Genomic DNA, 115,343 nt, shown 5'->3' with positions numbered 1-115,343 from the left:
GTGTCTATGGCCCCGCACCGGGCCGCTATGGTGTCGGCATGGGCGACACCGCCGACATCTACACACCCGAAGCGCGCCACAGCGCGGGCGAAGCGTGGCTCGCCGCTTCATCGCATGCGCTCGACAGCGCGACCGATCACGCGGATCCGGCCGGTCTGCGCGAGCGTATCGCCGCGGCCGACACGTTCCTCCATGTGCAGGATCTGCCCGAAACCGACCTGCTTCTCGCCGCCGACTATGCCGCGCACGAAGCGGGGTTCGCGGCCGCTCAGGCCGTAACCGGCGGCAGCGCCACCCTGTACCATCTCGACGCCACCAATCCCGATCGTCTGCGCGCCCGCCCGCTGACCGAAGAAATCGCGCGCGTGGTCCGGGCCCGCGCCGCGCATCCCGGTTGGGTCGCGGGCATGATGCGCCACGGCTTTCGCGGCGCGGCGGAGCTTGCCGCCACGCTCGATCACCTCGGCGCGTTCGCGCACCTCGCCGGTGCGGTGACGCCCGAATCGATCGATCTCTATTACGATGCGACGCTGGCGCGCGAGGATGTCCGCGCGTTCATGGCCGCCGCCAACCCGGCGGCGTTGGCGGCGATGCGAGCGCGGTTCGCGGCACTCCATGCGGCGGGCCTGTGGCCGACACGGCGCAACTCGATCCTCGCCGCGCTGGGCGGCACGGCATGATTCGCGGCTGGTGCCCGACCGCATGGCGACCGATGGCGGCGGGCGACGGCCTGCTGGTGCGCGTGCGCCCGCAGCTTGCACGGATGACGCGCGATCAAATGACGGGGTTGTGCGATGCCGCGCTCGCGTGGGGCAATGACCAGATCGACCTGACCAACCGCGCCAACCTGCAAATTCGCGGCGTTGGCGAACATGGCTGGGAGCCGCTGGTCGCGGCGCTGGTGGCGCTCGGCCTGGTCGATCCAGATCCGCAGCGCGAAGCCCGCCGCGCCATTCTCGTCGCGCCAGAATGGAGCGAAGGCGACGATACCCACCGGATCGCCACCGAGTTGGAGCGCCGCATCGCCGAGCTTCCCGATCTGCCCGGAAAGGTCGGTTTCGCGATCGATGCCGGCCCGGCGCGCGTGCTGCACGCCGATCCCGCCGATTTTCGGATCGAGCGCGGTGCCTGGGGCGATCTGATCCTGCGTGCGGACGGGCGCGAAATGGGGGCCGCGCTCGTACCCGGCGGAGAGGTCGATGCGCTGATCGCATTGGCCGAATGGTTCGTCGCCACCGGCGGCCACGACACGGGGCGGATGGCGCGACACCGCACGCCGCTGCCGCGCTGGGCTGACGGCGTTGATCGGCCCGCCCCGCCAAGGGCAACGCCAGCGCCGGGACGACACCCTTTCGGCGTGGCGCAGGGTCTGCCGTTCGGACGGATCGACGCCGGAACCTTCCGCACCTCGGGCGCCGACGCGATCCGCACGACGCCTTGGCGGATCGTGCTTCTCGAAGGTGCCACGCACGTGCCCGCCACCAGCACGCTCCTCCACACCGATGCCTGCGTCGGCGCGCCCGCCTGTCCGCAGGCGAGCGTCGAGACGCGCGATCTCGCGAAACGCCTCGCGCCGGCGATCGCTGGCCGTCTGCACGTTTCGGGATGTGCGAAGGGATGCGCCCGCGCGGGCGCCGCCGATGTGGTCCTGACCGGGCGGGCCGGACGCTATGATCTCGCCTTCGATGCCCGCGCCGGCGCCGCACCCGCGCAAGCCGGGCTGAGCGCCTCCCAACTCCTCGCCTATTTCGGAACATCCTGATGCCGCACGCTTATGAAACCGATGGCGCGGCGATCTACCGCCAGTCTTTCGCCACCATCCGCGCCGAGGCGGCCCTGTCGCGCTTCAGCGCGGAGGAGGAGCCGGTCGCGGTACGGATGATCCACGCCGCCGGACTGGTCGATCTCGCCGCGCACATCCGCTTCTCGCCCGGCTTCGCCACCGCCGCGCGCGCCGCGCTGGAGCAGGGCGCGCCGATCCTGTGCGATGCGCGCATGGTCACCGAAGGGATCACGCGTGCGCGCCTCCCCGCCGACAACCCGGTGATCTGCACGCTCCACGCGCCCCAGACGCCGGACCTCGCGCGCGCGATGAACACCACGCGTTCCGCCGCCGCGCTGGAATTGTGGGGCCCGCATCTCGCCGGCGCCTTGGTCGCGATCGGCAATGCGCCGACGGCCTTGTTCCACCTGCTCAACATGCTCGAAGACCCGGCGTGCCCGCGCCCGGCGGCGATCATCGGTTGCCCGGTCGGTTTCGTCGGCGCAGTCGAATCCAAGGCAGCTTTGTGGGCCGAACAGCCCGTCCCGTGCGGGATCGTCGAAGGGCGGATGGGCGGCAGCGCGATCACCGTGGCGGCGATCAATGCGCTCGCGAGCCGCGCCGAATGACGCCCGGCGTCATCCACGGCGTCGGCCTCGGCCCCGGCGCGCAGGATCTTATGAGCGTGCGCGCCGACCGGCTGGTGCGTGGCGCTCGCCATATCGCCTTCTTCCGCAAGGCGGGTCGGTCCGGGCAGGCACGGCGGATCGTCGATGGCATGCTCCGCACCGACGCGACCGAGTTCGCGATGGAATATCCCGTCACCACCGAGATCGCGACTTCGGACCCGCGTTACAACGCCCAACTCAGCGGCTTCTACGCCGATTGCGCCCGCCACCTGATCACGCTGGCGCGCGGCGGTGAAGACGTGGTGGTATTGTGCGAGGGCGACCCGTTCTTCTACGGATCGTTCATGCACCTCCACAGCCGGCTGACCGGGATCGTGCCGGTACAGGTTGTGCCGGGCATGACCGGCATGTCGGGCGCCTGGACCGCCACCGACACGCCGATCACCTGGGGCGACGACGTGCTGACCGTGCTGACCGCGACCTTGCCCGAAGCCGACCTCATCCGCCGCATCCGCGATACCGACGCTTTGGTGGTGATGAAGATCGGTCGTCATCTCGACAAACTGCGCCGCGCGGTTTGCGAAGCCGGCCGCGCGGCGGACGCGTGGCTGGTCGAACATGCCGCGATGCCCGACCAGCGCGTCACCCGCCTTGCCGATGCGGATAGTATCGCGCCCTATTTCTCGATCCTGCTCATCCACGGCCAGGGGCGGCGGCCGTGACCGGCTGGCTCGCCATCGCCGGCCTCGGCCCCGGCGACGCGGCGCTGGTCACGCCCGAAGTCACCGCCGCGCTCGCCGAAGCGACCGATGTGATCGGCTACATTCCCTATGTCGCGCGCGTGGCGCCCCGCGCGGGGCTGACGCTGCATCCGTCCGACAACCGCGTCGAGCTAGATCGCGCCCGCCACGCGCTCGAACTGGCGGTGGCTGGGCGCCGGGTCGTGGTCGTGTCATCGGGCGATCCGGGCGTGTTCGCGATGGCTGCGGCGGTGTTCGAAGCCGTCGAGCATGGCCCGCCCGAATGGCGAACGCTCGATATCCGCGTGCTGCCCGGCATCTCGGCGATGTTCGCCGCCGCCGCGCGTGCCGGGGCACCACTCGGCCATGATTTCTGCGCGATCAACCTTTCGGACAATCTCAAGCCGCAAGCGGTGATCGACCGGCGCATTCGGCTCGCGGCCGAAGCGGATTTCGCGATTGCCTGCTACAATCCACGATCCAAGGCGCGGCCGGATGGGTTGACGGCGGCGTTCGCGATTGTGCGAGCGGTGTGCGCGGACGATCGCCCGGTGCTGTTCGCCCGCGCGGTCTCGACGCCCGAGGAACATCTGCGGGTGGTGCCGTTGCCCGAGGCGCGCGCTGAAATGGCGGACATGCGAACGGTCGTCATCATCGGCTCAAGCCAGACGCGCGTGATCGCGGGAACGCGCTTCCTCTACACGCCCCGGTCGGCTGCATGATCGATCCAGCGCAGCACGTCGGCGACGTCATGGACTTCCGTTCGCTGGGGCAGGTTCGGACGGTCGATCATCAGGACGGGCAGCCCCAACACGCGCGCGGCGGTCAGCTTGGCCTCGGCACCACGTCCGCCGGCATTCTTGCAGACGACCAGATCGATCGCCTGTGCGCGCAGCAGCGCTGTGTCGGCTTCCACGGTGAAGGGACCGCGATCGATGACGATGTGGTGGTGCGGCAAAGAGATGTTTTCCCCCGGCGCATCGACGAAGCGCAGCAGATAGTGGTGCTGCGGCTGAGCGGTGAAGGCATCGACATGCATCCGCCCCAGCGCCAGCATCACCCGCCGCGGCGGGCCGGTGAGCGCGGCGACGGCACCGGCGACGTCAGGAACCCGCTGCCAGCGATCACCCGCCTGCGGGTTCCACGCGGGGCGGGTCAGCGCGAGATGCGCGACGCCGATTTGCGCGGCGGCGGCGACCGCGTTGGCGCTTATCTGTGCGGCGAACGGGTGCGTGGCATCCACCAGATGCGTGACATTGGCGTCGCGCAGATAGGCTATGAGGCCTTCGACCCCGCCGAAGCCGCCAATCCGAACCGGCACTGGCTGCGGCTTCGGGTTCGCGACCCGGCCCGCATAGCTCAGCGTGGCGGCAAGCGCGCGCTCCGCCAGCGCGGCGGCGAGCGCGCTGGCTTCGGTGGTGCCGCCGAGGATCAGGATGTGCGGCATGGCTGAGCGGAATCCGTGGCTGACGATCGTCGGGATCGGCGAGGATGGACCGGCGGGCCTCTCCGCCGCAAGCCATGACGCGATCGCGCGCGCCGATTGGGTGACGGGTGCGGCGCGCCACCTCGCGCTCTTGCCCGATCTGCCCGCCGCCGCAACACCCTGGCCGGTCCCGTTCGCGGACGGTATCGCACCGCTGCTCGCGCGGCGCGGCAGTCATGTGGTGATGCTGGTGTCGGGCGATCCGTTCTGGTTCGGTGCGGGATCGGTGGTGACGCGCCACCTCTCCCCCGACGAATGGGTGGCCCACCCTGCCCCGTCCACCTTCACGCTGGCCGCCGCCCGGCTCGGCTGGGTGATCGAGGGGACCGTTTGCCTCGGGCTTCATGCCGCGCCATTCGAACGGTTGCGGCGGCATCTGGCTCCGTCAGTACGCGCGATCGTGCTGGTGCGCGACGGCGCGGCGGTCGCAGCGCTGGCGCGCTATCTGGTGGATTGCGGGTTCGCTGAGAGCGCGCTCTGGGTGCTGGAAGCGCTCGGCGGCCCTCGCGAGCGCATTCGCGAGACAGACGCCGCATCATGCGACTTCGCCGATATCCTCCACCCCGTCGCCGTCGCGCTTGAGGTGTCGGGTGGCGGCCCGGCGCTGACCACCGCATCCGGCCTAGCGGACGACTGGTTCGCGCACGACGGTCAGATCACCAAACGCCCAGTCCGCGCGCTGACGCTGTCCGCGCTGGCACCCCGCCCGGGCGAGCTGCTGTGGGATATCGGCGCCGGCTCAGGGTCGGTCGCGATCGAATGGCTGCTCGCCCATCCCGCGACGCAGGCGCTGGCCTTCGAAGCCGACCCGACGCGGACGGAGCGTGCGCGCGACAATGCCGCCGCACTCGGCGTCGACCGGCTGCGCGTGGTCGAGGGGCGCGTGCCCGCCGTGCTTGAGGGCCAGCCATTGCCCAATGCCGTTTTCATCGGCGGTGGGTTGTCGGACGCACTGCTGGAGTGGCTGGGTACGACCCTGCCACGCGGCACCCGGCTGGTCGCCAACGCGGTAACGCTCGAGTCCGAAGCGGTGCTGGCGCGCTGGCACAATGACCGGGGCGGGAACCTGCTGCGCATAGAGCTCGCCGATGCGGCGCCGATCGGAACGCGGCGCGGCTGGCGGTCGCATTATCCGATCGTGCAGTGGAGCGTAACGCTGTGATCGTCGCTGGTTTCGGTTACCGCACCGGAGCGAACGCGGCATCGTTGCGCGCGGCGCTCGCGCTGGCGCAGGCTGGCCATCCGCCCGTCACCACACTCGCCGCGCTGGCCGACAAGGCCGCGCTGCTGGCGCCTCTCGCCGATGCGCTCAAGCTGAAGCTGATCGCGGTGCCACAGACCGCGTTGCAAGCAGTCGAGACGCCCACCCGCTCCTCCGCCAGTCTTGCCGCGCGCGGCACTGGTAGCGTCGCCGAAGCCGCCGCGCTCGCGGCTGTGGGCGAAGGCGCGCGCCTAATCGCACCGCGCCACATCTCGCCGGATCGCCTTGCGACCTGCGCCATCGCCCAAGGATATCGTACATGACCGTGCATTTCATCGGCGCCGGCCCGGGCGCGCCCGACCTGCTCACGCTGCGCGGTCGCGACCGGATCGCGGCATCGCCCGTCTGCCTTTATGCCGGGTCGCTTGTGCCGCCCGCGCTGCTCGATCACTGCCCGCCGGGCGCGCGGATCGTGAACACCGCCCCCCTGTCGCTCGACGCGATCCTCGCCGAGATCGTCGCTGCGCACGCGCGGGGGCATGACATCGCCCGGCTCCATTCGGGTGATCTCTCGATCTGGTCGGCGATGGGCGAGCAGCTTCGCCGCCTCCGCGCGCTCGGCATCCCTTTCACCATCACCCCCGGCGTCCCGGCCTTCGCCGCAGCCGCCGCCGCGCTGGAGGCCGAACTGACGCTGCCGGGGCTCACCCAATCGGTCGTGCTAACGCGCACGCCAGGGCGCGCGAGCACGATGCCGCCGGCGGAGACCCTCACCGCCTTCGCCGCAACCGGTGCGACGCTGGCGATCCATTTGTCGATCCACGCGCTGAATAGCGTGGTCACCGATCTGACCCCGGCTTACGGAAGCGATTGCCCGGTCGCGATCGTCTGGCGGGCGAGTTGGCCCGACGAGCGGATCGTGCGCGCCACCTTGTCAACCATCGCGGAGGCGGCGGCGGGTGGTCCCGAGCGGACCGCGCTGATCCTCGTCGGGCCGGTGCTCGCGCCTTCGGATTTCGCCGAGAGCAGCCTGTACGCTCCCGAGTATGACCGCCGCTTCCGGCCGCAATCAGCCACGTCGCGCTTCGCCGGAACCGGCGAATGACCCCCGGATTGATGCCAGGATTGATGATCGCCGCGCCGGCCTCCGGCACCGGCAAGACCACCGTGATGCTCGGGTTGCTGCGCGCGTTGCGGGACGATGGTTTGACCGTCCAGCCGTTCAAGAGCGGTCCCGACTATATCGATCCCGCCTTCCACCGCGCGGCGAGCGGGCGGCAATCGTTCAATCTCGATAGCTGGGCGATGCCTGACGCGATGCTGCACAGCCTCGTCGCTCAAGGAAGCGATGCCGATTTCGTCCTGGCCGAAGGATCGATGGGGCTGTTCGATGGCGTCGCCACGCCCGGCGCGGCCGGTAACGGCGCCAGTGCCGATGTCGCGAAACGCATGGGCTGGCCGGTGGTGCTCGTCATCGACGTATCGGGGCAGGCACAGTCCGCCGCCGCAACGGCTCTCGGCTTCGCGCGATACGATCCCGATCTGACGGTCGCGGGCGTGATCCTCAATCGGGTCGCGAGTCCGCGCCACGAACGGCTCGCGCGAAGCGGCATGGCGGCGGCCGGCATCCGCGTGTTCGGTGCGCTGCCCCGCCGGCTCGATCTCAAGCTGCCCGAACGGCATCTCGGGCTGGTGCAGGCGGCGGAGCATCGCGATCTCGATGCGCGTATCGCCGAATACGCGGCATTCCTGCGTGAGCATGTCGATCTCGCTGCCCTGCGCCTCGCCGCCGCCGCCAGACCGCGAGACACCGCCGAACCGTGGCGGTTTGCGCTACCCGCGCAACGCATCGCGCTGGCGCAGGATGCCGCTTTCTCCTTCACCTATCCGCACATGCTCGACGCGTGGCGGCGTGGCGGCGCCGAGATTCTGCCCTTCTCGCCACTGGCCGATGAAGCGCCCGATGCGGCCGCCGATCTCGTCTGGTTGCCGGGTGGCTATCCCGAGCTTCATGCCGGGCGGCTCGCCGCAGCGGCGAATTTTCACGCCGGTCTTGCCAGGCATGCGCAAACCCGCCCCGTTCACGGCGAGTGCGGCGGCTATATGGCGCTGGGGGAGGCGCTGATCGATGCCGATGGCACGCGGCACCGCATGGCCGGACTGCTCGGCCTCGTCACCAGCTATGCGCAGCGGCGGATGCACCTCGGCTATCGCCGCGCGACTCTGCGCGCGCCGATGGCGGGCGTCGGCGAAGGCACTCGCCTGCGCGGACACGAGTTTCATTACTCGACGATCCTCGAACAGCCCGATGCGCCGCTCGCGTCCGTCACCGATGCCGACGGGAATGCCATTGCCGAGACCGGATCGTACCGTGGGCGGGTGTCGGGGACGTTCTTCCACCTGATCGCGCCTGCGCAATGAGCGGGTTCGTCTCCTTCGTCGGATCGGGGCCGGGCGATCCCGAGCTGCTGACGCTGAAGGCGGTGGACCGGCTGAACACCGCCGACGTCGTGCTGTTCGACGATCTCTCGTCGGGGCCGTTGCTCAGCCATGTTCGGCCCGGCGCGGACCTCGTCGCGGTCGGCAAGCGCGCCGGGCGAGCCTCTCCAACGCAGGCGCATGTATCCCGGCTGCTGGTCGATCATGCCATCGCCGGCGCGCGTGTGGTGCGGCTCAAATCGGGCGATCCCGCGATCTTCGGGCGGCTGGAAGAGGAAATCCTCGCGCTGCGTGCCGCGCACATCGCGTTCGAGATCGTCCCCGGCGTCACCTCCGCGTCGGCGGCGGCCGCAGCGGCAGCGATCCCGCTGACGCGGCGGCTGAACGCGCGGCGCGTGCAATTCGTGACCGGCCATGACGTGACCGGCGGCCTGCCCAATCTCAACATGGCCGCGCTTGCAGATCCCGATGCGACGACAGTGGTGTTCATGCCGAAACGCACCTTCGCCGAACTGGTGGCGCGGCTGGTCGATCACGGCCTTGCGCCGGAGACGCCGGCGTTGCTGGCGGAGAATGTCGGAAATCCGGGCCAGCGCCTCGTGCGATCGACCATCGCCGCTTTGGCGCAAACCCTGAGCGCGGAGATCGGCACCGCTCCGGCGCTGATCCTCTATGGCCCATTGATGGACGAAGAGACGTGATCGACCTCCACCTGATCGGCATCGGCACCGGCAACCCCGATCACCTCACCCGTCAGGCCGAAGCGGCGATGAACGCGGCCGATCTGATCCTGCTCCCGCGCAAGGGCGACGCCAAATCGGACCTGATCGACCTGCGCCGCACGCTCTGCGCCACGGTGCTGACCCGGCCGGTGCGCGTCGTCGAATTCGATCTGCCCGTTCGCGCCGACGGCGGCGACTATCTCGCCGCCGTCGGCGACTGGCACGATGCGATCGCCGCGACGTGGACGGCGCAGATCGCCCGGCATCTGCCGCACGGCGGGCGGCTGGCACTGCTCGTCTGGGGCGATCCGTCGCTGTACGACAGCACGCTCAGAATCGCGGAGCGATTGCAGACGGGCGGCATGGCGATGCGCGTCCACATCGCCCCCGGTATCGCCAGCCTGCAGGCGCTCACCGCCGCGCATGCGATCCCGCTCAATACGCTCGGCGCCCCCGTCGTCGTCACCACCGGTCGCCGGTTGCGCGACGATGGATGGCCCCAAAGTGCGGACACCGTCGCGGTGATGCTGGACGGGGCGTGCGCCTTCACCACGCTCGACCCGGAAGGGGTGTCGATCTGGTGGGGCGCGTATCTCGGCATGGCGCAGCAGGCGCTGGCCGCAGGTCCGCTCGGGGTGACTGCCCCGGAGATCGTGATCCGTCGCGCGGCGCTGCGCGCCGAACATGGCTGGATCATGGACACATATCTGCTCCGCCGTAAGCGGCAGGTCGCATGACCGAACCCGCGTTCGATGCCGGTTTCCTCGCACGATTCGATGAGTTGCTCCGCTGGCGGCGCGATGTGCGGCACTTTCAAACCACACCGATACCCGAAACCGACATGCGCCACCTCCTCGCCACGGCGGCGCTGGCGCCATCGGTCGGCAACGCGCAGCCGTGGCGTTTCGTCCGTATCCGATCGGATGGCTTGCGCGCGCGGCTCGCCGATCATGTCGATGCCGCCAGCCGGGACGCAGCGGGCGCACTCGCCGACGAAGCGCTGCGCGAGCATTACGGCACGCTGAAACTCCACGGTCTGCGCGAGGCGCCCGAACTGCTGGCGGTGTTCTGCGACGACGAGCCGGCGGCAGGGCATGGCCTCGGCCGCGCGACGATGGCCGAGACACTGCGCTATTCCACCGTCACCGCGATCCACACGCTTTGGCTGGCCGCCACCGCGCGTGGGCTTGGGCTGGGCTGGGTCTCGATCCTCGATCCCGAGGCGGTGGCCCCGATGCTCGATGTGCCGCCACGCTGGTCCTTCGTCGCGTTGCTGTGCATCGGCACGCCGCTCGCTCCCTCCGACATCCCCGAACTCGAACGGCGCGGCTGGCAGGCGCGTGAGCCGCTGGCCGACCGGCTATACGAACGCTGAGCCGCTGCTTGCACGCCCCCGATCGTTTCGGTACGAGATGGATTGAGGCGTTTTTCGCCTCATGATCGCGCTGGTGCCCCGCGAGGGGCTTAAAAGGGAACGCGGTACGGGATTTTGGTCCCTAAGCCGAGGCTGTCCCTGCAACTGTAAGCGGCGAGCGCGATGCACATCGCGTCTGATCCTTCGGGACGGGCGCAGCCACTGGGTCGAACAGACTTGGGAAGGTGGTGCATCGTGGCGTTGACCCGTGAGCCAGGAGACCTGCCGGCGTGGGTCGCTCTTGCTTCGGTCCAGGGGATGGCTGCGGCACGGTGAACTCCGTTCGAGCGACGAAGGTGCGGGGGGCCGCACGGCAGGCGTGACGGTCGCGATGGCGTCCGGTCGGCGCGGCTGCCGCCGTTCGCGCGGCAGGCTCCCCGCTTCGTCCGACGCCGGGGGACTGAAGGAATGCGAAATCTCACCACCTGCGCGGCGCTGGCCATCACGGCCGCCGCCACGCCACTGCACGCGCAGACCACGCCGAACGCCGACAGCGATGCCGATAATATCCTGGTGGTGGGCGAGCGCCAGCAGCCGAGCCTGACCACGCCGAACACGACCGGGAGCCGGCTCGGCCTCACCGCGCTGGAAACGCCCGCCACGCTATCGACGATCGATGGCGACCTGATCCGCGCGCGCGGCGATATGTCGGTTGTCGAGGCGGCGAGCCGCGCGCCCGGCATCAGCAATGTCGGCAATCTCGGCAACGGCGGCACCGCGCTCGCCGCGCGCGGGTTCAGCGGCCAGGGTTCGGTGCTACAACTGATCGACGGTGTGCGCCTGTTCCCCGTCGCCGGCACCATCACCTTCCCGACCGATCCGTGGATGGTGCAGCGAATCGATATCCTGAGCGGCCCGGCGTCCGTGCTCTACGGTCAGGGCGCGCTGGGCGGTGCGGTCAACGTCGTCATGCGCAAACCCAACACCGATCGCACCGATATCGAAGGCGAGATCGGCTATGGATCGCAGAACACCGTCCATCTCGCGGCGGGCATCGGCGGGCCGTTGAACGATCGCCTGTCGTACCGTGTCGATGGCAGCTACCGCCGCTCGGACGGGTTCGTCGATCGCGGCCAATCGCGCAGCTACGCGCTGTCGGGCACCTTGCGCTGGACGCCGACCGACACGCTCGTCCTCACCGCGCGCGACGATTACGGCAATCAGCACCCGATGCGCTATTTCGGCACGCCGTTGATCGACGGGCACCTCGACACCGCAATCCGCGACCGCAACTACGATACCCGCGACGGCCACGCGCGCTATCGGGACAACCGCACCAGCCTGCAACTCGATTGGACGCCGAGCGCGTCCCTCACCTTCAGCAACCAGGCCTATCGGCTGACGAGCAAGCGTTACTGGCTCAATCTTGAAAGTTATTGCTGGGTCGCCGCCGATGGCTTCTGTCCGAACGGCCTCAACGAAAATCCCGCCACGCCCGGGCAAATCTATCGCACCGGCATGACCGGCATCGTCCACGATCAGACCCAATGGGGCGATCAGGGTAGCGTGACGTGGCGCACGAGCCTTGCCGACGGCATCGGCAACGATCTCGTCGTCGGATTCGACGCCAACCTCATCAAGATGCGCTATTCGCATAATTTCGGTGCGGACCCGCAGGTGGCGGTCGTTGACCCGTTCGACTTCGACCCCGGCGTGATCGTCGATACGCAGGGCATCGCGCCGCGCTACCGCACCCGCACCGACGAAATCTCGATCTTTGCCGAGGACCGGCTGAAGCTCGGCGATCACGTCTCGATCGTCGGCGGTGTCCGCCACGAACGCGACCGCATCAAGCGCTGGGGCATCGCGCCATCGGGTGCCGAGAGCTTCGCGCTCGACAAGACGCTGACCAACACCACTTGGCGCGTCGGCGGCGTCTATCAGCCGGTGAAGACGGTCTCGCTCTATGCGCAATATGCCACCGGGGTGGACCCGCTCGGCACGCTGACCACCTATTCGACGGGCCAAGTCCAGTTCAGCAACGCCACCGGCGATCAGGTCGAGATCGGCGCCAAGGCGGTGTTCCTCGGTGGCCGTGGCACCGCGACGATCGCCGCCTATCGCATCGTCAAGAAGGGCCTGCTCGCGCAGCGCACGCCGACCAGCCCAGTCGAACAGATCGGGCAAAGGTCCGCCAAGGGGATCGAGGCGGCGGTATCGCTCGATCTTCCGCACGGCTTCGGCATCGATGCGAACGGCAGCATCCTCGATGCGCGGTTCGATGACTTCATCTCGGGCGGCGCCGACTTCGCGGGCAACACGCCCCCCGATGCGCCCGAACGGATGGCGAACCTGTGGCTGCGCTGGGACGCCACGCACCAACTCCAGGCCCGTGCCGGGCTGCGCTATGTCGGGCGGCAGTTTTCGGACAACGCCAATCACTTCCGCCTGCCCGGTTACGCGACAATCGATGCGACTTTGTCCTACGCGGTGACGCGCAACGTCGCGGTCGATGTCCACGTCTACAACCTGTTCGACAAGGATTATGCGACCAACGCCTATGGCGACCAGCAATGGGTGCTCGGCCGGCCGCGCTCCGTGGACGTGTCGCTTCGTGCCGGCTTCTAGCGCGGCGCGCATCGCCCGGCGCTGGTTGTATTTGACGCACCGCTGGATCGGCATCGCGAGCTGTCTGCTGTTCGCGATGTGGTTCCTGTCGGGGCTGGTGATGGTCTACGTCCCCTATCCCTCGCTGCCGCCCGGTGATCGGTTGGCGCGGGCGCAGCCGATCGATTGGGCGGCGGTGGACGTACCGCCGCCGCTCGACGGGGGGCGGATGCCGCGCGCGTTGTCGCTGGAGATGCGCAACGGTGTGCCGGTGTGGCGCGTCGGCGGATGGGACGGGCGAAACACCACCATATCCGCCGCGCGCGGGGCCCTGATTCGTCCCGTCGATGCCGCTTTCGCCAGGCGCGTGGCGCGCCGCTTCGCCCGCGCGCCGGTCGCGAGCGTCGAGCGGTTGCAACGCGACCAGTGGACGGTCGCGGGCGGGTTCGACCGGCATCGACCACTCTGGAAGGCCGCGATCGACGATCCTGCCGGGAGCGAACTGTATGTCTCCGCGACGACCGGCGGCGTGGTCCAGCGAACGATTCGCCGCGAGCGCTTCTGGAACTGGCTCGGGTCCGTACCGCATTGGCTGTATCCGACCGTTCTGCGGCAGGACACTGCGGCGTGGCGGCAAGTCGTGCTGTGGGTGTCGGGGCCGTGCATCGCGGCGGCGGTGGCTGGCATGTGGATCGGCATCCTGCGCACCCGCCTGGGCGCGCGCCGTTTCAAGGGCGGGCGGGTGACGCCGTATCATGGCTGGCTGCTCTGGCATCATGTCGCAGGGATGGTCGGTGGGGCGTTCCTGATCGCCTGGATCTTCAGCGGCTGGCTGTCGGTCGATCCCGGCCATGTGTTTCGCGCCGCCGATCGCGACGAAGCGTCGGTGCGTGCCTATTCGGGTGGGATGATGCCCACAGTCGCGCTGCCCGGGCTGCGAAACGTGGCGGCGGGCGCGGTGGAGGTTCGCTTGACCGATCACGCCGGTGTGCCGCTGCTGACGGTCTCATACCCTGATGGCCGGCGACAGGTGCTCGATCCGACCACGCTCGCCCCTGCCCGCCCGCCGAGTCCAGCGATGGTCGCGGCGGCGCGCAAGCTGATGGGCGATGCGCCGATCGTCGCGATCGAGCAACTGACCGCGCCCGACGCCTATTGGTACGAGCGCGGCGCGCTCCCGGCCCTGCCGGTGCTGCGGGTCCGCTTCGATGATCGGGCGCGCACCTGGCTGATGATTGATCCCGCCACCGGCGAGGTGCTCGCCACGCTCGACCGGCGCCGTCGCGTCTACCGCTGGACCTTCGACCTGCTCCACACATGGGATCTCAACGCGCTCACGCTGCATCGGCCAGCGTGGGACATTCTGCTCTGGCTCCTCTCGGCGCTGGGGTTGGTGACGTCGATCAGCGGAATCTGGCTGGGCTATAAGAGGCTTGTACGATGACGACAGACTCCGCTTCCCGTCCCCGCATCCGGCGGCGTATCGTCGTGCTGCTCGGGCTGCTTGTCGCCGCCAATGCCGGCGCATGGGTATGGGCCGGCAGCCTGTTCCACGCCGCGCCCGCGATGCTCGGCACCGCGCTGCTCGCCTGGACTTTGGGGCTGCGCCACGCCGTCGATGCCGATCATATAGCCGCGATCGACAACGTCACCCGCAAGCTGATGCACGGCGGCGCGCGCCCCGTGACGGTCGGGCTGTGGTTCGCGATCGGGCACAGCGCCGTCATCCTGATCGCGTCGGTGGCGATCGCCGCCACCGCCAGCGCGCTCACCCGGTTCGAGGCGTTCAAGGCCGCTGGCAGCGTGGTCGCGACGATCTTCTCGGCGGGTTTCCTGTTCGCCATCGCGGCGATCAACCTCGTCATCCTGCGCTCGGTGTGGCGGACGTTCGCGCACGTTCGTGCGGGCGGCAGCTACCGCGAGAACGATCTGGACGTGTTGCTGGCCGGGCGCGGCCCCGTCTCTCGGCTGTTCCGTCCGCTGTTCCGGCTGGTGACGCGGCCGTGGCACATGGCGCCGCTCGGCTTCCTGTTCGGCCTCGGCTTCGATACCGCGACCGAGGTCGCCATCCTCGGCCTGTCCGCTGCGCAGGCCGCGCACGGCTTCGCGTTCGCGCCGGTGCTGGTGTTCCCGGCGCTGTTCGCCGCGGGCATGGCACTGGTCGACACGGCCGACGGCATCCTGATGCTCGGCGCCTACGAATGGGCGTTCGTGCGGCCGATCCGCAAACTCTACTACAATATCACCATCACCGCCGTTTCCGCGGTGGTGGCGGTGATGATCGGCGGCATCGAGACGGCCGCGCTGCTCGCCGACAAACTTGGGCTGTCCGGGGGCGTTTGGGACGTTGCGGTGGATCTGGGCGGGCGCTTCAACCTGCTCGGCTTCTTCATCATCGGATTGTTCGCAGCCGCCTGGACGGTCAGTTTCCTGATCTATCGCTGGAAGCGCTTCGACGAGATCGAGGTGTATCCGGCGGCACCATAGCGGCATGCGCAGATGACGGCGCAGGTCTGTCCCGGCGCTAAACAGGCGCGATCGGCGGTCGAATTGAACGTTTCGTTCAAAACGCGAAAGGATATCGTATATTATATTTGACATACAGATGACATCGTGGTGCATTCGTTACCAAGGCAAAACGCCAAAGGGGTTTCGATCATGGGACAGACCGCACGCACCACCTATCGCACGGCCGCATTCGCTGCGGTTCTGACGGCATTGATGTCGACGAGCGCACATGCGCAGATCGCAGGAACCACCACAGCGGCGGAGCAGGATGCTAGAGCGCCTGACGCGAGCGCCGATACGATCGTCGTCACCGGCACGAGAATCAAACGCGCCGATCTGAACAGCAACAGCCCGCTCACCGCCGTAAGCGAGTCGGAAATCCGCTATCAGGGCGCGACGAGCGTCGAGAGCGTCCTCAACAAGCTGCCGCAGTTCACCGCCGACGCGAACGAGAACGTTTCGAACGGGTCGGACGGCACCTCAAACATCAATCTGCGTAACCTCGGTAATAACCGCGTGCTGGTGCTGTTGAACGGCCGGCGGATGCTGCCACAACAAGCAGTCGACGTGAACTTCGTACCGTCGACGCTCGTGCAGCGTATTGACGTCGTGACCGGCGGCGCGTCGGCGGTGTACGGCTCTGATGCCTTGTCGGGCGTCGTCAATTTCGTGCTGCGCGACAATCTCGACGGGCTTCGCCTCGACGCGCAAAGCAGCATGGCGCAGCACGACAACGGCAACGCCTATCTCCACGGCCTGACCGACGCCAAGGGCTATGCGCGTGCGCCTTCCTCCGTTTTCGACGGCGGCAAGACCGACATCAACGGCGCGTTCGGCAAGAATTTCGCGGATGGACGCGGCAACATCACGATCTACGGCGGCTATCGCCAGACCCAAGCGGTCACGCAGGATAGCCGCGACGTATCGGCCTGCGCGCTCGATCCTGCGGACGATGCCGGCGCCAACCTGACCTGCGGCGGGTCGAGCAACAATCCCTATGGCCTGTTCACGCTGCTGTCCGGCCCCAACAAGGGCCAGACGCTCAACAACACCAAGGACGGTCAGCACACCTGGGTTCCGTACAACTCCAGCTTTGCTTACAATTACGCGCCGACCAATTACTTCCAGCGTTCGGATGAGCGCTATACCGCCGGCGCTTTCGCCAAATTCAAGTTCAGCCCGCTCGCCGAGTTCTATGGCAGCTTCATGTTCATGAAGGATCACACCTTCTCGCAGGCAGCACCGTCGGCATTGTTCCAGGGCACAACTTTCACGATACCCTGCAACAACCCCTATCTGTCGGCAAGCCAGGCCACGACTTTGTGCGGGCCGGCAGCCGGCACGTCCCAGACGCAAGACACTTTCATCGGCCTGCGTCTCTCCACGCCGCGCCGCGACGATCTCCGTCACGAAGATTACCGCTACAACGTCGGCGTGCGCGGCGAGTTCGCCAAGGGATTCAGCTACGATCTCAATTACCTGCGCTCGCTGGTGCGCTACAACGAGACGTACATGAACAACGTCGACAACGTGAAGGCACAGCGTGCGTTGAACGTGGTCAACCTCAACGGCACGCCCACCTGCCAATCGGTGATCGATAAGTCGGACCCGAACTGCCTGCCGATCGATGTCTTCGCTGCCGGGGCGATCAGCCCCGCTTCACTGCCGTATATATTTTCGAACAGCTCGACGCAGAGCCGCAATACGCAGACCGTGTTCTCGGGCACGATCAACGGCGATCTCGGCGAATATGGCATCCAGAGCCCGTGGGCGGATACCGGCATCGGCATTGCGCTCGGCGCCGAGCATCGCCGCGAAACGCTGAAATTTACTGCGGACGCGATCGCGCAACAAAACGGCACCAACAATTCCGATGGTACGATCAGCGTGAACGAAGGTTATGGCGAAATCGAAGTGCCGATCCTTTCGAACCTTCCCTTCGCGAAGGCGCTGACCATCAACGGCGGTGTGCGCTATTCCTCCTATCACAACCAACAGGATTCAACTGGCTTCCAGTCTGATTTCAATGCCTGGACCTACAAAGGCGAACTGTCGTGGGCGCCGAGCAGCGATCTGCGCTTGCGCGCCAGCTATAACCACGCGATTCGCGCGCCCAACATTACCGAATTGTTCGGTTCGGTCTTTTTGGGCAACGTGACCGCGACCGATCCGTGTGCGGGCAGCAAGCCCACAGCATCGTTCGAGGCCTGCCAGCGCTCCGGTGTGACAAGCGCGCAGTATGGCAGCATTCCCGAATGTCCGTCGGGCGTGTGCGTGCAGCAATTCGGCGGCAACCGCGCGGTCAAACCGGAAGTTGGCGACACCTATACGATCGGGATGATCCTCACCCCGCGCATGGTCCGGAACTTCGCGCTGACGGTGGATTATTTCCACATCAAGGTAAGCGATTATATCAGCACGATTCCGCCATCGCTGACGATCAGCCAGTGCGGTTCGACGGGTGATCCTTATTACTGCAGCCTGTTCCACCGCGACCCGCGCAGCGGCGTGCTGTTCGGCAACGACGGGTACGTCGTCGGCACCACGATCAACACCGGCTCGCTGAAGACCTCCGGCATCGATATCACCAGCAGCTACACGCTCGATCTCAACCGCTTCGGCAAACTCAACTTCGATCTGGTCGGCACTTTCCTGCTCGATCTCACCACCGAGCCGCTGCCGGGCCTCGGCAGCTATGATTGCAAGGGCCTGTACGGCTACACCTGTGGCCAGCCCACGCCGAAATGGCGCCACCAGCTTCGCACCACCTGGGCAATCCCCGGCGAAAACCAGGCAACGCTCTCGCTCGCCTGGCGCTACCTCGACAGCGTGAAGCTCTCGAGCCTGTCGGACAACGCGTTCCTCACCGGCCAGGGCAGCATCATCAACCGCAAGATCGGCGCCTACAGCTATTTCGATCTGGCGATGACGTCGAACTTCACAAAGAATCTGACGCTGCGCGCCGGCGTCAACAACCTGCTCGACAAAGACCCGCCGGCGATCGCGCAGGGCATCCTGTCCAGCTTCGGCAACGGCAACACCTATCCGGGCGTCTATGATCCGCTCGGCCGGACCATCTTCATCGGTGCGACCGTCAACTTCTGATCGTCCACGCAAAAGGATCGTACATGCCCCGCCCGTCCCGCCGCGATCTCCTCAAGACCGCTGGCGCGGCGGGCGGGCTCGCGCTCGCGCTGCCGCATACCGCCTCAGCGGCGCGCGCCGACCCTACCAATCCGCGCAGCGTGGTGCCGCTGGATCGCGGCTGGCGCTTCCATCTGGGCCATGCCGGCGATCCCGAAAAGGATTTCGGCTTCGGCGCCTCGCACGATACCTATGGAAAATCCGGCGATGTCGGCACGCCGGTTGCCGGGCGTACCTTCGACGACAGCGGCTGGCAGGCGATTAACCTGCCACACGATTGGGCGGTGGACCTGCCGTTCGAGCGCTTCGGCCCACCCGGCTCGGCCGCCGATCACACCGGCGCGTTCCAGGGCTTCAAGCCGCTCGGCCGGATGTGGCCAGCGACCAGCGTCGGCTGGTATCGCCGCAGCATCCCAATTGCGGCAGCCGACGCGGGCAAACGCCTGTCACTCGAATTCGACGGCGTCTCGCGCGATTGCCTTGTCATCCTCAACGGCTTCGTGGTGGGATCGAACGAGAGCGCCTATGCGCCGTTCCGCATCGACATTACCGATTTCGCGATCCCGGGCGAGGAGAACATCCTCGTCGTGCGCTGCGACGTCAGTCTCGGCGAGGCATGGTCGTATGAAGGTGCCGGGCTGTATCGCCACGTCCGGCTGGTCAAGACCGCGCCCGCACATATCCGCCAATGGGGTGTCGCAATCCGTCCCGAAGTTCAGGACGCCGTCGCGCTGCTGCGCACCGTCACCGAGATCGACAACGACGGCCCGGCCGCCACCGCGCGCCTGCGCGCGATCGTTACCGCGCCGGATGGACATATCGTCGCGACGTCGCTGTCCGATCCGATCGCGCTGCCGGCATGGGAGCAGATCACCATCCCGCAGACGATCCGGATCGCCGATCCCAAGCTGTGGTCGCTCGATACGCCGTTACTGTATACGCTCGCGACCGAACTGGTGGTCGCCGACACCGTGGTCGATCGCGACGACAGCCGCTTCGGCATCCGCACGATCCGCTTCGATCCCGAACGGGGATTCTTCCTCAACGGTGTGCCCGTGAAGATCAAGGGCACCTGCAATCATCAGGATCATGCCGGCGTCGGCTTCGCGGTGCCCGACAGCCTCCACATCTGGCGGCTCGAACAGCTCAAGGCGATGGGCGCGAACGCCTACCGCTCCACCCACCATTCGCCCGCTCCCGCGATCCTTGATGCCTGTGACCGCATGGGCATCCTCGTCATGGACGAGACGCGTCAGATGTCGAGCAACCCGGAGGGCATGAGCCAACTCGATCGCATGGTCCGTCAGGGGCGCAACCACCCCAGCGTCATCCTATGGAGCATCGGCAACGAGGAGATCCATCGCGGCACCGAGACCGGCGCGCGCATTGCCGAGACGATGAAGCGCCGCATCTATGAACTCGACGGCACGCGCCCCGTCACCGAAGCGTTCAACGGCAAGTTCGGTCAAGGCGCCTCGCGCGTCCTCGATGTGCTCGGCTGCAACTACTATCTCGACGAGATCGACGCCTATCACGCCGCGCACCCGGCGATGCCGATGATCGGCACCGAAACCGGCAGCACGGTGATGACACGCGGCGAGTACAAGCGCGACGACGCCGCCGGGATCGTCCCGGCCTACGACACCGATTATCCGAAATGGGCGACCACGGCCGAGCGCTGGTGGAGCTTCTACGATGCGCGCCCCTTCCTCGCCGGCGGGTTCGTCTGGACCGGGTTCGACTATCGTGGCGAGCCGACCCCATTCGAGCGCTGGCCCGAAAACGCCTCCAACTTCGGCCAGATGGACAGTTGCGGCTTCCCCAAGGACAATTACCATTATTATCGCGCCTGGTGGGGATCGAAGCCGGTGCTCCACCTCTTCCCGCACTGGAACTGGCCGGGGCGTGAGCGGCAGGATATCGCCGTCTGGGTCCACAGCAATTGCGACGCGGTCGAGCTGTTCCTCAACGGTCGCAGCCTCGGTCGCAAGCCGGTCGAGCGCAACCGCCACCTCGAATGGCAGGTGCCCTACGCACCGGGCCGGATCGAGGCGCATGGCTTCATCGGCAGCCGCCGCATCCTGACCGACGTGCGAGAGACCGCCGGCGCCCCGGCTCGGCTCGCAGTCTCGAGCGAGCGTCGCATGCTCGCGCCCGGTGAAGTCGCGGTCGTTCGCGCGGCCGTTCTGGATGCGCACGGCCGTGAGGTGCCGACCGCCACCAACCGGGTCACCTTCGCACTAGACGGCGATGCGACATTGCTCGGCGTCGGCAACGGCGATCCGCGCTGCCTCGAACCCGATCATGCGACTGCGCGCTCTGCCTTCAACGGGCTCTGCATGGCGATCGTCCAGGCCCGCGACCGAGGCGGGCCGATCCGCCTCTCGGCTTCGGCCGAGGGCCTGCGGACGGCCGCCCTGCCGTTCCTCGGAACGCCCGCTTGAACCATCAAACATCTGCCTGCCGGCATGTTCTAAGCACAGCACGACCAGCGCCCGTGCCTCGATCACCGGAGAGACTATGTCGATGAACTGCCCGACTTCTTCGTCTCGCCTACCCTTGCGAGCGCCTTGGAATATTGTATACGATACTTCTAACATCGTAAGCGCGGGGCGGATATGCGGCTATTGAAGAGCGGTCTGATGATGGTCGCGTCAGCTTCGGCGATCATGGCGGCGCCCGGCGCGGTTGCGCAAGAGTCCGCCGACGCGCGTTTCAAGGCGATCTACACCGCCGAATGGACATGGCGCCAGAACCAGAAAGCCGACGACGAGGACAGCGGCGACCATATCTCCGCGCATCTTCCCGATGTCGGACCTGCGGCGCAGGCGGAGCGCCTCAAGATGTGGACCGACGTGACGGCGAAACTCGCGACGATCGATCCCGCGCAGCTCACCCCGGAAAACCGCATCGATCTGCAAATCTACAGCAACCAGATCGCCACCGCGCTCGCCGCGCTTCGCTACCGCGAGTATGAAAAGCCGCTCAACGCGGACACCAGCTTCTGGGGCAACGTGGCGGGCACCGCGCGGCAGAGCTTCAAGACCGAGCAGGATTACCGCAATTATCTGACCATGCTCGGCGAGATGCCGCGCTATTTCGCGCAGCAGATCGCCAACATGAAAGCCGGCGAAGCGCGCGGCTTCACCCCGCCCAAGATCACGCTGGAAGGCCGCGATGCCACCGTGACGCCGATCACCGATGCCAAGACGCCGCAGGACAACCCCTTCTACGCGCCGTTCAAGACGATGCCCGCCGTCATCCCCGCCGCCACCCAGGCGGCGCTCCGCGCGCAGGCCGTCGCTGTCATCCAAAACGCCGTCGTGCCCGCGCACAAGAGCCTGCTCGCGTTCCTGCGCGACGACTATATCCCGCACGCAAAGACCAGCCTCGACGCCTATTCGCTGCCCGACGGCAAGGCCTATTACCAGTCGAAGATCAGGGAGTTCACCACCCTCGACCTGACACCCGCGCAAATCCACCAGATCGGGCTGGACGAGGTGGCCGGCATCCGCGCGCAGATGCTCGGCGTGATGAAGGAGGTCGATTTCGAGGGCGACCTGCCCGCTTTCCTGACCTATCTCCGTACCGATCCGCGCTTCTACGCCAAGACGCCGCAGGCGCTGCTCGATCGTGCCGCCTGGATCGCCAAGACATTCGACGGCAAGGCGAAGGACTGGTTCGGGCATCTGCCGCGCAGCCGCTTCGCGATCATCCCCGTCCCCGCCGACATCGCGCCGTTCTACACCGGCGGGCGCGGGGGCCCGGGCGTGTATCTCGTCAACACCTACAATCTGCCCTCCCGCCCGCTCTATTCGCTGGCCGCGCTGACGCTCCACGAAAGCGCGCCGGGCCACGCCTTCCAGATGCCGCTCGCCGCCGAAAACAAGGATCTGCCGCCGTTCCGCCAGCAGTCCTACATCTCGGCGTATGGCGAAGGCTGGGCGCTCTATTGCGAGAAGCTCGGCGTCGAAATGGGCATGTACGACACGCCCTATGATCGCTTCGGCATGCTCAGCTACCAGATGTGGCGCGCGGCACGGCTGGTGGTCGATACCGGCATCCATGCGATGGGCTGGACGCGTGCGCAGGCGCAAGCCTATCTCCACGACAACACCGCGCTCGCCGACCATGAGATCGAGACCGAAGTCGATCGCTACATCGCGTGGCCCGGGCAGGCCTTGTCCTATTACCTCGGCGAAAAGGCGATCGTCGATGCCCGCGCCAAGGCCCAGAAGGCGCTGGGGCCGAAGTTCAACATCCGCGCCTTCCACGACACCGTGCTCCAGCTCGGATCGGTACCGCTGCCGGTGCTGCAAGCCCGGGTAGACCGCTTCATCGCCGAGGGCGGCAAGGGACCGTACCCCGACGAGGAATGAGCCGGCGCGGCGATCAGTCGAACGGTCGGTCGATCGCCCGCTGCGGCTGCGTGAACCAGCGCGGGCCGGTGTCGGTCATATAGAAATGGTCCTCCAGCCGCACGCCGAAACGATCGGGCACCACGATCATCGGCTCGTTGGAAAAGCACATACCCGCTTCCAGCGGCGTGCGGTCGCCACGCACCAGATAGGCCGGCTCGTGGATCGACAGGCCGATACCGTGGCCGGTGCGATGTGGCAGGCCGGGCAAGCGGTAGTCCGGGCCGAGCCCCGCCGCCTCCAGCACCGCGCGGGCGGCAAAATCGACGCTCTCGCATGGCGCTCCGGGAACCGCCGCCGCGAAGGCCGCCGCCTGCGCCGCCTTTTCGAGATCCCAGATCGCGCGGACCTCGTCGCCAGGTTCACCGAACGCATAGGTGCGCGTGATGTCGGAGTGATAGCCCTCGATCGTGCAGCCGGTGTCGATCAGCACGAGTTGCCCGTCTTCAAGACGTTGCTCGCCCGGCAGACCGTGCGGGAAAGCGGTCGCCCGGCCGAACTGGACGATGCAGAAGCTGTAGCCCGATGCCCCCATCGCCCGGTGCGCCTCGTCGATGAAGCGCTTGACCTCGGAACTGGTGATGCCGGGCGCGAGGATGCGGGCGGCGCGGCGATGCACCTCCAGCGTCATATCCTTCGCCTGCTGCATCAGCGCGATCTCGGCGGGCGACTTGCGCATCCGGCACCCGTCGATTGCCGGTGCGCCATCGATCAGCGAGACGCCGGGTGCGGCACGGCGCAACCGCTCCGACATCTGGAACGGCAGCGCCGGATCGATCGCGAGCGTGCGTGCCCCTACGCCCGCCAGCGCGTCGGCGACGAGCGCGTGTGGGTTCGCGTCCTCTTCCCACAAGCGGATATCCACGTCGATCAGCAGATCCGCCTGCAATGATCCTAACTCGAAGTTCGGGCAGATCATCACCGGCGCGCCGCGCACCGGCAGCACCATCGCGACCAGCCGCTCGGTCGCGCCCCACGGCACGCCCGCGAAATAGCGCAGCGATGCGCCCGCGCTGATCAGCAAGGCGTCGGCGCCCATGCCTTCGGTCAGCGCGCGAGCGCGTTCGATGCGGGCGAGCCGCTCGGTGCGGTCGGTCGCGGGCGCGGTCGCGGCCCAGGGGCGGATCGCGGCGAGTTCGGCCGCAGCGGTGGAGCCTCCGATGGTCATGTCATGCCTTTCTGGCGAAGCGGTCGAGATCGAACGCGGTGATGTCGAGCGGTAGCGCCTCGCGCGCCACCAGCGCGCCGACGATCTCACCGGTGATCGGCGCGAGCGTCAGCCCAAGATGCTGATGCCCGAACGCATAGACCAGATTGTCGGCCGATCCGCTGCGACCGATCGCGGGCAGATAATCGGGGAAGGTCGGGCGCGATCCCATCCAGCGATCGAACGGCCCGCGCATCGGCAGGCCGAGTTCGGCGATGTGGCGTTCGAGCCGCTCCCACTTGGCGGGATCGGCGGGCGCATCGGGATCGCCGATCTCGACGAAGCTCGCCACCTGCACGCAATCGCGATAGCGCGTGACGACCATCGAGCGATCCTCGAACACCACCGGCGGCATCCCAGCCGGCCAGTCGTGGTTGCGCGACCGCAGATGATAGCCGCGCTCGGCGACGATCGGCGCGCGGTGGCCAAGCGGTGCGATGAGCGACCCTGATCGCACACCAGCGGCGAGCACGATATGATCGGCCACCGTCACCGCACCGCCGTCGATCGACACCCCTGCCCGCCCGCCGACGCGCGACACCCGCGCATGACCGCGCACGATCCGGCCGCCGGAGCGTTCGAATGCACCCTCCAGCGCATCGGCCAATCGCCCCAGATCGGCAATCGACCCGGTGTTGGTGAACCGGATCGCCCCGGAAGGGGCGGCCCGGAGCAGTGCCGCCAGACCCTGTCCCTCATCGGCGTCGACGTCGCGGAACCGTGCGGTGCCGGTGTCCGCCGCCGCCCAGTTCTCTTTGCCCGCGCGCGCCGCCGCCGGCGATCCCCACACAACGAAATGCCCGTCGTCGCGCAGGATATCGCCCGGCAGGTCTGCGGCCAGCCGCAGCCACGCCGGCATCGCCTGAGCGACCAGCATCGACAAGGCCGCCTTGCCGCATTCGAACCGGCGCGGCCGTGCCGCGCCGAGCATGCGCCATGCGAAGGGCAGCGACGCGTGCCATTGCCGGAGTGGCAAGGCGAGCGCGCCGCCACGCCAGAATAGCCGCCTCGGCGCAGACCGGATCGCCTTGCGCGAGGCGAGCGGCTCGACCTGCTCGATCGCGATATGCCCGGCATTCCCCCACGAAGCGGCGGTGCGCCCGGAATCGGCATCGACCAAAGTCACGTCGATGCCGCGCCCCGCCAGCGCCAGAGCGCTGGTCAGCCCCACGACACCGCCGCCAATGATGATCGCCTTTTCGCCCATGTCTCACCTTGATGATCGGGAGGCTCTATCGTATACGATATATGTAGACAATCAGCGGGCGGCGCCATGTTCCAGAAAAGTTTCTACTCGGGATTGGTAGCCTGGACTGTTTACCGCTTGGTACATGCCGTTGGATCGGGGCACAGTCGGATCGATCCTGTGGAGCCCCTTTCCTGATGAGCATTGTCGTCCGCAATCTATCCGAACAGATTTTCAATATCGTCCGCGAACAGATCGTATCCGGCAAGCTGCCCGTCGAGCGGCCGATCCGGCAGGATGCGATGGCCAACGAACTCGGCGTCAGTAAGATTCCGCTCCGCGAGGCGCTCGCGCGGCTTGAGCAGGAAGGGCTGCTGGTCAGCCAGGCCAATCGCGGTTTCTTCGTGCGCCAGATGTCGGCGAGCGAAGCCGAGGAGATTTTCGCGCTGCGCCTCGCGATCGAGCCTCAGGCGCTCGCCGCCGCGGCGATGGACGCGAGCGAGGAGGAGCAGCAAGACGCACGCGATGCGCTGGCGGCGCTAGACCTCGCCGCAGTCGATCACCTCGACGATGTCGCCGCGCGCAACCGGGATTTCCACATGGCATTGGTCCGCCCCGGCCGCCGGCTGCTGACCACCCAGTTGATCGAGCGTTTGCACGTGATGTCGGAGCGCTATGTCCACAAGCATCTTGAGCCGGCCGGCCGCGAGCACCGCGCGCATCTCGAACATCAGGTTCTGTTGGAAGCCTGGACGACGCGCGACGCCGAGCGCGCCAAGAGGCTCGCCGCCGAGCATATCAACGGCACGCTGAGCGATCTTCGGCGCCAGCTAAGCTGGTGACGCGGCGGTCGGCTCCGACGCCATCCGGCTGACCGCGCCGATCGCGCGACCTTTCTGACCGAGGACATGACGATGATCGACTCCCGCGTGAGGGCATCCGTGCTCGCGTCCGCGCTTCTGTGCCTGCCAACCAGCCTGTACGCGGCGCCCGATGCCGCCGCGTACACCCGCTCGATCGGGCTGCGCGAGCAGTGGCAGTATCTGACGCGGGAGGTCGCATGGCCCGCGCACTGGACACCCGATGGCACCCGCTTTTCCTACCGCAAGACCGTTGAAGGCGGCTTCGCCTTCGAGCAGGTCGACGCACGCACCCTCGCCAAATCGCCGGCGTTCGATCCCGCCAAGATGGCGCAGGGTCTCACCGTCGCGCTCGGCTATCCGGTCGATCCGCTGCGCCTGCCCTTTCCGGCGTTCGACTATAGCGAGGATGGCAAGACGATCCGGTTCCAGATCGGGGAAGCAGCCTGGCATTGCGGACTCGACGGACAGGGCTGCGCGGTCGAACCGGACCAGCACCGCCCGCGCGGCTTCGGCGTTGTCCGCGATCTCTCGGTGCCCGCCGACAATCGGCCTGCCCTATCTCCTGACGGTCAATGGCAGGCGTTGGTCGAAGACAACCAGCTTGTCCTTCGCAGGCCGGGCGGCAAAGAGTCGATCCACCTCAGCCGCGACGGATCGGAGGGCGATTTCTACGATCCCGAGACGCTCGTCTGGTCGCCCGATAGCCGCCACATCATGATCTACCGCGTCCGGCCCGGCTATGCGCGCCATGTGCTGCGCGTCGAGGCCGCGCCCGCCGGGCAACTCCAACCGGCACTGCGCAGCCAACTTTATCCCAAGCCCGGCGACACGGTCGATCAGGAACAGCCCGTGTTGTTCGACGTCGCTGCCCGGCGCGAGATCGTGATCGACACCGCGCTGTTCCCCAACCCCTACGCGCTACCCCAGCCGCGCTGGCGCAAGGACGGGCGCAGCGTCGCGTTCGATTATGCCCGGCGCGGCTTCCAGCAGGCGCGCGTCATCGCGGTCGACGCCGAAACCGGCACGCCCCATGCCGCCGTGACCGAAAATGCCGCGACCTTCGTCTACGCCGATCGCCGCTATGCGCACGATGTCGGCGGACTTGGCGACGAGATCATCTGGGCATCGGAGCGTGATGGCTGGAACCATTTGTACCTGATCGACGGCCGCACCGGCCGGGTAAAAACCAGGATCACACACGGCGACTGGGTGGTGCGGGACGTCGTCAAGGTCGATGATGCCAAACGCCAGATCTGGTTCGCCGCGAGCGGAATGAACCCCGGCGAAGACCCCTATTTCCGACATTTCTACCGGATCGATTTCGACGGCCGACACCTTACCGCATTGACACCGGCGCGCGCCGATCATGATATCGCCTTCTCGCCGGACATGACTCTGTACGTCGACACCTATTCGCGGGTCGATCTGCCCAACATCGCCGAACTGCACCGCGCCACCGATGGCGCTCTGGTCGCCACGATCACCAAAGGCGACGACAGCAGGCTCGTCGCGGCGGGCTTCCGGCCGCCCGAGGTGTTCACCGCCAAGGGGCGCGACGGGCGAACCGACATCTGGGGGGTGGTGGTGCGCCCGCGCGACTATGATCCCCGTAAGCGCTATCCGGTGATCGAGAACATCTATGCCGGCCCGCACGACAGCTTCGTGCCCAAGGGCTTCTGGCCGTTCGGCTACCATTCGGGCGGCGACAAGGTGATCGGGATGCAGGCGCAGGCCGATCTCGGCTTCATCGTCGTGCAGATCGACGGCATGGGGACCGCCAATCGGTCGAAGGCGTTTCAGGACGTCGCGTGGAAGAACCTCGCCGATTCCGGCTTCCCCGATCGTATCGCCTGGCACCGCGCGATGGCGGCGCGCGATCCGTCCTACGATATCAGCCGGGTTGGCATCTACGGCGCATCGGCTGGCGGGCAAAGCACGCTCAACGCGCTGCTGTTCCATGGCGATTTCTACAAGGCCGGCGTCGCCTACGCCGGCTGCTACGACAATCGCATGGATAAGATCAGTTGGAACGAACAGTGGCTCGGCTGGCCGGTCGATCAGAGCTACGCGGCGGCATCGGGCGTCGACAACGCGTGGCGGCTGACCGGCAAGCTGCTGATGATCGTCGGTGAGCAGGACAGCAATGTCGATCCGGCCTCGACCATGCAGGTCGCCGATGCGCTCATCAAGGCGAACAAGGATTTCGAACTGCTGGTGGTGCCCGGCGGCGAACATTCGGTCGGCCGCTCGACTGGCCCGATCGATTATGTCGCGCGCCGCCAGTTCGGTTTCTTCGTCCGCGCCCTGACGGGCGCGTCGACGCCGGACTGGAACCGCTAGACGCGCACCGCCTTCACGCGCCCGAGCAGGCTGTGCGAACGGCCATAGGCGAAATAGGCGGCGAGACCGATCAGGTTCCAGATCGCGAAGCGCACCAGCGTCTTCTCGGGCAGTGAAAACAGCAGATAGACGCACCCCAGGATCGCCGCCGTGCCGACGACATACGGCTGCGGGCAGCGGAACACCCGCCGCACCTCGGGCGCGCGGCGACGCAGGATCATCATGCACGCGCCGACCGCGATGAAGGCGATCAGCGTGCCCGCATTGGCGAGTTCGGCGATCTCATCGAGCCGGAAGAAGCCCGCCACCGCCGCGACGAAGATGCCGGTCATCCCCGTCACCGCGACCGGCGATCCGGTCCGCTTCGACACCTTGGCCAAGGCGCGCGGCAGCAGCCCGTCGCGCGCCATCACGAAGAAGATCCGGCTCTGCCCGTACATCATCACCAATATGACCGACGGCAACGCAACCAGCGCCGCTCCGGCGATCGCCCAGGATGCGAACGGATGTCCGAGCGTGCGCAACACCAGCGCGAGCGGCTCGGCCGACTGGCCGAGTGCGGTGAACGGCATCGCGCCGATCGCGGCAATCGCGACGAGCACGTAGATGATCGTACACAAGGCCATCGATCCGATGATGCCGATCGTCAGGTCACGGCCCGGGTTGCGCGCCTCCTCGGCAGAGGTCGCCACCGCGTCGAAGCCGTAAAAGGCAAAGAACACGATCGCGGCGGCGGCCATCACCCCGCGCGTGCTACCGCCCTCGACGTGGCTGGCGAAGCCATAGGGCATGAAGGGGTGGAGATTCTGTGCGTCGAACGCGGGGATCGCCAAGGCGACGAACGCGGCCAACGCGACCAGCTTGATGACGACCAGAAAGATGTTGAATGTCGCGCTCTCACGCGTTCCCGCCATCAACATGCCCGCGATCCCGAGCGACACGACCACCGCCGGCAGATTGATGATGCCCCCGGCATGCGGCCCATTGAGGATCACGGCCGGCAGATGCACCCCGACCGCACTCAGCCAGCCGACCAGATAGCCCGACCAGCCGACCGCGACCGTGGAACAGGCCAGCGAATATTCGAGGATCAGGCTCCACCCCACCACCCAGGCGAGCGTCTCGCCCATCACCGAATAGGTGTAGGTGTAGGCGCTGCCGGCGGTCGGGATCATCGTGGCGAGTTCGGCATAAGCGAGCGCCGCGCACGCGCACACCGCACCGGCGATGGCGAAGGCCAGGATCACCGCCGGCCCAGCGCGCTCGGCGCCGACTCCGGTCAGCGTGTAGATGCCGGTGCCGACGATCGCGCCGACGCCGAGCGCGATCAGGTGCGGCCAGGACAAGGTCGGCTTCAGGCGATGGGCGGCGTCCGGGTCGGTACTGCGTGCAATCGGTTTGATCGGCCCGAGAAAATTCATTTAGCCACCCTTTGTTGTCGCAAACTCAAACCACCGAAAAGCCCGCCCAAAAGCGATCCTCGCGATCGATCCAGACCGTGTTGAAGCCGGTCGCGATCGCCGATCCCTCGATCGATGGGATAATGCCCGCCACGCCGCCCACGTCCACACTTTCCTCAACGCGCCCGATGAAGCGGCTGCCAATATAGCTTTCGTGGACGAAGCGGTCGCCGACCTGCAACTTGCCCTGATCGACGAGATGCGCCAGCCGCGCCGAAGTGCCCGTTCCGCACGGGCTGCGGTCGATCGCGCGCTCGCCGTAGAACACCGCGTTGCGGCCATCTGCGCCTTCGCTTTTGGGCACATCGGCCCACAAGACATGACTGACGCCGCAGATACGCTCGTCGAGCGGGTGCACCGGCTCGAACGCGTCCCGCACGAGATTGCGGACGGTGCGGCTGAGCTCGACGATGCGCGCGGCCCCGAGATCGTCCAGCCCGGTGTAGGCACCCTGCGGCTCGACGATCGCGTAATAATTGCCACCATAGGACACGTCGACGCTGAGCGGGCCGAAACCCGGCACGTCGATCGCGATCCCCGTCGCGGCAACATAGGCTGGCACGTTGCGGATACGGACCCACCGGACGCGACCGCCCTCCTCGCCATAGGCGATGTCGATCACACCGGCAGGCACCTCGATCCGCAGCGTGCCGGGTTCGCGCGGGGTTATCAGGCCGTGTTCCAGCGCGAACGTGGCCATCCCGATCGTACCGTGCCCGCACATCGGCAGGCATCCAGACGTCTCGATGAACAGGATGCCGCAATCGGCGTCGTCACGCGTGGGCGGATACAGGAACCCGCCCGACATCATGTCATGGCCGCGCGGCTCGAAGCACAGCCCGGTGCGTATCCAGTCGAACCGCGCGAGGAAATCCGCGCGCCGCTCGATCATGCTGGCGCCGCGCAGCAGCGGCGCCCCGCCCGCCACAAGGCGGACCGGATTGCCCGCTGTGTGGCCGTCGATGCAGAAGAAGGTGTGCCGCATGTATCGGCTCAGGCCGCCTTCGCCATCTGCTTGCTCGGCTGAGTCGCCGCCGCCTGCTCGACCCAGGCGATCACGTCCTTGCGGCGCTGTCCGGTGAGCGGAAGGCGCGGCATCCGCACGCGCTCGCTGCCACGGCCCATGATCTGTTCGGCCAGCTTGATCGACTGGACGAGATCATGCTCGGCATCGAGGTGAAGCAGCGGCATGAACCAGCGATAGATCGCGCGCGCCTCTTCCCACTTGCCCTCGTTGACCGCCGCGACAAGCCGCACCGATTCCACCGGGAAGGCGCTGGTGAGGCCCGACACCCAGCCCGACGCGCCGAGCAGCAGCCCTTCGAGCGCGATATCGTCAAGCCCGGCCATCACCTCGTAGCGAGTGCCGAAACGGTTGATGACATCGGTGAAACGGCGCGGATCGGGTGCGCTCTCCTTGACCGCGACGATGTTGGGCACATCGGCGAGGCCCTCGAGCGTCTCGAAATCGATGCTGACGCGGTAGGCTGGCGGATTGTTGTACAGCATGATCGGCAGCGACGTCGCCTCCGCCACGGCGCGGAAATGCGCCTGGAGTTCGGCGGCGGTCGGCACATAGACCATCGCCGGCAGCAGCATCAGCGCATCGACGCCGATCGCCTCGGCATCCTTCGCATACTGGATCGCGCGCGCGGTGGTGAGTTCTGAAACGCCCGCGACAAGCGGCACACGACCCCCGACAGCCTCGACCCCGGCGCGCAAGACAGTGCGCTTCTCATCGGGTTCGAGCGAATTGTTCTCGCCGCACGTCCCCAACAGGATCAATCCATCGACGCCGTCCTCGACGAGCGCGGACTGGACGCGCTGCGTCTCGCCGAGATCGATCGAAAGATCCTCGGCGAACTGCGTCGTCGCTGCGGGGTAGACACCTTTCCACAGCGTTGGCGAAACGGTCATAAAGCAGGGCCTCCAGAAAATGCCTGTTTCGTATACTATATTATTTCGGCGAGGCAATCGTTATTACGACCGCAATCCCGTCACGAGACGCCCGGCTCAGCACCCGGCCGGGCCGTCCTGCCTTTCGCCATTGGCTCCGAACCGCGCCAGCTTCGTTAAGGCAGTGTAGTTAGGAGAGCCGCCATAGCCACCTTCATGTTCGCGACCGGAATCGAGAATAGCGTACCCACGATCGACAACGGGCGCACGCGCATCGACGAGATGGAAAGCTGCGGCCATTACCGGCGTTGGGAGGAGGATTTCGCGCTCGTCCAGGAAATGGGCATCGGCTATCTCCGCTTCGGCCCGCCGATCCACAGGACCTGGCTGGGTGACGGCACATACGACTGGGAGTTCGCCGACCTCACCTTCGCCGATCTTCAGCACCGCAACATCGTGCCGATCGTGGACCTCTGCCATTTCGGCGTGCCGGACTGGATCGGCAATTTCCAGAACCCGGACTTCCCGGAACGGTTTTGCCAATACGCGCAGGCGTTCGCCGAGCGCTTCCCGTGGGTGCAACTCTACACACCGGTCAACGAAATGTACATTTGCGCCACCTTCTCGGCCCGATACGGCTGGTGGAACGAGCAGATGCAAAGCGAACAGGCGTTCGTCACCGCGCTCAAACATCTCGTCAAAGCCAACGTGCTCGCCATGCGCGCGATCCTGAAGATCCGTCCCGACGCGATCTTCGTGCAAAGCGAATCGTCCGAATATTTCCACGCCGACAGCCCCGCCGCGATCGGCCCGGCGGAAGTGATGAACGCGCAGCGGTTCCTCTCGCTCGATCTCAATTATGGCCGCCGGGTGGATTCGGAAATGTACGAATACCTGCTCGATAACGGCATGACGCGCGCGGAATATCACTTCTTCCTCGATAGCCGGCTCAAGCAGCACTGCATCATGGGGAACGATTACTACGTCACCAACGAACATCGCGTATCCGCCGATGGCGCGACGCGCGCGTCCGGCGAGATCTTCGGCTACAGCGAAATCACGCGCCAATATCATGATCGCTACCGGCTTCCGGTCATGCATACCGAGACCAATCTCAACCAGGGGCCGCTTGGCACCGAGGCGGTCGACTGGTTGTGGAAGGAATGGGCGAACGTGCTGCGAGTCCGCAATGACGGCGTGCCGATCGTCGGCTTCACCTGGTATTCGCTCACCGATCAGGTCGATTGGGACAGCGCACTCCGCGAGAAGAACGGCAACGTCAATCCGCTCGGCCTGTATGATCTCGACCGCAAGATTCGCCCGGTCGGCAAAGCCTATAAGAAATTGATCAGTCAGTGGCGCGATGTACTGCCGACCCAGAGCATGTGCCTGACCGTGCCGATCGTCATGCCCGACGAAGTCGCCGAGCATCACGCCAGGCGGCAACGCGAGCGCGCACAACAAATGGTCGAGGCAACACCGACGGCTCCAGCCATGCAGGAGAGCGGATGATCGGCGCCCGCTTCCGGAACACGGTCGCGATCCGGGCCGGTGCCGAAGGCCGGCCGATGCTGGCAGGGAGCGGGCCGCCGTCGCGATCACGGCGTAGCGCATCCGCCTTCGCCTTGCTCATCCTGCCGGCCCTCGCCGCCTGCGCCGCGACCAGTGCGATCGAGGGGCCGGTTCGCCTCGGGCAGATCGCCTATGTCAACGGACCGCGAGTCCGCGTGGACCGGGTCACCGAGGACAGCCGCTGCCCAGTCGGCACGCAATGCGTATGGGCCGGTCGCCTGATGGTGCGTGCGACCGTGCTGGGCGGCAGATGGTCCAGACAGGTCGATCTCACGCTCGGCGTGCCGGTCGATTTCGCAGACGGCAAGCTCACCTTGGTTAAGGCGAGTCCGGACAGGCGGACCGCAAAGCCGCCACCGTACCGCTTCACGTTCAGCTTCCAGGGCGGACTGTAGCAACGCCCGCCCCTCCCGGCGCCCGGCACCGTCAGCACACGACGAGCCGGACTGCCGCGACATGGATCATCGCTCGAATATTCTCCGCCAGCAACTCCGCGTGACCGGTTTCGATATCGTCGAGCCGTATCGAGACTCGCATGTCATCGCCGCGCCGAACGGCTTCGGCCCCGTCCGGCACCCGGCCGAGCCGCGCGATAAAGCCGAGCATGCGGCACAGGAGCTGAGGGTCCGCCGAGGCCGCCACCGTGAAGGCGGCAGTCCCGCGCCGCTGCGCCGTCGGGGTCGCCACGGCCGTCAGGCCGCGAGTGCCGCGACTCCTGGCTCCCCGGCGATGATCGAACGCGCCAGCCGATCGGCGGCCAGATGTGGCGCGACCTGATCCGCATCGGCCAGATCGAGCACCTGCGTCAGCCGCGTGCCGATGCGATCGACACGCACGCGCGACTCTTCCTCGCTCCAGCCCAGATACTCGGCAGCGACGTTGATGATCCCGCCGGCATTCACCAGGTAATCGGGCGCGTAAAGAACCCCGCGCTCGGCCAGTTGGTCGCCCTGCGCCGAGGTGGCGAGCTGGTTGTTGGCCGCGCCGCACACGACCTTGGCGCGCAAGCGGTGAACCGTCTCGGCGTCGATCACCGCACCGAGCGCGCAGGGCGCGAACACGTCGATCTGCGCCTCCAGCAACGCCGTTGAACTCACGACCTGTGCATCGAACGCCGTCACTGCGCGCGCCGCGACCTCGCTGCGCGGCTCGGCGACGATCAGCCGCGCGCCACGGCTGTGGAGCAACGCGCAGAGCGCGAAGCCGACATGGCCGAGGCCCTGCACGCCGACCGTAACGTCCGACAACGAGGCGCCGAGCTTGCGCCGCACGGCGACCTCCATCGCCCCCAGCACGCCCCGCGCGGTCCACGGCGAGGGATCACCCCCTGCCCGGCCCGGCTGCTGGGTCAGGCCGGCGACATGGCGGGTGGCTTCGGCGACATGGCCCATATCCTCGACGCTGGTGCCGACATCTTCCGCCGTTACGTAGCGGCCGCCGAGCGACTCGACCGCACGGCCGAAGGCGCGGAACAACGCTGGCCGATCGAACGCGCCTTGCGGAGCTCGGATCACCGCCTTGCCGCCGCCCAACGGCAGCCCCGCCAGCGCATTCTTGTAGCTCATGCCCTCGGCCAGCCGCACCGCATCCGTCGTCGCTTCGCTCATCGACGGATAGGACTGGAACCGGCAGCCGCCCGCTGCGGCGCCGAGGCTGGTGGAATGAACCACGATCACCCCTTCGAGTCCCGAGGCGGCATCCTCCAGACGGAGGATTTCGCGCGGCGGCAGCGGGTCGAGCGACTGAGAGAGAGGCATCGTGAAACGTCCTTTGATGTATCCGGTGACATTACGCGATATTTCGCGGCGATTCCGACCTATATCGTGTCATTAATCCCGGCGATCTAACATATCTTGACCGAAATCCCCCCAATATCAGGATAAAACATGCTGGAGAAACTGGACAGTTACGAACGCAAGATCCTGCAGGTGCTGCAGGCCGACGCCTCGCTCTCGACAGCGGCGGTGGCCGAGGCGGTCGGCCTCTCCGCCTCGCCCTGCTGGCGACGGATCGACCGGCTCGAGCGCGACGGGTTCATCAAGCGCCGTGTCGCAATTCTGGACCGCAAGAAGCTGGGGCTGAACGCGCAGGTCTTCGCGCAGGTGAAGCTCAATGCGCACGGCCGCGCGCATCTCGATGAATTCGCCTCCGCCATTCGCGACTTTCCCGAAGTGCTCGAATGCCATGTTCTGATGGGAACGATGGATTTCATGCTGCGCGTCGTCGCCGCCGACATCGAGGCTTATGAACGCTTCTTTTTCGAAAAGCTCTCGACGCTGCCCGGCGTGAACGAGATCAACTCGATCGTGGCGTTGTCCGAGATAAAATCGACCACCGCGCTGCCGGTCTGACGCTTCGGCGCGCATTGCGCCCGCCATCACGAACCCATCACGCTTTATCCCACGAGCGTGCCCAGCGCTTGCTCGCGTCGGGCTCACGCGCGTGCAGCGAGGATTCTTCCGATTGACAATGCGTTTGCCCATAATGTAATAATAAGGTCCATAATATGAGATAATAAAAAGGACAGGACGGGGTGATGAACGCTGCTCATCGGGCTCTGATTGCAGCCGCGCTGATGATGACGCCGGCCGGCGCGCATACGCAAAGCGTGCCGCGCGACTGGGTCGATCCCGCCACCGGGCACCGCATCGTCCGCCTCTCCGACGAACCCGGCAGTTCCAGCCTGTATTTCAACTTCAACGGCTACACGCCGCAGGGCGACCAACTGGTGATCTCGACGCCGAAGGGCATCGCCAAGGTCGATCTCAAGACGCACAAGCTCACGACGATCGTGGCCATCGCCACCCCGTTCCGGCTGCTGTTCGTCGGGCATCGCACCCGCACCGCTTTCTACCAGACGCAAGCCGCCGACGGTACGGGCGCGAAGACGATCTTCGCCGCCGATGTCGACAGCGGCAAGACCCGCACGGTCGCGACGATCGAACGCGGCGACATTCAGACGATCAACTCGGACGAGACGCTGCTCGCCGGTGTCGATACCGATCCCGCGGCCACCAACGGCGCGCTGGCCGTGTTCCAGAAGCGCGACGCCCGCTTCGACCAGTCGGAATACAAGGCCACCGGCGCGGATGGCAAACCGCTCCCCTATGCCGAGGCGAAGGAGGTGCGGATGAACGAGCGCCTCGAAGCCAAGATCCCGATGGAGATGTTCACCATCGACACCCGCACCGGCGAGAAGCGCGTCATCCACCGCGCGACCGACTGGCTCAATCACCTGCAATTCTCGCCGACCGATCCCAAGCTGTTGATGTTCTGCCACGAAGGACCGTGGCACAAGGTCGATCGGCTGTGGCTGATGCGGCTCGACCACCCCGAAACGCCGCCGGTCAACCTCCACCAGCGCACGATGAACATGGAAATCGCCGGCCACGAATGGTTCGCGCAGGATGGCAAGACGATCTGGTACGATCTGCAAACCCCGCGCGGCGAGGATTTCTGGGTCGCCGGCTACGACGTCGCGACGGGCGCGCGCACCCGCTACCACCTTCAGCGCAACGAATGGTCGGTGCATTTCCATAGCGCCCCCGACGGCAAAGTCTTCTCAGGCGATGGCGGCGATGCTGAAATGGTCGCGCACGCGCCGGACGGGAAGTGGCTGTATCTGTTCACGCCGCACGGCATTCCCGATGTGGCGGGCATCCACGCGCCCGGCGCGGCGTCGCTCATCAAGCCGGGCTATTTCACCGCCGAGAAGCTCGTGAACATGGCCAGGCAGGATTACCGGCTCGAACCCAACGGCAACTTCACACCCGACGGCAAATGGATCGTGTTCCGATCGAACATGTACGGCGGCACGCAAGTCTATGCCGTGGAGGTCGCCAAGTCCCGCTGAGGGGGCGCCGTGCCAGCCCAAAACACCGACAAAATCAAAAATCGAGGGAGTGGAAGTATGACCGAATTTTTCGCGATCCGGCAGCGGCTGGGCACGTGTTCGTCGAGCCTCGCGCTGATGGGCCTGCTCGCGATGCCGACGGCGGCGCTCGCGCAGCAGGCGCCTGCAACACCGGCCGCCGCACAACCGCAGGATTCCGCCGCCGACACGCAGACGCAGGACATCGTCGTCACCGGCTTCCGCCAGAGCCTCCGGTCGGCGCTCAACGTCAAGAAGCAGGCGACTGGCGTGGTCGATGGGATCAACGCCTCCGACATCGCTTCCTTCCCGGACGCCAACCTGGCGGACTCACTCCAGCGCATCCCCGGCATCTCGATCGAACGCGACGGTGGCGAGGGCCGCCAGATCACCGTGCGCGGCCTCTCCGGTGATTTCAGCCGTACCCGGCTGAACGGGCTGGAATCGACGATCGCGACGACGGGCTCGACGCTCGGCGCGGGCATCAACAAAGGCCGCAGCTTCGATTATAGCGTGCTCGCGTCTGAACTGTTCAATTCGATCGTCGTGCGCAAGACTCAGTCGGCCGAGATCGACGAAGGCTCGCTTGGCGCCACGGTCGATCTTCAGACCGCGCGCCCGCTCGATTTGCCCGGCTTTCAGGCCGCGATTTCCGCGCAGACCGCCTATTACGATATCAACAAGAGCTTCGCGCCGCGCCTCGCCGGTTCGGTGAGCAAAACCTTCGCGGACGGCCGCATCGGCATCATGCTCTCGGGCGCGTACAGCAAGCGCAACGTGCAGGAAGACGCGTATTCGAACACCGTGCTCGCCGATTTCGGTGATGTGAACGGCGGCTTCTGCCCGATCGTACCGAACACCCCCGTCACGCCGGTCGATCCGCTGGTCGGCAGCAAGCCCGTCACCAATCCGTGCATTCCCGCACCCGGCCAGTTCCCCGGGTCGACCCCGTCGGCGTACAATACCGTCAACCGGCCCAACGTGTTCGTGCCCAAGCTCCCCGGCTATGGCCGTTTCGTGAACAAGGAAGAGCGGATGGGCTTCGCCGGCACGGTGCAGGCCAAGCCGACCGATAGCACGCTCATCACCATAGACGGGGTGTTCGCCCGCTACAAACAACACCAGAACGATCTCGCCACCAACCCGATCAGCCTCAACCGCGCCAACGGCACCGCGACCGCCGGGCTCACCGCCGCGCAACTGACCGGCCGCCCGAACATGAAGATCCGCGACGCGCAGGTCGATGCGAACGGGCAGCTCGTCTACGGCGTGTTCGATGATGTCGATTTCAGCGTCACCAACAGCGAGAACCGCTCCACCACGACCTTCTATCAGGCCGGCATCAATATCGACCAGAAGATTGGCGACACGGTCGATCTGCACCTGCAATACGGGCAGAGCCAGTCGATCTTCGACAACCCCTATTCACGCCTCGTCACGTTTAGCCGCTTCGACAGCGACGGCTTCGTCTACGACGCGCGGACCAGCCCGACGCGGCCGATCCTCAGCTACGGGTTCGACGCGACCAACCCGAACAACTGGCAGTTCCTCAACGGCTACGACAACATCCGCGAGTTCACCAACAAGGTGACCAACCGGCTGCACACCGCCAAGGGTGATCTCAAGTGGCAGGTCAACGACCAGTTCACGGTGAAGGTCGGCGGCGCGTACAAGCGGTTCAACTTCATCTCGGCGCGGCAGCAGCGCATCGCCTCCACCACGACGATTCCGACGCTCGGCTCGGCTGGCCTGACGATCGGCGATGTCAGCACGGCACCGATCAGCATCAACACGATCGGCCTGCCCAACGGGTCGACGTCAAGCTTCGTCGTGCCGAACATCGGCAAGATCATGGATGCGTTCGGGGTCGATTGCTACTGCGTCAACCAATATGGCGACTTCCGTCTGGGAAGCCTCGGCACCGGCGCACAGGGCGACAATCGTTCGGTTCAGGAAGAGGATGTCAGCCCGTACCTCCAGTTCGACTTCAACATGGATCTGGGCAGCGTCGGGCTGCGCGGCGACGCTGGCATCCGCTACGCGCACACGCACCAATATTCGGAAGGCTTCGTCGGCATCGGTACGCCGGTCAACTTCACGCGCAACTATGAAGACTGGCTGCCCGCGTTGAACCTCGCGCTCGACATCACGCCCAAGCTGACCGCGCGCTTCGCGGCGGCCAAGGTGATGTCACGCCCGTCGCTCAGCTTCCTGACGCCGGGCGGCTCGATCTCGACCGCAAACCCGCCTTTCTCGGCAACCGTCGGCAACCCACAGCTCGATCCGTATCGCGCCACCAATCTCGACGCGTCGATCGAATGGTATTTCCAGCCGGGCGCGTTGCTCTCGGTCGCCTATTTCCACAAGGACGTATCGAGCTTCGTCCAGCAGATCAGCTCAATCACCACCTATGCGGCAGCCGGCCTCCCGCTCGAACTGCTCACCTCGGCGCAAGACCCCAACACCACCACCACCATCACCTCCTACGCCAATTCGGCTGGCGGCAAGATCGACGGGGTCGAGGTGCAGTATCAGCAACCCTTCACCTTCCTGCCGGGCTTCCTCAAGCATTTCGGCACGATCCTGAACTATACCCACATCAAATCGAACATCAGCTACATCCTGACCACCAACGCCGCCGGGCCGACGTTTATCAGGCCGCTGACCAACGTCTCGCCAAATTCAGCGAACGCGACGCTGTATTACGAGGATGCGAAATTCTCGATCCGCGGCTCGCTCGCCTATCGCGACGAATATCTGCGCACGGTGCCGCTGCGCGCGGGCTATGCGGACACGACGGGTTCCTATTCGAGCACCAACTTCGACATGTCGGCCTCTTATAAACTCACCCCGCATGTCACGCTAACGGTCGACGCGATCAACCTCACCAATCAGCCGAGCAGCTATTGGGACGGCGAGGATCGCCGCGACCAGCAGATCTACAGCTCGACCGGGCGCCAGTTCTTCTTCGGCGCACGCTACAAGTTCTGATCGACCGGCACGGACGATCCGACCGCGATCAGCGCGCGGTCGGATCGCCTGCCTGCCAGCCGCCGCCGAGCGCCTGGATCAGCGCGACGGCGGTGGTCTGGCGATCGGACTGGATCTGGATCAGCGCGCGCCGCGCCGACAGCGCGGTCGCCTGCGCGCTGACCACGTCGGTGAAGACGACGATGCCCGATTGATACTGGAAGCGCACCGACGCCTCGCTGCGATCCGCCGCGACCGAGGCCTCGCGCAACAACGCCTCCTGGCGCGCGAGGATCGCCGTCGCGGCGAGATTGTCCTGCACGTCTTGGAACGCGGTGAGCGTCACTTGCCGGTAATTGGCGACCGCCGCGTCATAGGCGGCACGGTCCGCCGCCACCCGCGCCCGCCGGGCGCCCGCATCGAAGATCGTCTGGGCGAGCGACGCGCCGACCGACCACAAAGACGCCGCCGAACTGAACAGCCCCGACAGCGTATCGTTGTTGAAGCCGCCACTGCCGGTCAGGTTGAGCGCGGGAAAGAACGCCGCCCGATCGACGCCGATCTGCGCGTTCGCAGCCGCCACCTGCCGCTCAGCCGAGGCGATATCCGGCCGCCGTTCGAGCAAGGTCGACGGGATCGCGACCGGCACCTCGGGCGTCGCGGGCGACCAGCCCGGCACCGCCGGTAGCGTGAAGGCGGCGGCATTCTCGCCGACCAGCACCGCGATGGCATCCTCGAACTGCGCGCGCGTGCGTTTCTGCCCTTCGAGGTCCGATCGTGCCGAGGCGAGTTGCGACTGACCCTGGAACACGTCGCTGTGTGGCGCGATCCCGGCGGTGTAGCGATTGGTCGCGATCTGAAGCGAGCGCTGGTACGCCGCGACCGTCGCGCTCAGGCTGGCGATCTGCGCATCGGTGGCGCGCAGACCAAGGTAGTTGGTGGCGAGTTCACCGTCGATCGCAAGTTGCGCGGAGGCGAGATCGGCGCGCCGCGCCTGTTCGGTCGCGCGCGCGTTGGCGACCGTGTTGGCGATCTGGCCGAACAAATCGGGCTGCCAGCTTCCGTCCAGGCCGACGCGGTAGCTGGTCTGCGCGTTTCCGCCCCCCGGAGACGCGACGCCGTTGGTGACGATGGTGCGCGATCCGCCGCTTTCCGAATGCGTTACCGATCCGCTCGCTGAGACGGTCGGAAACAGGCTGGCGCGCGCCTCGCGCGTGGTCGCCCTTGCCTGTCGGTAGCTCGCAGCGGCCTGCGCGATCGTCTGGTTATGCGCGTGGGCGCGCACGATCAGGTCGTCGAGCGTCGTGTCGCCGAAGCCGCTCCACCAATCGGCCCGTGGTGCCTGATCGGACGGGTTCGCCGGTTGCCAGCCATCGACTGGCTTCCACGCGGCGGACGATGCAACCTCGGGCCGCGCGTAATGCGGCGCGAGCGAGCAGCCGGCCAGCGCCAGCAGCGGAAGAAGCGAAGCGGAAAGGATCGGCTTGGTCATGCGGGAAGCTCGCTCAGGGTCGATCGCCGCGCGTGCGCGCGGCGCGAGGTCAGGCGATCGAGATAGATATAGACGACCGGGGTGGTGATGAGCGTCAGCAACTGGCTGCCGATCAGCCCGCCGATGATCGCGACGCCGAGCGGCTGGCGCAGTTCCGCCCCCTCGCCGAAGCCGATCGCCAGCGGCAACGCGCCGAGCGCCGCCGCGATCGTCGTCATCAGGATCGGGCGGAAACGCAGCAGGCTCGCCTCGCGCGCGGCGGCCTCGGCGCTGATGCCGCGGGTGCGCTGCGCATGGATCGCGAAGTCGATGATGAGGATCGCGTTCTTCTTGACGATGCCGAGCAGCAGGAAGACGCCGATCAGCGCGATGATCGAGAAGTCCATCCCGAACAGCATCAGCGCCAGCACCGCGCCCACGCCGGCGGCAGGCAAGGTCGAGAGGACCGTCAGGGGGTGGACGAGGCTTTCGTAGAGGATACCGAGCACGATGTAGATCGTCACCAGCGCGGCGAGGATCAGCAGCGGCTGCTGGCCCTGCGTCTGCTGCGAGGTCGCTGCCTGCCCCGAAAAACGTCCGTGGACGGTGGTCGGCATGCCGATCTGCGCTTCGGTATCGGCGATCGCGGCCTGCGCGGTGGAGAGCGCGACGCCGGGCGCGGTATCGAACGAGATCGTCGTCGAAACCTCGGTGCCGTCATGATTGACGCTGGCGGCGGTCGCGGCCTGTCCGAACGACGAGATCGCGTCGAGCGGCACCATCGTGCGCGGCGTGTTGCTGAGCGCGGCGCCGGTCGATGGGCTGCGCAGCGCCGGATTGGTCGGCACAGCCGCCGTCGCGGCGGATGCCGATTTGCCGGTGGCGCTTGTGGTCGCGGCGGCGCCCGTCAGCGTCGTTGCCGACGTCGCGGTCGTCGTCGCGGCGTTGGTGGCGGTCGCGTTCGGGCCGGTCGCGATCACCGCATCGGCCTTCGCCGGGACGCGCACGTCGGGCAGCGCGTGCGGGCCGGTAGTGGCGGTCTCGGGCCAGCCGAGGATCACGCTGTACTGGTTCACGTCCTGATAGATGTTGGCGACGCTGCGCTGGCCGAACGAATCGTACAAAGCGTTATCGACATCGAGCGAGGTGATGCCGAGCCGTGCCGCGCTGTCATGGTCGATCGTGACGAAGCTTTCGACGCCATTCTCGGCGAAGTCGCTGTCGACGTTCTTCAACTCGCGCCGCGCCTGAAGCGCGGTGGCGAGCTTCTGCGACCACACTTTCAACGCGGCGCTACTGTCGGCGACGAGCGTATATTGGTAGGTCGAATTGGACTGGCGCGCGCCGACCCGCAGATCCTGCACCGGCATCAGGAACAGCCGGATGCCGGCGACCGGCTGAAGCTTGCGCTGGAGCCGCGCGATGATCTCCGGTTCCTTCGCGCCGTGGCGCTTGCCGACAGGTTTCAGCGACACCATCATGAACGCGCTGCCGGCGCGGCTGCCGCCGGTGAAGCCGACCACGGTCGAAACAGCGGGATCGGCCTTGATGATGCCGACCACCTGCTTCAGCTTGCCCTGCATATCCTGAAACGACACGCTCTGGTCGGCGCGCACGCCCGCCATCAACAGCGGCGATTGCTGTTGCGGGAAGAAGCCTTTGGGCGCCACGACATACAGCCACGCGGTCATCACGATCACCGCGATCAGCAGGAAGACGACGAGCGGCTTCATCACCAGCGCCCAATCGAGCGCGCGCGCATAGCCGCGCTCGATGCGCTGATAGCCACGCTCCAACACGCGCGAGACGCGGCCGGGCTCGCGACCGTGCTCGGGAACTTTCAGGAACCACGCGCACAGCATCGGCGTGGTCGTGAGCGACAGCACAAGGCTGATGAGCACCGCCGCCGACAAGGTCACTGCGAACTCGCGGAACAACCGACCGACGATGCCGCCCATGAACAGCAAGGGGATGAACACCGCGACGAGGCTGATGCTGATCGACAGCACCGTGAAGCCCACTTCGGACGCGCCCTTGATCGCCGCTTCGAACCGCCCCATCCCCGCTTCGAGATGCCGCGTGGTGTTCTCCAGCACCACGATCGCATCGTCGACGACGAAGCCCGTCGCCACCGTGATCGCCATCAGCGACAGATTGTTGAGGCTGAACCCGAGCAGATACATCACCCCAAACGTGCCGAGCAGCGACATCACCGTCGCCGTCGCCGGGATCATCGTCGCGCGCAGGTCACGCAGGAACGCGAACACCACCACGATCACCAGGATCAGCGCGACCAGCACGGTGATCTCGATTTCGCGCAGCGACGCGCGGATCGAGCTGGTGCGGTCCATCGCCACGTCGAGCTTGATGTCGGGCGGCAATTGTTGGCGCAACGCCGGCAGTTCCGCCTTGATCTGGTTGACCATCCGGATCAGGTTCGCGCCGGGTTGTTGCGTGATGTTGACGATGATCGCGCGCTTGCCGTTGAACAGCCCGAGGGTGCGGGTGTCCGCCACGCTGTCCGTCACCGTCGCGATATCGCCGAGCCGCACGGCGGACGCACCGCGCCACGCCACCACCAGCGGGCGGTAATCGGCGGCGCTCTTGCCGGCGGCATTGGTGTAGATCTGCCACGAGCGGCCGTTCTTGCCCTCGACCAAACCCTTCGGGCGGTTGGCGTTCGATGCTTCGATCGCGGCGCGGACATCCTCCATCGCGATGCCGTAGGAATTGAGCTGATACGGGTTCACCGACACCCGCACCGCCGGCAGCGAGCCGCCGCCGAGTTCGACATCGCCGACGCCCTGGATCTGCGACATGCGCTGCTGAATGATGTTCGACACCGCATCGTAGATCTGCCCGGCGGTGCGAGTGTCAGAGGTGAGCGCAAGCGTCACCACCGGCTGGTTGGCCGGGTTGACCTTGCGATACGTAGGGTTCTGGCGAAGCGTCGCGGGCAGATCGACCCGCGCGGCGTTGATCGCCGCCTGCACCTCGCGCGCCGCACCGTCGATGTTTTTCGAAAGGTCGAATTGCAGCGTGATCCGCGTCGAGCCGAGCGAACTCGACGAGGTCATCTCGTTGACCCCCGCGATCGTCGACAGCCGCCGTTCGAGCGGAGTGGCGATGCTCTGCGCCATCACGTCGGGGCTCGCGCCGGCCAGGTTCGCCGTCACGCTGATGACCGGGAAATCGACCTGCGGCAGCGGCGCCACCGGCAGCGAGAAGAACGCCGCGATCCCCGCCAGCGCCAGACCGATCGTCAGCAGGATCGTCGCGATCGGCCGCCGGATGAAGGGTGCCGACAGGTTCATGGACGCGCTTCGGGGCCAATGTCGGGGGAAGAGCGCACGCCCCAGCCGCGCCGCGCCAGCGATTGCTGGGCCCGATCGAAATAGAGGTACACGACCGGGGTGGTGAAGATCGTCAGCAACTGGCTGACCAGCAACCCGCCGAAGATGGCGATGCCGAGCGGCCGTCGCAATTCCGCCCCCTCGCCCGTCCCGAGCATCAGCGGCACCGCCGCGAACAATGCCGCCAGCGTTGTCATCAGGATCGGGCGGAAGCGCAGGATCGCCGCCTGACGGATCGCCTCGATCGGCGGCAGTCCCTCGTCGCGCTCGGCGGCGATGGCGAAGTCGATCATCATGATCGCGTTCTTCTTGACGATGCCGATCAGCAGCACGATGCCGATGATGCCGATCACATCGAGATCATGCCCCGTCACCCAAAGCGCGAACAGCGCGCCGACCGCGGCCGAGGGCAAGGTCGACAGGATCGTGACCGGGTGAATGAAGCTCTCGTACAGCACCCCCAGCACGATATAGACGCACACGATCGCGGCGAGGATCAGGTAGAGCTGGTTGGTCAGCGAGTTGGCGAATGCGCCGGCCGCGCCGAGGAAGGTCGTCGAGATGCCCGCCTTGACCTTGAGCGTCGAGAGCTTGGCCTTGATCGCCTCGACAGCGGTGCCGAGCGACACGCCCGGCGCGGTATCGAACCCGATCGTCGCCGCCGGGAACTGCGCGACGTGCGTTACCTGAAGCGGTGAGCTGCCCTCGCGGATCGTCGCGATCGCGCCCAGCGGCGTCGCGCCGCCCGAGGCCTGGAGGTGCAGCAGCCCAAGAGACTGCGGATCGGTCAGCAGCCCCGGCGCCGCTTCGAGGATCACGCGATACTGCGTCGTCTCGGTGAAGATCGTCGAGACGATGCGCTGGCCGAATGCCGAATACAGCGCGTCATCGACGCTCGACGCGGTGATGTTGAGCCGCGCGGCGGTATCCCGGTCGATGTTGATGAACGCGGCGGAACCCTGCGCGCCGGCATCGGTGGTGACGTTGCGCACCTTCGACACCGATTGCAGTGCGGCGGCGATGCGCTTGGCTTCGGCCGTGACGTCGGCGGTGTTCGATCCTTCGATCGACAGCCGATATTGCGTCGGGCCGCTCTCGGCGTCGATCGTCAGATCCTGCGTCGGCTGGAGGTACAAAGTCACTCCGGCGATGCGATCCACCGCTTGCGTCAGCCGCTGCATCACCTTGGCTTGGCTGCCGTGGCTTTCCTTGAGGTTGATGAACATGCTGCCCGAGTTGAGCGTCGCGTTGTCCGATCCATCAACCCCGACGAACGCCGACAGCGACGCGACATCGCCATCGGCGAGGATCGCCTTCGCCGCCTGCGCTTGAAGCGCCGCCATCTTGTCGTAGGAAACGCTGGTCGATGCGACGAGCCGCGCCTGCAACTGGCCGGTGTCCTGAGTCGGGAACAGCCCCTTGGGAATGACGAGGTACAGCAGCACGGTGAGCGCGAGCGTGCCGATCGCCACCAGCAACGTCGCGAAGCGCCGATCGAGCACGAAGCCGAGCGCCTTCTCATACCGCCGCTCGACCGCGCCGAACAGCGCGGCGGAGCGTTGCGCGACCCGGCTCGGCTTCTCGTCGGCCGGCGCCTTGAGCCAGCGCGCCGACAGCATCGGCGTCAGCGTCAGCGATACCACCGCCGAGATCAGGATCGTCACCGCCAGCGTCACCGCGAACTCGCGGAACAAGCGGCCGACGATATCGCCCATGAACAGCAGCGGGATCAGCACCGCGATCAGGGAAACGGTCAGCGAGATGATCGTGAAGCCGATTTCCGCCGCGCCCTTCAGCGCCGCCTCGAAGGGGGGAATCCCCTCCTCGATATGGCGCTGGATATTCTCGATCATCACGATCGCATCGTCGACGACGAAGCCGGTCGCGATCGTCAGCGCCATCAGCGACAGGTTATCGAGGCTGTAATCGAGCAGGTACATCACGCCGAACGTGCCGATCAACGAGATCGGCACCGCCAGCCCCGCCACCAGCGTCGCGCGGCCGGAATGCAGGAAGAAGAAGATCACCAGCACGACCAGCAGCACCGCCAGCACCAGCTCGAACTCGACATCGCTCACCGAGGCGCGGATGCCGGTGGTGCGATCCGCCAGCACCTTGGCGTCCAGCCCGGCGGGCAGGCTCTTGAGCAGCACGGGAAGCTGGTTCTTGATCGCGTCGGTGGTCTGGATGACGTTCGCGCCCGGCTGGCGCTGGACGTTGAGGATGATCGCCGGCGTGGTTCCCGCGAGCGCGCCGAGCCGCGCGTTCTCCGCGCCCTCCACCACCTGCGCGACTTGGGAAAGCCGCACCGGCGCGTTGTTGGCATAACTGACGATCATGTTCTTGTAGTCGTCGACCGTCTCCAACTGGTCGTTGGCGTTGATCTGGTACGACCGGTTCGGACCGTCGAAGCTGCCCTTGGCGCTGTTCGCATTCGCATTGTCGATTGCGGTGCGCAGTTGCGACAGCGACAGGCCGAAGCTCGACAACGCCTGCGTATCCGCGCGAATCCGCATCGCCGGCTTCTGCCCGCCGGCGAGGCTGACGAGGCCGACGCCGCTGATCTGGCTGATCTTCTGCGCGAGCCGCGTATCGACGATCGACTGCACCTGCGTGAGCGGCATCGTCTTCGAGCTGATCGCGATCGTCAGGATCGGCGCGTCGGCCGGGTTGACCTTGGCGTAGACCGGCGGCGCGGGCAGATCGGCCGGAAGCAGCGCGGACGACGCGTTGATCGCCGCCTGCACTTCCTGCTCGGCGACATCAAGCCCTTCGTTCAGCCCGAATTGCAGCGTGATCACCGACGCACCCGCCGAGCTGGTCGAGGCCATCCGCGTCAGCCCCGGCATCTCGCCGAACTGGCGTTCGAGCGGCGCGGTGACGGTCTGGCTCATCACATCGGGGCTACCACCCGGATAAAGCGTGGTGACTTCGATCGTCGGGTAATCGACCTCGGGCAGCGCAGACAGTGACAGCATGCGGAAGCCGACGAGGCCGGCCAGCACGATGCCGACCATCAGCAGCGCGGTCGCGACCGGGCGTAGGATGAAAATGCGCGAAGGGCTCATGGCGCGCGCCGATCAGCCGCGATTGCGCCGGCGACGCCCACCACCAGCACCCGCCGCCGGCTTGTCACCGGGCAGCGCGACCTTGGCACCCTCGCTCAGCCGGTCGCCGCCGTCGGTGATGACGATATCGCCGACATTGAGGCCGCTCACCACCTGCACCTTGTCGGCGGACGCGATGCCGGTCTTGATCGTGCGCTGAGTCACCGTCTTGTCGGGCTTGAGCAACCACACGAAGCTGGCATCCTGCCCCGATCGCACCGCCGCCGGCGGGATCGTCACCGCCTGGCTGATCGTATCGACGGTCAGGCGGACGTTGACGAACTGACTCGGGTAAAGCTGGCCGCTCGCATTGGCGAAGCGCGCCTTGCCCTTGATCGTGCCGGTGGCGGTATCGACCTGATTGTCGAGCGTCGAGAACCGGCCCTGGTCGAGCGTCTGCGTGCGCGTCCGGTCCAGCGCGACCGCCGGAATCTCGGCGCCCTGCGCGATGCGCTTGCCGATCGCCGGCGCCTGATCCTGCGGCACTGCGAAGGCGACGTCGATCGGCTGAAGCGTCGTCACCACCGCGATGCCATTGGCGTCGCCCGCACCGATATAATTGCCGATATCGACCACGCGCAGCCCGACCCGGCCCGTCACCGGCGACACGACCCGCGTGAAGCCGAGGTTGATCTGCGCCTGCTGCACTTGCCCGCGATCGATCGCGATCGTGCCTTCGAGCTGCTTGGCGGTCGCCGCCTGCGTATCGACATCCTGCCGCGCGATCGAATCCTGTCCGAGCAACGTCTGGTAGCGGCCGAGCTGAACGCGCGCGTTGGCAAGCTGGGCGCGATCACGGATCAGCGCGCCCTGCGCCTGCAGCAGCGCCGCCTGATACGGTCGCGGATCGATGATCGCGAGCGTCTCCCCCTTTCGGACGAGTTGGCCTTCGCGGTAGAGCACTTGCGTGATCGTGCCCGATACCTGCGGCCGGATCGTGACGGTCGCCGCAGGCGTGACCGTGCCCAGCGCCTCGACCTGGATCGGCAGATCGGCGCGAACGGCCTTGACGGTGCCAACCGTGGTCGGCTGGCCGCCGCCGCGTCGGCCACCGCCGCCCGGACCGCGACCGTTTCCGCCCGAATTCGAGCTGGACTGCGCCAACCAGACCGCGCCGAGCACAACCAGAGCCAACACGGCGATACCTGCGACCCAGCTCAACAAACGCCCCCGCCGACTGATCGGGCGGGGCGCATCCGCGACGATATCGTCCCGATAGTGTGGGGAGGAAGGCTCGACCTCGGTCATGGGTGTTCCACGCGTGATTTCATTGCCCTTACCGTCTCGGAACCGGGCTTTGTGTCAATCACACAATTGTCGCAGAGTGTCGCGAACGCTCAGCGCAGCGCGCGTTGGAACAGCGCCAGCGTCCACCCTATCGCTTGCAGGAACAGCGCCGGATCATAGCGTGGACCTTCATCGCGAAGGAACGCGTGCTGGGCGTTCACCTCATGCCATTCATAGCGCGCGCCGACCGCTTCGAGCCGCGCGCGGATGATCTCACGGCCTTCGAACGGGACATGCGGGTCTTGCCGCCCCCAGACGAACATCGTCTCGGCCTTGAGATCGACCATCCGCGCGAGACTGTCGTCGTTGCGGCCCTCGCCCAACGTCCCGGAATGCACGTCAGTCGCGTAGAAGCACGCCGCCGCCGTCACGCGCGGGTCGAGCGCCGCACGATACGCGAGATGCCCGCCGAGACACACGCCGAAGGTCGCCAACTGGCCATTGCAGGCGGGATGGTCGGCGAGCGCGGTCAGCCCAGCCTCCGCGTCCGCATCATATGCGGCGACGGGTTTTGCGAACTTGAGTGCATTGCCGCGATCGGTGCCAGCCTGATCGTAGGCGAGGACGGTGCCGGCGGGTTCATATTCGTGATACACTTCGGGCACGGCGACCACATAGCCGTTGCCAGCGAGCATCGCCGCGAGCCGCCGGATCGGTGCCGTCACCTGATAGATTTCCGAAAACAGCAGCACGCCGGGGAAACGCCCCTCGATCGCCGGACGGAACAGATGCAGCCGCATCGTGCCGCCGCCGGCGACCGCGATGTCCTGGCTCTCGTCGCTGCGTAAGATCATGCTGGCACCCTCTGGCTGACGCGCGCTTCGTGGCACCGCGCCCGCCAGAGGGCAACCGCTCACCTAGAACTTGACCTTCACCGTACCGCCGAACGCGCGCGGGTTGCCGGGATAGCCCTGCACGATGCCAGTCGATTTGGTCAGGCCGAGCAGGTTGATGTAATACGCCTTGTTGAGCAAATTCTCCGACCAGAGCTGAATGTCGTATGTGCCATGCGCGAGTTGCAGGCCGACGCGTGCGCTGACCAGCGCGTAATTGCCGATCTCCGCGGTCGGATCGAGCGTGATCGTGGTGTTCTGCTTGCTGCGCCAGTTCACGTCGACCAGCCCGTAAGCGACCGCGTCCTCACCAACCTCATGGCTGTAATCGGTGGTGAGATCGGCGGTCCACTTTGGCGCCCACGCGACCTGACGGCCGGTGAGATCACATACCGAGGCGGTGGTCGTCGCCGGGCAGGTCGAGTTGTGGAACGACGAATAATAGGCGTGGTTGTACGCCGCGAAGCCCTTCAAGTGCAGGCCCTTGGCGATGAACAGTTCACCCTCCAACTCGACACCGTCCGAGGTCAGCGAGCCGACGTTGGCGAGGAACTTCGCGGCGGTGTTGCCCACGCCGACCGACTCGTTCGCCTGATAGTTGCGGACGACGGTGTGGAAGCCGGTGAGGTTGATGAGCAGATGGCGGTCGAACCACTCGCTCTTGATGCCGGCCTCGAAATTGTCGGTCTTCTCGCCCCGCACCTGCTGGCCCGCGCCGTAGAGCGTCACCGCACGCAGCACGCTCGCGTCCGGGTTCGAGGCGTTCACCGGCAGCAGGTTGAAGCCAGCCGATTTGTTGCCGCGCGCGAACTTGGCATAAAGCATCGCCGACGGTGTCACCTTGTAGCTGACGCTCGCTTCGCCCGACAGCGACCGATCGTTGAGCCGATCGTCGACATGGCCGAGCTGCGCGTTGGCGCCGGACGGGGACAGCGCGTTGATCTGCGCGGTGCTGAGGTTGCCGAGGTTCGACACGACCGAACCGTCATAGACTTCGGTACGATGCTCCCACGTATACCGCAGTCCCACGTCGAGCGCGAGCCGGCGCGCCGCATCGGGATGCCAGGTGGCGTTGCCGAACGCGGCCTCGGTATCGGTGTGGAAGATCGCCTTCGATGCGAAGCCGAGCCCCGCGACCTGATTGGCATAGGCGCCCTGCGCCCACGTCTTGCCGCCCACGGTCGGGAAAGCCGTCGTCGAGGGATTGGCCGCCCATATATAATATTGGTTGCCGAAACGGAGGCGCGAATCGACCTCAAGCTTCTGCCGCGACAGGAAGCCGCCGACGGTCAGTTCGATCGGCCGGTTCTTGGCCGTCGCCCAGCGCACTTCCTGCGAAAATTGGTGCTCGTCGTTGCACGAGCCATAATCGGGGATCGCGTTGAGCTGGGTGTAATCATTGTCGTTGTTGGTGAAGCAGCTCCAATGCTGGAACGCGGTGATCGCGGTGAAGGTGCCGCCGCCGACATCCCAACTGACCTCGCCGCTCACCGCGCGGTTGTCGGTCACGGCGTTGAGCGCGCCGTCGATGTTGATGCGGCGGTTCTCCACCGTGCCGGTCGACAGCGTATAGCCGGCGTTGCGCATCCGAGTCTGGAGCAGGGCGGGATCGTAGACTTGCAGGATCACCGGCGAGATCGTCGGGAAGCCCTGATGGTTGTACGTGCCGATCAGCCGGATCGAGAGCGTATCGGTCGGCGTCGCCAGCAATTGCGCGCGGATGCCCTGCCCCTGCCGCGCGTTCTGATAATTGTTGTTGAAGAGGTTGGGATAATTGCCGTCGGTCTTGCTGTAATAGCCCGACAACCGCAGCGCGAGCTTGCCCGGGATCAGCGGCCCGGTCACGCCGGCCTTGATCTCCTGATACCCCTGATTACCAACCGTCGCCTCGGCATTGGCGCCAAACTCGAAACTCGGCTTGAGCGTGTTGATGATGACCGCGCCCGCCGTGGTGTTCTTGCCGAACAACGTGCCCTGCGGGCCGCGCAGCAGCTCGACCTGGGCGAGATCGTTGAAGTCGGTCGAGACCATGCCTTGCCGGCCGGTATAGACGCCATCGACGAAGATGCCGACAGACCCATCGATGCCATCGGTGTTGAAGCCGTTGTTGCCGATCCCGCGCACGCCGAGGTTGAGCTGCTTGGGGTTGGTCAGATAGACCGAGAAAGCCGGGAACTTCGACTGGAAATCGGTGAAGTTAACGAGGTTCTGCCGGGTCAGTTCGGCGGGGGTGATGACGGTCACCGGGATCGGAACATTCTGGAGATTCTCCGCCCGCTTGCGCGCGTAGACGGTGATGTCGCCGAGCTGATCCTGATCGGCGGTGTTCTGGTCGGCCGGCGCCGGCGTTGCGGCAGGTGCGGCATCTTCGGCGCAAGCCGCGCCGGCGATCACGCTGGTCGACAACAGTAGAGCAGCGACCACGCCGGACCGGCACGACCGCGAAGGAAATGTCATCATTGAAATTGCGCCCCTTTGGAATCGATCGGGCACACGGCGGTCGGCGCGTGCCCGCGAGGGCAAGCGCTGTGTTGCATTCCCGTTGCTGTCCGCCGCAACCCGGGCCGCGCTTAGGGGCGCCGCGCGTCGATCGCGTTACGCCACCGCGACAGTCCTGTGACATGCCGCGATTGCGTCTGCGATGGCGCTACTCCGCCATGAACGCGGCAAACGCGGCGGCATGGCTGGGATGCCAGCGTGACAGCGCCGGACGATTCTCGATGATGTCGTCCATCGCCCAGCGCATCCGCTTCTCGTCGGTCGCGCGATCGACGTCATTGTCGGGGCAGAGGATATAGAAATCGCCCTGCGCAATGCGGTCGAGCATGAAATCGGCGACGTGCTCGGCCGACCATGCCGCCGCCGGCTTTTCAGGCCGACCGGTCATGCCGGTGAAGGTGAAGCCGGGGATGAGCAGATGCGCCGAAATGCGCTCGCCCGCCGCCTCGCGCAGCGCGTGCGCGAGCGACTCGGTGTAGCTGCGCACCCCCGCCTTCGACAGGTTATACGCGAAATTCCCCGGCGGGCTGGTGATCCCCTGCTTCGATCCGGTGTTGATGACGATGCCCGGCCGATCCTGCGCGAGCATCGCGGGAACGAACGCCTGCACCCCGTGCAGCACGCCCATCAGATTGGTGTCGAGCAGCGCCTGCCAGCCAGCGGCATTCTCCCAAGGCAGGCCGGGATTGTGCCCGCTCGCGGCGTTGTTCATCAGCACGGAGACGAAGCCCCATTCCGCGAGCACTCTGTCGCGCAGACGTTCGACATCCTCAGGCGAAGACACGTCGGTCGGCACGACCATCACCTCGCCCGCTCCGGCAAGCGCCCTGCCAGCCGCATCGAGCGCCTCCCCACCAAGATCGGCGAGCGCGACCTTGAGGCCCATGCCCAGCAACCGCGAGGCGACAGCGAAGCCGATCCCGCTGGCGGCGCCGGTCACGACGGCGGTCGATCCGTTTGAGAAAGCGGGTGGGAGCGAATGGGTCGTCATGCGGGTACTCCTTGAACCAAAGCGCAACGCCCGACGCGCGCGGAAGAGCCGCGCCGGGCGATCACGCCTCCGCCGGTTCGATCCGCACCAGCAACGTGCCTTCGCTCACCTGCCCGCCTTCGCGCGCGTTGAGTTCAGCGATGATGCCATCGAACGGCGCGGTCAGGCTGTGCTCCATCTTCATCGCCTCGACGGTGACGAGCTTCTGCCCCTTGCGCACCGCATCCCCCGCCGCAACCGCCACCGCGATGACTCGCCCCGGCATCGGCGACAGGATCGCCCCGTCACCCGCGCCCTGCCCGCCCGCGCCCTCCACGCGCCACGCGCGAAGCTGCCACGTCTGGCCGTGTTCGGTCAGCAACGTGTCTTCCAGATCGCCGACGGCACACAATGGATCGAAACCGATGGTGACGGGCGCACCGTTGAGCAGAAACTCCGCGTCCCGCCGGGCAGGCGCATTGAGCCGGAAGCCGACCGGGCCGGTGGCAGATACGACCAGCCGCTCGGCGGCCCGCGCGAGCACGTCGTCGCCGGGGCGCTCGGCCGGCATCAGCGCATCGCCTTCGCGCGCTATCAATCCGGTGTCGAGTTTGGCGGCGGCGAAATCGGCGTTATCGAGAGCGCGCACCAGAAACGCCGCGTTGGTGCGGAGCGGCCAGATGACCGTATCGTCGAGCGCTGCCATCAGCCTGCGCCGCGCCGCGTCGCGATCCGCGCCGTGCGCGATCACCTTGGCGATCATCGGATCGTAGAAGGGCGATATCTCCGCGCCTTGCTCGACGCCGGTATCGATCCGACAGTCACCGCCGATCCGGAACGTGTCGAGCCGCCCGATCGACGGCAGGAACCCCTTGGCCGGATCTTCCGCGTAGAGCCGCGCTTCCATCGCCCACCCGTTGATCGCAAGCTCGTCCTGCCGTCGCGGCAACGGCTCGCCCGAGGCGACGCGCAATTGCCATTCGACCAGATCTTGGCCGGTGATCGCCTCGGTGACGGGATGCTCGACCTGAAGCCGGGTGTTCATCTCCATGAACCAGATCCGGTCGGCACGAAGCCCTTGCGACCCGTCGGCGATGAACTCGATCGTGCCCGCGCCGACGTAATCGACCGCACGCGCCGCCGCGACGGCCGCCCCGCACACCGCAGCGCGCGTGGCCGCGTCCATACCCGGCGCGGGCGCTTCCTCGATCACCTTCTGGTGGCGGCGTTGGAGCGAGCAATCGCGCTCGAACAAATGGACGACATTGCCGTGGCCGTCGCCGAACACCTGCACCTCGATATGGCGCGGGTTGGTGATCCACTTCTCCAGCAAGACGGACACGTTCCCGAAGCTCGACGCCGCCTCGCGCTGGCAGGAGAGCAACGCATCGGCGAAATCCTCCGCCGCATCGACCTTGCGCATACCCTTGCCGCCGCCGCCGGCGACCGCCTTGATGAGCACCGGATAGCCGATCGCATCGGCTTCCGCCCGCAATCGCTCGGGCGATTGATCCTCGCCGAGATAGCCCGGGGTGGTCGGCACGCCGGCCGCCTGCATCAGCGTTTTGGCCGCGTCCTTCAGGCCCATCGCGGTGATCGACGCCGGGTTCGGGCCGACCCAGATCAGCCCCGCCGCCTGCACCGCTGCGGCAAAGGCGGCATTCTCGGACAGAAAACCATAGCCCGGATGGATCGCCTCCGCGCCGCTCTCCTGCGCGGCGGCAATGATGCGTTCGCCGAGAAGGTAGCTTTCGCGCGCCGGCGACGGGCCGATATGCACCGCCGCATCGGCCAGCCGCACATGCAGCGCCTGCGCATCGGCGTCCGAATAGACCGCGACGGTGCGGATGCCGAGCCGCCGCGCGGTGCGGATGATCCGGCAGGCGATCTCGCCGCGGTTGGCGATCAGGAGCGATTTCATCATACCATTACATCCTGAATACGCCGAACTGCGCCCGGTCGGGAACGGCGGCGTTCAGCGTCGCGGCGAAGGCGATCCCCAGCACGTCGCGGGTCTGGGCAGGATCGATGATGCCATCGTCCCACAACCGCGCGGTCGCATAATAAGGATTGCCCTCTTCCTCGTATTTCGCGCGGATCGGCGCCTTGAAGGCTTCCGCCTGTTCGGGCGTCCAGCTCGCCGCATCGCGGTGGACGGTCGCGAGCACGCTCGCCGCCTGCTCGCCGCCCATCACGCTGATCCGCGCATTGGGCCAGGCGAACAGGAAGCGCGGCTGGTACGCGCGCCCGCACATGCCGTAATTGCCAGCGCCGAAGCTGCCGCCGATCAGTACGGTGATCTTGGGCACCGAAGCGGTGGCGACCGCCGTCACCAGCTTGGCGCCGTTCTTGGCAATCCCTTCGGCCTCATATTTGCCGCCGACCATGAAGCCCGAGATGTTCTGGAGGAACAGCAACGGAATGCGCCGCTGGCACGCCAGCTCGATGAAATGCGCGCCCTTGATCGCGCTCTCGCTGAACAACACGCCGTTATTGGCGAGGATCGCGACCGGCATCCCCCAGATATGCGCGAACCCGCAGACCAAGGTGGTGCCGTACAGCGGCTTGAACGCGTGGAATTCGGACCCGTCGACAAGTCGGCCGATCACCTCATGCACGTCATAAGGCGCACGCACGTCATCGGGGATCACGCCATACAGTTCCTGCGGATCGAACGCCGGCGGGCGGGCCGCGCGCAGCGCCAGATCGGGCGTGCGATCCGCCGGCAAGGTCGAGACGATATCGCGCACGATCGTCAGCGCATGTGCGTCATTCTCGGCGAGATGATCGACCACGCCCGAGCGCCGCGCGTGGAGATCGCCGCCGCCAAGGTCTTCGGCCGAAATCACCTCGCCGGTCGCCGCCTGCACCAGCGGCGGCCCGGCGAGGAAAATCGTGCCCTGATTGCGCACGATCACCGATTCATCGGACATCGCCGGGACATAGGCGCCGCCGGCGGTGCAACTGCCCATTACGCAGGCGATCTGCGCGATCCCGCGCGCGCTCATGTTCGCCTGATTGAAGAAGATGCGCCCGAAATGCTCCTTGTCCGGGAACACCTCGGCCTGATTGGGCAGGTTCGCCCCGCCCGAATCGACGAGGTAGATGCACGGCAGCCGGTTCTCCAGCGCGATCTCCTGCGCGCGGAGATGCTTCTTCACCGTCATCGGATAATAGGTGCCGCCCTTCACCGTAGCGTCGTTGCAGGCGATCATCACCTGCCGCCCCGATACGCGGCCGATGCCCGCGATCAAACCCGCACCCGGCACCTCATCACCGTACAGCCCGTTGGCCGCGAGTTGCCCGACTTCCAGAAACGGCGAACCGGGATCGAGCAGATGCTCGACCCGTTCGCGCGGCAGCAGCTTGCCGCGCGCGACATGCTTCGCGCGCGCACTCTCCGACCCGCCCTGAGCCGCCGCTGCGACCTTCGCCCGCAACGTCTCGGCGAGTGCACGGTTGTGCGCGGCATTGGCGCGGAAGCCCTCGCTGTCGGTCGCCAGCTTGGTGTCCAGGACAGGCGCGCTCACTGCGCGACCCGCTCGGGCGCGCCGATCAGTTCGCGGCCGATCAGCATGCGTCGGATCTCGTTGGTGCCCGCACCGATGTCGAGCAATTTGGCGTCGCGCATGAAGCGCTCGACCGGCCAGTCCTTGGTATAGCCCGCGCCGCCGAGCGCCTGCACCGCCTCCAGCGCGGTCTTCATCGCATTCTCGCTCGCCAACAGGATCGCCCCCGCCGCGTCGAACCGCGTGGTGCGGCCGGCATCGCAGGCGCGCGCCACCGCATAAACATAGGCACGCGCGCTGTTGAGCGCGACGTACATGTCGGCGATCTTCGCCTGCATGAGCTGGAACGCGCCGATCGGCTTGCCGAACTGCTGGCGTTCGCGAACATAGGGCAGCACGACATCGAGGCACGCCTGCATGATGCCGAGCTGGATGCCCGCGAGAACGGTGCGCTCGTAATCCAGCCCCGACATCAGCACCCCGGCGCCACCGTTGAGCGGCCCCATGATATTCTCTTCGGGCACCTCGCAATCGTCGAACACCAGTTCCGCGGTCGGCGAACCGCGCATTCCCATCTTGTCGATCTTCTGCCCGATCGAGAAACCCGCCATGTCCTTCTCGATCAGGAAGGTGGTGATCCCCTTCGATCCTTCGCCCGTCTTGGCGTAAACGACCAACGTGTCGGCATAGGTCGCGTTGGTGATCCAGAATTTGGTGCCGTTGAGGACATAGCGGTCGCCCTTTTTCTCGGCCCTTAGCTTCATCGAGACCACGTCAGAGCCTGCCCCGGCCTCCGACATGGCGAGGCTGCCGACATGCTCGCCCGAAATCAGCTTGGGGAGATAGCGCGCCTTCTGCTCGGGCGAACCCCAGCGCCGGATCTGGTTGACGCACAGGTTCGAATGCGCGCCGTAGCTCAGGCCGATCGACGCGGAGGCCCGCGCCACCTCTTCCTGCGCGATGACATGTTCGAGATAGCCGAGCCCGAGCCCGCCATCCTCTTCCGACACGGTGATGCCGTGCAGCCCGAGGTCGCCCATTTGCGGCCAGAGATCGCGCGGAAACCAGTCCTTCGCGTCGATCTCGGCGGCAAGCGGGGCAATCTTGTCCGCCGCGAACCGCGCCGTGCTCTCGCGGATCATGTCGGCGTTCTCGCCGAGGCCGAAATCGAATGTCGCCATATCTGCTCTCCTGCTCGGCAGCCTAGAGGATTTGCCGACGCGTGAAAAATTGAAAGCGGCGCCAGCGGTGAATAGATGGCATCTATGATCGAACGCTATCTCGTCCGCTATTTCCTCGCCGTGGTCGATCACGGCACCTTCTCGGCGGCGGCGCAGCATTGCCGCGTCACCCAGCCGACACTTTCGGTCGGCATCGGCAAGCTCGAAGCGTTGCTGGAGGCGCCGCTGTTCGAACGCTCCAACCGCGCTGTGCGACTGACTGCGGCGGGGACACGTTTCGTCGAACATGCCCGCCGAATCGAAAACGCCTTCAATCTGGCGAAACGCGCGGTGCAGCGCGAACCCGATGGTGGCGCGGTTCGGCTCGGCGTGCTCAACAGCCTGCCCGGCCCTGACCTCGCGCGGATGACGGCGCTGGCGCTGGCGCACGCACCCGCCGCCACGTTCGAACTCGTCCCCGGCACCGCGCGCGAACTCCACGCCAAGCTCAACCAGGGGCGGATCGACGTGGCGCTGACCCTTACCGCCACGGGCACCGCGACCTTCCTCGAACGGCCGTTGCGCACCGAAGGTTTCGGCGTGTTCCTGCCGGCCGCGCATTCTCTGGCCGGCCGCGACAGCGTGGCGGCGGAGGAGGTCGCACACGATGTCATGATCGTGCGGCGTCATTGTGAATCGCTCGCCGCGATCAGCCGCCACTTCACCGATAAGGACGTGCGTCCGCACTTCGCCTTTCGAAGCACCAACGACGACCGGGTCTTGCAGATGATCGCCGCCGGCCTCGGCATCACCGTGATGCCGATGAGCTTTCAGGCACCCGGGGTTCACGCGGCGCGATTGCAGGGGTTCGATCTCCAGCGCACGATCGGAGTCGCCTTCGCGCCCGCCGCGCAGATGCTGGAGCAAACGCCGACGGGGATCGTCCTCGCCGCGATCGAGACCTTCTCGTCACCTGCGCGGTTGATGATCTGACCGAACGCCAGACACGACAATACCGGCCGCGACGATCCTGTCGCGGCCGGTATCGCTTCAGAGCGTCAGACGAACGTCAGTTCCGTTCGTCCTTGGCAGCCGCCTCGGCCATTGCCGGGGCTTCGGCGATGGTGGCAGCGCCACCGAAATCGCCATCGGTAACCCGTCCCGCACCCGGCCCGGCGCCGAGATCGACACCCGTCGTAGGATCGCTCGTCGCATCGGAGGCGAGCCGCGCCGCCATCTTGGCGACGACCTTCGCGTCCGCGCTGTCGAGATCGACCGTCGCAAGGCCGTCACCATCATCGGCCGGCATCACCTCCGTGAGGTCGTCGATCCGGTCCCACTGCGGCCCCGAATTCCACGGCCCGGTCATGTCGCCCTCGCCCTGCGAGGTGTTGACGTACATGTTGCTGTACTTCTCCACCCCCGGCAGCTTGCCCGGCGGGAAGTTGTCCTCGATCGAATACAGTGCCTTCTCGAACGATTTCTGGTGCGCGATTTCGCGCGTCATCAGGAAGCCGAGCGCGTCCTTGATGCCGGGATCATCGGTGATGTTGATGAGCCGTTCGTAGACGATCTTCGCGCGGCTCTCGGCCGCGATGTTGGAGCGCAGATCCACGGTCGGCTCAGAACGTGTGTCGACATACGCGGCCGTCCACGGCACGCCGGCAGAGTCGATCAACGCGGGGCCACCGCCGAACAACAACGATTCCTTCGCGCTGGTGCCGGTCTGCCCGACCATGCTGTACAGTTCCGCCTCGGCCAACTGACCTTCGGAGAGCTGGGCCTTGGCACCCTTGTTCAGCATCGCGATAATCGAACCGATCACCTCGAGGTGGCTCAGTTCCTCGGTGGCGATATCCAGCAGCATGTCCTTGCGGCCAGCATCTTCTTCACCAAGCCCTTGCGTGAAATAGCGCATCGCAGCGGCAAGTTCGCCGTCCGCCCCGCCAAATTGTTCGAGCAGCAGGCAGGCAAGTCTTGGGTTAGGCTCGGAAACGCGGACAGTATATTGCAGCCGCTTGTTGTGCATGAACATCGGCATGATCCTGTTGTTTCGGGGACGCGGCAAGAACGGCGGAGCCACGCGACAGGTTCCCCTTGATAAATGTCAAGACTTTGTTTTAACTTAGATTTAGACGTATCTTGAAATTCCCGGTCGGAGAGGTCGGCGCGTTTCGTAAAATATACTGATGCGGATCAAGTCCGCCCTGAGCCGCGGGAACGCAGCCTGCACCGGCTCGTTCAAGGCGTCGGATCGTATTTTCTGACCCGCAAAGGAGCATCTCATGTCGGTCATTGACAAGCTGGTCGCCGCCGTAACCCCGCCCGAGAGCGAAGAGGCGCGGGTCGAAGCGCGCAAGAAGGCGGAAGCCGTCGCCACCCCCGGCAGTTGGCTGTCCGAGATCCTGCGGCATCACCGCAAGATCGAGGCGCTGTTCGACGCGGTGAAGATCGCCGAGACGCCCGCCGGCCGTCAGCGCGCGCAGAAGGATCTCGCCTTGCTGTTGACCGCGCACTCGATCGCCGAAGAAGCCGCGGTCTATCCGGCACTTGCCGCCGACAAGCAGGTCGCCCACGCCGAACTCGCCTATCAGGAGCAGTCCGCCGCGAAGATGGAGATGGGCCTGCTCGAACGGCTCGATCCGATGAGCCAGGACTACCTCGACAAGCTCGAACACATCCGTGGCGCCGTCACGCACCACATCTATTCGGAAGAAGGGACGTGGTTCCTGCAACTCGCCGAGGATGTCGGTCCCGACGAGCAAGAGCGGATCACGTCGCGCTACCGCGAGGAGTTCGAGCGCTATACCCACGGCGCCGCCTGATCTGGCACAGGTCCGGGGTAATGCCCGGACCTGTCCTTCTCTTCGCCGCGAAGCATCCAATGGAAAAATCGCCGCGCGTGGGATAGAGGCGTCCAAGCCCCTTCTCTCAGGCAGGAACGACACAGCAATGAAGATGCGTCCGGCGCTCGGCATCATCGCCGCCCTCTGCGCCCTGCTCCCGACCGCAGCCTATGCCGATGATTCGAGCGACCTGCGCCAGACGATCCTGCAGGGATGCGAACTCGCGGCGTGGCAATTCGCCATTCGCGTCGAAAAGGATGGCTCCATCGTCACGCAAATCTCGCCAACGATCAAAGACGACCAGAAGACCTGCGTTCGCAAGATGATCGACGATTATCGCCGCAATGGCCTGAGCTGACCGAAACGCCCGGTGCCCGCTGCGTCAGAACCAGCCGCGCACGCCAAACACCGCCGCCGCCCCGCCGCGTGCATCCGCGTCTCTGCGAGCGTAATCGGCCGTGCGCCCAACCTTCCTGTCCCACGATATGCCAAGATAGGGCGCGAACTCGCGACGGATTTCGTAGCGCAGACGCAGGCCGAGTTCGGCGGTGGATAAACCTTGGCCAATACGCTGCTCGGGCACGTCCTGCGCAGCGAGGTTGAGTTCGACGCGCGGCTGAAGCACAAGCCGCTGGGTGATGCGCTGATCGTACCACGCCTCCGCGCGGGCGAGCACGTCGCCTTTGTCGGACACGAACAGCGTGCCCTCCGTCTCGAACCAATAGGGCGCCAATCCCTCGACCCCTACCGAGACATAGGTGCGGCGCACGCCCGCGCCGAGATCCTGCCGAATGCCCGCCTGAAGATCGTAATAGGGTCCGATCGCGCGCGAATAGAGCAATTGGACCTCGGCCGTATCGACGCTGCGGCCGAACTGTGCTTCCCCCTCGCTTTTTGCGACCACACGGTTGATGTCCCCGCCCCACCAGCCCTCGCCATCCCAGCGGTAGCCCTCGCGACCGCGGCGCACTTGCACTTCGGCAAGGTTGAACAGGATCTGGTGGAGCCGCATGCCGCCATGCTCGTGGTGCATCCGGTCACGGGCCGCCGCCATGACGTCCGCGCCCCAAACCGCATCGGCGGCGTGATCGGCGGGCGGGGGCGGTGCCGGCGGCGCGGTATCGGGCGGCGACAGGTCCGTACCGACCTTTTCGACCGAAGCGGTCGAATGCGCGGAGGCGTCGCCGGGCGGTGCCGGCTGATGATGCTGGTGGTCGGACATGTCCATACCAGGCATGGTCTGCGCATGAGCGGGAGCGATCGCGATCAATGCCGCGATACACGTCAGCGCCTTCATGCCGCCTTCGCCGGGCGCACGCTCACCACCTGCATCATCCCGGCGTGCATGTGATAGAGCATGTGGCAGTGAAACGCCCAGTCGCCCACCGCATCGGCGGTAAGATCGAAGGTGACCATGCCGCCGGGCTGAACGTTGACGGTATGCTTGCGTGGGGCATGATCGCCGTGCCCGGTCACCAGTTCGAAGAAGTGGCCGTGGAGGTGGATCGGGTGGTTCATCATCGTATCGTTGATGAGCGTGATCCGCACCCGCTCGCCGGCGGTGAACGGGATCGGGTCTTTCACCTCGTTCAGCTTCTTTCCATCGAACGCCCACATATAGCGTTCCATATTGCCGGTGAGATGGATCTCCAGCTTGCGCGACGGCGCGCGCACGTCCGGGTTGCGGTCGGCCGCGACCAGATCGGTATAGACCAACACCTTTCCGCCAACGTCGGCAAGCCCCTGCCCCGGCTCGGCGGTTCGGTCGGCCGGCATGGGCGAGATCGTCTGCACCCCGGGGCCGAGCGGCAGCCCCGGCGCGTTGCGCGAATCACGCATCCCCATGTGCATCGACGACATATCGACCATGTCGGGGTCCATCGCCGACATATCCATGCCCATATCCTTCATCGTCACCACCGGACGGCGGCGCAGCGGCGGCGCGGCGGCGAGGAGGCCCGCGCGGGGCGTAAGCGTGGCGAACGCCATCCCGGACCGGTCGATCGCCTCGGCAACGAGGCCATAGGCACGGTCGTCGACCGGGGCGACGATCACGTCGTAAGTCTCGGCGTTGGCGATCTGGAACTCGTCCACCGTCACGGGCCGCACCGGCAGCCCGTCGGTCGCCACCACCGACATCCGCAAGCCGGGGATTCGCACGTTGAAGATCGTCATGGCGGACGCATTGATGAAGCGCAGCCGCACCCGTTCGCCGGGCCGGAACAGCGCCGTCCAGCCACCCACCGGGCCCCGGCCATTGACCAGATACGTGTAGGTGGAGCCAGTCACATCGGAGATGTCGGTCGGGTCCATCCGCATCTTGCCCCATGCGCGGCGCTCCGCCGCCGTCTGGTCGCGGCCGGCAAGCTGGCCGGCCAGCGTCTGCTTCTGGTAGTTGAAATACCCGCCCTGCTGCTTCAGCCGCTGGAAGATCGTGTGCGGATGGATCGGGCTGTGATCCGACAACACGATGACATGCTCGCGATCATGCGCGATCGGATCGGCACCTGCGGGATCGATCACGATCGGGCCATAATGCCCCATCTGCTCCTGCAACCCGGAATGGCTGTGATACCAATAGGTGCCGGACTGTCGGATCGGGAACTCGTAGGTGAAGCGGCTGCCCGCCCTGATACCCGGGAAGCTGATCCCCGGCACCCCGTCCATCTGAAAGGGCAGCAGCAGCCCGTGCCAGTGGATTGACGTGTCCTCGTCCGCCAGATCGTTGACGACGGTAAGCCGCACGTCCTGCCCTTCACGCAGCCGGATGAGCGGGCCGGGCACGGTGCCGTTGATACCGATCGCATGAGTCTCGCGCCCGCCGATCCGCAGCATCTGGTGGGCGATGCGCAGTTCGATGTCGGTGCCGCCCGCGCTCACCGGCGCGACGGGCACGCCAGCGGAGACCGCCGCCGCCCAGCCCGGCCAGCAGGCGGTAAGCGCTCCTGCGCCGCCGATCCTCAATATGTCCCTGCGCCGCGGCGTCATGATATTCCTGTCCATAGCACGCCTATGTGGCGAGCCAGCTTGCGAATTCTACGATTGCGATGACGCAGCCGGCAACCGCGCCTATTCTGCGGACCGGCACCCGTCCAGCGCAGGAGATCTACATGCCCCGCCTTATCGCCCCGTTCATCGCCGCAGCCCTCATCGCCGCGCCTGCTTTCGCAAATCCCCGGATCGTCTCGAGCACCCCGGCCCCCGATGCGACGGTGGCGCCGATCAGCCGCGTGGAAGTGACTTTCTCGGACAAGCTCGTCACGCAGTCCACCGGCGCGTCGCTGGAGATGATCGCCATGCCCGGAATGAAGATGAATACGCCAATGAAAATGAAGGTCGCGACCAGCATCGCCCCGGATGGCGTGACCCTAATCACCACCACGCCCAAGCCGTTGCCCAAAGGCACCTACAAGCTCAGCTATCATGTCGTATCGGTCGACACGCAGCGCGCCGACGGCGATCTCAGCTTCAAGGTTCAGTGATGGGTGACGCGCGATGAAGGCGCTGCCCGGATGCCGAGCAGGGCCGCAACTGCGCACGCGACTGCGCCGGCCGCCAGTCCCCATCGTGGGTTTGCCGCGTCGATCAGCCCGATGATCGATGCGCCGATCGGCGTCGAGCCAACGAACGCGGTCGACCACAAGGCCGTGACCCGCCCGCGAAACTCGGGCGCCGAAGCGAGTTGGATCGTCGAATTGCCGGTGGTGATGAAGGTGATGCTTGCCAAGCCGACGATGAACAGCAACGGCACCGCAACCGCTTGCGACGGTGAGCAGGCGACCGCAGCCATGCCGGCGGCATAGAGCAGCGATGCGCGTATCAGCCGTGGCAGTCCGGTTTCGGGGCGCAGCATACAATATATCCCGCCGACGACCGACCCCGCCCCGAACGCCCCCAGCAGCCAGCTATACGCAGCCGGGCCGCCCGCCAGCGTCATCTTCGCGAAGATCGGCAGACTGACCTCGAACTCGTAGGTGAACGTGCCGATCAGCGCCATCATCATCACCGGCACGATGATCTCGGGCACCGTCAGCGCATAGCGGAAACCCTGCACAAGCTGCCCGCGCGCGGCCGCCACCCGCTTGACCGGGAAGAGCGCCGCCGGGTGCATCAGCGCGAGCGCGACCAGCACCGCGGCGAAGCTGCCCGCGTTGACAAGGAAACACCAGCCGATCCCGATCGTCTCGATCAACAGCGCCGCGACCAGCGGACCGACCGCGCGCCCGACATTGACCATCGTGCTGTTGATCGTCACCGCATTGCGGATCAGCCGCGTGCCGACCATCTCCGGGATGAACGCCTGCCGCGCGGGATTGTCGAGCGCGGACAGGCATCCGAACACCAGCGCGACCGCATAGACGATCTCCATCCGCATCAAGCCGGTCAACACCAGCGCCGCCTGGATGAGCGACAGCAGCGCGAGCGATGACGCGGTGAGGATCAGGATGCGGCGCTTGCTCATCCGATCGACCAGCAGCCCCGCATAGGGCGTCAGCAACAGCACTGGTAAGTAACGGGCGGCGGTGGCGAATCCCACTGCCCGCGCGGAATTGGTCAGGTGCAGGACGAGGATCGCCTGCGCTACAGTTTCGGTCCACGAGCCGACGAGGCTGACGCCCTGGCCAGTCACGAAGCTGCGGAAATTGGGCACCGACAGCGCCGCGAACGTCGCAACGGGTTCGTTCGGTCGGGTCAGCGTATCGATCCCGTTCGGCATCGGGGCTCCTTCCAGCTCTTCGGGCGATTATGGTGTGCGAAACCGGACCCGTCATAGTCGAGGCGAAAAGCACCTCGGCTTTGCGTCACCAGATCGGGTGTTGTTATCGCTCAGACGGCGGATCCCGGAAATCATACGATGGTTTTACGGTACTCGACAAAGACGCGCATGACTTGGACGATATCAGCTTGATCTCTGCCAGCCGCCGCCCAGAGCCTTGAACAGCGTGACCAGCAAATCGGTACGCTGCGCGCGCGACTGTGCGACCGCCGCCTGTGCTTCGATCAGGGCCTGTTCGCTCAGCAACAGGTCGAGCTGGCTCGCCGCGCCGGCATCGTGCCGGCCACGTGCCAGCTCGAACGCCTGCCGCGCGCTGGCTTCGGCCGCGTCGAGTTCGCGGGCGCGCTCGAGCGCGGCGGCGTAGCGCGCCAGCGCCTGCTCCACCTCCTTGAGCGCGGTGACGACGGTGCCGTCGAACCGCGCGACGGCGGCGCGGTCCTCGGCGCGCGCCGCCGCCACCCGCGCGCGCGCGGCACCGAGATTGGGGAAGGACCAACTGACGAACGGGCCGATACCGAAGCTGGTCGAGGCTCGCGTGCCAAGGCTCACACCTGCCGGCGCGGCGGTCGAGAGCGATCCGAGCAGGCTGATGCGCGGCAACAGATCCGCCTCGGCGACCCCGATCCGCGCACTCGCGGCGGCGACCCGCCGTTCGGCGAGGCGCACGTCGGGCCGCCGTCGCAACAGCGCGGCGCCATCGCCGACCGGCAGCGCCTGACTGAGTTCAGGCGGCTTCCGGCACATTTCCGCCCCATGCGGCACGCCATCGGGCGTCCTGCCCAGCATCGCGGCAAGCGCGAACAGCGCCGCGCGGCGCTCGCCCTCCAGCGTCGGGATCGCCGCGCGGGTCTGCGCAAGCAACGTCGTGGTGCGCGCGACGTCGAACCGCGCGGCGCCACCGGCGGCGTATCCACGCGCGATGATCGTCTTCTGCTCCAACGCGACGTCCGCCGATCGCCTGGCGACATCGACCTGATAGGCGGCCGCGCACGCCGAGACATAGGCGCGGATCGTCTCTGACGCGACCAGCACGCGCACCGCGTCACGCTCGGCGGCGGCGGCATCTGCATCGGCACGCGCAGCCTCCACGGAACGGCGGATACGGCCGAACAGATCGACCTCATAGGCAAGATCGCCGCCGAACGCCTCGGTCCAGTCGGTCTTCGCCTCGCGGCCGAGCGCGCCGGCGATCTGGCCTTGCGTGCTGGTGCGGCCATAGCTCGTGCCTGCGGATTCGGTCGTCGTGGGCAGCCGCGCCGCGCGCGTGCCGGCCAGAGCGGCGCGCGCGGAGTCGAGGTTGGCCTCGGCCGCACGCAGATCGGTGTTGGCAGCGAACGCCGCATCGACCAGCCGGCCGAGCGCGGGATCGTCGTACAACGTCCACCACGCGTCAGGCACGGGCGCCGCTCCGCCGCCCCCGCCGATGAACCCGCCCGTCGCGCCGGAAGCAGGTTGCGGCGGCCGATAGTGCGGCCCCATCGTGCAGCCACCGGCCGCAAGCGCGGCGGCAAGGACGAGCCGGCGCATCATCGCAGCTTACGCCAGAACGAAAAGCGGAACGGCCGGTACGACGCCGCGCTCGGCGGGGCGCGATCGAGCAGCAGCATCGCGCCGACCGCCGCGAACGCGACCAATCCGATCACCAGAAAGCCGTCGATCACCGATTGCAATTCCGCCGCCTGCCGCACCGCCCCCGCCAGCATCGCATAAGACCGGGCGCCGCCGGTACTGCCCGACCGGCTCGTCAGCAGCGCGGCATAATCCTCCAAGCGGATCGCCACCGAGTCCGCGCCGCGCACGACATGCTCGCCGATCCGGCTCGATGCATATTGCTCGCGCACGCGCACCAGCGTGGCGGTGAAGGCAAGACCGATCTCGCCGCCCATCAGCCGCGCCGTCTGCACCATCGCGCCGAAGGTCAGCGCCGATTCCGGCTTCATGTGCTGGATCGAGGTGAACACCACTCCGCTCAGCGCCAGCGTCTGCCCGAGCGCTTGCAGCAACTGGGTCGGCAGGAACTGGTGCGGCCCCCATTCGGGCGTCAGCGTGCGCGAGACGATCCAGCACGCCATGCCGACAGCGATCAGCCCCGTACAGGCGGTCCAGCGCGAATCCATTCGCCGCAACAACACTGCGGCGACGGGCGCGGCGATCAACTGCGGGATGGCGATCCACACCAGCGCCTGCCCGACCTCGAGACTGCGATAGCCGCGCACCGAGATGAGGAATTGCGGGATCAGGAACGCCGTCGACAGGATCGTGAGCCGCAGCACCAGTACCATCAGCAGGAGCACGGGCAGCGGCCAGCGCAAAGCGCCCTTGGGGTCGAACCAGTCGCTCGGCGTGTGGATCACATGCGCCACCGCCGCCAGCAGCAGGATGCCACCGGCGGCGAGCAGGCCGACGATCGTACCCGAGGCGAACCAGTCGAGGCGATTGCCCTGGTCGAGCGCCGCATAGATCAGCGCCAGCCCGATCGCCGCCGTCATCACGCCGAACAGATCGGGGCGCTTCGGCGTGCGCGGCAGCGGGTTGCGGGCCAGTCCGAAGTACAGACACGCCATCATCGCCAGCGCCAGCGGCACGCTCTGCCAGAAGATGAAGTGCCAACTCAGATGATCGATATACCAGCCTTCGAGCGACGCCGAGATGTTGAGCGACAGTTCGAGGTTGAGCGCATAGACGACGATGCCATAGGCCCAATATTTGGGCGCGAGCGAGCGCAGCACGACCGGCAGCGTGAGCGGGATGAACGTGCCCGAGCCGACCCCAGAGAGGAATTGCAGCATCAGCAACGGTTCTAGCGACCCCGAAAAGGGGATCAGCGTCGAGGCCAGCGCGAACAGCGCCGCGCCGTACATCAGGACATGGCGGGGGCCGTACACGCCGCCCGCCCAGATCGCTATGGGGGTGACGAGCATCTGCCCGCAGGTCTGCGCGGTGGTGATCCACGCGCCGTCATCGAACCCGGCGTGGACCGCGCCGCGAATGTCGGCGAGGCCGAAGGTCGACAGCCGCCCGGTCAGCGTCGAGATGAACGCGCCGAACAGCACCGCCGCGATCCCCAGCCACGGCCTCGGCGGAGTGCCCGCCATCAATGCACCCCGGTATCGATCGTCGCCGACACCGACATGCCCGGCCTGAGCAGGCCGGCAATCGACGCGGGATCGTCAATCGCGATCTTCACCGCGAGCCGCTGGACGATCTTGGTGAAATTGCCGGTGGCGTTGTCCGGCGGCAGCAGCGCGAATTGCGAGCCCGTGCCCGGCGCATAGCCGCTGACATGGCCACGGATGACATGGCCGGGATAGGCATCGACGGTGACCGTCGCACGCTGCCCCGGCCGCACGTGGGTCATCTGGGTTTCCTTGAAATTGGCGATCACCCAGACGTGCGGCAGCGGCATCAGCGTCGTGAGCTGCGCGCCGACCGCGACATATTGCCCCGGCCGCACCTGGCGCTGGCCGAGCACGCCGTCCTGCGGCGCGACGATACGCGTGTGGCGCAGGTTGATCCGCGCGAGGTCGGCGGCGGCGCGCGCGGCGACGAGCGACGCATGGGCCTGCGCGATCTGCGCGGACAGCACGCCCGACTGGCGGATCGCAGCCTGCCGCAACGCGGTATCGCGCTCGACCTGCGCGGCGGTCGTCGCGGCGGTGGTGTCGGTCGCCTCGCGCTGGTCCTCGGAGCCCGATCCGTCGCGCAACAGCGTGCGCTGCCGCGCCGCCGCCTGCCGCGCGCGCGCCGCCAGCGCGTTCGACGCCTGCACCGATGCGCTCGCGGCGGCGATATTGGCGCGCTGAAGCGCCTGTTGCGCGATCAGATTGCCGATCGCGGCAACGGCCACCGCCGCGTTGGCCTGCGCCTGATCGTAGCTCGCGCGGTAATCGTCGTCGTCGATCTGGACGAGCGTCTGGCCTGCCCGCACCGTTTCGAAATCCTGCGCCGGCACCGCGCGCACATAGCCGGCGACGCGCGCGCCGATCGGCGTCAGGTCCGATTGCAGATAGGCGTCGATCGTTTCCTGATAGCGCCGGTCGCCGACCCAGCGATCCCAGGATCGGATGCAGAGGATCAGCACGATCGCCGCCAGCACGAACGCAGCAAGGCCGATCAGCGTCGAGAGCCAGCGCCGCCCGCGCACGACCGGCGCATCCTCGACGACAGGCGCGGGCGGAGCGGTCGTCGCCATATCGTGTCTGCTTTCCCCCTCGACGACGGACCGGGTCGTGCCGGCCGCTACCCCTGCCGTCTTGCACGCCCCGCGCCAGATTTGGACAATCCGCACATCGCCAGCCGATACGTCAAGCCATGAAGGCGCCCAGCTTGCGACCGTAATCGACGATCGCCCGCCCGTTCCACAGCCGCGCCTGCTGATAGGCCTGCAATGCCGGCTCGGCCGGATGCGCCGCGAGCGCCGTCGCCAGCGCGAGCGCGTCGCCCGCCGCCTTGGCGACGCCCATCGCGGTATGCGGCCGCGCCACGAACGCGCTGTCACCGATCAGCGCGAGCCGGCCCCGCACCATCTGCGGCGCCTCGTAGTCGAAGATCGCCTGAACGAACGGATCAGGTTCGGCGAGCAGCGCGGCGCGGAACTGCGGCGGCAGCAAGGTCGCGCTGTCCCGCCGTAGCCGGTCGCGCGCCTGATCGGTAAGTTGTCCCGGTGCCAGCGAAAACGGATGCGCGCGCCCGGCGCGGTCGGTGAGCGTGGCCGCGAGATCGTCGGCGCGGCGGTACCAGACCCAATTATAGCGCCGCCGGCCCGGTTCGAGTTCGCCCGCCGGACCCGGCACGACATAGCCGAGCGCCTGCGCACGCTCGCCAGTATAGAAGGCAAACCGGTCGAGCAGAACGTCCGCCGCCGTGGCAGGCAATGCGTCCTCCGGGATCAGCCCGCGCCATGCGACATAGCCGGTGTAGCGCGCCTGCTGCTCCAGGCCGATCACCGCCGCGCGCACCGCCGAGCCGACACCGTCGGCGCCGATCACCAGATCGGCGGTCTCGCGGCCGCCGTCCTCGAACTCCAGCCACGCCGCGCCATCGCCCTGCCCGGCGCGCGCGACCGCCCGGCCGAGCGTATAGTCGCGCTCGCCGAGCAGATCGCGCAGCCCGCTGTAGAGATGGTCCCACGAAACCTGCATTTGCGGAGTCGCCACGCGCCCGGCGACGCTGCCGTCGAGATCAAGGAAGATCCGCTCGCGCGCGACCACGCCGATGGTGGCAAGATGGTCGAGCGACAACGCGCGCAGCGCGGTGAACACCTCCTCCTGTGGGACCAGCCCGGCACCGCGCCCGGCGAGGCCACCACGAGACCGCTCGAAGACGTGAACCTCATGCCCGGCCCGCCGCAGCAGTCCGGCGGCGAACAGGCCCGCGAGCGAGCCTCCGGCGATCACGATCCGCATCGATCAGGCCCTCCCGCGCAGGCTGACGAGTTGTAATGCGGCCGCGACCAGCGCGAAGCCACCGCCGAGCAGCACCACCGCGCTCCAGCCGTCGGCGTTCCACGCGATCGTCGCACCGGCAGAACCCACCGCGCCGCCAAGAAACATTGCGCCCATGAAGATGGTGTTGAGCCGCGACCGTGCCTCGGGCCGCAGCGCGTAGACGATGTGCTGGTTGGAGACGAGCGCGCTCTGCACCGCGAAATCGAGCAGGATGACACCCGCGACCAGCCCCGCGATCGACGTCCACAGGCCGAACACCACCCATGACGCCAGCGTCAGCACAGCGCCGAGCGCGATCACCTGATGCGGCCCGCGCCGGTCGGCGATGCGGCCGGCGATCGGCGCGGCCAGAATCCCGACCGCGCCGACGACCCCGAACAGCCCGGCGATCTCGGCGCCCAGCGCGAAGCGCGGCTCCTGCAAGCGCAGCGCGAGGATCGTCCAGAACGCGCTGAACGCCGCGAACAGCAAGGATTGCGTCACCGCCGCCAGCCGCAGCGCGCCGAACTCACGCCACAGATCGACAAGCGAGTGCAACAACGCGCCATAACGCAGACCGCTATCGGGATGGCTGCGCGGCAGGCGCAGCGCCATCAGGGCAGCGGCGGCGACCGCCATCGGCACGCCGAGCCAGAACATCGCCCGCCATCCCGAATGCGTCGCGACGAAGCCGGCCAAGGTGCGGCTGAGCAGAATGCCGCACAGTAGCCCCGACATCACCACGCCGACCGTCGCACCACGCCGTTCGGGCGCGGAAAGATGCGCGGCGAAGGGCACGATCTGTTGCGCGACCGTCGCCGCCGCGCCGACCAGCAGCGAGGCGAGGATGACGAGACCGACCGTGGGCGCCGCCGCCGCCGCGACCAGCGCCAGCGCGAGCACGCCGAACTGGATCAGGATCAGCCGCTTGCGTTCGACCAGATCGCCCAGCGGCACGAGCAGGAACAGCCCGGCGGCATAGCCCAGTTGGGTCGCGGTCGGGATCATCCCCGCCGCGGTGCCGGGGAAGTCGCGCTCGATGATGCCGAGCATCGGCTGGTTGTAATAGATGTTGGCGACGCCGATCCCCGTCGCCACCGCCATCGCCAGCGTGACGCCATAGGTCAGCGGCTTCGCGGGCGGTTTTTGCGCATCCACGGACGCTCTGGTCGACATCACGATAACTCCTCGGAAGATCCTGGGTCCGATCTAGCTCATGCGAGCGCGCCGGAAATACCGATACGAAGGTTGGGGGCGATCAGCCGGCGGGGCCAAGCGCGGCGACGATCGCCGCAGCGCGATAGTCGGTCGGTAGCCTTTCGGACATCGCCCGGCTCAGCAACGGCCATTTCTGTCGGGCGTTCAAGATCAGCACGGCGACACGCCGCACACGTTCATAACACGCAGACGGATCGAGCGCGCGCAGCGGATTAGGGTGACGACCACCGGTTCGCTCAGCCAGATCGCCTGAGCATGCGGACTGACCGATCAGGCGCATCTCACCCGGCTCTTCCGAAAGCTCGTCGGCGAGACCACGCTGGTATGGACCCGGATCTGGCAGCGCACCTGATCCGCGCACCATCCGTCAATACACCGCCTCCTGATCCTCGACCTTGCCGCGAAACACCCAATAGCTGAACGCGACATAGCTGAGGATCACCGGCACGATGAGAACCAGCGCGCAAGCCACGATGATCTGCGTGCGCGGCTGCGACACGCCTTGCCAGATCGTCAGCGCGCCCGGGACCGCGGCGGGCCATATGCTGACGCCGATCCCGACCAGGGCGGCGAGGAACAGCACGATCGACGCCGCGAACGGCAGCCACTGTCGCCGTGCAGACCATAATCCACGCCACGCGGCCAGCCACGCCGCACCAGCCAGAATCGGCAACGGCGCGAGCAGCGGCAATCCCGGCCAGGTGAACCAGCGCGCGGCGATCTGCGGCAGGCTGAGCGGGGTCCAGATACTGACCAGCGCGATCGCCCCGCCAGTCGCCAGCAGCGCCGGGCGCGCGATCTCGCGTGCGAACACCTGCGTGCTGCCGCCGGTGCGCCAGATCAGCCAGCCGGCGCCAAGCAACGCATAGCCGGCCACCACACCAAGCCCGGTCGCGACCGGGAAGATGCCGAACCAGTCGAACGATCCACCCGCAAACCGGCCATCGACTACGGTGATACGCCGGTCGATGAACGCGCCGAGGATCGCGCCCTGGCAGAATGCCGCCAGTGCCGATCCGCCCGAAAACGCCGCCGACCAGGCGATCTCGAACACGCCGCGCTGCGCCCGGAACTCGAACGCGATGCCGCGCAGCACCAGCCCGAACAGCATCAGCGCGAGCGGAATATAGAAGGCGGGAAGCAGGATGGAGAAGGCGGTCGGGAAGCCCGCCAGCAGCACCATCCCGCCCAGCACCAGCCAGGTCTCGTTACCGTCCCACATCGGCGCGAGCGAGCGGATCATCACGTTGCGATCGGCGGTGCGCGGCGCGAGCGGAAAGAGGATGCCGACGCCGAGATCGAACCCGTCGAGCGTCACGTACAAGGCGATGACGAGCCCGGCGGCGCAGGCGAAGAAGGTGGGAAAGTCGAAACCCGGCATCACTTCGCCTTGTCCGTCGTCGCGCCGAACCCGATCGCCCCCGCCGGCCGCCCGACCGGCGCGGCAGGCGCCGGATCGGCGGGGCCTTTCAGCACCATCCGCCCGGCGTACCAAAAGAAGCCGAGCAGCAGCAGATTATACAGCACCAGCGCCACCGCGAGCGAGCCGGCGACCATCCCGCCGGCGATCGGCGACACCGCCTGCGCGGTGCGGAGGTGACCGTACACGACATAGGGCTGCCGCCCGACCTCGGTGATCGTCCAGCCCGCCAGCGTCGCGATGAAGCCGAGCGGCACGCCGGCCATGCACAGCATCTGGAACCAGCGCGCGCGGTACAGCCGCCCGCCCCGCCGCAGCGCGAGTCCCGTCCCCGCGATCACCAGCATCAGCATCCCGCAGCCGACCATGATGCGAAAGGCGAAGAACACCGGCAGCACCGGCGGCTGCTCCGCTGCGGGCACGGTCTTCAACCCTTGGATGACGCCATCGAGCGAATGGGTGAGGATGATGCTGCCGAGCAACGGCACCTCGATCGCGAAGGCGTTCTTCTGTGCCGTCTGGTCGGGCCAGGCGATCAGGTTGAGCGGCGCGCGACCGAGCGTCTCCCACCGCCCCTCGATCGCGGCGAGCTTGATCGGCTGGTATTGCCGCGTGTTGAGGCCGTGCTGGTCGCCGATCACCATCTGCACCGGCACCAGCACCATCGCGAGCCACAGCGCCAGCGAGAAGCTCGCGCGCGCCGCCGCGCGATCCTCGTCCCGCCCGCGCCACAGCCAGAACGCCGATACGCCGGCGACGACGAACGATCCGGTCACGAAGCTCGCCGTCACCATATGCGCGAAGCGGTACGGCATCGACGGGCTGAACACGACACCCCAGAAGCTCGTCGCGACGAACCGCCCGTCGGGCAAGGTCGTGAAGGCGGTCGGGGTCTGCATCCAGCTATTCGCCGCGATGATCCAGAACGCCGATATCACCGTTCCGGTCGCGACGATCACGCAGGCGGCGAAGTGGAGCCGGTCATCGACCCGCCCCTGCCCGAACAGCATGATGCCGACGAATCCAGCCTCCAGGAAGAACGCGGTCAGCACCTCCATCACGAACAGCGGGCCGATCACGTCGGCGGTGCGCTGCGCGTAGTTCGACCAGTTGAGCCCGAGTTGGTAGGAGATCACCACGCCAGTCACCACGCCCATCCCGAAGGCGAGCGAAAACACCCGTATCCAGAAACGCTGCAACTGCCGGTAGGCGGGATCGCGCGTGCGGAACCCCGCGATACCGAGGAAGACGATGAACCACGCAAGGCCGATCGTGAACGCCGGCCACAGGATATGGTAGCCCATCGTGAAGGCGAACTGGAGGCGCGAGAGCAGCAGCGGGTTCATGACCCGCCTCCATTCGATGCCCGCCCGACCAGCCCCTCGCGCACCACCGTCGTCGTCGCGGCGTCGTCCGCGCTCGCGCGCCGCAGCCGCACCGGAACCGACTTGTAGGACGGCGTGAGGCACTGCGGATCGATATGCTCGAGCGCGATCAGCGGCTGGGTCTCCGGGTAATAGGCGCCGCAGCATCCGTCGGGCAGGTCGTAGCGGACCAATGTCAGCGCGCGGACGATGCGATCGGGGTGGGCAAAGCGGAGCGCGGTTTCGACATTGACGAGATCGCCCTCGGCGAAACCGAGCCGGTCCATCTCCCGCTGGCTGAGGAACACCACGTCGCGCCGGCCGAACACGCCACGATAGCGATCGTCGAGCCCGTAGATGGTGGTGTTGTATTGGTCGTGCGAGCGCATGCTGGCGAGGCGCAGGACATCGGGCTCGTCGGTGTCGAGATCTTCTTCGAGATGCGGGAAGATCAGGAAATTGGCTTTGCCGTTCGGCGTCTTCCAGATCCGCATCGCCGCCGAATTGGGCAGCATGAAACCACCCGGCTGGCGGATGCGTGCGTTATAGCCTTCGAAATCGGGCAGCACCGCTTCGATTCCGTCGCGGATGCGCTCATAGTCACCGACCAGCCCTTCCCAATCGACCGGCACGCGCTCGCCCAGCGTCGCGCGGGCGAGCTGGCCGATGATCCACGGCTCCGAACGCACCTCACCCGAAGGCGGAGTGAGGAAGCCGCGCGAAGCATGGACCATCGACATCGAATCCTCGACAGTGATCGCCTGCGCCCCGCTCGCCTGCGCGTCGCGTTCGGTCCGGCCGATCACCGGCAGGATGTACGTGGCTTTCGCGGTCAGCAGGTGCGTGCGGTTGAGCTTGGTGGCGAGCGACACCGCCAGGTCGAGCTTACGGAAGCCCGCGAAACACGCCTGCGGGTCGGGTGCCGCCACCGCCAGATTGCCGCCCAAGCAGATCGCCGCCTTGGCGGTGCCGTCGCGCATCGCCGCGATCGCGTGGACCACTGAATGGCCGAATTTGGTCGGCGGATCGAAGCCGAACGCGGCCTTGATCCCGGCGAGCAGCGCAGGCGACGGGATTTCGGTGATGCCGACGGTGCGGTTACCCTGCACGTTCGAATGGCCACGCAACGGGCAGATGCCCGCGCCCTGCCGCCCCATATTGCCGCGCAGCAGCAGCAGATTGGCGATCTGCTGGACGTTCCAGGTGCCGGTGCGGTGCTGGGTAATGCCCATGCCGTAGCAGACGATCGCCGCGGTCGACTTGGCGTAGGCGCGCGCGATGCTCTCGATATCGCGCTGCGTCAGCCCCGAAGCCGTCTCGATATCGGCCCAGCGCGTCTGGTCGAGATCGGCGACGAACGCGTCGAACCCGGCGGTATGCCCGGCGATGAACGCGCGATCGAGCACCGGCGCGGCATCCGCCGATCGCGCCGCGCGATCGAGGTCTATCAGCGCCTTGCTGATCCCCTTGAGCATCGCCGCGTCGCCGCCGACCTTCACCTGATAATAGGCCGATGCGATCGGCTCCGACGTCATCGTCGCCATTTCGAGCGGCACCTGCGGCGCCTGGAACCGCTCCAGCGCGCGCTCGCGGAACGGGTTGCACACGATGATCGCGGCGCCACGCTTGGCGGCGTCGTGCAGCGCGGTCATCATGCGCGGATGATTGGTGCCGGGGTTATGGCCGATCGACAGGATGAAATCGCAGTGGTCGAAATCCTCGAGGCTGACCGTGCCCTTGCCGATGCCGATCGACTGCGGCAGCCCGACCGAAGTCGGCTCATGGCACATGTTCGAACAATCGGGGAAATTGTTGGTCCCAAACGCGCGGGCGAAGAGCTGGAACAAGAATGCCGCCTCGTTCGACGCGCGGCCCGAGGTGTAGAACTCCGCCTGATCGGGATGGTCGAGCGCGTTCAGCCGCGCCGCGATATCGGCGATCGCCTCGTCCCACGCGACCGGCTCGTAATGGTCGGTCGCCGGATTGTAGCGCATCGGATGGGTCAACCGCCCCTGCCCTTCGAGCCAATGATCGGGCCGCTTCCACAGTTCGGAGACACTATGCTGCGCGAAGAAATCTGGCGGGACGCGCTTGGCGGTCGATTCCCACGTCACCGCTTTGGCGCCATTCTCGCAAAACTCGAACGCGGACGTATGCTTGGGGTCTGGCCAGGCGCAGCCGGGGCAATCGAAACCGCTCGGCTGGTTGTTCTGGAGGAGCGTGCGAACGCCCTGCACCACCACCTGCTCGCGCTTCAGCGCGGCCGCGACCGCCTGTAGCGCGCCCCAGCCACCGGCTGGCTCGTCATACTCGCGAATTCCGTCCGGACGCTTCTGGCTCATGCCGCGATGATAGGCGCAGGTGATAGCGGTTCTTGTTCTATTCTGACATTTTCGGTGCAGGGTGGTGGTGTTCTACGAAATAACCTTGGCCCGGCCCGTCCGGCGCGGCATCGCACGCGTGTCGCCGCTCGCGGCCTTTGAGGAGACTGGTTGAAACATGGTCGGTTCGTGACCCGAAGCGCGGCTCCGAACCGTATGCGGCTGTATGAGCGGTGTCTCCGGCTGGTCGTTTTGCTGGCGATCTTCGCGGCAGCGGCGCCCGTCCGCGCCGCCGCGCCAAGCCCCGCGCCGGAGCAGTTCCACCACACCGTCTGGAAACTGGAGGACGGCGCTCCGCCCGACGTGTGGGTGATCGCTCAGTCGGCGGACGGCTTTCTGTGGCTCGGGACGGGCGCCGGGCTGTACCGCTTCGACGGCATCCGCTTCGAGGAGGTGCGGCCAAGTGCCGGCCGCATGTCCGATCGCAACATCACCGCCCTGCTGGCGCTGCCGAACGGCGATCTGTGGATCGGTTTCTATTCCGGGCGGATCGCGCGATTGAGCCACGGTCGGTTGACCGACTTCGGCTCGCGCGGCGGCAGCGTGCATCAGTTCGTGCGCGACCGCGGCGGCACGCTCTGGGCCGCGATCTCGCGTGGCGATCATGGCTTGGCGCGGTTTGACGGCACGCGGTGGCACTGGCTCGGCCAGCGCGACCAAACCCACACCGGCCAGGTCTTCAGCATGGTGGCCGGGCCAGACGGGAGCCTGTGGATCGGCACCGATGCCGCGATCCTGCGGCGTACACCCGGCAGCCGCGGCTTCGCCACCGTCACACCGGCGCGGCGGAGCGACCGCCTGCTGGCAACGCCCGATGGCCATGTCCTCCTGCTGCGCACCGCCGGCGGGATCTCGCGGAATAGTGGCCTGAAAGACATTCGTATCACGCTCGCCGGACGGGAAAGCGAGATCAAGCGTGCGCTGGTCGATCGCCAGGGCGCGATCTGGTGGACCGACGAGAATGGCGGGGTCAGCCGCCTGTCGTCCACCGGGGTCGAGCATTGGACGGCGCGCGACGGGCTGAGCGCCAACGCTGCCGTCCCGATCTTTCAGGATCGCGAAGGCGCGATCTGGATCGGCAGCAACCTCGGTCTCGATCGTTTCCGCCCGGCGATCCTGATGCGCGCCGATACGCTCGGTGCGATCTCCTACGGCGCCTACGCCCAGACCCGGCTCGACGATGGCGCCGTCTATGTCACCACGCCGCGCGGGATGCTGACGCGCGCCACCGCCGACGGATCGTTGCAGCCGCTGCTGCGCCTGCCGGCCAGCCCCGACCTGATCGCGGCCGACGGTAACAGGCTGATCGTCGAGCACGGCGGACGCCTGTTGGCGCTCGCCGGAACCCGGCTGGTGCCGCTCGCGCTGCCGCCCCTGCCCGGCAGCGTCAACGCCTGGGCGCGTGACGAATCCGGCACGCCCGTCATCGAGATCATCGGTCGCGGCATCTTCAGGCTGTCCCCGAGCGGGTGGCGGCACTGGCGCGTGACCGGCGATCCCCGGCTGGACGGCGCGCTGCGTCTCCCCTTCAGCGGGCGAGCCGGCGCGTGGTTCTTCGCGGCGAGCCGGCTGATCGGCTGCTCCCCCCGTGGCTGCGCGCCTGTCAAAGCCGGCATCGATGTCGGCCGGATCAATCTCGTCGTTCCGGCGGCGCATCCCGGTGGCCCTGTTCTGGTCGGTGGCGACAATGGCATCGCGATCGGTAACGGAAAGCGCTTCACCAGCCTCACCTCGGATCAGGTTCCCGTGCTGGCGGGCGTCACCGGCATCGCGCAGACGCCATCCGGCGGGCTGTGGATCAACGGCTTGCGGGGCGTGGTGCTCACCACGGTCGCGGCGGTCGCCACTGCGGGGAATGGTTCGCTCGCCTACCGCCTGCTCACCACCGCCGATGGATTACCCGGCGCGGCGCAACAGGACGCCAATTATCCAACCGCACTGCGCAGCGGCGACGGCAGGATCTGGCTTGCCGCAAGCCAGGGCGTCGCCTCGGTCGATCCGGATCGTCGGCTGCGCAATCCGCTGCCGCCGCCGGTGGTGATCCGGTCGATCACGACGGACGGAATGGTACGAACACCAGCGCCCGAACTCGCGTTGCCGGCAGAAACGCGACGCGTGCAAATCGACTATTCGGCGCTGAGCCTGCTCGACCCGGAACGCGTGCGGTTTCGCTACCGTCTGTCCGGGGTCGATGAAGGCTGGATCGACCCGGGACCACGGCGTCAGGCGACCTATACCAATCTCGGGCCAGGCCGGTGGGTGTTTCAGGTGATCGCCGCGAATGCCGACGGGGTGTGGAACCAGACTGGCGCCACCGTCGCGCTCACCATCGCCCCGGCTTTTTACCAAAGCTGGTGGTTCCGCCTGATCGCGGTTCTGCTCGTGGCAACGCTCGTGGCGCTCGTGTTCCGCGCCCGCGAACGCGTGCGCGCGGAGCGGACCCGCAACCTCATCGCCGCGCAGGTCGCGGAGCGCGAACGGATCGCACGCGAACTGCACGATACGTTGCTTCAGGGCGTGCAGGGGCTGATGCTGCGTTTTCAGGCGGTCGCCAACATCCTGCCGCCGGACGGCCACACGCAAAGCCTGATGGAAGCGGCACTGGAGCGCGGCGACGACGTCCTGGTGGAAAGCCGCGACAAGGTCCGCGCGCTGCGTGGCGCGGGACGGACCCGGACCCTGTCCGAGATGTTGCGCGGCATCGCGGATCAGGTTGCCGACGGGCCGACCGTCACCGTGCTGGAACTGGGCGATCCCGAACCCATCTGCGATCCGGTGGCGGACGAACTCGCCGCAATCGCGCGCGAGGCGCTCGCCAATGTTGTCCGCCATGCGCGCGCGCACGAGGCCACGCTGTCGGTCGCGTTCACGCGCCGGAATTTGGTCCTGACGATCGCCGACGACGGCCGCGGCTTCGCTCCCGAGGTGCTGCGGAACGGGTGGTTGCAAGGGCATTTCGGGCTGCCCGGCATGCGTGAGCGCGCGGACGCGATCTCGGCGACACTGTCGCTCGCCAACCGTGAAGCCGGAGGCGCCGTTGTCACCGTCAGCGTTCCGCGTCGTATCGCGTTCGCGCGACCCGGATCGTTTCTCCGGCGCCTCGCTCGCCGCGCACGCCCCCGGTCGACGCTATGAGGCGACGAGGTGAGAACAGGGCCAGGCTTATCGTTCGACGAATTCCAGCCGCATGATCGTTCCGCCGTTCGGCGCATCGTGCGCCTCGACGCGGCCACGATGACGATCCATGATCTGTCGGACCAGGTTCAGGCCCAAGCCAGCGCCGGTCTGACGCGCCCGGAGCCGATGAAACGGCTCGAAAACCCGCTCCCGTTCCTCCTCGGGTATGCCGGGGCCGTCGTCCTCCACCTCCATCACCGGGCCATCGACATGGATCGTAACCATGCGTCCGCCGTGCTCGATCGCGTTCTGGACCAGATTTGCCAGGACGCGCTCCATGGCAGGCGCATCGCCGAGCACGGAACCGTTCCGCACCACGACCACGGCCAGTTCGCCGCCGCTGGCGATGACGAGCGGCGCGAGGTCGCCGATGACCCGTCGCGCGAGCGAGGCAAGATCGACAGGCGCCATCGGCGCGCCCCGGTCGGCGCGCTGGATGTCCAGGAGCTGTTCGGTCAGCGTCGCCAGCCGAGCCACGTCGCGGCTCAAGGCATACGCGACGACCGGCGCATCGGCCGCCTCGATCTTGGCCTGGAGAATCGCGATCGGAGTCCGCAGTTCGTGCGCGGCATCCGCGATGAAGCGCTGGTGCCGCTCATATCCCTGGTCGAGGCGCTCGAGTGCGCCGTTCACCGCGAGAACCAGCGGCACGACCTCCGACGGTATGTCCGCGACCGGCAGCCGCGATCCACGGCGGTCGATGTTGATGCCTTGCGCCTCCTCGGCGATCACGCTCAGCCCGGCCAGGGCGCGGCGGACGATGAATGGCGTAACCGCGATCGTCACGATCGTTATCAAACCCAGGATCGGAAGCAGCAGGAGGTTCGACAACAGCAGGACCATGAACGTGGCGCTGAACGTGTCCCCTTTGCCCATGACCGTGAACTCGCCGGCCGGACCCGTGATGTTCCAAAGGACCACAAGCGGGATGCGGCTTGGCGTCGCCCCGTCGGAAAAGACCGGTTTCCCCGCCTCGAAATAGCGGCCGAATTCGCGATATGCGGCGGGAACGCTGCCAGTACCGACGATTTCACCCCGGCCGCTGCGCGCCATGAACCAGAAATCGGGGGCGGTTCGACGCATCTCCGCCAGGTCTCGCGTTTCCTCGACGCGCAACCTGCCGTCGGGGGAGCGATGGATCGCGGTCGCAGCGACTCTCGCGAACTTCGGTGTCATCAGGATGCCGCCGTCATCGGCGCGGCTCAGCCACATCGCGAAGACGATGGCGAGGACGAACGGAATCCCCAGCTGGAATGCGAGAAGTCGGACGATCAGTCGCCGCTTCAGCGATTTCGGCCTGGCGACGATCATGGCGTTTGACGAAGCAGATAGCCGACGCCCCGGATCGCATGAATCTCGACCGCGCCGCCCGCTTCGGACAGGCGTTTGCGCAGCCGCGAGACATGCGAATCGAGCGTGTTGGACTGGATCTCGTCGTCGAACCCGTAAACCGCGTCTTCGAGCGCGTTGCGCGGCACCGTGCGGCCACGTCGCCGCATCAGCGCCGCGAGCACGAGCAACTCGCGCCGGGGAAGATTCAGGCGATCACCGTCAACCGTGGCCTCGTCATTGGCGAGATCGTAGGCGAGATTGCCGAGCTGGACGAGTTGGACCGACACGCTCGCGGGGCGGCGCCTGACCGCGCGAACCCGCGCGAGCATTTCCTCCATCGCGAACGGCTTCGGCAGATAATCGTCGGCCCCGGTGTCGAGACCGGATACCCGATCCGTGACGTCTCCACGGGCACTGATCACGATGATGGGAACACCGGGACTATCGCGGCGAATGCCGGGGATCAGCGCCAGCCCGTCCCCATCGGGCAGCGTCCGGTCCAGCAGGATCAGATCGGCGGTTCCCGATCGTGCCGCTTCCCTCGCATCCGCCGCGTTCGCGACGTGGTCGACGACAATACCTTCGCGCTCGAGGACCGTGCGAAGCGCGGTCGCCATCCCGGCTTCGTCCTCGATCAGCAATATGCGCATTCTTCAGTCCCAAGCCTGGTAATCGGTACGCCGATCCCGGCCGGGCGCGCGTGCGCCCCCGGCCAGTTAGCGCATTATGAAGGGAGAGTCTCAGAATCCGGCCGAAACCCCCAGCGAGGCCCGCGATGTCTTCAGGCCATCATGGTAGTTTATCCGGTTGTATTCGGCACGGACGAACAGCCCCGGCGAGACGGCCGTCTCGATTCCTCCGCCGTAGAGAAACCCCTTCTCGGTTGCGCTGGTGTTGAGATCTTTCGACGTGATCGCACGGAAGTCCGTCTTTTCCCGGACCCGCAGCCAGCTATATCCGACACGGCCGTACAGCAGGACAGTGGGAGCGGCGAGCACGCCGACGCGGCCGGAGATGTCCCAACTCCAGCTTGGCTTGATCGAATAGTCGCCCGTGACGCTGGCGACCGAGAGCGTCTTTCCGCCCCGGCCAATGCCGCCCTCGGCGCCGATTACCATCATAGTGCCGATCTGGGCATCATATCCAACATGGGCCCGGTATCCGATACCGCCCTTCTTCCGATCGATGTCCGATGCAATGCGTGGGAGGGAATATTCGGCCTCCATCCAGCGGTAGTCGATGTCGGCGCCGACCTTGATCCCGCCGAATGTCGGCGCGTCGTGTACGTCACGCGCCTGCGCACAAGCGATGGCGGGCGCCAGCACCAGCAGACCTGCAACGAGAGAGAAGAGCTTCATCAAGATACCTTTCGATTTGGCCTTGGTTAGGCCGCACGACTGCCTTTCCCCCCGGTCGATTGCCGGAACATTGTGGCGTTGCGGATAAGTGAGAGCGTCCCGTTCTCCGGGCGATCAAGACGCCAAGAAATCCGTATCCGGCGCATTTCGCCGGCCTGTATACGTGGCGAAGTGGTCGAGCGCGTGGCAAGGGCCACGAATGGTTCTCAGGCGGGCAAGGATGGATTTTTGGGGCAGCGGCCCCGAGGGCCGAGAGGCCGGGGGCTTCAGCTTCCACCTGCTGAACGCGAACGCCCCTGAGGAGGAAGTTCAGCGGCATAGCCACGAGGAGGCGCATTTCGTCCTCGTGCTTGCCGGCGGCTATATGTCGTCGGCGGTCGGCGCTCCGCTGGTGTCCGATACGCCCGTCCTGATCTACAATCCGCCGGGGACGACGCATCAGGATCGGTTTCATGGCGGCAAGGGCCGCTTCGTCGCCATCTCTGGCGGCACAGGCCCCGAAGCCGCCGCACTCTGTCTGCGCGATCCTTATGCCCACCGTTTGGCTCACGGCATCGCACGCGACATCGACGCAGCGACGCCGTTCAGTTTGGAAGCGAATGCCCTGCAGCTTCACGCCGCCATATCGCCCCTCTCATCCGACGAGGCCCGGTCGGCCCAAGTGCCGCCAAGCTGGCTCAACCGTGCCGTCGAGATGATCTTCACGAGCCACGATCCCGATATGTCCGTTGCCGCGGTCGCATCGGACGCCGGGGTGCATCCGGTTCATCTTGCTCGCGTATTTCGACGCTTTCTCGGGTGTTCGCCTGGCGAGTATCTGCGCGGACATCGGCTGGAACGCGCAGCGGCGATGCTCGGGGAGGGCGTCGCCTCGCTCGCCGCGGTCGCACAATCGGCTGGTTTCGTCGATCAGGCCCATTTGACCCGCGCCTTTCGCTCCCGTCTCGACACCACACCCGCGCAGTGGCGCAGATCGCGCGATGTTGCGCGGATACAAGACGCGGACGCTGCCACGCGCCAGTAAGACCCTGCCTCCATACAGGAACCTCGCTCTTGATTCACCTTAAAGCCATCGGCATCGCGCTCGGCGCCGTCGCCTTGTGCGCGGCGTCGGCGCCGTCCCGCATCGATCCCGCACTCGACACGCTCCTGGCGACCTTCGACCACGACCCGCACCCCGATCTGCGCGGGGTGGTGGTGCTGCGCGACGGTCGCATGGTCGGGGAACGCTATTACAATGGCGAGACGGCAGACACGCTTCATGACGTACGGTCTGCTGGAAAGAGCGTGACGTCACTCCTGGCCGGAATAGCGATCGACCGGGGCAAGATACACGGGGTGGACGATACGATTTCCACCTATTGGCCCGAATCCAGGGGCAGCGCGATCGGTGATGTCGCCATCAAGGATGTTCTGACGATGCGGTCCGGGCTGGCCGCGTTCGACGAGGATCCAGCATCGCCGGGCAACGAGGACAAACTCGATGCGGCGCCCGATCCGCTGGCGTTCCTGCTCACCGTTCCCCGTGCCGATCCACCGGGATCACGCTATCGGTACAATTCGCTCACCGCCTACACCGCCGGCGTCGTGGTCGCGAAGGCGACTGGCCAAACGATGGCGGATTTCGCCCGAACCGCACTGTTCGCACCGCTGGGCATCCGTCGCTGGCGCTGGGACGCGGATTCGGCAGGCTACACCAAAGGCCAGGGCAATCTGTCTCTCACCGCGCGCAGCTTCGCCGCGATCGGCGAGATGGTCCGTGGGGAGGGTCTGTATCGAGGGCGCCGGATCGTCAGCGCCCGCTGGATTCGGGACTCGCTCGCACCAAAGGTCACCATCGCCAACGATCTCTATGCCGATGGCTATGGCTATCTCTGGTATTCGAAGGTCCTGCAGGTCGATGGCAAACCGATCGCAATATCCTTCGCCTCGGGAAATGGCGGGAACAAGATATACGTCATCCCGACCCGCCGCATGGTGGTCGCCATCACCTCAAGCGCTTATGGTCACGGCTATGGCCAGAAGCGGTCTGAGGCGATCCTGAGGGCGATCCTGTCGGCGAACCGCTCCTAACTGCGCCGACCTCTCCTTAGCGCGGTTATTTTTTGAGCAGAAAGCGGACCGACAGACGTATGGTCACGTCCTGCTCGCCGGGGATCACCTTCGTGTCGGACGCCGAGGCCGCGCCGGCCATGTTCTCGCGCATCGCACTGATCGCGATCGGGGCGTTCGCGGCCGGATTTTCCGAGATCGACAGCATGCGATCGACCCGCAACCCAGCGATGCGGGCGTAGAGCGCGGCGCGGACATTGGCCTTCGCCATCGCATAGGCGCGTGCCTCGTCGAGCGCCGTCTCGGGCTTTTCGATCAGGAAATTCGGACCGTCGATCTGATTTGCACCCTCGCGTACCAGCGCATCCAGGAGCGTGCCCGCGCGGGCGATATCGCGAAACCTGACCGAAATCGTGTTCGACGCCTGGTAGCCGGTGATCACCGGCGGCGTGTTGTCGGCATATCGATATTGCGGCTGGAGCGAGATGTTGGCCGAACGGATGTCGCGATCGGCCACACCTGCCGCCTTGAGCGCGGCGACGACGCGCTGAACACGACCGGCATTGTCGGTCAGCGCGGCGGTCGCGGTTGGCGCCTGGGTCACGACGCCGGTGTTGATCGTTACCAGATCCGGCGCACGCGTGGTCCTGCCCTCGGCGACCACCTCCAGAACGGTGCCGTCGATCAACACGGGTGCGGATGCGATTTGGGCGGAGGCGGCGACCGGCGCGAGTGTGGCCGTAGCCAGCGCGGCGAGCGAAGAGATGGGCAAGCGCATTCTGGGTTCCTTATTGTAGAGCAGTATTCGAACCGGCCTGGCCTCGCTGCGCAAACGCGCGTTGCTTGCCTGGGCAGACGCAACGGCAGGAGCCTGCACCGATAGACCTGCAACGCGGCAGAGAGCGTCGTTTCGATGTTGGTTCGCCTTCGTCGGGCACGACCGCATTCGTTCGTGTCGATTGCCGGAACATTGCGGCGTTGCGGCCCCAGCCCGGACCGACCGGAGATCGATGCGGCTACGCCACCAAGCTGCACCACGCGGTGAGACACGGTCCACGGCGTCCTGATCCCGACCAACTCTGACGGGCATACGACCGGCTGAATTGCATCTTGTTCGAAGCAATGCGCGACTGCGGCTTGGACATGTTTCAGCGCTGCAAATGCGCGGGCCCGAAAGATTTTCGGCCGCCACAAGGCAAATGCGGCGATGCGCTGGCCTGGACGGGCTCGCGAACGACCAACAGCGCAAAATCGCCGGATCAAAGACGGCTACGAGCATTAAGGGGGCGGAATAAAAACCCTGGGGGACAACCGCGGAAATGACCCGCGATATCGTTCGCTTTAGGCCGCGATCGTTCGCCCTGCACCAGGGCAACTTTCAGGGTATCAAACCCCGATCACCAAACGTCTCGTGACATCAAGGAGGAATGGTGGAGCCGAGGGGGATCGAACCCCTGACCTTTCGCATGCCATGCGAACGCTCTCCCAGCTGAGCTACGGCCCCATTCGTCCAGACCTTTCGGTCTCGGGAGGCGACGCCACTAGCGGGGCGTCGCTGGCTTGGCAAGCGGCGAAATCGCCGCCTGCCGCCATTTTTTTTACGAGATCAGTGTTCTTCGTCTTCGGTCGGCGCTTCCACGCCGAGATCGTCGTCGCCGCCGAGATCGACTTCGTCGTCGGGCGAAGGCTCTTCGTCCTCGCCGATGTCCAGCGCCTCGTCGTCACCGGCGAGATCGTCGTCCTTCTTCAACGCTTCGGGCTTGGGCGAATCGAACGGCAGCGGCTGCTTCGACTTGAGGATCGGCTCCGGCTCCCACGTCGACCCGCATTCGATGCAGGTGACGGGATCGTCCTTACCGAGATCGTAGAAACGCGTTGCGCACTTCGGGCACGATCGCTTCGTGCCCCATTCCGGCTTAATCATGTGCCGTTTGGACCTTTCAAACTTCGGATAACCCTGGGGGTGGACCCCGTCAAAGTGGCGCGCGCCTTGCCATAGCGCAAGGGCGCTGTCAAAAGCCCGGCCCCGATGCCCCATCCCAATCCCACGCCCCGCCAAATCCATTCCTCCGGCCCGCTGCGCGGTCGTGTCGCCGTGCCCGGCGACAAATCGATCAGTCACCGCGCGCTGATGTTTTCCGCGCTCGCGGTCGGCGAAAGCCGCGTCGAGGGGCTGCTGGAGGGCGAGGATGTGCTCGCCACCGCCGCCGCGCTGCGCGCGATGGGCGCTGAGATCGAGCGTGGCGCGGATGGCATCTGGCGAATCCACGGCGTCGGCGTCGGCGGGCTGCTCCAGCCGCAGGGCGCGCTCGAGATGGGCAATTCCGGCACCTCGACCCGGCTGCTGATGGGGTTGATCGCGAGCCACGCGATCACCGCCGCCTTCACCGGCGACGCCTCTCTCACCAAACGCCCGATGGGCCGGGTGATCGAGCCGCTGTCGCGGATGGGCGCGAGCTTCACGTCCTATCCGGGCGGCCGGCTGCCGCTGATCCTGCGTGGCACCAACCCCGCGATCCCGATCGACTATACGCTCCCCGTCGCATCGGCGCAGGTGAAGTCGGCGGTGCTGCTCGCCGGCCTCAACACCCCCGGTATCACCCGCGTCATCGAACCCATCGCGACGCGCGACCATAGTGAGCGGATGCTGCGCGGTTTCGGCGCGACCGTCGAGGTCGAGAACAGCCCTGCCGGCCGAATCATCGCCATCACCGGAGAGGCCGAACTGAAGCCGCAGCGGATCGTCGTGCCGGGCGATCCCTCCTCCGCCGCCTTCCTCGTCGTCGCGGCGACGATCGTGCCCGGTTCGGATGTGATCGTCGAGAATGTCGGCCTCAACCCCACCCGCGCCGGCATCTTCACCGCTTTGCGGATGATGGGCGCCGACATCACCGAGCTGAACCCACGCGAGGTCGGCGGCGAGCCGGTCGCCGATCTGCGAGTCCGCCACGCCCAGCTCAAGGCGATCGAGGTGCCCGCCGAACTCGCACCGAGCATGATCGACGAATATCCGATCCTGTTCGTCGCCGCCGCCTTCGCCGAAGGCCGCACCGTCGCGCGCGGTGCGCATGAGCTGCGCGTCAAGGAATCGGATCGGATCGCCGCGATGGCCGCCGCCCTCGGCGCATGTGGCGTCGAAACGCAGGAATATGAGGACGGCCTGGCGGTACAGGGCAATGGCGGCGAAGCTATTGCCGGCGGCGGCACCGTCGCCACCCAGCTCGATCACCGGATTGCGATGAGCATGGCGGTCGCCGGACTCTATACGCGGGCGCCGCTCACGCTCGACGACGCCGCCCCGATCGCAACCAGCTATCCGATCTTCTTCGAATCGCTGGACAAGCTGCGTGGCACCAACGCAATGCAGCCGGCATGATCATCGCCGTCGACGGACCCGCCGCCTCGGGCAAGGGCACGATTGCCCGCGCGCTCGCCAGCCATTACCGCCTGCCCTATCTCGATACCGGGCTGCTCTACCGTGCGGTCGCGGCCAACGTCGCGCGGCACGATCTCGATCCCGCGATCGAGGCGGATGCGGTCGCCGCATGTGATTTCGATGAGGCGTTGCTAGACGATCCCATTTTGCGCGACGACGAGACCGGCAAGCGTGCTTCAATCGTCTCGGCGCATCCGCTGGTGCGCGCGGCGCTGTTCCACCGCCAGCGTCGTTTCGCCAACCAGCCCGGCGGCGCTGTCCTCGACGGCCGCGACATCGGCACGGTGATAGCACCCGAGGCGGACGCCAAATTGTTCGTCAAGGCGACCCCGACCATCCGCGCGCGCCGCCGCCATTCGGAACTGCGCGATCGCGGCTCGAACGTCAGCATGGACAAGGTGCTTGCCGACATCCGCGCCCGCGACCAGCGCGACTCGATGCGCAGCAGCGCGCCGCTCGTCGCCGCCAACGACGCGGCGCTGCTCGACACGAGCTTCCTGTCGATCGAAGCCGCGCTCAAGCGCGCGATCGAACTGGTCGAGCGACAAGTGAAGCTGAAGGCAGAGCGCGCGCGGGGATAAGCGCGGCGAGTCCGGTCGGGACGCAAGCGGCGCGCGCTTGCGTCCCCACCTTAGACCGAGACGAGCGCCGCCCCGACTGGACGGTCGGTCGCGCGCCGCGCCCTTGCGAGCAACACCGTGCTGACGCGAATCTCCAGGGCGATCACACCACCTCGCTTGCACCGCAGCAACATCCCCACCCCCTATTTTGCGACCCATTATATCGGCTTGCGCCGGCAGCACCGCTTGACGCCGCCGCCTCCGGCGGTCGGCGACTGTGCCGCGCAGCATGCGTAGCGATACCCACGCTTCCACGCCACTCTAGGGATTCTACGCTATCGGATCATGGTCCAACGGGCAGGTGCTCGCGGCGGACGGCGCGAAGGGCTCCTTTTGCGCCTCAGCAGCGCTGATCCATCGACGACCCGCGCCTACGCACCGTTCCCCCTTTGCTTTCCACGCGGAGACGATAGGCTGCGTGCGGCTGTCGAGGAGGGCGTGATGGGCGTGACCGGCGTGGGTGGCATCTTCTTCCGGGCGGACGATCCCGATGCGTTGCGGCTTTGGTATCGCACCTATCTGGGCGTCGGTGGTGAGGGCTATGCGCCGTGGCAACAGGCGGCCGGGCCGACGGTTTTCATGCCTTTCGCCGTGAACACCGATATGTGGCCGGCGGGCAAGCCGTGGATGCTCAACTTCCGCGTCGATGATCTGGAGGCGCTGCTTGCCACGTTGCGGGCCGCCGATATCCCCGTCGTGACGGACCCGGCGTGGGACACACCCGAGACGGGCCGCTTCGCCCGTGTCCACGATCCCGAAGGCAATCCGATCGAGCTTTGGCAGCCGCCGGCCGAATAGAATCGGGCTGCGGTGCGGCGCCTTGCGCGGCCCGGCCTCGCCTTGCCTTCAGGGGCGCCGCGCGCTATAGAGTCGCGGTCCAGCGGGCAGGTGCTCGCGGAGGAAGGCGCGGAGGTTTGCCCTCTTGCGCCCGTTCGGCTTTGATCGGGCATTTCTCCGCTTCGCCCATACGTGCGGATGCTGCGGCGGCATGAGGCTTTCGCGGCGTATCGGCTAGAAGACCGCCGGAGACAACCGGCCGGCCGGAAACGTAAGACTAGGAACCGACTCCTTTATGGCCACTATGGCATCCCCCACCCGCGACGATTTCGCAGCTCTTCTTGAACTGACGCTCGGCGGCGCCGACAGCTTCGAAGGCCGCGTCGTCAAGGGCACCGTCACCGGCATCGAGAATGATCTCGCCGTGATCGACGTGGGCCTCAAGTCCGAAGGCCGCGTGCCGCTGCGCGAATTCGCAGCCCCTGGCCAGAAGGCCGATCTCAAGGTTGGCGACGAAGTCGAAGTCTATGTCGATCGCGTCGAGAACGTCCACGGCGAAGCGATGCTGTCGCGCGACCGCGCCCGCCGCGAAGCCGCATGGGACACGCTCGAAACCGAATTCGCCAAGACCGCGCGCGTCGAGGGCGTCATCTTCGGCCGCGTCAAAGGCGGCTTCACGGTCGACCTCAACGGCGCCGTGGCATTCCTGCCCGGCTCGCAGGTCGATATCCGTCCGGTGCGTGACGTCACGCCGCTGATGGACATTCCCCAGCCCTTCCAGATCCTCAAGATGGACCGCAAGCGCGGCAACATCGTCGTGTCGCGTCGCGCGATCCTCGAAGAGACCCGCGCCGAGCAGCGTTCGGGCCTGATCCTGAGCCTCGCCGAGGGTCAGATCATCGACGGCGTCGTCAAGAACATCACCGATTACGGTGCGTTCGTCGATCTCGGCGGCATCGATGGCCTGCTGCACGTCACCGATCTCAGCTACAAGCGCGTCGGTCATCCTTCGGAAGTTCTCAACATTGGCGATACCGTCAAGGTTCAGATCATCCGCATCAACAAGGACACGCAGCGCATCTCGCTCGGCATGAAGCAGCTCGAGAGCGATCCGTGGGATGGTGCATCGGCCAAGTATCCGGTCGGCGCGAAGCTCACCGGCCGCGTCACGAACATCACCGAATATGGTGCGTTCGTCGAGCTGGAAGCCGGCATCGAGGGCCTCGTCCACGTTTCGGAAATGTCGTGGACCAAGAAGAACGTCCACCCCGGCAAGATCGTCTCGACCTCGCAGGAAGTCGATGTCGTCGTGCTCGAGGTCGATCCCGACAAGCGCCGCATCTCGCTCGGCCTCAAGCAGGCCCAGGCCAATCCGTGGGAGGCGTTCCTCGAAGCGCATCCGATCGGCTCGACCGTTGAGGGTGAAGTCAAGAACGCGACCGAATTCGGTCTGTTCATCGGTCTCGACAACGACGTCGACGGCATGGTCCACATGTCGGACATCGCCTGGGGCGTGTCGGGCGAGGACGCGCTCAACCTGCATCGCAAGGGTGAGGTCGTTCAGGCTGTCGTGCTCGACATCGACGCCGAGAAGGAGCGTATTTCGCTCGGCATGAAGCAGCTTGAGCGTGGTGCTCCGGCAGCCGGTGGCGCAGTCGCCGCAGGCGGCGGCGGCTCGGGCCTCAACAAGAACGCGGTCGTCACCGTCACCGTTCTCGAAGTCCGCGACGCGGGCCTCGAAGTTCAGGTCGGCGACGATGGCGCGACCGGCTTCATCAAGCGCACCGATCTTGGCCGCGACCGCGACGAACAGCGTCCGGAGCGTTTCCAGGTCGGCCAGAAGTTCGACGCGATGGTGACCGGCTTCGATCGTTCGAAGAAGCCGACCTTCTCGGTCAAGGCGATGCAGATCTCCGAAGAGAAGCAGGCCGTGGCGCAGTACGGTTCGTCCGACTCGGGCGCATCGCTTGGCGACATTCTCGGCGAGGCGCTCAAGGCGCGCAACGAGAAGCGCTGATCCGAACTGGGTGGGTCGTCGGCAGCGCCGGCGGCCCACCTTCGTTTTCCGGCTTGCACCACAATGGCCCTTTCGGCCATAATTCCGTTTACACCCGCTCCTCATTGATCTAAGTCTATTTAAATCCCCCGATCTCTATCCTGTGAGATTGTGGTGAGATCGTAGACGTATTTTGGCGGGAGCTTACGGCGCAATGATCCGATCGGAACTGGTCCAGATGCTGGCCGAACAGAATCCGGATCTGGCGCCGCGCGATATCGAAGCGATCGTCGCGACCTTTTTCGATGAAATTTCAAAGCGTTTGGCAGCCGGCGGACGAGTCGAGTTGCGTGGCTTCGGCGCTTTCTCCACCCGCGCGCGCGACGCCCGCACCGGTCGCAATCCGCGCACCGGCGAGCTGGTCGATGTCACCGCGAAGCGAGTCCCCTATTTCAAGCCCGGCAAGGAAATGCGCCTGCGCCTCAACGTCTGAGTCGCGCGCACAATCGCGCTTGGCTGATCCCGACTTGCCGTTTATGCACCCCCCGATGATGCGGGCGTGGCGAAATCGGTAGACGCACCGGACTTAGACGACTTGAGTGCTCACGGGGAAACCCGCGAAGTAGAACTGCTCAAATTCGGGGAACCCTGTAAAATGGCGATCCCGAGCCAAGCCCGCCCATCCCGGCGGGAAGGTGTAGAGACTAGACGGGCAGCACCTGCACCCCGCTCCTGCGAGCGGGGCATGGTGAAGGGATAGTCCAGACCACAAACGCTTGCCCTGCGGGTGAGCGGCGGCGAAAGCCGTAGCGGGTACGAAAATCCGTCGGGCCGCGAGGCCCTTGGGGGTTCAAGTCCCCCCGCCCGCACCATGACCTTCAGCCTCGCATCGCCGCGAGCAGCCCGTCGATCGAGACGATCGCGAAGCGCGTGAAATCATCCGCCACCGCATAAGGCAGCAGCATCTCACGCCCGCGCACCAGCGCGCCGCAGCTATAGACCACGTTGGGGACATAGCCGTTACGCTCATGGTCGCTGGGTTCGAGCAACGGCTCGGCAAGCCGGCCGAGCACCTTCGCCGGGTCGTCGCGATCGAGCAGCACCGCGCCCATGCAGTAATTGCGCACCACGCCGACGCCGTGAGTCAGCACCAGCCAGCCTTCGTCGATCTCGATCGGCGAGCCGCAATTGCCGATCTGCACGCTCTCCCACGGATACAGCGGCTCAAGCACTTTGCCTTGCGCGCGCCACGTGAGCAGATCATCCGACTCCGCCAGCCACAAATTCTCATTGTCCTGCCGCCCCAGCGCCAGGTAGCGCCCGCCGATCTGGCGCGGGAACAGCGCCATGCCCTTGGCGTTGGCCAGATCGCCGCGCACCGGATGCATCTTGAAGGTGCGGAAATCGTCGGTCTGGAGCAACTCCTGCCGCGCGCCGGCTGCGCCCACCGCGGTATAGGTGCCGATGAAGGTCAGCGGCCGGTCGGGGATCGCGAACGGCGTGAGCCGCAGATCCTCAATGCCGCGGCTCTGGCTCTCCACCACCGGGAACAGCACCGTCTCGGAAGGCTCGCAACTGCCTGAGCAATCGAGTTGGATCGTGTCGGCGTCCTGCCAGCCTTGGACCGGCGTGGTGATCGGCGGCACGCCGCTCGGCGCCGGCGCGGCGATCTCGACCTCGCCATCGGCGCGCCACACGCCGGTGCGGAACGTCACCGAGGAGAGATGCCCCTCGCCGATCCCACGCAGCGACAGCACGAAGTCCGTATCGCCGACCGGCTGCGGGTCGATCGGCCAGGCGACGATGCTCGGATTGAACAACGCCGCCGACTCGAACGAATATTCCGCGCTGAAATACGCGCCCATCAGCAACCGGCGATTCTCGTCGAGCGTGCCAACGTCGAGTCCCTCGACCCGCCCGGCGAGATCGGCGCCGCGCGTGAGCAGCGCCGACTTCGCGCCATGCTCGGCATGGCCGATCGATTCCCACAGCCGCTCGATCTGTCGCGCCACCGCCGCATCATCGAAGGCGAGCACGCGGCGGATGATCCGCGTCGTGCGGTCTTCGGGCTGATGGTCGAACCCGGCGGGGTCGGACGGCAGGAACGGCCGGATCACGGTTCGGCTGGCATCGGGGCGCAACTCGATGTCGAGCTTGCGCAGGCAGGGGTGGGTCTCAGCCATGATATCTTCCATTAGGCGACCGCGACCTCATCGGTATGCACGTCGAAGCCGACCAGCCGGGCCGGGCCGAAAGTGGTGGTCAGCGCCGTGTCGGTCGCGTCGCGCCCGCGCGCCATCAGGATACGCCCGATCCGCGGCCGGTTGTGCCGCGCGTCGAACGTATGCCAGCGCCCGCCCAGATACACGTCGAACCAGGCGGAGAAATCCATCGGTGCGTCGACCGGAGGAATGCCGATGTCGCCGAGATAGCCGGTGCAATAGCGCGCCGGAATGTTCATGCAGCGGCACAGGGTGATCGCGAGATGCGCGAAATCGCGGCACACGCCCTGCCGCTCCTGATACGCGTCCCACGCCGTCTTGGTCGGGCGGGCATAATTGTAGCCGAACTCGATCTGGTTGTGCGTGAAGTCGACGATCGCCTGCACGCGCTCCCAACCCGACGCGGCGTTGCCGAACAGCGACCACGCCACCTGCGAGAGCCGATCGGTCTCGCAATAGCGGCTGCCGAGCAGATAGATCAGCACGTCGTCGGGCAGATCCTCCAGCGCATGCTGCTCGGCATCGGGCGCGGCCGGGTCGGGCAGCCCGTCATCCTGTACGGTGAAGTCGCAGGACAGGGTCAGCCCGCCCGCGGGCACGGTGATGCGCGTACACATATTGCCGAACGAATCGGTATAGCCGTACACCGGCACGTCGGGCGCGGCGACGATACGGTGTGGCGTCACCAGATCCTTGTTGCGCGACGGGTGAATGCTGAGCAGTGCCAGCATCGGCGTGGCGACGTCCGTTTCATAACGAATTTCATAACCGGCGCGGATCAACATCGTCGTTTCGGTCTCCGGCGCCGCTGGCGCAAGTTCATATCGGTGTCGTAACGCGATCCTCGACGGAAATGTCCACGCTCACCGTCATATCCCGGAAACTTCCCGGAAAACCCGCCCATGTCCCCGAGATCGGCACCGCCTGGTAGATGTCGCGCGCCACCGCGACGCGGATCAGCCCGCGATTGCCGATGATGCCGTTGGTCGGATCGAACTCGACCCATCCCGATCCGGGTAGATACACACGCACCCACGCATGGGTGTTGCCGCCGCCGCGCCGCTCGTCGCGCTGCGAGGGGTTGTAGACATAGCCCGAGACGAAGCGCGCCGCGAACCCCAGCGCACGCACCGCCTCGATCATCAGCATCGCGTAATCGCGGCAGGTGCCGCTGCGTTTGGTGAGAGTCTCGATCGGCGTCTGCGTGCCTTTCTCGTGGCGCGCGACATAGGTGAAGTCGCGCCGGATCGACGCGGTCATGTCCGACAGCATCGCCAGCGTGTCGGTCTGGCCGGTGGTGCTCAGGAAGCCGCGCGCCCATTCGTCGATCTGCCGGAGCGGATCGAGATGCTGGCGCTCGATCGAGCGGAGCAGGTCCGGCATTTCCTCGGAATTGTAGGTGAAGGGGTAAAGCCGCGCATATTGCTCGATATCGACGGTCTGGAGATCGGCCGGCTCGTGGCGCAGGCGGATGCGGCTGTCGATCACCAGATCCTTCGCGCGCCGGTCGAACGTGGCGATCGCCACCGAATTGCCGAACACGTCCTGCAACCAGCGCACGTCGGCCGGTTCCGGGGTGATATGGAGTTGCGCATCGACCAGATGCTGGTCGTAACTCTCGCGCGGGCGCACCATGATGCGGTGCTCGCCGAATGACACGGGCCGACTGTAGCTATAGGTGGTGATATGGGACAGAGTCAGCAAAGGCATCGCGCTTCTTCACATGAATAGCCAGCCGAGCCAATCACTGCTGGAGGCGGACGAGCCGTCGCCCGTGCGGATCATCAACCCGAACGGGCGCGCATCGTTCCTGTTGATCGGCGATCATGCCGGCAATCGGGTGCCGCGCGCGCTCGAGCCGTTCGGCGTGGCCGAAGCCGATCTGGAGCGCCACATCGGCTGGGACATCGGCATCGCCGCGCTCGGCGGGATGCTGGCGGACCGGCTCGACGCGACCTTCATCGCGCAACGCTATTCGCGGCTGGTGATCGACTGCAACCGATCGCCGGACGCGGTCGACGCGATGCCACTGGTCAGCGACGGAACCCCGATCCCCGCCAACGCCACACTCGACTCCGCCGCCCGCGCGGCGCGAATCGCGGCGATCCACGCCCCCTATCAGGCCGCGATCGCCGCCGAACTCGAGCGCCGCGATGCGGCCGGTGAGGACACGGTGCTGGTCGCGCTGCACAGCTTCACGCCGGCTATGCGCGGCTTCGCGCGGCCGTGGCAGATCGGCGTTCTCCACGGCGGCGGCGACGAGGCGTATGCGAACCGCGTGTTGGCGGCGCTCGAAGCGCGCGGCGATCTGGTGGTCGGCGACAACGAACCTTATGCGATGGACACGATCGACTTCACCATCCCCAACCACGCCTTCGCGGCGGGGCGGCGCTATGTGGAGACCGAAATCCGCCAGGATCTGCTGACGAGCGAAGCGCAGATCCGCGACTGGGCCGAGATACTGCAGCAGGTTCTAAGCGCAGCCCTCTGATCGTCCCCGTTCCGGCGAGGATCACCGTGGCGCGTAGGTGATCCTCGCCTGTCCGGCGGCACGAACCGGCATGAACAGCCCCTTCCCCGTTACCGCCAGCGTCCCGTTCTCCACCTTGCTCACGTCCGCCGACAGCACCAGATCCCCCTCGCGTCGCCTGCCGATCGCCTTGCGCGCCGCGCGCAGCACCTTGTCGTAATCGGGCGCGAAATCGTGGCTAAGCCCCTGCGCGATGCTCTCGCGGATCGAACCGTCCTTGAACACGGCGATCAGCAGGTTGGTCACCTCGCTGTCGGTATCGGTCACGATCCCCACGTTGCGCGCGCGCACCAGTTGCGAGCCCGGCACGTTATACGGCACCGCCGTCAGCCACACCTGCCCCTTGGTCGCCAGCAAAGAGGCGTTGCGCGCCTTGGCCTTCGCCACCACGCCGATCGCGAGACACCCGTCGGTGGTCGCATAGACCGTCACGTCCCCGAATTCGACATCGACCGGACCGACGCCCGCCAGTGATATTCCCTTCTTCGCACGCTTCACCAGCGTGCGCTTCACCACCGGCTCCAGTTGCGCGTAATCGGCCAGCACCGGAATGAAGAAGGCAATGCCCTGCTTGCCGGTCTCGGGGGCGGGCGGCGGCAGCGGCGTCGCGACCGGGTCACTCGGCCGGTTGCCGACGAATGTCTCCGTCAATGCGTCGGCCGAGAGCAGCAAGGTCAGCGTGCGACCCGAGACACGATAGCCGCCGAAGCCGAGCCGCCTGGGCGTCACCCGCATCCACGCCGGCGGCTTCTCGCGGTTGAGCATGATCGAGGTGAAGCCCTGCGCCCAGGCCGAGGCGAGCTTGGCGCGCAGATCGATCTTGTTCAGTTCGCGCGGCAGGCTTTGCTCCAGGCTGGCGATCACCGGCTTCAGCCGCGCGTCGGCCTTGCTGGCGAATTCGATCCGCTGACCGAGGAAGTCGATCCCCGGCGCGTTGGTCCAGTCATAGGCGATCCGCACCTTGGCCGCAGGCTTCCAGTCGCCCGTGATCGAGAGCCGCGCCACCGCATGCACCATCGCATCGCCGGTCGCGGTCTCGCTGACTACCCCGCCGATCTTCTCCGCCGCGATCGTCGCGTGGACCGGGAAAGTGATCGTCAGCCGGTCGCCGCTACCGCCCAGCACGAGCGGCCCGCGCGTCACCTCGCCCACCACGCGACAGCCGAGATCGGGCAGCAGCTTCACCTTGATGATCTTGAGGTTGATGCGCTTCGCGTGGACGCATGTGTCGAGCTGCTTGTCGATGTCCCACAACCGGCGCGGCGTCTTCGCTTCCAGTGCGCGTTGCACGGCGTCGAGTGAGCCCGACATCGGCACGACGATCGACGATGTTTCCAGCGGGAAATCGGGGGCTGTATCCACCTTCGGCGGCGGCGGCACCTGCACCTTGTGGCCGCACGCGCTGACCAGCAGCGACGCGACGGCGAGCACGACGATCGAACGTGACGCCAAACCGCTTCTCCCGCACGGACAACGCTCCAGCGGCATAGCGGTGCCGGCCACACCGTCGCCCCGGCGGAAACCGGGGCCGCTATGTAACTTGGCGGGCCGGATACCAAAAACCCGGCGCCCCCGACCTCCGCCGGAGCACGTGTATCAGCCCACGAACGCCCGTTCGATCACGAAATCGCCCGGATGCGCGTTCGAGCCTTCCTTGAAGCCCTCCGCCTCCAGCATTTTCGCGAAATCATGGATCATCGCGTTGCTGCCGCACAGCATCACCCGGTCGGTGGCGGGGTCGAGCTTCTTCGGGCCGGTCAACGGCGCTTCGAACAAGGTGCCGTCTTCGATCAGCCCGTCGATCCTTTTGCCGTTGCGGAACGGCTCGCGCGTCACGGTCGGAATGTAATGGAACTGCGCCGCCGCCTCGTCGGCGACGAGCGGATCGTCGGCGAGCTGTGCGGTCATCTCGTCATGATAGGCGAGATCGCTGACACGCCGCACGCTGTGCACCACCACGACCTGCGAGAAGCGCTCGTACACGTCGGGGTCGCGGATCAGGCTGAGGAACGGCGCGAGGCCGGTGCCGGTCGAAAGCAGGAACAGCCGGCTCCCCGGCAGCAGCGCATCGCAGACCAAAGTGCCGACCGGCTTGCGGCCGAGATAGAGCTGATCGCCCGGCTGGATCTTCTGCAAACGCGACGTGAGCGGGCCGTCCTCGACCTTGATCGAGAGGAACTCCAGCTCCTCGGCATAGGCCGGGCTGGCGATCGAATAGGCGCGCATCAGCGGCTTGGCGCCGTCGTCGAGGCCGATCATCACGAACTCGCCCGAGCGGAACCGGAACGACGCCGGCCGCTCGATCGCGAAGCTGAACAGATGCTCGTTCCAATGGCGGACCCACTTGACCTCGACCGAGTGGAAGGCCGCATTGTCGGGGATCAGCCGCGGGGTGGTGACAGGCGCGTTCATTGTAACAGGATTCCGTTCAGTCAAACCGAAGAGACGTGCCCGCCGCCTCTACAGACCCATCGAACAAGGTCAACACTATGATGTCCCGCAGATAGGCGCCGAACGATCATCCGAAAAACTGGTAATATCGCTAAAGATCATCGATAAAGCCGCTATGCGCTTCAGCCTCCGCCATCTCCAGATCTTCGTCGCTGTGGCTCACGATGGCAATGTTTCCGCCGCCGCCGATGCGCTCGCGATGTCGCAATCCGCCGCGAGCGCGGCGCTGCTCGAACTCGAACGCCGCTACGGAAACCCGCTGTTCGACCGCGCCGGCAAGCGCCTGCGCATCAACGAAACCGGCCGCGCGCTGCTCGCCCCCGCGCGCGACCTGCTCGATCGCGCTGCCGAGATCGACGCGCTTCTCGCCGGCCGCAAAGGCCCCGGCACGTTCCGCCTCGGCGCCACGCAGACGATCGGCAACCACGTCGCACCAAGACTGATCCACGCCTACACGCAGCGTCATCCCGGCGCCGTCCCCGCGCTGGAGATCGACAACACCGCAAGCATCGTCGCGCGGATCGCCGATTTCTCGCTCGATATCGCGCTGGTCGAAGGCGAGTACGCGCACCCTGATCTGCTCGTTCGCGACTGGCTCGGCGACGAACTGGTGATGATCTGCGCGCCCGGCCACCGCCTCGCCGGCCGTGCGCGCTGCCCGATCGACGATCTGCTCGCCGAACGCTGGGTGGTGCGGGAGCCGGGATCGGGCACGCGCCAGACGCTCGACCGCGCGATGCACCCGCATTGGAGCGACTGGCGGATCGCGATGGAAGTGCAGCAGATCGAAGCGATCATCGAGATGGTCGCGGTCAGCGACCTGATCGGCTGCGTCTCCGAACTCGCCGCGCGCGACGCGCTCGCACAAGGCCGCGTGGCCCGACTCCAAGTCGCCGACCTCGATCTTCACCGGCGCTTCTACATCGTCTCCCACCGCGAGAAATACGTCACCTCCGGCGTCCGCGCCTTTCTCGATATCTGCGACGAAGCGACGTCCGGCGACGATTGACGGACCGGCGCATCGCGTCGTCGATTCGACGCAAGGGCGATTGCCTAGGCGCGTGATAGGAATATCATCCGCGCCCTGAACTGGAGTCGCGGCCCACCCGACCCGAACGGCGCAGATCCCCTGAGGAGTCCGGTCATGACGTTGGAGAGCGAGCTTTTAGGCACCCATCCGTTCCTCACCGTGGCGGTGGCGGGCGACCGTGCGCCCGAATGGCCGGCGGCGGGCCGCAAAGATGTCCGCACGCTGACGCTCGACATGAGCCACAAGCATCATCGCGGCTTCTGGGCGATGCAACTTGACGAGGCAGCGCGCCTGGCGGGCGAACCGCACGTGGTGGTGGCGCGCGGCCTTGCCTGCCTTGCCGTGGTGCGCTGGGCGCAGCTTTCGCCCAAATCCTACCTTGGCAACATCGCCGGTGCCTGCCTGTTCTCGCCGCTGTCGTTCACCCCCGCACAGGCACCGCTGGCGCAAGCGTTGCAACCCAGTCCGACGTTGCCGCTGCCGTTCCGATCGCTGGTGGTCGAGCATCGTACCGCGCCGCTCGTCGGCCATCTGCTCACCCTGGTCGATAGCTGGGGCAGCCGCTTCGTCGATATCGAGGATTTCGCCGTGCCTGAAATCGCGACATTGATTGGGGCCGAATCGCGCGCGCCGGCGAACACGCTCTGGCGTTAGGCCGCTCCACTACCCGGTGGCGCGTTTGCCCCGAAAAAAGCCCTGCGGCGCGCAATTGCCACACCCGTTCTTCCCCGATATGGTAGCGCTATCGTATCAATCGAGCCTCTCCAGAAGGCTAAGAGGGTGGTGAACGGCATGCTATTTCGGACATCGATCACAATCGCGGCGCTGCTCAGCGCAGGCGCAGCGACAGCGCAAGCGCATGAGGACAGCAAGGGCGCCGATGCGTCGCGCTTCCTATCGCAACCGCTGGTCACGTCGATCTACACCGCTGACCCGTCGGCGCACGTTTTCAACGGCAAGATCTACGTCTATCCCTCGCATGACGTTCCGACCGAAACGCCGGATGATGACCTCGGCAACCAATACGCGATGCACGATGTCCGCGTGCTGCGAATGGACCGAATCGGCGGACCGGTCACGGTCGGCCCAGTCGCCCTCGATTTGAAGCAGGTGCCATGGGCGTCGAAACAGATGTGGGCGCCCGACGCCGCCTATAAAAACGGCACCTATTACCTGTACTTCCCTGCACGCGACAAAACCAAGGACAAGAACGGCCTCGGCGCTTTCCGCATCGGGGTAGCGACTTCGAAGAACCCAATGGGTCCGTTCAAGGCCGAACCCAAGCCGATTCCGGGCAGTTTCTCGATAGACCAGGCGGTGTTTACGGATACCGACGGCAAGACCTATATGTACTTCGGCGGCATTTGGGGCGGCCAGCTTCAACGCTGGGCCAAAGGGACGTATGATCCGAACGGCAGCGACACCGATCTGATGCAGGACGACAAGCCCGCACTCTCGGGGAAGGTCGTCCGTATGAACGCAGACATGAAGAGCTTCGCCGAAAAACCACGCGATGCAGTGATCCTCGGCGAAGATGGGCAGCCGGTAAAGGGCGGCGATCACGACAAGCGCTTTTTCGAAGCGTCGTGGATGTTCAAGCGCGGCGGCACCTATTATTATACCTATTCGACCGGCGACACGCATTTCCTGAACTATGCAACCGGCACGAGTCCTTATGGTCCGTTCAAGTTCCGCGGCCATTTCCTGCTGCCGGTACAGGGTTGGACGACGCACCATTCGATCATCGAGAATGCCGGCAAGTGGTGGCTGTTCTATGCGGATACGCAGCTCAGCAACAAGAACCACCTCCGCAACGCCAAGGTGACCGAGCTGTCCTTTAATCCCGACGGCTCGATCAAGACCATCAACCCCTTCGTGAAGTAACCGCATGTTCCTCGGCATTGATATCGGCACGTCAGGCGTCAAGGCCGTCGTCATCGACACACACGGTAGTGTCGTCGGCCAGGGCACGGCGGCGCTCACCGTCCAGCGCCCTCACCCGCTTTGGTCCGAACAAGACCCCGATAGCTGGTGGGCGGCGACGACGGCTGCGGTGCAGGCGATCGATCCCGATGTGCGGCGCGCGGTGCGCGGCGTCGGCCTCGCCGGGCAAATGCACGGCGCAACCTTGCTGGGCGCGGATGACACGCCGCTACGCCCAGCGATCCTGTGGAACGACGGCCGCAGCCATGCCGAATGCGCCGAACTGGAAGCCGCAACGCCGCAATTCCGCACGGTCGGCGGCAATATCGTGATGCCGGGCTTTACCGCGCCCAAGCTGGCGTGGGTTCGCAAGCACGAACCCGAGGTGTTCGCAGCGACCAAGCTGGTACTTCTTCCGAAGGACTATGTCCGGCTCCTGATGACCGGCGACAAGGCTTCCGACATGTCGGACTCGGCGGGTACGCTCTGGCTCGACGTGGCCGGTCGCAAATGGAGCGATGACCTGCTCGCCGCATGCGGGTTGGATGCCAGCCAGATGCCCACGCTGGTCGAAGGACCGCAGGCGACCGGACGGCTAAGCGCCGCCGTGGCCGAACTCTGGGGCATGCCGCAGGTGCCCGTCGCAGGCGGCGGCGGTGACAATGCCGCCGGCGCAGCCGGCGTCGGCGTCGTCAAGAACGGTGACGCCTTGCTGTCGCTCGGTACCTCGGGCGTGATTTTCGTCGCGAACGATGCGTTCAAGCCCAATCCGGCCCGCGCGGTTCACGCCTTCTGCCACTGTCTGCCCGATATGTGGCACCAGATGGCTGTGCATCTCTCCGCCGCGTCCTGCATCGACTGGGTCGCGCGGCTAACCGGAGCGGCCGGTGCGGCCGATCTGTTCGCGCGTGCCGAAAAGGCCGGGCCGGCGAATGGGCCGGAACTGTTCCTTCCCTATCTGTCCGGTGAGCGCACGCCGCACAATGACGCCGAGGTGCGCGGCGCGTTCCTCCGCCTCGATAACGACACCGGGCCGGAGCGGCTCGCGCAGGCGGTGCTCGAAGGCGTGGCGTTTGCGCTTGCGGATGGGCTCGACGCTTTGCGGGGTGCTGGCACCGAGGTCGCGAAATTGTCCGTGATCGGCGGCGGCGCGCGCTCGCGTTACTGGGGCGCGACGCTTGCCGCCGCGCTGAACACCCCGTTGGTATATCTTCAGGGCGGTGAAGTCGGCCCTGCGCTCGGCGCGGCACGGCTCGCGCAGCTCGCGGTCGATGGCGGCTCGCCCGCCGAGGTGTGCGTTGCCCCGCCGATCGCGCATGTCATCGAGCCCGACGCCGCGCTGGTCGATCGCCTCGCCCCCAAGCTCGCCGCCTTTCGCGAAGCCTATCCTCACATCACCCCCCAGAATATCACCCCAAGGAGTGCCTGATGGCCATCGACTTCTTTGCAAACATCCCGACGATTAAATACGAAGGCCCAGACAGCACCAACGAGCTGGCCTATCGCTACTACGACAAGGACAAGGTCGTACTCGGCAAGCGGATGGAGGATCACCTCCGCTTCGCCGCCTGTTTCTGGCATACTTTCGTCTGGCAGGGCAGCGACGTGTTCGGCGGCGGCACCTTCAACCGCCCGTGGCACAAGGGTCCGAACGACAGCGCCGCTGCGGCAACCAAGCGCGAAGTGGCGTTCGACTTCTTTTCGAAGCTCGACATCCCGTTCTACTGCTTCCACGACATCGATGTGATGGCCGACGCGCACAACGTCACCGAGCATCGCACATTCTTCGCCGAAGCGGTCGATCATCTCGAGAAGCTCCAGGACTCGTCGGGCCGCAAGCTACTGTGGGGCACCGCCAATCTGTTCAGCCACCCGCGCTTCGCCGCCGGCGGCGCGACCAACCCCGATCCCGAAGTCTACGCTTTCGGCGCGATGCAGGTCCGCGACGCGCTCGAAGCGACTCACCGGCTCGGCGGCAGCAACTACGTGCTGTGGGGCGGTCGCGAGGGCTATGAGACGCTGCTCAACACCGATCTGAAGCGCGAGCTCGACAATTTCGGCCGCTTCCTCAGCTTGGTCGTCGAGCATAAGCACAAGATCGGCTTCAAGGGCACGATCCTGATCGAGCCGAAGCCGCACGAGCCGACCAAGCACCAGTACGACTTCGACACCGCGACCGTATACGGCTTCCTCAAGCGCTACGGCCTCGAGAACGAAGTGCGCGTCAACATCGAGGCGAACCACGCAACGCTCGCTGGGCACACGTTCGAGCATGAGATCGCGACTGCCAACGCGCTCGGCCTGTTCGGCTCGATCGACGCCAACCGCGGCGATCACCAGAATGGCTGGGACACCGACCAATTCCCCAACTCGGCCGAAGAGCTGACGCTGGCGATGGTCGAGATCATCCGTGCGGGTGGCTTCACCGACGGCGGTTTCAACTTCGATTCGAAGGTGCGTCGCCAGTCGATGGATGCGGTCGATCTGTTCTACGGCCATATCGGCGGCATCGACACCGTCGCGCGTGGTCTGCTCGGCGCTGCCAAGCTGATCGAGGACGGCCGCGTCGATGCGATCAAGGCTGAGCGGTATGCCGGCTGGACCGGCGATCTCGGGACGCAGATCGGCCGGCTCGATCTCGCCGGCATCGCCGATCTCGCGGTCGAAAAGGCGCTCGATCCCAAGCCGCGTTCGGGCCAGCAGGAGCGGCTCGAGAATCTCATCAACCGCTTCATCTGATCTCGATCGGCCGCCATCCGAACTGTTCGGGTGGCGGCCAGCGCTTCCCAATCGCAACCGACCGTGTCACGTAACGCCTGACACGGAACCGGGGGCACGATGAGCATTTTCGCCGATTTGAAATCGCTCACCGGGGCGCAGAAAAGCTCGATCTGGGCGAGCTATCTCGGCTGGACGCTCGACGCGTTCGATTTCTTCCTGATGGTGTTCATGTTCTCGGCGGTCGCCAGGGAATTCGGCACCGACGTCAAGACAACCGCGGAAGCGACCTTCTTCACACTCGCCGCGCGCCCGTTCGGCGCGTTCGTGTTCGGTCTGCTCGCCGACCGATATGGCCGGCGACCGGTGATGATGATTGTCATCCTCGCCTTTTCAGCTTTCTCCGTATTGTCCGCTTTCGCCTGGTCTCTCACCTCGCTCTTCGTCATCCGCGCGCTGTTCGGCTTCGCAATGGGCGGCGAATGGGGCATCGGCGCCAGCTTGGTGATGGAGAGCATTCCGGCGAAGATGCGTGGCTTCGTTTCCGGGTTGCTGCAAAGCGGCTATCCTTCGGGCTATTTCCTCGCGAGCCTCGTCTTCTTCCTGCTGTTCGATCACATCGGCTGGCGCGGCATGTTCCTGATCGGGGTGGTGCCGGCGATCCTCGTCTTCCTGATCCGCATGCACGTCGAGGAAAGCCCGGCGTTCGAAGCGCTCTCCGAAAAACCGCGCATCAATCCGATCACCGCCTTGCTCAACAACTGGAAGATCGCGCTGTATCTCGTCGTGCTGATGACCGCGTTCAACTTCTTCAGCCACGGCACGCAGGATGTGTATCCGACCTTCCTCAAAGAACAGCATCACCTCTCCACACAGACCGCCGGGCTTCTGGCGATGGTGATGAACGCGGGGGCGATCGTTGGTGGGATAGGCTTCGGCATCTGGTCCGAAACGATCGGGCGCAAGCGGGCGATCATCATCGGCGCGTTGTGTGCGTTGCCGGTGATCCCGCTGTGGGCGTTCTCGAGCACGCCGCTGATGCTCGGCGCGGGCGCGTTTCTGATGCAAGTCGCGGTGCAGGGCGCGTGGGGGATCGTGCCGGTCCACCTCAATGAACTGTCGCCGGCGGCGGTGCGCGGCATGTTTCCGGGCTTCGCGTATCAACTCGGCAATCTGATCGCCTCGCGCAACGCGGTGATCCAGGCGAGTGTCGCGGAGAGCCACGGCGGCGATTACGGCTTCGCGCTGGCGCTCGTCGCCGGGATCACCGTCGTCGTCATCGTGATCTGGACCGCGATTGGCCCCGAGCGGCGCGACGTCGATTTCGTGGCGGAGGCGAAAGCGTAGCCCGGTTCAGTTCTTCTCGCTCTTGGCCACCGGGGTCGCTGAGGCGGTGACGATCGGCGGCCCCTTGGCGATCACCGCGCTCAACTGCGCGATCTCGGGGCAGGTTCGTTTGGCGCAGACGGTGCGCAGCTTGGTGAGGTTCGTCTTGGCGCGCTCGACCGCGCCTTGCTGGACGAGCGCCTCGCCCTGCTCCTTCAGCGCCGCGACGTCGTCGGGCTGCAACTCCAGCGCCTCGCGGTAGAAGCGGATCGCCTTCCCCGGCAGGTCGCGCGTGCGGGCGACTTCACCGAGGCCGATGAATGCCGCGCGGGTACGCGGATCGACCGCCAGCGCGCTCTCATAGGCGTCGATCGCACCATCGAGATTGCCGGCGGCCTGCGCGGCCCTGCCTGTCTCGACCAACGCGAGCGCGCGCACGTCGATCGCGCTGTCCGGGCGCTGGCCGTGGACCGCCGTCGATACCGTCAACAGCGTCATCGCAGCGGCAGCGGCGACGGACAGATAGCGCATGATCCACTCCAGTTTCGGCACAATGACTGACGCTAACACGGGGCTCGCAGGCGTGCGACAAAAAAGCCGTCGGTGCCGTCATGCGCTGGTGTCAGCCGCATGCCGTCGCCGTGCGCGCGGCCCGCCGGCAGCGCGAGCGGCTCGGCGCGCCAACGCGGATGGCGCACGAGAAAGCGCGCGACCTGCCCCGCGCCCTCGGCATCGAGCAGCGAGCAGACGATGTGGACGAGCGCGCCGCCCGGCTTGACCAGCGCGGCGCCGACGTCGAGTAGGCGGCCTTGCGTCTCGACCAGCCGCGCGAGGCGATCGGGCGTGAGCCGCCAGCGCGCCTCGGGATTGCGCCGCCACGTGCCGGTGCCCGAGCAGGGCGCGTCGATCAGCACGCAATCGGCCTCGTCCGCCCAGTCGGCGAGCGCCTCGGCCTCGCGGCCGGGATCGAGCAGCCGCGTCGTCACGATCGACGCGCTGGCGCGCGTGGCGCGAGGCAAAAGTCGCGAAAGTCGCCCACGATCGCTATCGCTGGCTAAGATCGCACCGTCATTCATCATTGCCACGACAAGCGCGAGCGTCTTGCCGCCGGCGCCTGCGCAGAGATCGACGATGCGCTGGCCCGGCGCGGCTTGCGCCGCAAGCGTGACGATCTGGCTGCCGGCGTCCTGCACCTCGATGGCACCCGCCGCCCATTCGGGCAGCGCCTCGACGTTGACGCCCGAGGGCAGCCGCAGCGCATCGGGCAGGCCAGGGATCGGCTCGGCACCGGGGATCGCCACGGCCACATCGACGAGCCGGTTGATGCGGATATCGAGCGGCGCGCGCTCGACCAGCGCGGCGAGCTCGGCATCGGCGAGACCCGATGCGGCCAGCGCCGTGCGAAGCCATTCGGGCGCGACGCCCTCGGCCGCGACCGGCTCGTCGGGCGCGATCCGCGCGGGCGCATGGCCCTCGCCCGTGAACAACGCCGCCAGCGCCGGATCGCGCGCCGCCACCGCGAGCATCGCCGCGCGGCCGGTGACGGGCGCCTCCCCGCATAACCGGATCGCCGCATAGGCGAGCTCGCGCACCGCGCGCCGGTCCTTGCTGCCGGCATAGCGCCGCGTCGCGAAATAGCGCGCGATGAGCGTATCCGCCGCCGCGCCGCCGCGCCGGGCGGCTTCGAGAATCTCGTCGAGCAGATCGATCGCCGCCTGCACGCGGGCTGCGGGGGTCATGCTTGGGGTCCGGCCGGCTGGCTGGGGTTTGCGGCGGGCGGATTCGGCGTTCGGGCGGTCATGCAAATGGCTTTGCCAGCTTTGTGCCGCCTAGGACAGGTCAGCGTTTACCCGGGTTGATCGCGTCCGGCCTCTTCGGTCCCGCGCCTCGGCTGATCGAAACCTCGCCTCCGACGCAGTTCCTGTCGCCGCCGACGTCGATCGGCTGCTCGGCGTGGTCGCGCATCATCGACGCGCCGACGCCGCAGCCGGCGGAATACCGCCGGCGATCAGTCGATCGACCATTCCCACAGTGCGGCGCCGCCATCGGGAAAGGTGAGGCGCAAGTAACGCGCATCGATGGAGTGACTCACCGCGATGGGAGAGCCGCGATGCGTGCCGACCGGCACGATTTGTCGCCACGTCCTGCCGTCCGACGACGCCTCGACAGCGAAGCGATAGTCGCGTGTGGCATATTCCGGGCGCAAGCGGCTGCCCGTCACGCGCCGGACACGCCCCAGGTCGGCGACCAGTTGGGCAGGGCCGGCCGCCGGCTTCCAAAGCGTCGCGTAATTGTCATCCGCCGCGCGCGCGGGGCCGTACAGCGCGTCGGAATCGTTGCTGCCGGACGCGCGCCACGGCAGGCCACGATCCCGCGCCGGAGCGAACCCGGCGACCGCCGCACCGTGCGACGGGTGTACCGTGCCGATCGTGCCGTCCGCTCCGATGCTGAGCGGATCGACGGCGACCTGGCGGAGAACCTCGTCCCCGCCGCGCGGCCACGGCAGCGCGGCGCGATGATACAGGATATAGGCCTGCTCGCCCGAGCGGAACACGGCATGGTGGCCGGGGCTCACCACGTCCCGCGCCACGCTGGTTTCGAGGAGCGGACTGTTCGCGGCCTCGCGGAACGGCCCGAGCGGCGTGTCGCCGATCGCGTAGCGGACCTTGTACGTGTCCTTGGTGGTGTTGCCGTCGCTGTACGTCAGCAGGTAGTGGCCGCCCGCCTTCAGCATGAAGGGCGCCTCGAAATAGTTCGCCGGCGTCACGTCGCGCGGCGTTCCGTCGAAATGCACCATGTCAGGCGCGAGCCGGACGACGAAGCAGTGACCGTTGACCCAGTTCAGCCCCGACCCCCAGTACAGATAGGCGTGCCCATCCGTATCGACGAAGGCTTCGGCGTCGATCATGTGGTAGGCGGGCGCGAAGCTCTTCGACACGAGCGGCCGGCCACCGTTCGCGTCGCGCCACGGCCCCGCCGGCGATGGCGCGGTGCCGACCCAGATTTCGCTGCCGACCGAAACGTACATGTACCAGTGCCCGTTCGGAGCTTTCACCACCGAGGGCGCCCAGACCTTCGAATCGCCCGAGGTGGGGCTGGTGGAAGCGGCCTTGGTCGGCCAGTCGGGCGTCGAGAAGGTCCAGTCGCGTCCATTCGCGGATGTCCAGAGGCCGAGCCGGTCGTCGCCCCACGGGTCGATCGTCGCGAACACGTACCAGCGGCCGGCATCATGGACGATCGATGGATCGGCGAAATAGCCGGGCAGCAGCGGGTTGGCATCGCCGGGTGCATCCCAGCGCGGCTCCGCTGGCGCGGCGGCGGTCCCCTGCCCCGCCGCGAGCGTCGCCAGCACCAGCCCGGTCAGCAATTTCCGCATGGTGTTCCTTCCAAGATCGACCGCATAGACCGCAGCCGCCGCGCGGGGATGCATGCGGCGGGCGGCGGCGAAAATCCATTCCGTTTCGGCGCACCGCACGCCGACTGCCGGATCATACGCCGGGGCGCGCGGCGGAACGCCAGTCCGTCACGATCTACGCGTCCGCAGCGAATACGCCGTAGCGCTCGCGCCATGCGGCAACCTCGTCCTGCAGATGTGCCGGTGCCGCATCCCCCGAGAGGACGAGACGCGCCACGTCATTCTCGGGATGCATCAACATCTTCTTCGATCCATCGCTGAACCAGACCGGGACCAACTGATCGCACATTATGTCGAGGATCGCGGCGGCCATGCCGTTGCCGATCGCGTCGCTACCGGCGAGCACGCGGACGTTGATCGCGACGCCCTCGAAGCAGTTCTGCGGCTGATGAACGAAATTGAGCGAGACAAGGAGGCCGGATCGATCCGGCCGAGCTGAATCGGGCATGGTCGCGACCCGTCGCCATGCACAGAACCACGTCCGGCAGATGCGCGGACGGATGTCATGGATAGTGCACCCGCCCGTGCCGAGGTGGGTGCACGGCGTTTCCGCAGGCTTTTTGAAATCGGGGGTATCCACCGCGAGCACCGTGCAGCACGCCGTGCAATCGCCGCAGGCACGATCCGGCAGGACCGGCCCCAATATCATGGTTTCGAGATCGGTCTCGGTGTGCATCCGCGCCGGGTGCCGCTACGCGAGCCGGAAAACAAGGGCCTGACGCAGGTCCACGCCTCAGTTGCCTTCGGCATCCACCGTGAAGACCATCGGCCTGCCCCGCGACATCGGCTCCCACCCCGCGGCCAACGCCGCGCGCACGCCGCGAGAAACCGTTGCGTCATCAAGCTGAAGGCGCCCGCGCGGCAACCCTTTCAACAGACGCTTGGGCGCGGGGAATTCGAGCAGGGCCTCGCGCTGGGCGTCCCTTTGCAGCAGGGAAATCACCATCCCTTTCCAGCCTTCGTCGTCCGACCATTGGGGCTCGCGCTGGAACCGCCAGTCGTAGGTGAGACCATCGACGTCGACGGCGCCGGTATTGCTTCGGGAATTTGACATGCGGGCCACCGTAGCATGATCCCCGCCAAGCCACACGTTCGGCGTCGGCAGATGCCGCTGCCCGCGTATCGGACGGGTGCCGTCGGGTGGCCCCACCCACCCGACGCGACCATTTTCCACCGATCGTCAGAAGCCGAAGCGCACCCCGATGCGGTAAGCGCGACCGAGCAGATCGTAATAAGCGTTGTTGTTGATCGCGGGAAGCGGCGGAGCCTTGTCGAACGCGTTGTTGAGGACGAAATACACTTCGCTGCGCACCTTTTCCGAGCCGATGTTGAGGCTGGCGCCGAAGTTGAAATACGTCACCGCCGGGATCACGTTGTTGCTGATGCTGTTGAACAGCGCCGGGCTGTAGCCAGTCTGATCCGGGCCGATCAGCGCATTGTTCTGGTGGCTTTTGCTGATGTGGCGGATCTGTGCGTTCACATCGAGCCGACCGACCTTGTAATCGATGTTGCCGTTGACCTGCCAACTCGGCAACCCCGCCGAGCCGCCGAACAGCGCGCCGGTCTGCCCGGCGCGATTGACGCCGTTCGGGTACAGCAACGACACGTCGAGCGATGAGCGATATTCGATGACGTGCGTGGCCTGCGCGGTCAGTGCCAGCCGACCGGGCAGCTTGGCGCTGATCTCATCGAGCGGCTGCATATAGGAGGCGGCGATATCGAGGCCTTTGGTGCGGAACTCCGCAAAGTTCGCGTTGGCGCCGTTGACGCTCAGGATCGCGCCGTTCGCCAGATCGTTGTTCGCGAAGCTGATGAGCTGGCAATAGGGATTGCCCGCCGATGCGGTGCCGGTGCCGACGCAGTTCTGGATGATCGTCGCCGGCGAGGTGGCGCCGATCGCATTGGAAACCCTGATCCGGTAGAAATCGACCGACGCCTGGAAGCGGCTCAGGAAGCGCGGCTGGAAGACCACGCCGGCGGTGAAGGTATGGCCGATCTCCGGCGTCAGCTTCGCCGAACCGCCGGTGATAGCGCTGTATGCATAGGCGGCCTGGTTGACGAAGGCCGGACGAACGTCGGTCGCGGCGCCGTTGGTGAGCGGCGACGGCACTGACGCGACCGACGGGGTGAACAGTTCCGGCAGCGAAGGCGCGCGGATGTCACGCGACAGCGTCGAGCGGAACAGGATGTCCTGGATCGGCTTCCAGGTGAGGCCGACCTTCCAGGTGCCGACCGACCCCGACGTGGTATAGTTGGTGTAGCGCGCGGCACCGTTGAATTCGAGCGACTTGGTGAAGGATGCGTCCTTCAGAAGCGGGATGATGACCTCGCCATAGACTTCCTTGACGGTCTGGCCGACGTGGGGCGAATTCCGCGCCACGCGCGCCGCGAACAGCCCGGCCTGACTCGTCGCATCGACGTTTGTCTCCAGCGTTTCGCGGCGGATCTCGACGCCCGCGCCGACCGTGACCGGGCCGGCCCAGAGCGACACCGGCTCGCCGCTGATATTCGCCGATCCTTCGAGCAAAGTGCTGATCGTCTGTGCGCGGGAGGTGCCGAACGCATAGGCATATGCCGCAGGCGAATAGCTCGCCTGACCGAGAATGTTGATCGGCACGCAGCCATTGGTCGGCGTCGCCAGTGTCGAGCGGCAGGCGATCGACCCGATCGGCAACCCGGAGGCGCCGACATTGGCAGAGGTGACGCGAACCGCATCGACCGCATTGTTGAAATTGCCGGTGATGGCGGAGTTGGAGGTGAGCTGAACGCTCTTGTTGCGGCCGTAATTGCCGCTCACGTCCCATCGCCAACCGCTGCCGAACGCGCCTTTCAGGCCACCCGCGAACCGCGTCGTCTCATTGGTGGTATCGAGAGCGGGCGGACCGAAATCATTGCCGAGATAGCCGATGCTCAACCCGCCCGCCGGCACCAGCGCGAGTTGCCCCGGCGTCAGCGCCTGCTGGAGATAGGCGTTGTCGCGGCGAATTGTGATGAAGGGTCCGGTGCCGCCCGTCGCGGCGCGGATCTGCGCGCTGACGTTGTGCGTGTAGACGTTCGAGTACAGGCCCTGCGCCCACACCGACACATGATCGCTGAAGTCGTAGGTGACGTGACCGAGCAGATTGTAGCGTTCGGACGGCCCGCGCAGCACCTGATACGGGCTGACGTTGCTGCCGCCGATCATCTGCGTCGCGATCTGCCCCTGATACGCGCCGGCGTCGAACGGCGCGGTGGTGGTCGCCCCGTTCGGCCCGACCACGAACTGAAGGTTGCGCAAAGCGACCGGATTGGTCGCGACCGTCGGGGTGATGAGTCCGCCGGTGGTGAGCGTGCCGAATGTCACGTTGTTGGCCACCAGATTGGCCGGAAGCCCGGCGGCACGGTTGGCCGGGAGCGACACCAGCGCGGCATTCTGCCGGCCCCATGCGCGCTTGTCGTTGAACAGGTCGGTGCCGTCGTTGTGCTGATACTCGCCGCCGACGACGATATGGCCCCGGCCGTCCGCGAAGCCGGTGCCGGCGGCGATCGAATCGTAGAATTCTCGCGCGTCGTTGTAGCGGGTCGCGCCATATTGCGCGTTCGCCTTGATGCCCTGGAGCTTGGTGTTGAGCTGGAGGTTGACCACGCCGGCAACCGCATCAGACCCGTAAGCGGCCGAGGCGCCGCCGGTGACGACATCGACCTGCTTGATCAGCGCGGTGGGGATGATGTTGAGATCGGGAACCCCGGCGACCGTCTGGCCCGGCACGGTGACGCCGGGCAGGCGGAGACGATCGAGCAGAACGAGCGTGCGGACCGGCGTCAGCCCGCGCAGATCGACGTTGTTGGCGCCGACGTTGCCGATGCCGCCCGATTCCGGCGCGGCTGTGCGGCGGAAGGACGGCACTTCGTTGAGCACGTCGGCGACGTTGACGGCAGCGCGCTGTTCGAGCGTGGCGGCGCCGACCACAACCGTCGGCGTCGGTGCGTTGAACCCGGCCCTGCCGATGCGGGAGGCGGTAACCACGATGTCGGCGACGTTCGCGTCATCGGGCGCGGCAGTTTGCATGACCGAGCCGTCAGGGCCGTGAGGCGCTTGCGCCGCGTCCGCAGGAGCCTGGCCGTCGGCGTTTGGAACGGGTGCGGCGGTTCCACCGGCGGTCTGCGCCAATGCTGGACTGACCAGACCGATGCCGGCCACTGAACACAACAGAAACAATCCTCGCTTCACACACCATCTCCCTCATTACTGGTTTGACCAGCTTTATCGAATTGGACACCCTCGTGAATGATTAGTCAAATCACTCTCATGAGTGGAATAGCATTCGTTTTTTATATGAGCTTATGGCTGTCCTCAGCATGCGAGCGGGGTCGCCCACGTCTTCCACGGTGCCGTTCCGCCCTGTGCGGTGCACGGTTACGACGTGTACGACACGGGTCGTTCGGCATTTTATCTTTTCCCTAGGAATATTTTGCGCTTGGTCTTATGCAGAGGCATTTGGTGACGGCGCGCCGGCAAATTTCCGTGCGACACACCGGTCAAATCGGCGCGTCGAAAGAAGATTGCACTGGCCAATTTTAGATATTTGGCCTAATCAATCTGCGAACGTGCTGCGAAAGCATGGATACGAGGAGGATTGCGTGAGGCTATTGTGGGCGTCTGCATCATGTGCCGCGCTATGTTGGAGCGTCGCCGCGACCGGCCAGACACCCGACGCGCGGCCGACCGTCCAGCTCAGCGATGGCTGGCGCTTCAAACAGGATGACGCGCTGCGTGGCGTCGAATCGCCAAGCTTTCGCGATGCCGACTGGTCCGTCGTCAGCGTGCCGCACACCTGGAACCGGGTCGGCTATTATCTTCCAGATCCGGCGACGCACCTCAATCGACGTGAGTCGATCAACAAGGCGCAGGGGATCGGCTGGTATCGCCTCGGCTTCACACCTTCGGCGGACCTGCGCGGCAAGCGCAACTGGCTGGAATTCGACGCCGCCAGCCGCGTTGCGA

The 115,343-nt window shown here is 66.4% G+C and carries 92 protein-coding genes, 1 tRNA gene and 1 riboswitch (2 of these 94 only partly in view); of the genes, 45 read left to right on the top strand and 48 right to left on the bottom strand.

The features are described 5' to 3' along the window. The 5 genes in view from cobN to cobJ are tightly spaced (each overlapping or abutting the next) and all read left to right on the top strand, a layout consistent with a single transcriptional unit that may run on beyond the window. A protein-coding gene (gene cobN / locus J0A91_RS15155; RefSeq protein WP_069205607.1) for a cobaltochelatase subunit CobN crosses the window boundary here: on the top strand, positions 1-680 show its final stretch. The gene continues 2,590 nt to the left of window position 1, outside the view; 680 of the gene's 3,270 nt are visible here — the last part of the coding sequence; the start codon falls outside the window, past its left edge; the stop codon is at positions 678-680. Beyond that, positions 677-1,762, top strand: a complete 1,086-nt coding sequence (locus J0A91_RS15150; protein ID WP_069207374.1) for a cobalamin biosynthesis protein CobG — start codon at positions 677-679, stop codon at positions 1,760-1,762. The genes cobN and J0A91_RS15150 overlap by 4 nt, the downstream gene beginning before the upstream one ends. Further along, entirely contained in the window at positions 1,762-2,391 is a 630-nt protein-coding gene (locus J0A91_RS15145) for a precorrin-8X methylmutase (protein ID WP_069205606.1), read from the top strand. The genes J0A91_RS15150 and J0A91_RS15145 overlap by 1 nt, the downstream gene beginning before the upstream one ends. Beyond that, a complete protein-coding gene (gene cobI, locus J0A91_RS15140) occupies positions 2,388-3,113 on the top strand; it encodes a precorrin-2 C(20)-methyltransferase (RefSeq protein ID WP_069205605.1) in 726 nt (241 codons plus the stop codon). The genes J0A91_RS15145 and cobI overlap by 4 nt, the downstream gene beginning before the upstream one ends. After that, on the top strand, positions 3,110-3,853 hold the full coding sequence (cobJ, locus tag J0A91_RS15135; protein ID WP_069205604.1) for a precorrin-3B C(17)-methyltransferase: 744 nt from the start codon (positions 3,110-3,112) through the stop codon (positions 3,851-3,853). The genes cobI and cobJ overlap by 4 nt, the downstream gene beginning before the upstream one ends. Here the strand turns inward: cobJ and J0A91_RS15130 are convergent. Next, complete coding sequence (locus tag J0A91_RS15130) at positions 3,829-4,578, bottom strand: cobalt-precorrin-6A reductase (RefSeq protein WP_069205603.1); 750 nt, start codon at positions 4,576-4,578, stop codon at positions 3,829-3,831. The two genes, cobJ and J0A91_RS15130, sit on opposite strands and share 25 nt — an antisense overlap. On the opposite strand from J0A91_RS15130, the gene J0A91_RS15125 reads away from it, so the two are divergent. From J0A91_RS15125 to J0A91_RS15065, 13 genes are all read left to right on the top strand, one after another. Further along, on the top strand, positions 4,577-5,779 hold the full coding sequence (locus J0A91_RS15125) for a bifunctional cobalt-precorrin-7 (C(5))-methyltransferase/cobalt-precorrin-6B (C(15))-methyltransferase (protein ID WP_069205602.1): 1,203 nt from the start codon (positions 4,577-4,579) through the stop codon (positions 5,777-5,779). The two genes, J0A91_RS15130 and J0A91_RS15125, sit on opposite strands and share 2 nt — an antisense overlap. Further along, a complete protein-coding gene (locus J0A91_RS15120; RefSeq protein WP_069205601.1) occupies positions 5,776-6,141 on the top strand; it encodes a cobalamin biosynthesis protein in 366 nt (121 codons plus the stop codon). The genes J0A91_RS15125 and J0A91_RS15120 overlap by 4 nt, the downstream gene beginning before the upstream one ends. Beyond that, positions 6,138-6,923, top strand: coding sequence for a precorrin-4 C(11)-methyltransferase (cobM, locus tag J0A91_RS15115; protein WP_069205600.1), 786 nt, complete (start codon positions 6,138-6,140; stop codon positions 6,921-6,923). Before J0A91_RS15120 ends, cobM begins: the two co-directional genes overlap by 4 nt. Continuing rightward, on the top strand, positions 6,920-8,239 hold the full coding sequence (locus J0A91_RS15110; RefSeq protein ID WP_069205599.1) for a cobyrinic acid a,c-diamide synthase CobB: 1,320 nt from the start codon (positions 6,920-6,922) through the stop codon (positions 8,237-8,239). Before cobM ends, J0A91_RS15110 begins: the two co-directional genes overlap by 4 nt. Further along, positions 8,236-8,958, top strand: a complete 723-nt coding sequence (gene cobA, locus J0A91_RS15105) for a uroporphyrinogen-III C-methyltransferase (RefSeq protein ID WP_069205598.1) — start codon at positions 8,236-8,238, stop codon at positions 8,956-8,958. Before J0A91_RS15110 ends, cobA begins: the two co-directional genes overlap by 4 nt. Beyond that, positions 8,955-9,716: a precorrin-6A synthase (deacetylating) gene (cobF, locus tag J0A91_RS15100; protein WP_069205597.1), complete on the top strand. Its 762-nt coding sequence runs from the start codon at positions 8,955-8,957 to the stop codon at positions 9,714-9,716. Before cobA ends, cobF begins: the two co-directional genes overlap by 4 nt. Beyond that, positions 9,713-10,354: a 5,6-dimethylbenzimidazole synthase gene (bluB, locus tag J0A91_RS15095; RefSeq protein WP_069205596.1), complete on the top strand. Its 642-nt coding sequence runs from the start codon at positions 9,713-9,715 to the stop codon at positions 10,352-10,354. Before cobF ends, bluB begins: the two co-directional genes overlap by 4 nt. 54 nt (positions 10,355-10,408) lie before the next feature. Further along, positions 10,409-10,637, top strand: a riboswitch (cobalamin riboswitch). A gap of 164 nt (positions 10,638-10,801) precedes the next feature. Continuing rightward, entirely contained in the window at positions 10,802-12,961 is a 2,160-nt protein-coding gene (locus J0A91_RS15090) for a TonB-dependent receptor (RefSeq protein WP_069205595.1), read from the top strand. Further along, positions 12,948-14,384 (top strand): PepSY domain-containing protein, encoded by a 1,437-nt coding sequence (locus tag J0A91_RS15085; protein WP_069207373.1) that lies wholly within the window; start codon positions 12,948-12,950, stop codon positions 14,382-14,384. The genes J0A91_RS15090 and J0A91_RS15085 overlap by 14 nt, the downstream gene beginning before the upstream one ends. Then, entirely contained in the window at positions 14,381-15,427 is a 1,047-nt protein-coding gene (locus J0A91_RS15080) for a HoxN/HupN/NixA family nickel/cobalt transporter (RefSeq protein ID WP_069205594.1), read from the top strand. Before J0A91_RS15085 ends, J0A91_RS15080 begins: the two co-directional genes overlap by 4 nt. Positions 15,428-15,598: 171 nt before the next feature. Further along, positions 15,599-18,553, top strand: a complete 2,955-nt coding sequence (locus J0A91_RS15075; protein WP_240502031.1) for a TonB-dependent receptor domain-containing protein — start codon at positions 15,599-15,601, stop codon at positions 18,551-18,553. 23 nt (positions 18,554-18,576) lie between these two features. Continuing rightward, positions 18,577-21,036 carry a beta-galactosidase GalA gene (gene galA, locus J0A91_RS15070; protein ID WP_069205593.1) on the top strand — a complete coding sequence of 820 codons (2,460 nt, stop codon included), beginning with the start codon at positions 18,577-18,579 and terminating at the stop codon, positions 21,034-21,036. 201 nt (positions 21,037-21,237) lie between these two features. Then, the gene (locus J0A91_RS15065; protein ID WP_240502294.1) at positions 21,238-22,971 is read left to right on the top strand and encodes a DUF885 domain-containing protein; all 1,734 of its coding nucleotides are present in this window, start codon (positions 21,238-21,240) and stop codon (positions 22,969-22,971) included. Between the two features lie 13 nt (positions 22,972-22,984). On the opposite strand, the gene J0A91_RS15060 is transcribed toward J0A91_RS15065, so the two are convergent. Further along, positions 22,985-24,178 (bottom strand): M24 family metallopeptidase, encoded by a 1,194-nt coding sequence (locus tag J0A91_RS15060; RefSeq protein WP_069205591.1) that lies wholly within the window; start codon positions 24,176-24,178, stop codon positions 22,985-22,987. A 1-nt stretch (position 24,179) separates the two neighbouring features. Continuing rightward, entirely contained in the window at positions 24,180-25,424 is a 1,245-nt protein-coding gene (locus J0A91_RS15055) for an NAD(P)/FAD-dependent oxidoreductase (RefSeq protein WP_069205590.1), read from the bottom strand. A gap of 176 nt (positions 25,425-25,600) precedes the next feature. Here J0A91_RS15055 and J0A91_RS15050 point away from each other — a divergent pair, with 176 nt between their 5' ends. Together J0A91_RS15050 and J0A91_RS15045 are read left to right on the top strand one after the other, a co-directional pair. Then, on the top strand, positions 25,601-26,245 hold the full coding sequence (locus J0A91_RS15050) for a GntR family transcriptional regulator (RefSeq protein WP_069205589.1): 645 nt from the start codon (positions 25,601-25,603) through the stop codon (positions 26,243-26,245). A 72-nt stretch (positions 26,246-26,317) separates the two neighbouring features. Then, the gene (locus tag J0A91_RS15045; RefSeq protein WP_069207371.1) at positions 26,318-28,606 is read left to right on the top strand and encodes a DPP IV N-terminal domain-containing protein; all 2,289 of its coding nucleotides are present in this window, start codon (positions 26,318-26,320) and stop codon (positions 28,604-28,606) included. Here J0A91_RS15045 and J0A91_RS15040 read toward each other — a convergent pair. From J0A91_RS15040 to J0A91_RS15030, 3 genes are read right to left on the bottom strand one after another with little or no spacing between them, the layout of a single operon-like run. Then, positions 28,603-30,027, bottom strand: coding sequence for an amino acid permease (locus J0A91_RS15040; protein WP_069205588.1), 1,425 nt, complete (start codon positions 30,025-30,027; stop codon positions 28,603-28,605). The two genes, J0A91_RS15045 and J0A91_RS15040, sit on opposite strands and share 4 nt — an antisense overlap. A 25-nt stretch (positions 30,028-30,052) precedes the next feature. Then, positions 30,053-31,051, bottom strand: a complete 999-nt coding sequence (locus tag J0A91_RS15035; protein ID WP_069205587.1) for a 4-hydroxyproline epimerase — start codon at positions 31,049-31,051, stop codon at positions 30,053-30,055. 8 nt (positions 31,052-31,059) lie between these two features. Continuing rightward, a complete protein-coding gene (locus J0A91_RS15030) occupies positions 31,060-31,983 on the bottom strand; it encodes a dihydrodipicolinate synthase family protein (RefSeq protein ID WP_069205586.1) in 924 nt (307 codons plus the stop codon). A gap of 195 nt (positions 31,984-32,178) precedes the next feature. Here J0A91_RS15030 and J0A91_RS15025 point away from each other — a divergent pair, with 195 nt between their 5' ends. Continuing rightward, on the top strand, positions 32,179-33,474 hold the full coding sequence (locus J0A91_RS15025; protein WP_069205585.1) for a family 1 glycosylhydrolase: 1,296 nt from the start codon (positions 32,179-32,181) through the stop codon (positions 33,472-33,474). Then, positions 33,471-33,929, top strand: coding sequence for a hypothetical protein (locus J0A91_RS15020; protein ID WP_206364911.1), 459 nt, complete (start codon positions 33,471-33,473; stop codon positions 33,927-33,929). The genes J0A91_RS15025 and J0A91_RS15020 overlap by 4 nt, the downstream gene beginning before the upstream one ends. A gap of 31 nt (positions 33,930-33,960) precedes the next feature. Here J0A91_RS15020 and J0A91_RS15015 read toward each other — a convergent pair whose 3' ends face one another. Beyond that, complete coding sequence (locus J0A91_RS15015; protein ID WP_069205584.1) at positions 33,961-34,221, bottom strand: hypothetical protein; 261 nt, start codon at positions 34,219-34,221, stop codon at positions 33,961-33,963. Between the two features lie 5 nt (positions 34,222-34,226). Next, positions 34,227-35,291, bottom strand: a complete 1,065-nt coding sequence (locus tag J0A91_RS15010) for a Glu/Leu/Phe/Val family dehydrogenase (protein ID WP_069205583.1) — start codon at positions 35,289-35,291, stop codon at positions 34,227-34,229. A 129-nt stretch (positions 35,292-35,420) separates the two neighbouring features. Between J0A91_RS15010 and J0A91_RS15005 the strand changes: the two genes are divergently transcribed. The 3 genes from J0A91_RS15005 (at position 35,421) to J0A91_RS14995 (ending at position 40,396) form a co-directional block, all read left to right on the top strand. Further along, complete coding sequence (locus J0A91_RS15005) at positions 35,421-35,885, top strand: Lrp/AsnC family transcriptional regulator (protein WP_069205582.1); 465 nt, start codon at positions 35,421-35,423, stop codon at positions 35,883-35,885. Between the two features lie 185 nt (positions 35,886-36,070). Then, positions 36,071-37,387, top strand: coding sequence for an oligogalacturonate lyase family protein (locus J0A91_RS15000; RefSeq protein WP_069205581.1), 1,317 nt, complete (start codon positions 36,071-36,073; stop codon positions 37,385-37,387). Between the two features lie 57 nt (positions 37,388-37,444). Continuing rightward, entirely contained in the window at positions 37,445-40,396 is a 2,952-nt protein-coding gene (locus J0A91_RS14995; RefSeq protein ID WP_069205580.1) for a TonB-dependent receptor, read from the top strand. Positions 40,397-40,424: 28 nt separating this feature from the next. Here J0A91_RS14995 and J0A91_RS14990 read toward each other — a convergent pair whose 3' ends face one another. The 10 genes from J0A91_RS14990 to J0A91_RS14945 form a co-directional block, all read right to left on the bottom strand. After that, positions 40,425-41,867 (bottom strand): efflux transporter outer membrane subunit, encoded by a 1,443-nt coding sequence (locus J0A91_RS14990; RefSeq protein WP_069205579.1) that lies wholly within the window; start codon positions 41,865-41,867, stop codon positions 40,425-40,427. Next, positions 41,864-45,160, bottom strand: a complete 3,297-nt coding sequence (locus J0A91_RS14985) for an efflux RND transporter permease subunit (protein ID WP_069205578.1) — start codon at positions 45,158-45,160, stop codon at positions 41,864-41,866. Before J0A91_RS14985 ends, J0A91_RS14990 begins: the two co-directional genes overlap by 4 nt. Continuing rightward, the gene (locus J0A91_RS14980; protein ID WP_069205577.1) at positions 45,157-48,267 is read right to left on the bottom strand and encodes an efflux RND transporter permease subunit; all 3,111 of its coding nucleotides are present in this window, start codon (positions 48,265-48,267) and stop codon (positions 45,157-45,159) included. Before J0A91_RS14980 ends, J0A91_RS14985 begins: the two co-directional genes overlap by 4 nt. 12 nt (positions 48,268-48,279) lie before the next feature. Further along, on the bottom strand, positions 48,280-49,554 hold the full coding sequence (locus J0A91_RS14975; protein ID WP_069205576.1) for an efflux RND transporter periplasmic adaptor subunit: 1,275 nt from the start codon (positions 49,552-49,554) through the stop codon (positions 48,280-48,282). Positions 49,555-49,643: 89 nt separating this feature from the next. Next, positions 49,644-50,387: a dienelactone hydrolase family protein gene (locus J0A91_RS14970; RefSeq protein ID WP_069205575.1), complete on the bottom strand. Its 744-nt coding sequence runs from the start codon at positions 50,385-50,387 to the stop codon at positions 49,644-49,646. A 63-nt stretch (positions 50,388-50,450) separates the two neighbouring features. Beyond that, positions 50,451-52,886, bottom strand: coding sequence for a TonB-dependent receptor (locus tag J0A91_RS14965; RefSeq protein ID WP_150126928.1), 2,436 nt, complete (start codon positions 52,884-52,886; stop codon positions 50,451-50,453). Between the two features lie 187 nt (positions 52,887-53,073). Further along, positions 53,074-53,916, bottom strand: coding sequence for an SDR family NAD(P)-dependent oxidoreductase (locus J0A91_RS14960; RefSeq protein ID WP_069205573.1), 843 nt, complete (start codon positions 53,914-53,916; stop codon positions 53,074-53,076). 61 nt (positions 53,917-53,977) lie between these two features. Next, positions 53,978-55,819 carry an acetyl/propionyl/methylcrotonyl-CoA carboxylase subunit alpha gene (locus tag J0A91_RS14955; protein WP_069205572.1) on the bottom strand — a complete coding sequence of 614 codons (1,842 nt, stop codon included), beginning with the start codon at positions 55,817-55,819 and terminating at the stop codon, positions 53,978-53,980. A 4-nt stretch (positions 55,820-55,823) separates the two neighbouring features. Then, positions 55,824-57,425: a carboxyl transferase domain-containing protein gene (locus J0A91_RS14950; RefSeq protein WP_069205571.1), complete on the bottom strand. Its 1,602-nt coding sequence runs from the start codon at positions 57,423-57,425 to the stop codon at positions 55,824-55,826. Further along, positions 57,422-58,585 (bottom strand): isovaleryl-CoA dehydrogenase, encoded by a 1,164-nt coding sequence (locus J0A91_RS14945; protein ID WP_069205570.1) that lies wholly within the window; start codon positions 58,583-58,585, stop codon positions 57,422-57,424. The genes J0A91_RS14950 and J0A91_RS14945 overlap by 4 nt, the downstream gene beginning before the upstream one ends. An 84-nt stretch (positions 58,586-58,669) precedes the next feature. On the opposite strand from J0A91_RS14945, the gene J0A91_RS14940 reads away from it, so the two are divergent. Further along, on the top strand, positions 58,670-59,557 hold the full coding sequence (locus J0A91_RS14940) for a LysR family transcriptional regulator (RefSeq protein WP_069205569.1): 888 nt from the start codon (positions 58,670-58,672) through the stop codon (positions 59,555-59,557). A gap of 76 nt (positions 59,558-59,633) precedes the next feature. Here J0A91_RS14940 and J0A91_RS14935 read toward each other — a convergent pair whose 3' ends face one another. After that, a complete protein-coding gene (locus J0A91_RS14935) occupies positions 59,634-60,599 on the bottom strand; it encodes a manganese catalase family protein (RefSeq protein ID WP_069207369.1) in 966 nt (321 codons plus the stop codon). 250 nt (positions 60,600-60,849) lie between these two features. Here J0A91_RS14935 and J0A91_RS14930 point away from each other — a divergent pair, with 250 nt between their 5' ends. Together J0A91_RS14930 and J0A91_RS14925 are read left to right on the top strand one after the other, a co-directional pair. Then, positions 60,850-61,389: a hemerythrin domain-containing protein gene (locus tag J0A91_RS14930; protein ID WP_069205568.1), complete on the top strand. Its 540-nt coding sequence runs from the start codon at positions 60,850-60,852 to the stop codon at positions 61,387-61,389. Positions 61,390-61,516: 127 nt separating this feature from the next. Beyond that, a complete protein-coding gene (locus J0A91_RS14925) occupies positions 61,517-61,768 on the top strand; it encodes a hypothetical protein (protein WP_069205567.1) in 252 nt (83 codons plus the stop codon). A 24-nt stretch (positions 61,769-61,792) separates the two neighbouring features. On the opposite strand, the gene J0A91_RS14920 is transcribed toward J0A91_RS14925, so the two are convergent. Together J0A91_RS14920 and J0A91_RS14915 are read right to left on the bottom strand one after the other, a co-directional pair. After that, entirely contained in the window at positions 61,793-62,707 is a 915-nt protein-coding gene (locus J0A91_RS14920; protein WP_083224691.1) for a copper resistance protein B, read from the bottom strand. Further along, positions 62,704-64,398 carry a copper resistance system multicopper oxidase gene (locus J0A91_RS14915; RefSeq protein WP_069207367.1) on the bottom strand — a complete coding sequence of 565 codons (1,695 nt, stop codon included), beginning with the start codon at positions 64,396-64,398 and terminating at the stop codon, positions 62,704-62,706. The genes J0A91_RS14920 and J0A91_RS14915 overlap by 4 nt, the downstream gene beginning before the upstream one ends. 122 nt (positions 64,399-64,520) lie before the next feature. Here J0A91_RS14915 and J0A91_RS14910 point away from each other — a divergent pair, with 122 nt between their 5' ends. Continuing rightward, positions 64,521-64,892, top strand: coding sequence for a copper resistance protein CopC (locus J0A91_RS14910; RefSeq protein ID WP_069207366.1), 372 nt, complete (start codon positions 64,521-64,523; stop codon positions 64,890-64,892). Here J0A91_RS14910 and J0A91_RS14905 read toward each other — a convergent pair. The 10 genes from J0A91_RS14905 to J0A91_RS14860 form a co-directional block, all read right to left on the bottom strand. Beyond that, the gene (locus J0A91_RS14905) at positions 64,886-66,127 is read right to left on the bottom strand and encodes an MFS transporter (protein WP_069205566.1); all 1,242 of its coding nucleotides are present in this window, start codon (positions 66,125-66,127) and stop codon (positions 64,886-64,888) included. The two genes, J0A91_RS14910 and J0A91_RS14905, sit on opposite strands and share 7 nt — an antisense overlap. A 183-nt stretch (positions 66,128-66,310) precedes the next feature. Continuing rightward, the gene (locus J0A91_RS14900; protein WP_069207365.1) at positions 66,311-67,714 is read right to left on the bottom strand and encodes an efflux transporter outer membrane subunit; all 1,404 of its coding nucleotides are present in this window, start codon (positions 67,712-67,714) and stop codon (positions 66,311-66,313) included. Continuing rightward, complete coding sequence (locus J0A91_RS14895) at positions 67,714-69,282, bottom strand: MFS transporter (RefSeq protein WP_069205565.1); 1,569 nt, start codon at positions 69,280-69,282, stop codon at positions 67,714-67,716. The genes J0A91_RS14900 and J0A91_RS14895 overlap by 1 nt, the downstream gene beginning before the upstream one ends. Further along, entirely contained in the window at positions 69,282-70,379 is a 1,098-nt protein-coding gene (locus tag J0A91_RS14890) for an HlyD family secretion protein (protein ID WP_083224690.1), read from the bottom strand. The genes J0A91_RS14895 and J0A91_RS14890 overlap by 1 nt, the downstream gene beginning before the upstream one ends. Positions 70,380-70,491: 112 nt before the next feature. Then, positions 70,492-71,592, bottom strand: a complete 1,101-nt coding sequence (locus J0A91_RS14885) for an FAD binding domain-containing protein (RefSeq protein WP_069205564.1) — start codon at positions 71,590-71,592, stop codon at positions 70,492-70,494. A gap of 3 nt (positions 71,593-71,595) precedes the next feature. Next, positions 71,596-72,789, bottom strand: coding sequence for an MFS transporter (locus J0A91_RS14880; RefSeq protein WP_069205563.1), 1,194 nt, complete (start codon positions 72,787-72,789; stop codon positions 71,596-71,598). Between the two features lie 82 nt (positions 72,790-72,871). Then, a complete protein-coding gene (locus J0A91_RS14875; protein WP_150126926.1) occupies positions 72,872-73,111 on the bottom strand; it encodes a hypothetical protein in 240 nt (79 codons plus the stop codon). Between the two features lie 87 nt (positions 73,112-73,198). Beyond that, positions 73,199-74,212 carry a cytochrome d ubiquinol oxidase subunit II gene (locus J0A91_RS14870; protein WP_069205561.1) on the bottom strand — a complete coding sequence of 338 codons (1,014 nt, stop codon included), beginning with the start codon at positions 74,210-74,212 and terminating at the stop codon, positions 73,199-73,201. Then, a complete protein-coding gene (locus tag J0A91_RS14865) occupies positions 74,212-75,597 on the bottom strand; it encodes a cytochrome ubiquinol oxidase subunit I (RefSeq protein ID WP_069205560.1) in 1,386 nt (461 codons plus the stop codon). Before J0A91_RS14865 ends, J0A91_RS14870 begins: the two co-directional genes overlap by 1 nt. Further along, positions 75,594-77,957, bottom strand: a complete 2,364-nt coding sequence (locus J0A91_RS14860; RefSeq protein ID WP_069205559.1) for an FdhF/YdeP family oxidoreductase — start codon at positions 77,955-77,957, stop codon at positions 75,594-75,596. The genes J0A91_RS14865 and J0A91_RS14860 overlap by 4 nt, the downstream gene beginning before the upstream one ends. Before the next feature lie 150 nt (positions 77,958-78,107). Here J0A91_RS14860 and J0A91_RS14855 point away from each other — a divergent pair, with 150 nt between their 5' ends. Beyond that, entirely contained in the window at positions 78,108-81,131 is a 3,024-nt protein-coding gene (locus tag J0A91_RS14855) for a sensor histidine kinase (protein ID WP_169833150.1), read from the top strand. A 27-nt stretch (positions 81,132-81,158) separates the two neighbouring features. Here the strand turns inward: J0A91_RS14855 and J0A91_RS14850 are convergent, their stop codons facing one another. The 3 genes from J0A91_RS14850 to J0A91_RS14840 all read right to left on the bottom strand — a co-directional run bounded on the left by J0A91_RS14850 (position 81,159) and on the right by J0A91_RS14840 (position 83,863). After that, positions 81,159-82,484, bottom strand: a complete 1,326-nt coding sequence (locus J0A91_RS14850) for a sensor histidine kinase (RefSeq protein ID WP_069205557.1) — start codon at positions 82,482-82,484, stop codon at positions 81,159-81,161. Then, on the bottom strand, positions 82,481-83,155 hold the full coding sequence (locus J0A91_RS14845) for a response regulator transcription factor (RefSeq protein ID WP_069205556.1): 675 nt from the start codon (positions 83,153-83,155) through the stop codon (positions 82,481-82,483). Before J0A91_RS14845 ends, J0A91_RS14850 begins: the two co-directional genes overlap by 4 nt. 90 nt (positions 83,156-83,245) lie before the next feature. Next, positions 83,246-83,863, bottom strand: a complete 618-nt coding sequence (locus J0A91_RS14840; protein ID WP_069205555.1) for a porin family protein — start codon at positions 83,861-83,863, stop codon at positions 83,246-83,248. A gap of 391 nt (positions 83,864-84,254) precedes the next feature. Between J0A91_RS14840 and J0A91_RS14835 the strand changes: the two genes are divergently transcribed. Both J0A91_RS14835 and J0A91_RS14830 read left to right on the top strand, forming a co-directional pair. Continuing rightward, positions 84,255-84,887, top strand: a complete 633-nt coding sequence (locus J0A91_RS14835; protein WP_338056882.1) for a helix-turn-helix transcriptional regulator — start codon at positions 84,255-84,257, stop codon at positions 84,885-84,887. 29 nt (positions 84,888-84,916) lie between these two features. Beyond that, positions 84,917-85,936, top strand: coding sequence for a serine hydrolase domain-containing protein (locus J0A91_RS14830; protein ID WP_206364910.1), 1,020 nt, complete (start codon positions 84,917-84,919; stop codon positions 85,934-85,936). 25 nt (positions 85,937-85,961) lie between these two features. Here J0A91_RS14830 and J0A91_RS14825 read toward each other — a convergent pair whose 3' ends face one another. The 3 genes from J0A91_RS14825 to J0A91_RS14815 form a co-directional block, all read right to left on the bottom strand. Then, the gene (locus tag J0A91_RS14825) at positions 85,962-86,693 is read right to left on the bottom strand and encodes an SIMPL domain-containing protein (RefSeq protein ID WP_069205553.1); all 732 of its coding nucleotides are present in this window, start codon (positions 86,691-86,693) and stop codon (positions 85,962-85,964) included. Positions 86,694-87,343: 650 nt separating this feature from the next. Continuing rightward, positions 87,344-87,419 (bottom strand) — tRNA-Ala (locus tag J0A91_RS14820). A gap of 102 nt (positions 87,420-87,521) precedes the next feature. After that, positions 87,522-87,839, bottom strand: coding sequence for a TIGR02300 family protein (locus J0A91_RS14815; RefSeq protein WP_069205552.1), 318 nt, complete (start codon positions 87,837-87,839; stop codon positions 87,522-87,524). Between the two features lie 105 nt (positions 87,840-87,944). Here J0A91_RS14815 and aroA point away from each other — a divergent pair, with 105 nt between their 5' ends. The 5 genes from aroA (at position 87,945) to J0A91_RS14790 (ending at position 93,237) form a co-directional block, all read left to right on the top strand. Then, the gene (gene aroA / locus J0A91_RS14810; protein WP_069205551.1) at positions 87,945-89,291 is read left to right on the top strand and encodes a 3-phosphoshikimate 1-carboxyvinyltransferase; all 1,347 of its coding nucleotides are present in this window, start codon (positions 87,945-87,947) and stop codon (positions 89,289-89,291) included. Continuing rightward, positions 89,288-89,932 (top strand): (d)CMP kinase, encoded by a 645-nt coding sequence (locus J0A91_RS14805; RefSeq protein WP_069205550.1) that lies wholly within the window; start codon positions 89,288-89,290, stop codon positions 89,930-89,932. Before aroA ends, J0A91_RS14805 begins: the two co-directional genes overlap by 4 nt. A gap of 480 nt (positions 89,933-90,412) precedes the next feature. After that, positions 90,413-90,769 (top strand): VOC family protein, encoded by a 357-nt coding sequence (locus J0A91_RS14800; RefSeq protein ID WP_069205549.1) that lies wholly within the window; start codon positions 90,413-90,415, stop codon positions 90,767-90,769. A gap of 274 nt (positions 90,770-91,043) precedes the next feature. Beyond that, positions 91,044-92,765 (top strand): 30S ribosomal protein S1, encoded by a 1,722-nt coding sequence (gene rpsA, locus J0A91_RS14795; protein ID WP_069205548.1) that lies wholly within the window; start codon positions 91,044-91,046, stop codon positions 92,763-92,765. A 193-nt stretch (positions 92,766-92,958) separates the two neighbouring features. Beyond that, on the top strand, positions 92,959-93,237 hold the full coding sequence (locus J0A91_RS14790; RefSeq protein ID WP_069205547.1) for an integration host factor subunit beta: 279 nt from the start codon (positions 92,959-92,961) through the stop codon (positions 93,235-93,237). Positions 93,238-93,622: 385 nt separating this feature from the next. Here J0A91_RS14790 and J0A91_RS14785 read toward each other — a convergent pair whose 3' ends face one another. From J0A91_RS14785 to J0A91_RS14775, 3 genes are read right to left on the bottom strand one after another with little or no spacing between them, the layout of a single operon-like run. Then, positions 93,623-94,927, bottom strand: coding sequence for a glycoside hydrolase family 130 protein (locus tag J0A91_RS14785; RefSeq protein ID WP_069207362.1), 1,305 nt, complete (start codon positions 94,925-94,927; stop codon positions 93,623-93,625). Positions 94,928-94,938: 11 nt separating this feature from the next. Next, a complete protein-coding gene (locus J0A91_RS14780; RefSeq protein WP_069205546.1) occupies positions 94,939-95,751 on the bottom strand; it encodes a transglutaminase-like domain-containing protein in 813 nt (270 codons plus the stop codon). A gap of 34 nt (positions 95,752-95,785) precedes the next feature. Then, on the bottom strand, positions 95,786-96,676 hold the full coding sequence (locus J0A91_RS14775) for a transglutaminase family protein (protein ID WP_069205545.1): 891 nt from the start codon (positions 96,674-96,676) through the stop codon (positions 95,786-95,788). Between the two features lie 13 nt (positions 96,677-96,689). Between J0A91_RS14775 and J0A91_RS14770 the strand changes: the two genes are divergently transcribed. Further along, the gene (locus J0A91_RS14770; protein WP_069205544.1) at positions 96,690-97,457 is read left to right on the top strand and encodes an N-formylglutamate amidohydrolase; all 768 of its coding nucleotides are present in this window, start codon (positions 96,690-96,692) and stop codon (positions 97,455-97,457) included. Between the two features lie 21 nt (positions 97,458-97,478). Here the strand turns inward: J0A91_RS14770 and J0A91_RS14765 are convergent, their stop codons facing one another. After that, positions 97,479-98,948 carry a DUF4403 family protein gene (locus J0A91_RS14765; protein WP_240502030.1) on the bottom strand — a complete coding sequence of 490 codons (1,470 nt, stop codon included), beginning with the start codon at positions 98,946-98,948 and terminating at the stop codon, positions 97,479-97,481. A gap of 144 nt (positions 98,949-99,092) precedes the next feature. Beyond that, positions 99,093-99,908: a ferredoxin--NADP reductase gene (locus tag J0A91_RS14760; protein WP_069205542.1), complete on the bottom strand. Its 816-nt coding sequence runs from the start codon at positions 99,906-99,908 to the stop codon at positions 99,093-99,095. A gap of 154 nt (positions 99,909-100,062) precedes the next feature. On the opposite strand from J0A91_RS14760, the gene J0A91_RS14755 reads away from it, so the two are divergent. The 6 genes from J0A91_RS14755 (at position 100,063) to J0A91_RS14730 (ending at position 106,965) form a co-directional block, all read left to right on the top strand. Next, positions 100,063-100,956, top strand: coding sequence for a LysR family transcriptional regulator (locus tag J0A91_RS14755; protein WP_069205541.1), 894 nt, complete (start codon positions 100,063-100,065; stop codon positions 100,954-100,956). A 135-nt stretch (positions 100,957-101,091) separates the two neighbouring features. Then, entirely contained in the window at positions 101,092-101,631 is a 540-nt protein-coding gene (locus tag J0A91_RS14750; protein WP_069205540.1) for an alpha/beta hydrolase, read from the top strand. 138 nt (positions 101,632-101,769) lie between these two features. Continuing rightward, complete coding sequence (locus J0A91_RS14745) at positions 101,770-102,861, top strand: glycoside hydrolase family 43 protein (protein WP_069207361.1); 1,092 nt, start codon at positions 101,770-101,772, stop codon at positions 102,859-102,861. A gap of 4 nt (positions 102,862-102,865) precedes the next feature. Continuing rightward, complete coding sequence (xylB, locus tag J0A91_RS14740) at positions 102,866-104,329, top strand: xylulokinase (RefSeq protein WP_069205539.1); 1,464 nt, start codon at positions 102,866-102,868, stop codon at positions 104,327-104,329. After that, complete coding sequence (xylA, locus tag J0A91_RS14735; RefSeq protein WP_069205538.1) at positions 104,329-105,639, top strand: xylose isomerase; 1,311 nt, start codon at positions 104,329-104,331, stop codon at positions 105,637-105,639. The genes xylB and xylA overlap by 1 nt, the downstream gene beginning before the upstream one ends. Before the next feature lie 99 nt (positions 105,640-105,738). Then, a complete protein-coding gene (locus J0A91_RS14730; protein ID WP_069205537.1) occupies positions 105,739-106,965 on the top strand; it encodes an MFS transporter in 1,227 nt (408 codons plus the stop codon). A 6-nt stretch (positions 106,966-106,971) separates the two neighbouring features. Here J0A91_RS14730 and J0A91_RS14725 read toward each other — a convergent pair whose 3' ends face one another. The 6 genes from J0A91_RS14725 to J0A91_RS14700 all read right to left on the bottom strand — a co-directional run bounded on the left by J0A91_RS14725 (position 106,972) and on the right by J0A91_RS14700 (position 114,407). After that, positions 106,972-107,475: a tetratricopeptide repeat protein gene (locus J0A91_RS14725; RefSeq protein ID WP_069205536.1), complete on the bottom strand. Its 504-nt coding sequence runs from the start codon at positions 107,473-107,475 to the stop codon at positions 106,972-106,974. A 32-nt stretch (positions 107,476-107,507) separates the two neighbouring features. Continuing rightward, positions 107,508-108,683 (bottom strand): RsmB/NOP family class I SAM-dependent RNA methyltransferase, encoded by a 1,176-nt coding sequence (locus J0A91_RS14720; RefSeq protein ID WP_069205535.1) that lies wholly within the window; start codon positions 108,681-108,683, stop codon positions 107,508-107,510. Positions 108,684-108,952: 269 nt separating this feature from the next. After that, positions 108,953-110,320, bottom strand: a complete 1,368-nt coding sequence (locus tag J0A91_RS14715; RefSeq protein ID WP_069207360.1) for a family 43 glycosylhydrolase — start codon at positions 110,318-110,320, stop codon at positions 108,953-108,955. A gap of 154 nt (positions 110,321-110,474) precedes the next feature. Next, positions 110,475-111,035: a YkgJ family cysteine cluster protein gene (locus J0A91_RS14710; protein ID WP_069205534.1), complete on the bottom strand. Its 561-nt coding sequence runs from the start codon at positions 111,033-111,035 to the stop codon at positions 110,475-110,477. Positions 111,036-111,092: 57 nt separating this feature from the next. Further along, on the bottom strand, positions 111,093-111,413 hold the full coding sequence (locus J0A91_RS14705; protein WP_069205533.1) for a hypothetical protein: 321 nt from the start codon (positions 111,411-111,413) through the stop codon (positions 111,093-111,095). 126 nt (positions 111,414-111,539) lie between these two features. Beyond that, complete coding sequence (locus J0A91_RS14700) at positions 111,540-114,407, bottom strand: TonB-dependent receptor domain-containing protein (protein ID WP_150126923.1); 2,868 nt, start codon at positions 114,405-114,407, stop codon at positions 111,540-111,542. A 572-nt stretch (positions 114,408-114,979) separates the two neighbouring features. On the opposite strand from J0A91_RS14700, the gene J0A91_RS14695 reads away from it, so the two are divergent. After that, on the top strand, positions 114,980-115,343 hold the 5' end (the start) of the coding sequence (locus J0A91_RS14695; protein ID WP_069205531.1) for a glycoside hydrolase family 2 TIM barrel-domain containing protein. 2,306 nt of this gene lie beyond the right edge of the window; the window shows 364 of its 2,670 coding nt (coding positions 1-364); it begins with the start codon at positions 114,980-114,982; its stop codon lies beyond the right edge, outside the window.

The organism is Sphingomonas panacis, from assembly GCF_001717955.1.
Lineage (GTDB): Bacteria > Pseudomonadota > Alphaproteobacteria > Sphingomonadales > Sphingomonadaceae > Sphingomonas > Sphingomonas panacis.
The sequence above is the reverse complement of the archived record's forward strand: the minus strand, read 5'-3'. Positions and strand labels throughout refer to the sequence as shown.

Excerpts from the sequence above, each read along its gene's own strand:
- J0A91_RS15150 (WP_069207374.1), top strand. The coding sequence starts at position 677 with ATGATTCGCGGCTGGTGCCCGACCGCATGGCGACCGATGGCGGCGGGC.
- J0A91_RS15145 (WP_069205606.1), top strand. The coding sequence starts at position 1,762 with ATGCCGCACGCTTATGAAACCGATGGCGCGGCGATCTACCGCCAGTCT.
- cobI (WP_069205605.1), top strand. The coding sequence starts at position 2,388 with ATGACGCCCGGCGTCATCCACGGCGTCGGCCTCGGCCCCGGCGCGCAG.
- J0A91_RS15125 (WP_069205602.1), top strand. The coding sequence starts at position 4,577 with ATGGCTGAGCGGAATCCGTGGCTGACGATCGTCGGGATCGGCGAGGAT.
- J0A91_RS15130 (WP_069205603.1), bottom strand. The coding sequence starts at position 4,578 with ATGCCGCACATCCTGATCCTCGGCGGCACCACCGAAGCCAGCGCGCTC.
- cobM (WP_069205600.1), top strand. The coding sequence starts at position 6,138 with ATGACCGTGCATTTCATCGGCGCCGGCCCGGGCGCGCCCGACCTGCTC.
- J0A91_RS15110 (WP_069205599.1), top strand. The coding sequence starts at position 6,920 with ATGACCCCCGGATTGATGCCAGGATTGATGATCGCCGCGCCGGCCTCC.
- cobA (WP_069205598.1), top strand. The coding sequence starts at position 8,236 with ATGAGCGGGTTCGTCTCCTTCGTCGGATCGGGGCCGGGCGATCCCGAG.
- bluB (WP_069205596.1), top strand. The coding sequence starts at position 9,713 with ATGACCGAACCCGCGTTCGATGCCGGTTTCCTCGCACGATTCGATGAG.
- J0A91_RS15090 (WP_069205595.1), top strand. The coding sequence starts at position 10,802 with ATGCGAAATCTCACCACCTGCGCGGCGCTGGCCATCACGGCCGCCGCC.
- J0A91_RS15080 (WP_069205594.1), top strand. The coding sequence starts at position 14,381 with ATGACGACAGACTCCGCTTCCCGTCCCCGCATCCGGCGGCGTATCGTC.
- J0A91_RS15075 (WP_240502031.1), top strand. The coding sequence starts at position 15,599 with ATGGGACAGACCGCACGCACCACCTATCGCACGGCCGCATTCGCTGCG.
- galA (WP_069205593.1), top strand. The coding sequence starts at position 18,577 with ATGCCCCGCCCGTCCCGCCGCGATCTCCTCAAGACCGCTGGCGCGGCG.
- J0A91_RS15065 (WP_240502294.1), top strand. The coding sequence starts at position 21,238 with ATGGTCGCGTCAGCTTCGGCGATCATGGCGGCGCCCGGCGCGGTTGCG.
- J0A91_RS15060 (WP_069205591.1), bottom strand. The coding sequence starts at position 24,178 with ATGACCATCGGAGGCTCCACCGCTGCGGCCGAACTCGCCGCGATCCGC.
- J0A91_RS15055 (WP_069205590.1), bottom strand. The coding sequence starts at position 25,424 with ATGGGCGAAAAGGCGATCATCATTGGCGGCGGTGTCGTGGGGCTGACC.
- J0A91_RS15050 (WP_069205589.1), top strand. The coding sequence starts at position 25,601 with ATGAGCATTGTCGTCCGCAATCTATCCGAACAGATTTTCAATATCGTC.
- J0A91_RS15045 (WP_069207371.1), top strand. The coding sequence starts at position 26,318 with ATGATCGACTCCCGCGTGAGGGCATCCGTGCTCGCGTCCGCGCTTCTG.
- J0A91_RS15040 (WP_069205588.1), bottom strand. The coding sequence starts at position 30,027 with ATGAATTTTCTCGGGCCGATCAAACCGATTGCACGCAGTACCGACCCG.
- J0A91_RS15035 (WP_069205587.1), bottom strand. The coding sequence starts at position 31,051 with ATGCGGCACACCTTCTTCTGCATCGACGGCCACACAGCGGGCAATCCG.
- J0A91_RS15030 (WP_069205586.1), bottom strand. The coding sequence starts at position 31,983 with ATGACCGTTTCGCCAACGCTGTGGAAAGGTGTCTACCCCGCAGCGACG.
- J0A91_RS15025 (WP_069205585.1), top strand. The coding sequence starts at position 32,179 with ATGTTCGCGACCGGAATCGAGAATAGCGTACCCACGATCGACAACGGG.
- J0A91_RS15020 (WP_206364911.1), top strand. The coding sequence starts at position 33,471 with ATGATCGGCGCCCGCTTCCGGAACACGGTCGCGATCCGGGCCGGTGCC.
- J0A91_RS15010 (WP_069205583.1), bottom strand. The coding sequence starts at position 35,291 with ATGCCTCTCTCTCAGTCGCTCGACCCGCTGCCGCCGCGCGAAATCCTC.
- J0A91_RS15005 (WP_069205582.1), top strand. The coding sequence starts at position 35,421 with ATGCTGGAGAAACTGGACAGTTACGAACGCAAGATCCTGCAGGTGCTG.
- J0A91_RS15000 (WP_069205581.1), top strand. The coding sequence starts at position 36,071 with ATGAACGCTGCTCATCGGGCTCTGATTGCAGCCGCGCTGATGATGACG.
- J0A91_RS14995 (WP_069205580.1), top strand. The coding sequence starts at position 37,445 with ATGACCGAATTTTTCGCGATCCGGCAGCGGCTGGGCACGTGTTCGTCG.
- J0A91_RS14990 (WP_069205579.1), bottom strand. The coding sequence starts at position 41,867 with ATGACCAAGCCGATCCTTTCCGCTTCGCTTCTTCCGCTGCTGGCGCTG.
- J0A91_RS14985 (WP_069205578.1), bottom strand. The coding sequence starts at position 45,160 with ATGAACCTGTCGGCACCCTTCATCCGGCGGCCGATCGCGACGATCCTG.
- J0A91_RS14980 (WP_069205577.1), bottom strand. The coding sequence starts at position 48,267 with ATGAGCCCTTCGCGCATTTTCATCCTACGCCCGGTCGCGACCGCGCTG.
- J0A91_RS14975 (WP_069205576.1), bottom strand. The coding sequence starts at position 49,554 with ATGACCGAGGTCGAGCCTTCCTCCCCACACTATCGGGACGATATCGTC.
- J0A91_RS14970 (WP_069205575.1), bottom strand. The coding sequence starts at position 50,387 with ATGATCTTACGCAGCGACGAGAGCCAGGACATCGCGGTCGCCGGCGGC.
- J0A91_RS14965 (WP_150126928.1), bottom strand. The coding sequence starts at position 52,886 with ATGATGACATTTCCTTCGCGGTCGTGCCGGTCCGGCGTGGTCGCTGCT.
- J0A91_RS14960 (WP_069205573.1), bottom strand. The coding sequence starts at position 53,916 with ATGACGACCCATTCGCTCCCACCCGCTTTCTCAAACGGATCGACCGCC.
- J0A91_RS14955 (WP_069205572.1), bottom strand. The coding sequence starts at position 55,819 with ATGATGAAATCGCTCCTGATCGCCAACCGCGGCGAGATCGCCTGCCGG.
- J0A91_RS14945 (WP_069205570.1), bottom strand. The coding sequence starts at position 58,585 with ATGGCGACATTCGATTTCGGCCTCGGCGAGAACGCCGACATGATCCGC.
- J0A91_RS14940 (WP_069205569.1), top strand. The coding sequence starts at position 58,670 with ATGATCGAACGCTATCTCGTCCGCTATTTCCTCGCCGTGGTCGATCAC.
- J0A91_RS14935 (WP_069207369.1), bottom strand. The coding sequence starts at position 60,599 with ATGTTCATGCACAACAAGCGGCTGCAATATACTGTCCGCGTTTCCGAG.
- J0A91_RS14930 (WP_069205568.1), top strand. The coding sequence starts at position 60,850 with ATGTCGGTCATTGACAAGCTGGTCGCCGCCGTAACCCCGCCCGAGAGC.
- J0A91_RS14925 (WP_069205567.1), top strand. The coding sequence starts at position 61,517 with ATGAAGATGCGTCCGGCGCTCGGCATCATCGCCGCCCTCTGCGCCCTG.
- J0A91_RS14920 (WP_083224691.1), bottom strand. The coding sequence starts at position 62,707 with ATGAAGGCGCTGACGTGTATCGCGGCATTGATCGCGATCGCTCCCGCT.
- J0A91_RS14915 (WP_069207367.1), bottom strand. The coding sequence starts at position 64,398 with ATGACGCCGCGGCGCAGGGACATATTGAGGATCGGCGGCGCAGGAGCG.
- J0A91_RS14910 (WP_069207366.1), top strand. The coding sequence starts at position 64,521 with ATGCCCCGCCTTATCGCCCCGTTCATCGCCGCAGCCCTCATCGCCGCG.
- J0A91_RS14905 (WP_069205566.1), bottom strand. The coding sequence starts at position 66,127 with ATGCCGAACGGGATCGATACGCTGACCCGACCGAACGAACCCGTTGCG.
- J0A91_RS14900 (WP_069207365.1), bottom strand. The coding sequence starts at position 67,714 with ATGCGCCGGCTCGTCCTTGCCGCCGCGCTTGCGGCCGGTGGCTGCACG.
- J0A91_RS14895 (WP_069205565.1), bottom strand. The coding sequence starts at position 69,282 with ATGGCGGGCACTCCGCCGAGGCCGTGGCTGGGGATCGCGGCGGTGCTG.
- J0A91_RS14890 (WP_083224690.1), bottom strand. The coding sequence starts at position 70,379 with ATGGCGACGACCGCTCCGCCCGCGCCTGTCGTCGAGGATGCGCCGGTC.
- J0A91_RS14885 (WP_069205564.1), bottom strand. The coding sequence starts at position 71,592 with ATGCGGATCGTGATCGCCGGAGGCTCGCTCGCGGGCCTGTTCGCCGCC.
- J0A91_RS14880 (WP_069205563.1), bottom strand. The coding sequence starts at position 72,789 with ATGTCGACCAGAGCGTCCGTGGATGCGCAAAAACCGCCCGCGAAGCCG.
- J0A91_RS14875 (WP_150126926.1), bottom strand. The coding sequence starts at position 73,111 with ATGCGCCTGATCGGTCAGTCCGCATGCTCAGGCGATCTGGCTGAGCGA.
- J0A91_RS14870 (WP_069205561.1), bottom strand. The coding sequence starts at position 74,212 with ATGCCGGGTTTCGACTTTCCCACCTTCTTCGCCTGCGCCGCCGGGCTC.
- J0A91_RS14865 (WP_069205560.1), bottom strand. The coding sequence starts at position 75,597 with ATGAACCCGCTGCTGCTCTCGCGCCTCCAGTTCGCCTTCACGATGGGC.
- J0A91_RS14860 (WP_069205559.1), bottom strand. The coding sequence starts at position 77,957 with ATGAGCCAGAAGCGTCCGGACGGAATTCGCGAGTATGACGAGCCAGCC.
- J0A91_RS14850 (WP_069205557.1), bottom strand. The coding sequence starts at position 82,484 with ATGATCGTCGCCAGGCCGAAATCGCTGAAGCGGCGACTGATCGTCCGA.
- J0A91_RS14845 (WP_069205556.1), bottom strand. The coding sequence starts at position 83,155 with ATGCGCATATTGCTGATCGAGGACGAAGCCGGGATGGCGACCGCGCTT.
- J0A91_RS14840 (WP_069205555.1), bottom strand. The coding sequence starts at position 83,863 with ATGAAGCTCTTCTCTCTCGTTGCAGGTCTGCTGGTGCTGGCGCCCGCC.
- J0A91_RS14825 (WP_069205553.1), bottom strand. The coding sequence starts at position 86,693 with ATGCGCTTGCCCATCTCTTCGCTCGCCGCGCTGGCTACGGCCACACTC.
- J0A91_RS14815 (WP_069205552.1), bottom strand. The coding sequence starts at position 87,839 with ATGATTAAGCCGGAATGGGGCACGAAGCGATCGTGCCCGAAGTGCGCA.
- aroA (WP_069205551.1), top strand. The coding sequence starts at position 87,945 with ATGCCCCATCCCAATCCCACGCCCCGCCAAATCCATTCCTCCGGCCCG.
- J0A91_RS14805 (WP_069205550.1), top strand. The coding sequence starts at position 89,288 with ATGATCATCGCCGTCGACGGACCCGCCGCCTCGGGCAAGGGCACGATT.
- J0A91_RS14800 (WP_069205549.1), top strand. The coding sequence starts at position 90,413 with ATGGGCGTGACCGGCGTGGGTGGCATCTTCTTCCGGGCGGACGATCCC.
- rpsA (WP_069205548.1), top strand. The coding sequence starts at position 91,044 with ATGGCCACTATGGCATCCCCCACCCGCGACGATTTCGCAGCTCTTCTT.
- J0A91_RS14790 (WP_069205547.1), top strand. The coding sequence starts at position 92,959 with ATGATCCGATCGGAACTGGTCCAGATGCTGGCCGAACAGAATCCGGAT.
- J0A91_RS14785 (WP_069207362.1), bottom strand. The coding sequence starts at position 94,927 with ATGGCTGAGACCCACCCCTGCCTGCGCAAGCTCGACATCGAGTTGCGC.
- J0A91_RS14780 (WP_069205546.1), bottom strand. The coding sequence starts at position 95,751 with ATGTTGATCCGCGCCGGTTATGAAATTCGTTATGAAACGGACGTCGCC.
- J0A91_RS14775 (WP_069205545.1), bottom strand. The coding sequence starts at position 96,676 with ATGCCTTTGCTGACTCTGTCCCATATCACCACCTATAGCTACAGTCGG.
- J0A91_RS14770 (WP_069205544.1), top strand. The coding sequence starts at position 96,690 with ATGAATAGCCAGCCGAGCCAATCACTGCTGGAGGCGGACGAGCCGTCG.
- J0A91_RS14760 (WP_069205542.1), bottom strand. The coding sequence starts at position 99,908 with ATGAACGCGCCTGTCACCACCCCGCGGCTGATCCCCGACAATGCGGCC.
- J0A91_RS14755 (WP_069205541.1), top strand. The coding sequence starts at position 100,063 with ATGCGCTTCAGCCTCCGCCATCTCCAGATCTTCGTCGCTGTGGCTCAC.
- J0A91_RS14750 (WP_069205540.1), top strand. The coding sequence starts at position 101,092 with ATGACGTTGGAGAGCGAGCTTTTAGGCACCCATCCGTTCCTCACCGTG.
- J0A91_RS14745 (WP_069207361.1), top strand. The coding sequence starts at position 101,770 with ATGCTATTTCGGACATCGATCACAATCGCGGCGCTGCTCAGCGCAGGC.
- xylB (WP_069205539.1), top strand. The coding sequence starts at position 102,866 with ATGTTCCTCGGCATTGATATCGGCACGTCAGGCGTCAAGGCCGTCGTC.
- xylA (WP_069205538.1), top strand. The coding sequence starts at position 104,329 with ATGGCCATCGACTTCTTTGCAAACATCCCGACGATTAAATACGAAGGC.
- J0A91_RS14730 (WP_069205537.1), top strand. The coding sequence starts at position 105,739 with ATGAGCATTTTCGCCGATTTGAAATCGCTCACCGGGGCGCAGAAAAGC.
- J0A91_RS14725 (WP_069205536.1), bottom strand. The coding sequence starts at position 107,475 with ATGCGCTATCTGTCCGTCGCCGCTGCCGCTGCGATGACGCTGTTGACG.
- J0A91_RS14720 (WP_069205535.1), bottom strand. The coding sequence starts at position 108,683 with ATGACCCCCGCAGCCCGCGTGCAGGCGGCGATCGATCTGCTCGACGAG.
- J0A91_RS14715 (WP_069207360.1), bottom strand. The coding sequence starts at position 110,320 with ATGCGGAAATTGCTGACCGGGCTGGTGCTGGCGACGCTCGCGGCGGGG.
- J0A91_RS14710 (WP_069205534.1), bottom strand. The coding sequence starts at position 111,035 with ATGCACACCGAGACCGATCTCGAAACCATGATATTGGGGCCGGTCCTG.
- J0A91_RS14705 (WP_069205533.1), bottom strand. The coding sequence starts at position 111,413 with ATGTCAAATTCCCGAAGCAATACCGGCGCCGTCGACGTCGATGGTCTC.
- J0A91_RS14700 (WP_150126923.1), bottom strand. The coding sequence starts at position 114,407 with ATGCAAACTGCCGCGCCCGATGACGCGAACGTCGCCGACATCGTGGTT.